This window comes from Rhodococcus sp. 06-1460-1B (assembly GCF_002258475.1).
Taxonomy (GTDB): domain Bacteria; phylum Actinomycetota; class Actinomycetes; order Mycobacteriales; family Mycobacteriaceae; genus Rhodococcoides; species Rhodococcoides fascians.
In genome coordinates this window covers 1-115,343 of record NZ_NOYS01000037.1, presented here as the reverse complement: position 1 = coordinate 115,343, position 115,343 = coordinate 1, and the positions used below count along the sequence as shown (strand labels likewise).

General features: G+C 64.6%; 94 protein-coding genes, 3 tRNA genes and 1 pseudogene (1 of these 98 running past the window's edge). 46 read left to right on the top strand and 52 right to left on the bottom strand.

The features are described from left to right. Positions 1 to 90 carry the end of a TIGR03668 family PPOX class F420-dependent oxidoreductase gene (locus tag CH268_RS22220; protein ID WP_094665907.1) on the top strand. It extends 330 nt beyond the left edge of the window, so only the last 90 of its 420 coding nucleotides appear in the window; the start codon falls outside the window, past its left edge; the stop codon is at positions 88 to 90. A gap of 208 nt (positions 91 to 298) precedes the next feature. Beyond that, complete coding sequence (locus CH268_RS22215; protein WP_094665906.1) at positions 299 to 853, top strand: GNAT family N-acetyltransferase; 555 nt, start codon at positions 299 to 301, stop codon at positions 851 to 853. Here CH268_RS22215 and CH268_RS22210 read toward each other — a convergent pair. Beyond that, the gene (locus CH268_RS22210) at positions 835 to 1,806 is read right to left on the bottom strand and encodes a hypothetical protein (RefSeq protein WP_032367600.1); all 972 of its coding nucleotides are present in this window, start codon (positions 1,804 to 1,806) and stop codon (positions 835 to 837) included. The genes CH268_RS22215 and CH268_RS22210 overlap by 19 nt on opposite strands. A gap of 303 nt (positions 1,807 to 2,109) precedes the next feature. Between CH268_RS22210 and lysX the strand changes: the two genes are divergently transcribed. From lysX to CH268_RS22185, 5 genes are all read left to right on the top strand, one after another. Next, entirely contained in the window at positions 2,110 to 5,421 is a 3,312-nt protein-coding gene (lysX, locus tag CH268_RS22205; RefSeq protein WP_094665905.1) for a bifunctional lysylphosphatidylglycerol synthetase/lysine--tRNA ligase LysX, read from the top strand. 109 nt (positions 5,422 to 5,530) lie between these two features. After that, positions 5,531 to 6,427 (top strand): alpha/beta fold hydrolase, encoded by an 897-nt coding sequence (locus tag CH268_RS22200; protein WP_176458024.1) that lies wholly within the window; start codon positions 5,531 to 5,533, stop codon positions 6,425 to 6,427. Between the two features lie 100 nt (positions 6,428 to 6,527). Beyond that, the gene (locus CH268_RS22195) at positions 6,528 to 7,532 is read left to right on the top strand and encodes a beta-ketoacyl-ACP synthase III (protein WP_027494965.1); all 1,005 of its coding nucleotides are present in this window, start codon (positions 6,528 to 6,530) and stop codon (positions 7,530 to 7,532) included. Positions 7,533 to 7,714: 182 nt separating this feature from the next. Beyond that, a complete protein-coding gene (locus CH268_RS22190) occupies positions 7,715 to 8,116 on the top strand; it encodes a PPOX class F420-dependent oxidoreductase (RefSeq protein WP_032367602.1) in 402 nt (133 codons plus the stop codon). Positions 8,117 to 8,166: 50 nt separating this feature from the next. Continuing rightward, entirely contained in the window at positions 8,167 to 8,697 is a 531-nt protein-coding gene (locus CH268_RS22185) for a DUF4190 domain-containing protein (RefSeq protein ID WP_094665904.1), read from the top strand. Here the strand turns inward: CH268_RS22185 and CH268_RS22180 are convergent. Then, positions 8,683 to 9,915 carry an MFS transporter gene (locus tag CH268_RS22180; RefSeq protein WP_032367604.1) on the bottom strand — a complete coding sequence of 411 codons (1,233 nt, stop codon included), beginning with the start codon at positions 9,913 to 9,915 and terminating at the stop codon, positions 8,683 to 8,685. The two genes, CH268_RS22185 and CH268_RS22180, sit on opposite strands and share 15 nt — an antisense overlap. Before the next feature lie 82 nt (positions 9,916 to 9,997). Between CH268_RS22180 and CH268_RS22175 the strand changes: the two genes are divergently transcribed. From CH268_RS22175 to CH268_RS22165, 3 genes are all read left to right on the top strand, one after another. Beyond that, complete coding sequence (locus CH268_RS22175) at positions 9,998 to 10,909, top strand: LysR family transcriptional regulator (RefSeq protein WP_094665903.1); 912 nt, start codon at positions 9,998 to 10,000, stop codon at positions 10,907 to 10,909. A gap of 4 nt (positions 10,910 to 10,913) precedes the next feature. Further along, complete coding sequence (locus tag CH268_RS22170; protein WP_094665902.1) at positions 10,914 to 11,528, top strand: histidine phosphatase family protein; 615 nt, start codon at positions 10,914 to 10,916, stop codon at positions 11,526 to 11,528. 96 nt (positions 11,529 to 11,624) lie between these two features. After that, positions 11,625 to 13,121, top strand: coding sequence for a phage infection protein (locus CH268_RS22165; RefSeq protein WP_255182475.1), 1,497 nt, complete (start codon positions 11,625 to 11,627; stop codon positions 13,119 to 13,121). Here CH268_RS22165 and CH268_RS22160 read toward each other — a convergent pair. Continuing rightward, positions 13,056 to 13,349: a putative quinol monooxygenase gene (locus CH268_RS22160; RefSeq protein WP_176458028.1), complete on the bottom strand. Its 294-nt coding sequence runs from the start codon at positions 13,347 to 13,349 to the stop codon at positions 13,056 to 13,058. The two genes, CH268_RS22165 and CH268_RS22160, sit on opposite strands and share 66 nt — an antisense overlap. 102 nt (positions 13,350 to 13,451) lie before the next feature. Between CH268_RS22160 and CH268_RS22155 the strand changes: the two genes are divergently transcribed. Then, complete coding sequence (locus CH268_RS22155; RefSeq protein ID WP_032392647.1) at positions 13,452 to 14,978, top strand: MFS transporter; 1,527 nt, start codon at positions 13,452 to 13,454, stop codon at positions 14,976 to 14,978. Here CH268_RS22155 and CH268_RS22150 read toward each other — a convergent pair whose 3' ends face one another. The 4 genes from CH268_RS22150 to CH268_RS22135 all read right to left on the bottom strand — a co-directional run bounded on the left by CH268_RS22150 (position 14,979) and on the right by CH268_RS22135 (position 22,691). Continuing rightward, a complete protein-coding gene (locus CH268_RS22150) occupies positions 14,979 to 15,881 on the bottom strand; it encodes a cutinase family protein (protein ID WP_032385265.1) in 903 nt (300 codons plus the stop codon). Positions 15,882 to 16,147: 266 nt separating this feature from the next. After that, positions 16,148 to 17,599, bottom strand: a complete 1,452-nt coding sequence (locus CH268_RS22145; RefSeq protein WP_032367609.1) for a glutamate synthase subunit beta — start codon at positions 17,597 to 17,599, stop codon at positions 16,148 to 16,150. After that, positions 17,592 to 22,181: a glutamate synthase large subunit gene (gene gltB, locus CH268_RS22140; RefSeq protein ID WP_032385264.1), complete on the bottom strand. Its 4,590-nt coding sequence runs from the start codon at positions 22,179 to 22,181 to the stop codon at positions 17,592 to 17,594. Before gltB ends, CH268_RS22145 begins: the two co-directional genes overlap by 8 nt. Before the next feature lie 424 nt (positions 22,182 to 22,605). Then, positions 22,606 to 22,691 (bottom strand) — tRNA-Leu (locus CH268_RS22135). Between the two features lie 207 nt (positions 22,692 to 22,898). Here CH268_RS22135 and CH268_RS22130 point away from each other — a divergent pair. The 7 genes from CH268_RS22130 to pknB all read left to right on the top strand — a co-directional run bounded on the left by CH268_RS22130 (position 22,899) and on the right by pknB (position 32,704). Next, a complete protein-coding gene (locus tag CH268_RS22130; RefSeq protein WP_094665900.1) occupies positions 22,899 to 24,368 on the top strand; it encodes an FhaA domain-containing protein in 1,470 nt (489 codons plus the stop codon). Between the two features lie 180 nt (positions 24,369 to 24,548). Continuing rightward, entirely contained in the window at positions 24,549 to 25,013 is a 465-nt protein-coding gene (locus tag CH268_RS22125; RefSeq protein ID WP_027494977.1) for an FHA domain-containing protein FhaB/FipA, read from the top strand. After that, positions 25,010 to 26,455, top strand: coding sequence for a PP2C family protein-serine/threonine phosphatase (locus CH268_RS22120; RefSeq protein WP_032371412.1), 1,446 nt, complete (start codon positions 25,010 to 25,012; stop codon positions 26,453 to 26,455). Before CH268_RS22125 ends, CH268_RS22120 begins: the two co-directional genes overlap by 4 nt. Further along, the gene (locus tag CH268_RS22115; protein WP_027494979.1) at positions 26,452 to 27,909 is read left to right on the top strand and encodes an FtsW/RodA/SpoVE family cell cycle protein; all 1,458 of its coding nucleotides are present in this window, start codon (positions 26,452 to 26,454) and stop codon (positions 27,907 to 27,909) included. The genes CH268_RS22120 and CH268_RS22115 overlap by 4 nt, the downstream gene beginning before the upstream one ends. Then, on the top strand, positions 27,906 to 29,390 hold the full coding sequence (locus CH268_RS22110) for a peptidoglycan D,D-transpeptidase FtsI family protein (RefSeq protein ID WP_032367613.1): 1,485 nt from the start codon (positions 27,906 to 27,908) through the stop codon (positions 29,388 to 29,390). The genes CH268_RS22115 and CH268_RS22110 overlap by 4 nt, the downstream gene beginning before the upstream one ends. Positions 29,391 to 29,396: 6 nt before the next feature. After that, a complete protein-coding gene (locus CH268_RS22105; RefSeq protein WP_032367614.1) occupies positions 29,397 to 30,773 on the top strand; it encodes a serine/threonine-protein kinase in 1,377 nt (458 codons plus the stop codon). Then, positions 30,770 to 32,704: a Stk1 family PASTA domain-containing Ser/Thr kinase gene (gene pknB / locus CH268_RS22100; RefSeq protein WP_032371410.1), complete on the top strand. Its 1,935-nt coding sequence runs from the start codon at positions 30,770 to 30,772 to the stop codon at positions 32,702 to 32,704. Before CH268_RS22105 ends, pknB begins: the two co-directional genes overlap by 4 nt. 3 nt (positions 32,705 to 32,707) lie before the next feature. On the opposite strand, the gene CH268_RS22095 is transcribed toward pknB, so the two are convergent. Then, the gene (locus tag CH268_RS22095) at positions 32,708 to 33,349 is read right to left on the bottom strand and encodes an aminodeoxychorismate/anthranilate synthase component II (RefSeq protein WP_032371409.1); all 642 of its coding nucleotides are present in this window, start codon (positions 33,347 to 33,349) and stop codon (positions 32,708 to 32,710) included. Between the two features lie 13 nt (positions 33,350 to 33,362). Continuing rightward, positions 33,363 to 34,109 carry a DUF881 domain-containing protein gene (locus CH268_RS22090; RefSeq protein WP_032367617.1) on the bottom strand — a complete coding sequence of 249 codons (747 nt, stop codon included), beginning with the start codon at positions 34,107 to 34,109 and terminating at the stop codon, positions 33,363 to 33,365. Between the two features lie 203 nt (positions 34,110 to 34,312). Between CH268_RS22090 and crgA the strand changes: the two genes are divergently transcribed. Next, positions 34,313 to 34,576 carry a cell division protein CrgA gene (gene crgA / locus CH268_RS22085; protein ID WP_027494985.1) on the top strand — a complete coding sequence of 88 codons (264 nt, stop codon included), beginning with the start codon at positions 34,313 to 34,315 and terminating at the stop codon, positions 34,574 to 34,576. 36 nt (positions 34,577 to 34,612) lie between these two features. Beyond that, positions 34,613 to 35,098 carry a PH domain-containing protein gene (locus tag CH268_RS22080; RefSeq protein ID WP_094665899.1) on the top strand — a complete coding sequence of 162 codons (486 nt, stop codon included), beginning with the start codon at positions 34,613 to 34,615 and terminating at the stop codon, positions 35,096 to 35,098. Between the two features lie 218 nt (positions 35,099 to 35,316). Here CH268_RS22080 and CH268_RS22075 read toward each other — a convergent pair whose 3' ends face one another. Continuing rightward, the gene (locus CH268_RS22075) at positions 35,317 to 36,234 is read right to left on the bottom strand and encodes a rhomboid family intramembrane serine protease (protein ID WP_094665898.1); all 918 of its coding nucleotides are present in this window, start codon (positions 36,232 to 36,234) and stop codon (positions 35,317 to 35,319) included. Positions 36,235 to 36,258: 24 nt separating this feature from the next. Beyond that, on the bottom strand, positions 36,259 to 36,795 hold the full coding sequence (locus tag CH268_RS22070) for a peptidylprolyl isomerase (RefSeq protein WP_094621787.1): 537 nt from the start codon (positions 36,793 to 36,795) through the stop codon (positions 36,259 to 36,261). Between the two features lie 82 nt (positions 36,796 to 36,877). Between CH268_RS22070 and CH268_RS22065 the strand changes: the two genes are divergently transcribed. Continuing rightward, complete coding sequence (locus CH268_RS22065) at positions 36,878 to 37,267, top strand: hypothetical protein (protein ID WP_094665897.1); 390 nt, start codon at positions 36,878 to 36,880, stop codon at positions 37,265 to 37,267. Here CH268_RS22065 and CH268_RS22060 read toward each other — a convergent pair. The 15 genes from CH268_RS22060 to dnaA form a co-directional block, all read right to left on the bottom strand. Further along, complete coding sequence (locus CH268_RS22060) at positions 37,256 to 38,887, bottom strand: alpha/beta hydrolase (RefSeq protein WP_094665896.1); 1,632 nt, start codon at positions 38,885 to 38,887, stop codon at positions 37,256 to 37,258. The two genes, CH268_RS22065 and CH268_RS22060, sit on opposite strands and share 12 nt — an antisense overlap. Before the next feature lie 122 nt (positions 38,888 to 39,009). Further along, a complete protein-coding gene (locus CH268_RS22055) occupies positions 39,010 to 40,005 on the bottom strand; it encodes a GGDEF domain-containing protein (protein ID WP_255182474.1) in 996 nt (331 codons plus the stop codon). Between the two features lie 196 nt (positions 40,006 to 40,201). After that, positions 40,202 to 41,152 carry an acyl-ACP desaturase gene (locus tag CH268_RS22050; protein ID WP_032367964.1) on the bottom strand — a complete coding sequence of 317 codons (951 nt, stop codon included), beginning with the start codon at positions 41,150 to 41,152 and terminating at the stop codon, positions 40,202 to 40,204. Positions 41,153 to 41,569: 417 nt separating this feature from the next. After that, positions 41,570 to 41,642 (bottom strand) — tRNA-Ala (locus tag CH268_RS22045). A gap of 190 nt (positions 41,643 to 41,832) precedes the next feature. Further along, positions 41,833 to 41,906, bottom strand: a tRNA-Ile gene (locus CH268_RS22040). 109 nt (positions 41,907 to 42,015) lie between these two features. Next, positions 42,016 to 43,392: a DUF3566 domain-containing protein gene (locus CH268_RS27980; RefSeq protein WP_176458023.1), complete on the bottom strand. Its 1,377-nt coding sequence runs from the start codon at positions 43,390 to 43,392 to the stop codon at positions 42,016 to 42,018. After that, on the bottom strand, positions 43,393 to 45,936 hold the full coding sequence (gene gyrA / locus CH268_RS22030; protein ID WP_027494992.1) for a DNA gyrase subunit A: 2,544 nt from the start codon (positions 45,934 to 45,936) through the stop codon (positions 43,393 to 43,395). It abuts the gene before it with no gap. Positions 45,937 to 46,001: 65 nt separating this feature from the next. Continuing rightward, positions 46,002 to 48,044, bottom strand: coding sequence for a DNA topoisomerase (ATP-hydrolyzing) subunit B (gyrB, locus tag CH268_RS22025; RefSeq protein WP_027494993.1), 2,043 nt, complete (start codon positions 48,042 to 48,044; stop codon positions 46,002 to 46,004). A gap of 255 nt (positions 48,045 to 48,299) precedes the next feature. Beyond that, positions 48,300 to 49,397: a PDR/VanB family oxidoreductase gene (locus CH268_RS22020; protein WP_441346995.1), complete on the bottom strand. Its 1,098-nt coding sequence runs from the start codon at positions 49,395 to 49,397 to the stop codon at positions 48,300 to 48,302. Between the two features lie 32 nt (positions 49,398 to 49,429). Beyond that, on the bottom strand, positions 49,430 to 50,347 hold the full coding sequence (locus CH268_RS22015) for a metal-dependent hydrolase (protein WP_094665894.1): 918 nt from the start codon (positions 50,345 to 50,347) through the stop codon (positions 49,430 to 49,432). Between the two features lie 167 nt (positions 50,348 to 50,514). Further along, on the bottom strand, positions 50,515 to 51,075 hold the full coding sequence (locus tag CH268_RS22010; protein ID WP_045841531.1) for a DUF721 family protein: 561 nt from the start codon (positions 51,073 to 51,075) through the stop codon (positions 50,515 to 50,517). Beyond that, positions 51,072 to 52,304, bottom strand: coding sequence for a DNA replication/repair protein RecF (gene recF, locus CH268_RS22005; protein WP_048319005.1), 1,233 nt, complete (start codon positions 52,302 to 52,304; stop codon positions 51,072 to 51,074). The genes CH268_RS22010 and recF overlap by 4 nt, the downstream gene beginning before the upstream one ends. Then, positions 52,305 to 53,231: a phosphogluconate dehydrogenase (NAD(+)-dependent, decarboxylating) gene (gene gnd, locus CH268_RS22000; RefSeq protein ID WP_032407751.1), complete on the bottom strand. Its 927-nt coding sequence runs from the start codon at positions 53,229 to 53,231 to the stop codon at positions 52,305 to 52,307. A gap of 104 nt (positions 53,232 to 53,335) precedes the next feature. Then, positions 53,336 to 54,520, bottom strand: a complete 1,185-nt coding sequence (gene dnaN / locus CH268_RS21995; RefSeq protein WP_027494999.1) for a DNA polymerase III subunit beta — start codon at positions 54,518 to 54,520, stop codon at positions 53,336 to 53,338. Between the two features lie 670 nt (positions 54,521 to 55,190). Next, positions 55,191 to 56,723 carry a chromosomal replication initiator protein DnaA gene (gene dnaA, locus CH268_RS21985; RefSeq protein WP_027495001.1) on the bottom strand — a complete coding sequence of 511 codons (1,533 nt, stop codon included), beginning with the start codon at positions 56,721 to 56,723 and terminating at the stop codon, positions 55,191 to 55,193. A 622-nt stretch (positions 56,724 to 57,345) separates the two neighbouring features. On the opposite strand from dnaA, the gene rpmH reads away from it, so the two are divergent. The 9 genes from rpmH (at position 57,346) to CH268_RS21935 (ending at position 66,440) form a co-directional block, all read left to right on the top strand. Continuing rightward, the gene (gene rpmH / locus CH268_RS21980; RefSeq protein WP_026347786.1) at positions 57,346 to 57,489 is read left to right on the top strand and encodes a 50S ribosomal protein L34; all 144 of its coding nucleotides are present in this window, start codon (positions 57,346 to 57,348) and stop codon (positions 57,487 to 57,489) included. Positions 57,490 to 57,519: 30 nt separating this feature from the next. Further along, the gene (gene rnpA / locus CH268_RS21975; protein WP_032367623.1) at positions 57,520 to 57,900 is read left to right on the top strand and encodes a ribonuclease P protein component; all 381 of its coding nucleotides are present in this window, start codon (positions 57,520 to 57,522) and stop codon (positions 57,898 to 57,900) included. Further along, on the top strand, positions 57,897 to 58,226 hold the full coding sequence (gene yidD, locus CH268_RS21970) for a membrane protein insertion efficiency factor YidD (RefSeq protein ID WP_027495003.1): 330 nt from the start codon (positions 57,897 to 57,899) through the stop codon (positions 58,224 to 58,226). Before rnpA ends, yidD begins: the two co-directional genes overlap by 4 nt. Before the next feature lie 4 nt (positions 58,227 to 58,230). Further along, positions 58,231 to 59,322: a membrane protein insertase YidC gene (gene yidC, locus CH268_RS21965; RefSeq protein ID WP_032373404.1), complete on the top strand. Its 1,092-nt coding sequence runs from the start codon at positions 58,231 to 58,233 to the stop codon at positions 59,320 to 59,322. A 25-nt stretch (positions 59,323 to 59,347) separates the two neighbouring features. Beyond that, positions 59,348 to 60,040 (top strand): Jag family protein, encoded by a 693-nt coding sequence (locus tag CH268_RS21960; protein WP_255182473.1) that lies wholly within the window; start codon positions 59,348 to 59,350, stop codon positions 60,038 to 60,040. Positions 60,041 to 62,688: 2,648 nt separating this feature from the next. Then, on the top strand, positions 62,689 to 63,366 hold the full coding sequence (gene rsmG, locus CH268_RS21950; protein WP_032371601.1) for a 16S rRNA (guanine(527)-N(7))-methyltransferase RsmG: 678 nt from the start codon (positions 62,689 to 62,691) through the stop codon (positions 63,364 to 63,366). A gap of 76 nt (positions 63,367 to 63,442) precedes the next feature. After that, on the top strand, positions 63,443 to 64,444 hold the full coding sequence (locus tag CH268_RS21945) for a ParA family protein (RefSeq protein WP_027495008.1): 1,002 nt from the start codon (positions 63,443 to 63,445) through the stop codon (positions 64,442 to 64,444). A 3-nt stretch (positions 64,445 to 64,447) separates the two neighbouring features. Beyond that, the gene (locus CH268_RS21940) at positions 64,448 to 65,524 is read left to right on the top strand and encodes a ParB/RepB/Spo0J family partition protein (RefSeq protein ID WP_032367627.1); all 1,077 of its coding nucleotides are present in this window, start codon (positions 64,448 to 64,450) and stop codon (positions 65,522 to 65,524) included. Between the two features lie 235 nt (positions 65,525 to 65,759). Beyond that, complete coding sequence (locus CH268_RS21935) at positions 65,760 to 66,440, top strand: hypothetical protein (protein ID WP_027495010.1); 681 nt, start codon at positions 65,760 to 65,762, stop codon at positions 66,438 to 66,440. A 39-nt stretch (positions 66,441 to 66,479) separates the two neighbouring features. On the opposite strand, the gene CH268_RS21930 is transcribed toward CH268_RS21935, so the two are convergent. The 8 genes from CH268_RS21930 to CH268_RS21895 form a co-directional block, all read right to left on the bottom strand. Continuing rightward, positions 66,480 to 67,673, bottom strand: a complete 1,194-nt coding sequence (locus CH268_RS21930) for an N-acetylmuramoyl-L-alanine amidase (RefSeq protein WP_032371397.1) — start codon at positions 67,671 to 67,673, stop codon at positions 66,480 to 66,482. Between the two features lie 138 nt (positions 67,674 to 67,811). Continuing rightward, on the bottom strand, positions 67,812 to 68,144 hold the full coding sequence (trxA, locus tag CH268_RS21925) for a thioredoxin (protein WP_008711582.1): 333 nt from the start codon (positions 68,142 to 68,144) through the stop codon (positions 67,812 to 67,814). Between the two features lie 47 nt (positions 68,145 to 68,191). Further along, positions 68,192 to 69,181 carry a thioredoxin-disulfide reductase gene (gene trxB / locus CH268_RS21920; protein ID WP_032367966.1) on the bottom strand — a complete coding sequence of 330 codons (990 nt, stop codon included), beginning with the start codon at positions 69,179 to 69,181 and terminating at the stop codon, positions 68,192 to 68,194. A 125-nt stretch (positions 69,182 to 69,306) separates the two neighbouring features. After that, positions 69,307 to 70,065 carry a hypothetical protein gene (locus tag CH268_RS21915; protein ID WP_094665891.1) on the bottom strand — a complete coding sequence of 253 codons (759 nt, stop codon included), beginning with the start codon at positions 70,063 to 70,065 and terminating at the stop codon, positions 69,307 to 69,309. Positions 70,066 to 70,124: 59 nt separating this feature from the next. Further along, positions 70,125 to 70,706 carry an RNA polymerase sigma factor SigM gene (gene sigM / locus CH268_RS21910; protein ID WP_045841535.1) on the bottom strand — a complete coding sequence of 194 codons (582 nt, stop codon included), beginning with the start codon at positions 70,704 to 70,706 and terminating at the stop codon, positions 70,125 to 70,127. A gap of 99 nt (positions 70,707 to 70,805) precedes the next feature. Continuing rightward, the gene (gene murJ, locus CH268_RS21905; RefSeq protein WP_094665890.1) at positions 70,806 to 74,996 is read right to left on the bottom strand and encodes a murein biosynthesis integral membrane protein MurJ; all 4,191 of its coding nucleotides are present in this window, start codon (positions 74,994 to 74,996) and stop codon (positions 70,806 to 70,808) included. Continuing rightward, positions 74,993 to 77,395: a DUF6049 family protein gene (locus CH268_RS21900; RefSeq protein ID WP_255182472.1), complete on the bottom strand. Its 2,403-nt coding sequence runs from the start codon at positions 77,393 to 77,395 to the stop codon at positions 74,993 to 74,995. Before CH268_RS21900 ends, murJ begins: the two co-directional genes overlap by 4 nt. 2 nt (positions 77,396 to 77,397) lie before the next feature. Next, the gene (locus CH268_RS21895; RefSeq protein WP_032373580.1) at positions 77,398 to 77,973 is read right to left on the bottom strand and encodes an NUDIX hydrolase; all 576 of its coding nucleotides are present in this window, start codon (positions 77,971 to 77,973) and stop codon (positions 77,398 to 77,400) included. Positions 77,974 to 78,074: 101 nt separating this feature from the next. On the opposite strand from CH268_RS21895, the gene CH268_RS21890 reads away from it, so the two are divergent. After that, positions 78,075 to 79,541, top strand: a complete 1,467-nt coding sequence (locus CH268_RS21890) for a CCA tRNA nucleotidyltransferase (protein WP_032371394.1) — start codon at positions 78,075 to 78,077, stop codon at positions 79,539 to 79,541. Between the two features lie 50 nt (positions 79,542 to 79,591). Here the strand turns inward: CH268_RS21890 and CH268_RS21885 are convergent, their stop codons facing one another. Genes CH268_RS21885 through CH268_RS21875 form a run of 3 tightly spaced genes read right to left on the bottom strand, consistent with a single transcriptional unit; the run spans position 79,592 to position 83,391 of the window. Next, a complete protein-coding gene (locus tag CH268_RS21885; RefSeq protein WP_094665888.1) occupies positions 79,592 to 81,088 on the bottom strand; it encodes a DUF4185 domain-containing protein in 1,497 nt (498 codons plus the stop codon). Between the two features lie 59 nt (positions 81,089 to 81,147). After that, positions 81,148 to 82,434, bottom strand: a complete 1,287-nt coding sequence (locus CH268_RS21880; RefSeq protein ID WP_032407743.1) for an MFS transporter — start codon at positions 82,432 to 82,434, stop codon at positions 81,148 to 81,150. Positions 82,435 to 82,458: 24 nt separating this feature from the next. Further along, a complete protein-coding gene (locus tag CH268_RS21875) occupies positions 82,459 to 83,391 on the bottom strand; it encodes an NAD-dependent epimerase/dehydratase family protein (protein WP_094665887.1) in 933 nt (310 codons plus the stop codon). 117 nt (positions 83,392 to 83,508) lie between these two features. Between CH268_RS21875 and CH268_RS21870 the strand changes: the two genes are divergently transcribed. Both CH268_RS21870 and CH268_RS21865 read left to right on the top strand, forming a co-directional pair. Beyond that, positions 83,509 to 84,198, top strand: a complete 690-nt coding sequence (locus CH268_RS21870) for a TetR/AcrR family transcriptional regulator (RefSeq protein ID WP_027495021.1) — start codon at positions 83,509 to 83,511, stop codon at positions 84,196 to 84,198. Positions 84,199 to 84,252: 54 nt separating this feature from the next. Then, a complete protein-coding gene (locus CH268_RS21865; protein ID WP_032371389.1) occupies positions 84,253 to 84,870 on the top strand; it encodes a YqgE/AlgH family protein in 618 nt (205 codons plus the stop codon). Positions 84,871 to 84,942: 72 nt separating this feature from the next. Here the strand turns inward: CH268_RS21865 and CH268_RS21860 are convergent, their stop codons facing one another. From CH268_RS21860 to CH268_RS21845, 4 genes are read right to left on the bottom strand one after another with little or no spacing between them, the layout of a single operon-like run. Beyond that, a complete protein-coding gene (locus tag CH268_RS21860) occupies positions 84,943 to 86,304 on the bottom strand; it encodes a glutamate decarboxylase (RefSeq protein WP_094665886.1) in 1,362 nt (453 codons plus the stop codon). Between the two features lie 32 nt (positions 86,305 to 86,336). Then, positions 86,337 to 87,332 (bottom strand): bile acid:sodium symporter family protein, encoded by a 996-nt coding sequence (locus CH268_RS21855; protein WP_094665885.1) that lies wholly within the window; start codon positions 87,330 to 87,332, stop codon positions 86,337 to 86,339. Positions 87,333 to 87,340: 8 nt separating this feature from the next. After that, a complete protein-coding gene (locus tag CH268_RS21850; protein ID WP_094665884.1) occupies positions 87,341 to 88,321 on the bottom strand; it encodes a DUF1648 domain-containing protein in 981 nt (326 codons plus the stop codon). 4 nt (positions 88,322 to 88,325) lie between these two features. Then, positions 88,326 to 88,730: an SdpI family protein gene (locus CH268_RS21845; RefSeq protein WP_027495026.1), complete on the bottom strand. Its 405-nt coding sequence runs from the start codon at positions 88,728 to 88,730 to the stop codon at positions 88,326 to 88,328. A gap of 68 nt (positions 88,731 to 88,798) precedes the next feature. On the opposite strand from CH268_RS21845, the gene leuS reads away from it, so the two are divergent. Then, positions 88,799 to 91,621 carry a leucine--tRNA ligase gene (gene leuS / locus CH268_RS21840; protein ID WP_094665883.1) on the top strand — a complete coding sequence of 941 codons (2,823 nt, stop codon included), beginning with the start codon at positions 88,799 to 88,801 and terminating at the stop codon, positions 91,619 to 91,621. Between the two features lie 124 nt (positions 91,622 to 91,745). Further along, a complete protein-coding gene (locus tag CH268_RS21835) occupies positions 91,746 to 92,984 on the top strand; it encodes a lipase family protein (RefSeq protein WP_094665882.1) in 1,239 nt (412 codons plus the stop codon). A 5-nt stretch (positions 92,985 to 92,989) separates the two neighbouring features. Here CH268_RS21835 and CH268_RS21830 read toward each other — a convergent pair whose 3' ends face one another. Continuing rightward, a complete protein-coding gene (locus CH268_RS21830) occupies positions 92,990 to 93,415 on the bottom strand; it encodes a pyridoxamine 5'-phosphate oxidase family protein (RefSeq protein ID WP_032367642.1) in 426 nt (141 codons plus the stop codon). Between the two features lie 91 nt (positions 93,416 to 93,506). Between CH268_RS21830 and CH268_RS21825 the strand changes: the two genes are divergently transcribed. Both CH268_RS21825 and CH268_RS21820 read left to right on the top strand, forming a co-directional pair. Then, positions 93,507 to 94,232 (top strand): molybdopterin-dependent oxidoreductase, encoded by a 726-nt coding sequence (locus tag CH268_RS21825; protein ID WP_094665949.1) that lies wholly within the window; start codon positions 93,507 to 93,509, stop codon positions 94,230 to 94,232. After that, entirely contained in the window at positions 94,216 to 94,806 is a 591-nt protein-coding gene (locus CH268_RS21820; protein WP_094665881.1) for a cytochrome b/b6 domain-containing protein, read from the top strand. The genes CH268_RS21825 and CH268_RS21820 overlap by 17 nt, the downstream gene beginning before the upstream one ends. 21 nt (positions 94,807 to 94,827) lie before the next feature. Here the strand turns inward: CH268_RS21820 and CH268_RS21815 are convergent, their stop codons facing one another. Continuing rightward, the gene (locus CH268_RS21815) at positions 94,828 to 96,066 is read right to left on the bottom strand and encodes a TetR/AcrR family transcriptional regulator (RefSeq protein ID WP_141215179.1); all 1,239 of its coding nucleotides are present in this window, start codon (positions 96,064 to 96,066) and stop codon (positions 94,828 to 94,830) included. A 340-nt stretch (positions 96,067 to 96,406) separates the two neighbouring features. On the opposite strand from CH268_RS21815, the gene CH268_RS28320 reads away from it, so the two are divergent. Together CH268_RS28320 and CH268_RS21805 are read left to right on the top strand one after the other, a co-directional pair. Beyond that, a complete protein-coding gene (locus tag CH268_RS28320; RefSeq protein WP_032367970.1) occupies positions 96,407 to 96,640 on the top strand; it encodes a LuxR C-terminal-related transcriptional regulator in 234 nt (77 codons plus the stop codon). 191 nt (positions 96,641 to 96,831) lie between these two features. Beyond that, a complete protein-coding gene (locus CH268_RS21805) occupies positions 96,832 to 97,272 on the top strand; it encodes an excalibur calcium-binding domain-containing protein (RefSeq protein ID WP_094665878.1) in 441 nt (146 codons plus the stop codon). A gap of 74 nt (positions 97,273 to 97,346) precedes the next feature. Here the strand turns inward: CH268_RS21805 and CH268_RS21800 are convergent, their stop codons facing one another. Then, a complete protein-coding gene (locus CH268_RS21800) occupies positions 97,347 to 98,018 on the bottom strand; it encodes an SDR family oxidoreductase (RefSeq protein ID WP_094665877.1) in 672 nt (223 codons plus the stop codon). Positions 98,019 to 98,031: 13 nt separating this feature from the next. Beyond that, positions 98,032 to 98,547, bottom strand: a complete 516-nt coding sequence (locus tag CH268_RS21795; protein ID WP_032371379.1) for a DinB family protein — start codon at positions 98,545 to 98,547, stop codon at positions 98,032 to 98,034. 107 nt (positions 98,548 to 98,654) lie between these two features. Between CH268_RS21795 and ggh the strand changes: the two genes are divergently transcribed. Next, on the top strand, positions 98,655 to 99,992 hold the full coding sequence (ggh, locus tag CH268_RS21790) for a glucosylglycerate hydrolase (protein ID WP_027495036.1): 1,338 nt from the start codon (positions 98,655 to 98,657) through the stop codon (positions 99,990 to 99,992). Between the two features lie 10 nt (positions 99,993 to 100,002). Here the strand turns inward: ggh and CH268_RS21785 are convergent, their stop codons facing one another. Further along, positions 100,003 to 100,689, bottom strand: a complete 687-nt coding sequence (locus CH268_RS21785; protein ID WP_027495037.1) for a thioesterase domain-containing protein — start codon at positions 100,687 to 100,689, stop codon at positions 100,003 to 100,005. 140 nt (positions 100,690 to 100,829) lie between these two features. Next, positions 100,830 to 102,023 carry an MFS transporter gene (locus CH268_RS21780; protein ID WP_094665948.1) on the bottom strand — a complete coding sequence of 398 codons (1,194 nt, stop codon included), beginning with the start codon at positions 102,021 to 102,023 and terminating at the stop codon, positions 100,830 to 100,832. 138 nt (positions 102,024 to 102,161) lie between these two features. Here CH268_RS21780 and CH268_RS21775 point away from each other — a divergent pair, with 138 nt between their 5' ends. Continuing rightward, a complete protein-coding gene (locus CH268_RS21775) occupies positions 102,162 to 103,043 on the top strand; it encodes a LysR family transcriptional regulator (protein WP_094665876.1) in 882 nt (293 codons plus the stop codon). A gap of 67 nt (positions 103,044 to 103,110) precedes the next feature. Here the strand turns inward: CH268_RS21775 and CH268_RS21770 are convergent, their stop codons facing one another. The 5 genes and pseudogenes from CH268_RS21770 to CH268_RS21745 form a co-directional block, all read right to left on the bottom strand. Further along, positions 103,111 to 105,168: a PhoX family protein gene (locus CH268_RS21770; protein WP_094665875.1), complete on the bottom strand. Its 2,058-nt coding sequence runs from the start codon at positions 105,166 to 105,168 to the stop codon at positions 103,111 to 103,113. Positions 105,169 to 105,251: 83 nt separating this feature from the next. Next, positions 105,252 to 105,980, bottom strand: coding sequence for an amino acid ABC transporter ATP-binding protein (locus CH268_RS21765; RefSeq protein ID WP_174557188.1), 729 nt, complete (start codon positions 105,978 to 105,980; stop codon positions 105,252 to 105,254). Between the two features lie 5 nt (positions 105,981 to 105,985). Next, positions 105,986 to 107,701: pseudogene (locus CH268_RS28315) on the bottom strand (ABC transporter substrate-binding protein/permease). Positions 107,702 to 107,826: 125 nt separating this feature from the next. Continuing rightward, the gene (locus CH268_RS21750) at positions 107,827 to 108,591 is read right to left on the bottom strand and encodes an LLM class F420-dependent oxidoreductase (protein ID WP_094665874.1); all 765 of its coding nucleotides are present in this window, start codon (positions 108,589 to 108,591) and stop codon (positions 107,827 to 107,829) included. Between the two features lie 72 nt (positions 108,592 to 108,663). Next, positions 108,664 to 109,173, bottom strand: coding sequence for a TIGR04338 family metallohydrolase (locus tag CH268_RS21745; protein ID WP_094665873.1), 510 nt, complete (start codon positions 109,171 to 109,173; stop codon positions 108,664 to 108,666). Positions 109,174 to 109,280: 107 nt separating this feature from the next. Between CH268_RS21745 and CH268_RS21740 the strand changes: the two genes are divergently transcribed. Genes CH268_RS21740 through CH268_RS21720 form a run of 5 tightly spaced genes read left to right on the top strand, consistent with a single transcriptional unit; the run spans position 109,281 to position 115,283 of the window. Beyond that, the gene (locus tag CH268_RS21740; protein ID WP_094665872.1) at positions 109,281 to 110,006 is read left to right on the top strand and encodes an ATP-binding cassette domain-containing protein; all 726 of its coding nucleotides are present in this window, start codon (positions 109,281 to 109,283) and stop codon (positions 110,004 to 110,006) included. Then, positions 110,003 to 110,764 carry an ABC transporter ATP-binding protein gene (locus CH268_RS21735; protein ID WP_176458022.1) on the top strand — a complete coding sequence of 254 codons (762 nt, stop codon included), beginning with the start codon at positions 110,003 to 110,005 and terminating at the stop codon, positions 110,762 to 110,764. Before CH268_RS21740 ends, CH268_RS21735 begins: the two co-directional genes overlap by 4 nt. A gap of 17 nt (positions 110,765 to 110,781) precedes the next feature. After that, on the top strand, positions 110,782 to 112,266 hold the full coding sequence (locus CH268_RS21730; RefSeq protein ID WP_255182471.1) for an ABC transporter substrate-binding protein: 1,485 nt from the start codon (positions 110,782 to 110,784) through the stop codon (positions 112,264 to 112,266). 3 nt (positions 112,267 to 112,269) lie between these two features. Further along, on the top strand, positions 112,270 to 114,021 hold the full coding sequence (locus tag CH268_RS21725; protein WP_217900930.1) for an ABC transporter permease subunit: 1,752 nt from the start codon (positions 112,270 to 112,272) through the stop codon (positions 114,019 to 114,021). Further along, positions 114,018 to 115,283, top strand: coding sequence for an MDR family MFS transporter (locus CH268_RS21720; protein WP_094665869.1), 1,266 nt, complete (start codon positions 114,018 to 114,020; stop codon positions 115,281 to 115,283). The genes CH268_RS21725 and CH268_RS21720 overlap by 4 nt, the downstream gene beginning before the upstream one ends. Positions 115,284 to 115,343: the final 60 nt, after the last annotated feature.

The following is a 115,343-nucleotide window of genomic DNA, read 5'->3' as shown; positions in this document are numbered from 1 at the left end:
GCGAAATACAGCCAATACAAGAACAACCGACCCGAGGGCCCGGTCATCGTCATCGACAAACTGTCCTGGAGATCGTGGTCAGCTTCCTGATCGTTTTCCTCCTCTCCACAGCATCGCCCACCCCACCGCCAGACCTCTACCGTCTGACCACTCCCGGCTGACCACTCCCGACTGACCACTCAATGTGACATCCGGTGGCCTTTTCGACCGTCAATGGCACATCGAGTGGACTGCATACGAACGGGCGGGCACCGAAAAACCAGTGGAATCGGCAGTAGCAGGGAGTCAGACTGTCCCAATGGTCAGCAAACCTCCCGTTCGGATTGTCACCGACCGTCTCGTGGTTCGGCGCGAGACGGCAGACGATGCTGTCGTCATTGCCGAAACGATCGAGCGAAATCGGGTCCGCCTGCTGCCGTGGCTCGGTTGGGCCACCGAGGACGCTGCAAACAGGTCGGCGCAGATCGTCCGCATCGCGGAAAGCCGGAAGCTGTGGGACGCCGACGAAATGTACGACTACGGGATTTTCGGTCGATCCACCAGCGCATTCCTGGGGAAGATTGCATTGCACCGACGAGTCGGACCGGGTGGGATCGAAATAGGGTACTGGCTCGACAGTGCAGCCGAGGGTGACGGCATCATCTCCGAAGCCACCGCGACCCTCACGCAAGAGGCATTGAAACTCGCCGACGTCGATCGCGTCGAAATTCATTGCGATGCAGCCAATTCGAGGAGTCAAGCCGTTCCGCGGCGGCTGGGTTTCGTCCTCGACAGGATCGAGCCGCGAGCCTTGGCCGCTGCGGCCGAAACCGGAGACCACATGATTTGGGTGTATCAGCCCGATCGGCGGTAGGACGGGTCGACGGTGACGTGGGGGCGCGGACGCGCGAGCGCCTGTCGGTACCGAGACCGCAGGTCGGAGAGAACACGTTCCGGATCGTCGCGAATATCGCTCGGCAGGTGAGTCACGACAATGATGCCGGCGTTTTGAGCGCGCTCCCGTCGTTCCACGGTGGCGCGGTGCGCCGCGGGTGACAGGTGATATTCGAGCGAGTCGATCTCCCAGTCGAGGGCGACGTCGTCGAGCCAATTGTCGGCCACCAGCAGCAACCTGCCCGACTCGTCGCGTACCGCGACATTGTGAGTCATCGGGGGAAGACCGCTGCGCGCGTACAACTTCTGCGCGTGTGCTTCGGCAACGGAGTGCGCGCCGGCGGCCAGTTCGCGAAGTACTCGACGAGGCATCGCGGTTCCACGCGTGGTGCCGGCGTCCAGTTCCTTCATGATCGCCTCGATCGTTGCCGCACCCCGCTGAACGACACTGGCAACGAGCGCCATGCACTGCTCGGCGTTCTTCATGCGACGAATCGCGTCGCACAAACACCGAACAACCGGCGCGACGGGAAGACCCGACTTGCTTTCCGCCGTCGGCATCCGCCACGTACGTTCCACCGCGGCGAAGCTCACGGACCTGCGGTGCTGCGCCTCGGGGATGAGCACGAACGTCTCCTCGAACGAGCCGGATGTACCGAGACCATGCAACGCCAGCCCGGCCCGACCACTGATGACGCCATCACGACCGCAGTAGATGGACGCGGCAACCGCCCGCTCCAAGGGCGTCAGCGAACGGTTCTTCAAGAACACCAGGCCAGGTAGCGCCCGTGACCAGATACCGTCCGGCAGCGTGCGCCGAACAATCGTCTTCGACGCGACGCCGAGTTCGAGAAGATGAGCAGTCCGCACCAGCCCGCGATCCGATGCGGCCGCAATTACCCTCGCATCGACCCGTGCGCCGCCCCTCTTCATACAGACGATCCTGCACGCTCGGCCGGACACCGATCGCACCCGACGTCGCACTATCAACAGCCCTGTGGATAACCGAATACCTGTGGACAAACGCATACAGGAGGGTCGCCCACACTCTGACTCGAGCACGGCCAGGCGCGCTCTCGTGACCGGACGCGAGTCCACTCGATGTGCCATTGACTGCCGGAAAGGCCACCAAATGTCACATTGAGTGGACGGCGGGGCGGCAACAGGCAACCCACCCACGTCAGCGGGGATACCGTCTATCTTGCAACTCGTGCGTTCTTATTTCGGGAGTGAGACATGACGGCGACAGCAGTTCCCTCGGATCGGTCGGGTACTACGGCACCACGGTCGTTTTCGCCGCCGCAGCGCGGTCGGTTGAGTGAGGTTCCGCATATCGCGGGGCTGGTGCTCGGTGTGTTCGCGGCGGCGTTGTTTCTGTGGAGTCTGTCGCCCACTTTGCGGTATCTGGTTCATGCGCCGCGGGAGTATGTCGACACGTATTACTTCGATGCTCCGGATACGAGTTTGTCGTGGGCGTTGGTTGTCGGGTTGTTGGCGGCGGCGTTGGCGAGTCGGAAGCGTATTGCGTGGTGGTTGCTGACGATCTATTTGGTGTTGTTGGCGATCACGAATGTCGCGGAGGGCATCGAGGACAAGAACGTCAGTTCGTGGATTGCGTTGGCGGTTCATGTCGTCGTGACGGGTCTTCTGATCGCGTCGCGCAAGGAGTTCTACACGCGGGTTCGGCGCGGTGCGGTGTGGAAGGCGCTCGGGGTGCTCGTGCTGGGAGCGGCCGTCGGCACGATTGTCGGGTGGGCGTTGGTGGCGTTGTTCCCGGGTTCGTTGCCGGAGGGTCAGACGTTCCTGTGGGCGTTCAACAGGGTGACGGCATTGGCGACGGTGGACAACGAGCAGTTCGACGGTAGGCCGAACGGTTTCGTCAATACGGCGTTGGGACTGTTCGGAGCGCTGGCGTTGCTCGGTGCCGTGGTCACGTTGTTCCGGTCGCAGCGGTCGAGCAATGCGTTGACCGGCCGCGACGAGTCGGCTCTGCGCGGCCTGCTCGACAAGTGGGGTGCCGACGATTCCCTCGGTTACTTCGCGACCCGCCGCGACAAGGGCGTCATCTTCGCCACCAGCGGCAAGGCGGCGGTGACGTATCGCGTCGAGGTCGGGGTGTGTCTGGCCAGTGGTGACCCGATCGGCAACCCCGAGGCGTGGCCACATGCGATATCCGAATGGCTCGACCTGGCCGAGAAGTACGGTTGGACCCCAGCTGTCATGGGGGCCAGCGAGATCGGGGCCACGGCCTACAAGCGGGCCGGCCTGAGTGTTCTCGAACTCGGCGACGAAGCAATCCTGAAAACCAAAGATTTCAACCTCAATGGGCGCGAGATGCGTCCCGTGCGTCAGGCCGTCAACCGGGCTCGCAAAGCGGGTGTCGTGGTCACCGTGCGTCGTCATCGCGATATTTCGGCCGAGGAGATGGACGAGATCATTGCCTGCGCGGATGCGTGGCGCGATACCGAGACCGAGCGTGGTTTCTCGATGGCGCTGGGCAGGTTGGGCGATCCGCTCGACGGCGATTGTCTTCTGGTGCAGGCGGTTCAGGGCGAGAAGATCGTCGGTGTTCTGTCGCTGGTGCCGTGGGGTCGTACCGGCGCGTCGTTGGACCTGATGCGCCGCGATCCGGCGTCGCCTAACGGTGTCATCGAGTTGATGGTGACCGAACTTGCCACCGGCGCAGATCATTTCGGTGTCAGCAAGATTTCGCTGAACTTCGCGGTGTTCCGTGCTGCGTTCGAGGAGGGCAGTCGGATCGGGGCCGGTCCGGTCCTGCGAATCTGGCGCAGCGTATTGGTGTTCTTCTCGCGCTGGTGGCAGCTCGAGGCGCTGTATCGCTCGAATGTGAAGTACTTGCCGGAATGGGAGCCGCGCTACCTGTGCTTCGCCGACAATCGGGTGCTGCCGAAGGTCGGTGTCGCGTCGGCCATCGCCGAAGGCTTCTTGACTCTGCCGACCTTTCGGCGCGCCTCGAAGCACACCGGGTCCCACGTCGCGGTGCCCGCAGCGTTGGTCGACGCCGAGGACATTCATCCCGACGGCAGCGGACCCGAGACTCCCGCAGACGACACCCTGCCCGGCCGCAAACGTCCCGACCAGGTACGCGTGCGCATGGCCAAACTCGATCGTCTCGAAAGTGACGGCATCGAGGGCTATCCCGTCGCCTATCCCCCGACACACACCGTCGGTGAAGCGGCGGCATCGCCCCAGGGCACGACCGTCCGAATTGCGGGTCGAATACTGCGCATTCGCGACTACGGCGGCGTGTCGTTCGCCGTCATCCGGGACTGGTCGGCCGATATTCAGGTGCTGTTCGACCGCGAACGCGTCGGCGACAGAATCGAGGAATTCGATGCCGACTTCGACCTGGGTGACCTCATCGAAGTCAGTGGCACCATCGGATACAGCAGGCGTGGTGAGCTGTCGCTGCTCGCCACCGAGTGGCGAATGAACGCCAAATGCCTGCACCCTCTGCCCGACAAGTACCGCGGTCTGACCGATCCGGAAGCGCGAGTACGGCAGCGGTACGTGGACCTGGCGATCAACCGCGATGCGCGCGCGCTGATGATCGCACGCTCGAATGTGGTGAAGTCGCTTCGTGATTCACTGAGCGATCGCGGCTACATGGAGGTCGAGACACCGATCCTCCAGCAGGTACACGGCGGTGCGAACGCTGCTCCGTTCGTCACCCACATCAATGCCTACAACTTGGATCTGTATTTGCGCATCGCACCGGAGCTCTATCTCAAGCGGCTGTGCGTCGGCGGCATGGAGAAGGTCTTCGAGATCGGGCGAGTGTTCCGCAACGAGGGAGCGGACTTCAAGCACAATCCGGAGTTCACGATCCTCGAAGCGTACGAGGCACACAGTGACTACGAGCGCGCAATGGTGTTGTGCCGCGAACTGATTCAGCGTGCAGCCGTGGCAGCGCACGGCCGCGAAATCATTCTGCGTCCCGACGGCCCGGACGGCGAGATGATCGAGATCGACATCTCCGGGGAATGGCCCATCAAGACACTGCACGGTGCCGTCGCCGAAAAATTGGGTGTCCCCGTCGAGCCGTCGACGCCCCTGGACGAGCTGCAGCGGTTGTGCGACGAGAACGACATCCCCTACGAGAAGTCGTGGGATGCGGGTGCCGTCGCCCAGGGCATGTACGAGCACCTGGTGGAGGACTACACCGAATTCCCCACCTTCTACAAGGACTTCCCGACGTCGATGTCGCCGTTGACGAGACCACATCGGAGCATCCCCGGCGTCGCGGAAAAGTGGGACCTGGTGGCATGGGGGGTCGAACTGGGGACGGCCTACAGCGAGTTGACCGATCCCGTCGATCAACGTCGACGCCTCACCGAGCAGTCGTTGCTGGCTGCGGGTGGCGACGAAGAGGCGATGAGCTTGGACGAGGACTTCCTGCAGGCGCTCGAGCACGGGATGCCCCCGACCGGCGGCCTCGGAATGGGCGTCGACCGCGTCGTCATGCTCATCACCGGCGGCAGCATTCGCGAGACACTCGCATTTCCGCTGGCCAAACCGCGACAATGACGGTCTTCCCGAGGCGATCCTCCACGGGAAAGTTGCAAAACGGGGCGAATGGTGGAAACTGGAGGCATAAACAAACTTCGAGTAGGCAATGCATGGTGGGGACGAAAACATGGATCACGGGAATCGAACCGAGCGCGAGGCATTGTTTCCCGTGAAACATCCTCCCGGGCGGTACGTCAAAGTGGACGGCCAACGTCTGCATCTGTTCGTTCGGGGAACCGGCCCCACGATCGTTCTCTGCGGCGGCTTGGGCAGTAACTGGTTCGACTGGAACGACACCGTCGATATCTTGAGCGCCCGCCATCATGTCGTGGTTCTCGACCGCCCCGGCTTCGGACTCAGCGACCCTCTGCCCGACGGCGCCACACCCACCGTCCGCGGCGAGGCCGACAGGATCGTCGGCGTCCTCGACGCGCTCGGTGTCACCGAGCCGGCCGTCGTCGCGGGTCACTCGATTGCCGGCTTCTACGCAGAAGCAGTGGCCCGGCTGTACCCGTCGCGCATACGTGGTGTTCTTCTCCTGGACTCGAGCGCCGAGTCCGACCCTCGCCGCATCCTTCCGGCGGCTCTGCGAGTGCGCGCAGCGCATTTGCTGTCGACGTTACTGAGCCGCACGGGCCTTCAGCGGCTCGTCGGCCCTCGCGTCCGACCGATACTCAACCAGGCGACGCCGCCCGACGGGACACCGAAGGATGTCGTCGACTGGGTCGACGACATCTACCGCAGGCCTACCTATCTCACGGCTGCACTCGTCGAAGATGTCGTCTACCCGGACCTCGCGGCCGAACTGAACCGACTTCGGAAGCGATTGCCACTCGTCGTTCCCGTTATCGTCGCGGCCGCCCACACCGGGCGCCCGTCCCCGTGGGGACGCAGATGGATCAAGACCCAGCGCAAGCTGGCCACATACTTGCGAGCCGATTTCACCGTCGTCATACCCGCCCATCACCACGCCATGATCGACAAACCCGCCGAGGTTGCGGCGCTCATCACCGAACTGGTGTGAACCTCTCCCGTCGGCGCACGTAACGTGTGTCGACGAGCCCGTAGCCCAAGACCCGAGCCGAAGCTCGGCGATGGCGCGGTAGCACGAGAGGAAATTGAAGATGGGTGCGATCAGCACAACGCAAGGTCGACAGTCGAAGATGCTCGGTCTGGGCGTTCACCGCCCCGAACGAATAGTCACCAACGATGAGATCTGCGAGTTCATCGACTCCAGCGACGAGTGGATTCAGACGCGATCCGGCATCAAGAACCGCCGATTCGCCGACCCCGAAGAAAACGTCGTCCAGATGTCGATCTCGGCAGGCCGAAAAGCACTCGAAGCCAGCGGCATCTCCGCCGAGCAGGTCGACACCGTCATCGTCGCGACCTCCACACACCTCGAACTGACACCCCAAGCAGCCGCCAAGGTTGCCCACGGACTCGGCACCAAAGGACCGGCCGCGTTCGACATCTGCGCCGGATGCGCAGGCTTCTGCTACGCACTCGCCGTCGCATCGGACCTGGTCAAGGCCGGGACCTCGCAGTACGTCCTCGTCATCGGAGCCGAGCAGCTCAGCGTCACCACCGACCCGTACGACCGAACCACCCGCTTCATCTTCGCCGACGGCGCCGGAGCCGTCGTCGTCGGACAGAGCGACGAAACCGAAATCGGACCCGCCGTATGGGGATCCGACGGCTCGCAGTCCGACGCCATCGTGCAGACCACGGACTGGTACGAATACATCACGACAGCCAACATGGAACGACCCTGGATCAGGATGAACGGAATCTCAGTCTTCCGCTGGGCTGCATTCGAGATGGGCAAGGCCGCGCAGAAGGTACTCGACGTCGCCGGCATCAAAACCGACGAACTGCACGCCTTCATCCCTCACCAGGCCAACAGCCGCATCACCGATCTGCTGGCGAAGAGTCTCAACCTGGACGAAGGCACCGCCGTCGCCAACGACATCGCCGAAACCGGCAACACCTCGGCTGCGTCCATCCCCCTGGCAATGGAAGAACTACTGCGCACCGGCAAAGCGAAAGCCGGAGACACCGCACTCCTGCTCGCCTTCGGTGCAGGACTGTCCTACGCCGGACAGGTCGTCAAACTCCCGAAGCTGTAATCACTCCACCTGTCCGCAGCCCACACCCACCCGCAGTCCACCTATCCGCAGTCCACTCGATGTGACATTCAGTGGCCTTTTCGGCAGTCAATGTCACGTTGAGTGGACTCGGGCCGGGCGGGGGGGGTGAGCGGTCCGCCGAGGGTCTGGCCGAGTCAGCTCTCGGGTCGTAGTGTTGGTTCATGCCCAAGCCTCCGTTGCCCGTTGATGCTGTCGAGTTGCTGAAGAAGGCGAATCCCGCTGTCATGGCGGTGGTTCGTGCCGATGGAACTCCGATCACCGCGCCCACGTGGTATTTGTGGGAGGACGGGAAGATCGTGCTCAATTTCGATGCCTCGCGTAAGCGGCTGGAGCACATTCGGGCGAATCCGAAGGTCTCGATTTCGGTGATGGACGAGGCCAGTTGGTATACGCATGTGACGGTGCACGGTTCGATCGAACTGCAGGACGACCCGGATCTGGTGGATATCGATCGCATCGCGACGCATTACACCGGCGAGCGGTATCCGGTTCGCGATCAGCCGCGCGTGACCGGTTACGTGACCGTCGACGCGTATGTGGGCTGGGGCAAGGTCGGTTCGTAGACCTCGCGTTGCCGCTTGCGACGGCCCAATTCAGGTGCAAGACTCCCGCAATGGTCAATCCGCAGGGTGAAGGTAGCGACGCGTTCGAGAAAGACGAGCCGTACGGGGGTCAGCAGTACCCGCCGTATCAGGACCCGAACACGAGCTACCAGAACCCGCAGCACGGACAACCTCAGTACCAAAATCCTCAGTACCCGAACCCTCAGTACGGACAACCCCAATACGGACAACCCCAATACGGACAACCCCAATACGGACAACCCCAATACGGACAACCGCAGTACGGTCAGGCCCCGTATGGCGGAGCGGGTTTTCGGCCGGCACCCGCGACGAACACGTTGGCGATCGTGTCGCTCGTGTTGGCGGTGTTGGGTCTGACGTTCATCCCGCTCATCGCGTCGGTGTGTGCGGTGGTGTGTGGCCACGTTGCGAAGGGCCAGATCAAGCGCACCGGCGAGGGCGGGTCAGGATTCGCGACGGCAGGTCTGATCGTCGGCTACGTGTCGGTTGCCCTGTTCGTCCTCGTCGTGGCTGCGATTTTCATCTTCGCGATAGCCGCCTCGAATTCATCCACGTATTGAGTTCGGTTGCTGCGCCAGTCGGCCGTTCATCGCTGCGGCCCACAGGCCAGCGATGACTGCCAACGCAATGACGAACAGCGCCAAGGCGTTCCATCCGAGTGACTGAAAGACCACTCCGCCGAGCCAGCCGACGACGGACGATCCTCCGTAGTAGAACAGGTTGTACAGCGATGTCGCCTGTGCCCGTCCGTGGACGGCTCGCTGGCCGGTCCATCCCGACGCGATGGCGTGGGCGGCGAAGAATCCCATCGTGAAGATCACCAGCCCGGTGAGGATCACGGCTAGGTTCGACGCCATCGTCAGTGCGACTCCGGCGATCATGGTGGCGGTCGATCCGGCGAGAACGATCGATCGGCCGTGCTTCGTCGCCAACTTCCCCGCCACTCGCGAGGACACCGTGCCACTGAGGTAGGCCACGAAGATCAGGCTGATCAGAGACTGTGGAAGACCGAAAGGTGCTGCCTCGAGCCGGAATCCGAGGAAGTTGTAGACCGCGACGAATCCGCCCATCAGCAGGAAACCCTGGCCGTACAGTGCCAGCATCCCCGGCTCTCGGAGATTCACCCACAACCGACCGGGTAGGTCACCGATCTTGCTGTGCACGAGGGTGGTTCGCGGCCGCGGTGCCAACCACACGAACAGTCCTGCTGCCAACGCTGCGATGACCGACACCGTGAGGGTTCCGATTCGCCAATTGGTCTGTTCTGCAACGGGTCCTGAGACTATTCGCCCCAGCAGCCCACCGAGCGTCGTACCGGACACGTAGGTCGCCGCTGCCAGCGCGGTGTGATTGCGGTGCACCTCCTCGCTGAGATAGGCGATCGCGATGGCCGGAAGTCCGCCCAGCGCAGCACCTTCGAAGAACCGCAGGACCAGCAGCACCTCGAGAGAAGGCGACAGAGGCACCAGCAGACCCAGTGTCGTCGCGACGAGTATCGAGGCGGTCATCGCTCGAACGCGTCCGATTCGGTCGGCCGCTACCGACCACGGAATGACCGACACCGCAACGCCGACGGTCGCCAGGCCGACGGCGAGCGAGGACTGCGACGGGGTGATGTCGAGACTGGACGCGATCAGCGGCAGAATCCCCTGTACCGAGTAGAGCTGCGCGAACGTCGCCACTCCGGCGAACAGCAGCGCCAACACGAGACGCCGGTACTCGGTCGATCCCTTGGGATGCCCCTCCCACTCCAGGACCTCGGGCTGCGTCGTAGTCATGTCAAAGACGTTAGAAGCGCTCACGGTATACGTCCAATGCATGAGAGACCGACGATCGATACGTCAGCGATATGCTTCACCCATGCGCCGCGAGACCACCGAGCTGCTACCACTTCTGCCGACCCTGGTCGCGGTGGCGGACACCGAGCACATCACCGACGCCGCCCACGTCCTGGGAGTCCCGCAACCCACCGTCAGTCGGCAGGTCGCCCGCGCGTCGGCGATCCTCGGCGTCGACATCGTGGAACGACGGGGCCGCGGCATCGTGCTGACCAGTACCGGTCGCGTCCTCATCCCGTATCTGCAACGAGCCCTGAGCGACATCGATGCCGGTATCGACGCCATGACCGAGCACGACGCCCGAGCACGTGGCCGCATAGCCGTCGCGTTCCAGAACACACTCGGTGAGGACGTCGTGCCCGCACTGATCCGGCACTTTCGCGTCGACCATCCCGCGGTGACGTTCGATCTCGACCAAGGCGCACGCGCACGCTGCCTGGATCGCCTCGCAGACCGCACGTCCGACCTGGCGTTCGTGTCTTTGAGCGCCGAACACACCGACACGAATTCCTTCCAGCTGTACGACGAGCGGCTGATGCTGGTGGTCCCCGAACATCACCGCCTCGCGTCGCGGAAGACGGTCGATCTCGCAGACACCGCCGACGAGAACTACATCGCCATGGGTCACGGCTTCGGAATGCGATCCATCTGTGACGAGTTGTGGGCCGATGCCGGGTTCAGTCCGCGCATCGCGTTCGAGGGACAGGACACCCATACCGTGCGCGGACTCGTCGGCGCCGGCCTCGGCATCGCCATCCTGCCGCGGATACGTGCACACGGCGCCGAGGGTGGAACGGTCGACGTGGGACTCACCCAACCGGCTGCGCGCAGGCGAATCGGCATGGTGTGGGAGCCGGGAACGGACATGCCCCGCCAGGTGGCGGCCTTCCGCTCGATGGTGCAACGCAGTGGACGCACACTCGTGATTAGGTGAGTCGATGCAACTGGTTCTGGTACGGCACGCACTTCCGCGACGATCGGAGTCCTCGGCCGATCCCGATCTCGACGAACTGGGCGTCGAACAATCCCGCAGAGTGCCCAATGCGCTGGCACGCTTCACGGTGTCCCGAGTCGTGTCGAGTTCGCAGCAACGCGCGATCCGGACCGCGCAGCCACTCGCCGAACGGCTCGGGCTCGAGATCACAACCGACGACCGTCTGACCGAGTACGACCGGGACTTCGGCGGCTACGTCCCGATCGAGGCCGCGAAGACCGAATTTCGCGACGCCTACGACCGCATCAAGGCCGGTCACCTACCCGAGCAGGTCGACGAACAGGCCTTCCGCCGGCGAGTTCTCGCCGGAGTGGCCGATATCGTCTCGACCGCCGCGCACTCCGATACCGTCGTCCTCTTCGCTCACGGCGGCGTCGTCAACATGCTGTTGCAAGACATTCTGCAGACCCCGAAGGTGCTCGGATTTCCCATCGACTACTGCTCGGTGACGCGTGTGCTCTTCTCCCGCAGCGGTGCCCGATCGGTCTCGTCGGTCAACGAGACCGCCCACGTGTGGGACCTGTTGCCGCGCAACCGACAATCCACAGAGACCTCTTAAAGTCCCTGGTAGAGGGGCAGAACGGTCGCTGTGGATCGCTCCGAGTGGTCGGTGCGGCCGGCGGTGGCAGTTAGCCTCGAAGTCATCATGGGTGAAATGCGCATCTTCCGACGTCCTGCCGTTGCTCTCGTCGCACTGGCGTTCCCTCTGGTGGCTGTGGGTGCGTTCGCACTCGGCACCGGCTACGACCTGGGCGGAGAATCGACCACGACGACCGCCGTTGTCGCAGACACTCAGCAGGCCCCGGCCGAGGCACAGCAGACGGCCGATCCCCTGTCCAAGGCCAGGAGCAGCCTCAACAGCGCCTCGCTCCCGATCACCTTTCTCTCCAGCGGCATCGGTCAGCTGACCGAAGGCGGAACGCAGCTCAACGACGGCGTCGGCCAACTTGCCGACGGCATCACCCAGGCTCACGACGGAACCATTCAGCTCGCCGACGGGTTCGGCCAGTACCGCGACGGCATCGGCCAGCTCGGTGACGGCGCGTCGCAGATCAGCGGGGGTGTCGACCAGGTCGTCGACCAGCTCGCCGGATTCGGAGCTCTGCAGGCCGACTTCACGGCAAAGCTCGCCGCCACGGCAGACACGGTCGATCGCTTCCCGCATCCGGGGTCCGACGCGATTTCCGGCGAGATCCGCGGAGTGATCGACAACCTCAACACTCAGGCGTTCGGTCCCGATACGCTCGCTCAGCTGCAGACCCTCAAGGGTGGTGCTCAGCAGCTGTCGACCGAACTGAACGACCCCAACAGTCAGTTCCTCGGTGCCACCGCGCAGCTCGGCGACGCAACCGTGCAGTTGCGTGACGGACTCGGCCAGCTCGACGACGGCGGGCAGCAACTCAAGGCCGGCACCGATCAGCTCGTGACGTCGGTCAAACCCGTCGAGGGGATCGTCAACGGCATCGCCACCAATGTGCGCGACGCCTCCGCCGCCCTCCCGGCAAAGGCGGCCGCCACGACCGATGACGCCACCTCCGACCAGAACGTTGCAGCGACGGCGACGAGCACCGGTACCGGTGCCACCCCGTATCTGATCGCCGCCCTCGTGGCTCTCGGAGCTCTCGGCTGCGTCAGCCTCGTGCGGGTCCTGGGCAAGGACACCAAGCCGCGGTGGCTCGCCGTCGGAGCGGCCGTCGCCGCAGTGGGTGTCAGCGCCGCAGTCGCGTTCGCGTTCGCCACCGACGCCGCCCTCGGACCGGTGATCGGAGCCGGCGCGTTCCTCATCGTGTCGGCCGCGGCCTATCTGGCCACCGCAGGCGCAATTCAACGAGTCCTCGGTGCCGTCGTCGGGCAGATCGTCAACGTCGTCGCGCTGGTCGTCCAAGTCGTCGTCTGCGGCTTCGCGTACGCATCGACGGCACCGATCTGGGGAGACGTCGCAGCCTTCATGCCGATGAGCTACACCGCCGCCGGTGCCCGCATCATCGCGTCGGGAGAAATGAGCGGGACCGGGTGGCTGGCGATCGGTGCCACGGTGGCGCTGCTTGCCGTCTCGGCACTCGTGTACGTCAGCGCGCGGGCCGGCTCAGCCGATGGGCCGGAGCGGATGGATGGCGGGCGGGGCCGCGAGATGGGCACCGAATTCGCTTAGCGCCTGCTGCAGGTGCGGGGTCTGCATGTGGCCGTCGAGGTCCTCCTGCGACTTCCATACCTCGATGGTGATGAAGGTGCCCGGCTCGACCGCCGACTCGAACAACTTGTAGGAGACGTTGCCGCTCTCCTTGCGTGACTCGGCGACCAGAGCCACGAGCCCGTCGCGCACGGTGTCGATTGCGTCCGGCTTGGCGGTGATCGTCGCGACTACCTCGAGATCGTTGATCATGCGGAATCGGTTCCTTCGTTCGGCGAGACACACTCTTCCTCACCGAACGTACTCCCGACCCACCTAAGGTGAGGTGTCCACGCGGGAAGGGAAGAAGCAGTGAATCAGACGGCAACCGAGGATCGCGCCACGAAGAAGGAATGGCTCGGCCTCGCGGTACTGGTGGTGCCGATCCTCGTGGTCTCCATGGACATGTCGGTGCTGTATCTCGCGCTGCCCTTCATGACCGCCGATCTCGAACCCACCAGCAACCAGACCCTGTGGATCCTCGACATCTACGGATTTCTGCTGGCCGGTCTGCTGATCACCATGGGCTCACTCGGCGACCGTATCGGACGCCGGACCCTGCTGATGGTCGGCGCGGTGGTCTTCGGCGCGGCATCGCTTGCCGCGACGTTCTCCACCTCCCCCGAGATGCTGCTCGTCGCACGTGCACTGCTGGGAGTCGGCGGAGCCACCATTGCGCCGAGCACACTGTCGTTGATCCGCAACATGTTTCACAACCCTGCACAGCGCAAGGAAGCGATCGGCCTGTGGACAGCCGGTTTCGCAGGCGGCGCAGCAGTGGGCCCGGTTGTCGGAGGCGTTCTGCTGGAACACTTCTGGTGGGGTTCGGTCTTCCTGATCAACATCCCCATCATGGTCGTGCTCTTCGTTGCGGCCCCGCTACTGGTCCCCGAGTTCAAGGACAGCGACCCCGGAAAGTTCGACCCGATCAGCGTGATCCTCGCGATCTCGTCGATGCTCTCGATCGTGTTCGCCATCAAGCACGGGGCCCAGGACGGTATCGACGCCACGACGATCACCACCGCGATCCTCGGCCTGGCACTCGGCTTCGTGTTCGTCATCCGGCAACGCAAGGCATCGAACCCGCTCATCGACGTGACGCTCTTCGCCGAACGTGCTTTCAGCGCTGCAGTCGTCGTGCAATTTCTGGTCATCTTCTCCATGACCGGCTTCAGCCTGTTCGCCTCCCAGTACCTGCAGCTGGTTCTCGGACTCGGACCACTCCGCGCCGGATTGTGGTTGCTGATTCCCGCTGCCGCAGCGGCGGCCGGTGCCGTCACCGCACCGACGATGAGCAAGGTGATCCCCACCGGCACCATCATTTCGGCGGGCCTGCTGTCCATCGTATTCGGTTGCGTCGCACTGATATTCGTGCAATCCGACTCCGGCCTGCCGCTGCTGCTGACCGGAATGGCCCTGGTCACGTTCGGGATCGGAGCAGCATCGACTCTGAACTCCGACATCGTGCTGACCGCTGCGGCCCCCGAAAAGGCCGGGGCTGCATCGGCATTGTCGGAAACCGGGGCCGAGCTCGGCGGTGCCGTCGGCATCGCGATTCTCGGCACCATCGGCAGCACCGTCTATCGACACCGCATGGAGGACGCCATCCCGGCGGGCACACCGGCCGAGATCGCCGATCCGGCCCGCGAAACCATCGGCGGCGCAATAGCCGTGGCCGACTATCTGCCGGAGCCGTTCGCATCGCAGTTGACCGACGTCGCGCACTCGTCCTTCATCGACGGCTTCAACCTCGCCGCCGGCACGAGCGCCGTGCTGATGTTCGTCAGTGCCGTCGTCGTGTTCCTGCTGCTCCGTCGGGTTCCTGCTAGTACGTCGTAGTCAGACCGCGTCGGCGAGGTAACGCGCCAGCCACCGCGTCGCCGACACTCCGTCTCCGACGTCATAGGTCTGATATTCCTGGTGGATGCCCGAACGGTAGAAGGCCTCGATCTCCCGCTGACGCTGGGCGTTGGCCTGATCCGACAGCTGCCCCTGCAGTACGGGCAATCCACCGGACGCAGCGAGGTCGGCGATCAACGATTGTGCTTCCTGGGTGTACTGATCTGCGACGTCGGGCGCAGGGTTGGACGACACGGCGAGGAAGCCCGCGAGCCGCGCCACGTAGTCGTCCTTGGGCGTCGAGCAATACAGATCGCCGACGGCGCAGAACGTGCGCACCACCGGACTGACGTAGCCGAATCCGCCGACCCTGGGTCCACCGACGCCGGTACCCACCACAGGGGGACCGACCAGGGCGTCGGTGTCCGACCGCTTCGGGTCGGAGACGAGCCCGACCGCCACCACCTTGTCGGCCGGAACCACCCCGAGACCGGTTCCGATGGACGCGGCGAGATCACCGGCCGCGTCCGCTCCCTGGCTGTAACCGATGATGCCCAGTTTCGTTGCGCCGCAGCGATCCGCCATCGCCTTCAGCATGCCGCCTGCATTGGTGACGGCAGCAGCACGCGACTGCCCGTACACCTCGCCCTCCCACGGGAACGCGGTGGCGGGATAGGAAACGTACTCGGTGCGGATGTCGCCACCGAGACGATCGGTGACGTCGGTCAGCATCCCCGGCTTCGGGGCAGCACCGGAGCTGGTCTCCCACGTTCCCGGAATCGCTACGACGTACATCGAGGGACAACCGCCGGGATCGGCGACGGCGGGCGATGCCCCGACGATTAGACCGGACGCAACAGCTGCAGCGACGCCGACACCGGCGCAGAATTTCTTGACACTCATGGGGAGGGGGCCTCACTGGGTGATCGAACGCTTCTTGTGTTCGATCACCACAATGACAGCGGCCTGTGACCATCCGATGCCCACATGGTTAACGGACGTAACCGTGCGTCACACGGTTCGCCGCCACCCGTCGGGATCAATCGCCCCGTCGAGATCGGTCGCCCCCGTCGGGATCGGTCGCGCCCCCGTCGGGATCAATGCGGCTTTCAGTCGCTCAGAGTGCAACAAAGGGACATTGATCCCGAGGGGGTGCGCCGGAAAAAAACCTACCGCTGCGGCGCCTGGGTGGGCACGATCGGCGACGGCAGCGCGGTTGCTCCCTGCAGGAAGGTGTCGACGGCGGCCGCGCAGGAGCGGCCCTCGGCAATGGCCCACACGATGAGCGACTGACCGCGGCCCATGTCTCCGGCGACGAAGACGCCGGGCACGTTGGTGACCCACTCGTTGGTGCGTTCGACGTTTCCGCGCTGGTTGAAGTCGACGCCCAGGTCGGTCAGCAGACCGCCCTTGTCGGGTCCGACGAAGCCCATGGCGAGGAGCACGAGATCGGCTTCGAGCGTGAACTCGCTGCCTTCGATCTTCTCGAACTTGCCGGCCTTGAACTCGACCTCGCATGCTTCGAGTGCGGTGACCTTGCCGTTCTCACCGACGAAACGCTCGGTGTTGACGGAGAAGACGCGCTCGCCGCCTTCCTCGTGTGCGGACGCGACGCGGTACATCAGCGGGTACGTCGGCCACGGGGTGGAGGTGGCGCGCTCCTCGGGCGGACGCGCCATGATCTCGAACTGGTGGACGCTTGCCGCGCCCTGACGGTGCGAGGTGCCCAGGCAGTCCGCCCCGGTGTCGCCGCCGCCGATGATGACGACCTTCTTGCCCTCGGCACTGACCGGCGGCTGCTCGAAGTCGCCCTGCTGGACGCGGTTGGCGTGCGGCAGGAACTCCATGGCCTGGTAGATGCCGTCGAGTTCGCGACCCTCGATGGGTAGGTCGCGCCAGGCGGTGGCACCGCCGGACAGCACGACCGCGTCGAACTGCTCACGCAGTTCATCGGCCGAGATGTCCACGCCCACATCGACACCCGTGCGGAAGACGGTGCCCTCGGCCTCCATCTGCGCGAGCCGACGATCGATGTGACGCTTCTCCATCTTGAACTCGGGAATGCCGTAGCGCAGCAGCCCGCCGATGCGATCGGCACGCTCGAACACCGTGACGGTGTGGCCGGCGCGGGTGAGCTGCTGCGCTGCAGCAAGTCCCGCTGGTCCGGAGCCGACGACGGCGACGGTCTTGCCGGTCAGGTGCGTCGGGTAGACCGGCGTGACCCAGCCTTCCTCGAAGGCCTTGTCGATGATCTCGACCTCGACCTGCTTGATGGTCACCGGATCCTGGTTGATGCCCAGGACACATGCCGCCTCGCACGGAGCGGGGCACAACCGTCCGGTGAATTCCGGAAAGTTGTTGGTGGCGTGCAGGCGATCGATGCTGTCGCGCCAGCGATCCTTGAACACCAGGTCGTTCCACTCGGGAATCAGGTTCCCGAGGGGACAACCGTTGTGGCAGAACGGAATGCCACAGTCCATGCATCGGCTGGCCTGGGTGCGCAGAGTGTCCTTCGAGAAGTCCTCGTAGACCTCTTTCCAGTCCATCAGGCGCAGATCGACGGGCCGCCGCTTGGGTACTTCGCGAACCGTGTTCTTCAAAAATCCCTGTGGGTCACCCACGAGCTGCCTCCATGATCGCTTCGTCCACGTCCGCGCCGTTCTTCTCGGCTTCGGAGATGGCCAGCAGTACCTTCTTGTAGTCGCGAGGCATGACCTTCACGAAATGGTTCACCTGCTGTGACCAATCCGCGAGGATCCGCTCGGCCACCTCGGAGCCGGTCTGCTCCTGGTGACGGGTGACGATGTCCTTCAACCAGGTGAATTCGTCGCCCTCGAGCTCGTCGATGTCGACCAGCTCGGTGTTGAGGTTGGCCTCGAACGTCTTGTTCGGATCGAAGATGAACGCAACGCCGCCGGACATGCCGGCACCGAAGTTTCGTCCCGTCGTGCCGAGGATGACGACCTTGCCGCCGGTCATGTACTCGCAGCCGTGATCGCCGACGCCTTCGACGACAGCAACGGCACCGGAGTTACGAACCGCGAACCGCTCGCCGACGACGCCGCGGATCAGGGCTTCACCGCTGGTGGCACCGAACAGGAACACGTTGCCGCCGATGATGTTGTCCTCGGCCACGAATCCCTTCGGAGCGTTCAGCGACGGCCGCAGCACGAGATGTCCACCGGACAAGCCCTTGCCGACGAAGTCGTTGGCGTCTCCGTTGAGGCGCAACGTCATACCGGAGGGCACGAATGCACCGAAACTGTTGCCGGCCGAGCCGGTGAACGTGATCTCGATGGTGTCGTCCGGGAGGCCGACGCCGCCGTATGCCTTGGTCACCTCGTGTCCGAGCATCGTGCCGACGGTGCGGTTGACGTTGGTGATCTTGGACTCGAACGCGACCTTCTCGCCCTTGTCCAACGCATTGCGGCTGGCCGAAATCAGCTGCTGATCGAGGGCCTTGTCGAGACCGTGATCCTGAACGCCTGTGTTGTACAGGTTCTGGTTCATGAACGCCGATTCGACCTCTTCGAGGATCGGCGACAGATCGAGCTTCGACGCCTTCCAGTGCTCCTTGGCCGCGGTCGTGTCGAGCAGACCGACCTGGCCGACGGCTTCGTCGAGCGTGCGGAAGCCGAGCTCGGCCATGAGCTCACGCACCTCTTCGGCGATGAACATGAAGAAGTTCTCGACGAACTCGGGCTTGCCCGCAAAACGCTTGCGCAGCAACGGGTTCTGTGTCGCAACACCGACGGGGCAGGTATCGAGGTGGCAGACGCGCATCATGATGCAGCCCGACACGACGAGCGGAGCGGTGGCGAAACCGAACTCCTCGCCGCCGAGCAGAGCAGCGACCATGACGTCGCGGCCGGTCTTGAGCTGGCCGTCCACCTGCACGACGATGCGATCGCGAAGACCGTTGAGCAGCAACGTCTGCTGGGTCTCGGCCAAGCCGAGCTCCCACGGTCCACCTGCGTGCTTGACCGACGTCAGCGGCGTGGCGCCGGTGCCGCCGTCGTGGCCCGAGATGAGCACCACGTCCGCGTGCGCCTTGGACACACCCGCCGCAACGGTGCCGACTCCGACCTCGGAGACCAGCTTGACGTGAATACGAGCCGACGGGTTCGCGTTCTTCAGGTCGTGGATCAGCTGCGCGAGATCCTCGATCGAGTAGATGTCGTGGTGCGGCGGCGGCGAGATCAGACCGACACCCGGCGTGGAGTGCCGAACCTCGGCGACCCACGGGTACACCTTGTGAGCCGGAAGCTGGCCGCCCTCACCGGGCTTGGCTCCCTGCGCCATCTTGATCTGGATGTCGGTGCAGTTGGTCAAGTAGTGCGAGGTGACGCCGAAACGTCCCGACGCGACCTGCTTGATGGCACTGCGTCGCCAATCGCCGTTCTCGTCCGGCTCGAAGCGCGAGACGTCCTCGCCGCCCTCACCGGAATTCGAGCGTCCGCCGAGACGGTTCATCGCGATGGCGAGGGTCTCGTGTGCCTCGGCCGAGATGGAGCCGTAGCTCATCGCGCCCGTGGAGAAACGCTTGACGATCTCGCTTGCCGGCTCGACCTCGTCGATCGAAATAGCCTGTCGCTCTTCGGTCTTGAAGCGGAACAGACCGCGCAGCGACGCGAGCCGCTCGGACTGGTCGTCGACCATCTTCGTGTATTCCTTGAAGATGTCGTACTGACCGGTGCGGGTGGAGTGCTGCAGCTTGAAGACGGTGTCGGGGTTGAAGAGGTGGTACTCCCCTTCCCGACGCCACTGGTACTCGCCGCCCGTCTCGAGCTCACGGTGTGCGCGTTCCTGACGGTTGTCGAGGTACGCGACGCCATGTCGCGCTGCGACGTCGTCGGCGACCTGATCGAGATCGATACCGCCGAGATGGCTGTTTAGCCCGGTGAAGTACTCGTCGACCAGTTCCTGCGACAGGCCGATGACCTGGAACAGCTGGGCTCCGGTGTACGACGCGAGAGTCGAGATGCCCATCTTGGACATCACCTTCAGCACGCCCTTGCCTGCAGCCTTGATGTAGTTGCCGACGGCCTTGTCGAAGTCGATGCCGGTGAGGGCACCGCGCTCGATCATGTCCTCGATCGACTCGAAAGCCATGTACGGATTGACCGCTGCCGCACCGAATCCGATGAGCAGAGCCATGTGGTGGACCTCGCGGGCGTCACCGGCTTCGATGATCAGACCCACCTTGGTGCGCGTCTTCTCACGAACGAGATGGTGGTGCACTGCCGAGGTGAGGAGCAACGACGGGATCGGAGCGAGCTTCTCACTGGACTCTCGGTCGGAGAGCACGATGATCCGCGCCCCGCCCGAAATGGCAGCGGAAACCTGAGCGCGGATGGCCTCCAACGCCTTTCGGAGACCTTCACCGCCCTCGGCAACCGGGTACAGGCCACGCACGACCACCGAGCGCAGCTCTTCCTGCGTGCCCTCGTCGTTGATGTGGACGAGCTTGGCGAGGTCGTCGTTGTGCAGGATCGGCTGGGGCAGCACGATCTGCTTGCAGCCATCGGCGCCCGGGTTGAGCAGATCGCCCTCGGGACCGATGGTGCCGCCGAGGCTGGTGACGATCTCTTCACGGATCGCGTCGAGCGGCGGGTTGGTGACCTGGGCGAACAGCTGCGAGAAGTAGTCGAACAACATCCGCGGACGTGCCGACAGCACGGCGATCGGGGTGTCGGTACCCATCGAACCGATGGCCTCGGCACCGGACTTCGCCATCGGCGAGACCAGCACGTTCAGTTCCTCGGTGGTGTATCCGAAGATCTGCTGGCGGATCAGCACGCGATCGTGCGGCATGTGCACGTGCGGCCGCTCGGGTAGATCGTCGATCGACGTCAGGCCCTCGTCGAGCCACTGCTGGTAAGGGTGTTCGGCGGCGAGCTCGTCCTTGATCTCGTCGTCGGAGACGATGCGGCCCTGTGCGGTGTCCACCAGGAACATCCGGCCCGGCTGCAGACGCACCTTGCGGACGACCTTGGACGGGTCGATGTCCAGCACGCCGACCTCGGAAGCCATGACGACCAAGCCGTCGTCGGTGACCCACAGGCGGCTGGGGCGAAGACCGTTGCGGTCCAGAACTGCGCCGATGACGGTGCCGTCGGTGAAGCACACCGAGGCCGGTCCGTCCCAGGGCTCCATCAACGAGGAGTGGTACTTGTAGAACGCCCGACGCGCGGGGTCCATGGATTCGTGCCGCTCCCAGGCCTCGGGAATCATCATCAGCACGGCATGCGGCAGGCTGCGGCCGCCGAGGTGCAGCAGTTCGAGCACCTCGTCGAAACGTGCTGTGTCACTGGCTCCGTGGGTGACGACGGGGAAGATCTTCTCGAGCGCTTCCGAGCCACCGAACACGTCGGAGGTGATGAGGGCCTCGCGGGCGCGCATCCAGTTCTCGTTGCCGGTCGCGGTGTTGATTTCACCGTTGTGTGCGACCCGGCGGAACGGGTGGGCCAACGGCCACGACGGAAACGTGTTGGTCGAGAAACGCGAATGCACGAGTCCCAGTGCACTTTCGACGCGCTCGTCCTGCAGGTCGAGGTAGAAGCCCTTGAGCTGGGGCGTGGTCAGCATGCCCTTGTAGACGAACGTCTGCGAGGACAGTGACGGGAAGTACACGGTCTCGCGACCGGGGCCGTCCTTGCCTGCGCCCTCTTCACCCAACTCGTGTTCGACGCGCTTGCGAATGACGAAGGCACGACGCTCGAGTTCGAGGTCGGTGATCGCCGCGTCGGGAGCGGAGAAGAACAACTGACGGAACGTCGGCATCGCGTCGCGCGCCAACGCGCCCAAGGAGGAGTCGTCGGTGGGCACCTCACGCCATCCGAGGACGGTCATGCCTTCGCTCTCGACGATGCGCTCGACACCCTCGCACGCGCGTGCGGCGTCGCTGCGGCCCTGCGGCAGGAATGCGACACCTGTTGCGTAGGCACCGGGTGCGGGGAGCTCGAAATCTACGACGGCGCGGAAGAACGCGTCCGGTACCTGGATCAGAATGCCCGCACCGTCGCCGGTGTTCGGTTCGGAGCCCGCGGCACCGCGGTGCTCGAGGTTGACCAGTGCGGTGATCGCCTTCTCGACGATGTCGCGACTGCGGCGACCGTGCATGTCCACCACGAATGCGACACCACAGGAGTCGTGTTCGTTGACGGGATCGTAGAGGCCTTGCGGGCCCGGAGTGTGCTTCATACCTAGCCTTCGGATAAGTCCAGCCTTGAAACTCGTCGGCGACGGTGTGGTGTAACCGGCTGCTCGAACGGCCTGCGGTGCGTCCTCGCCGTTGAAGCAGCACCTGTCGATCTTCCACGCTTTCCTCTGCACGGGCGGGTGGGCTCGTGGTAGAAAAGTGAAGGTCTCGACGGATCAGGCCGTGGTGAGGCCGATCCAATTACGAACGATAAGTCAGTACCAGGGTGCTCTCGCAAATAAGGTAAGCCTACTTCGGGCTCTCACCTGCGATTTTCCACCGAATCGACGGGGTCCGGAATCCGGCTCTGCATCGACACGTCGACATCGTTGTCGAACTACACGAATGTAAGGCATCACCCGCGCTCACACGCCGGGGTTCGAAGAAACTACTGGCCGCAGCGATCGAGATCAGCTGCGGCCAGTGTGGTGGGCGGAGGGGGACTTGAACCCCCACGTCCCGAAGGACACTGGCACCTGAAGCCAGCGCGTCTGCCATTCCGCCACCCGCCCGGGTGACGGCGAGAACACTAACACGCACCCCGCCGTGCTCGAAAATCGCCGTCTCGAGCTGCCCCGAGCAACCGGCGGCACAGCGTTGCTGTCGGCCGCACCGTATATCATGCTTGCAGCGCGACTTCGTGATGACACGCGGCCGTCGCACCGTTGTAGGCAACAGGCACCACAGGGTGGAAGAACACAGTGAGAGGAGGGGTCACGATGGGCATCGTTCAGCGTTTCGAACGCAAGCTGCAGAGCGCTGTCGGCGACGTCTTCGCCCGCGTGTTCGGCGGCGGCGTCGTACCGGCCGAAGTCGAGGCGGCGCTGCAACAGGAGGCGTCCGATCTCGTTCGCCCCTTGGACGGCGGTCATTACCTGGCACCCAACAACTACGTGATCACGATCAACAGCTCGGATCACGAGGAACTTGCCGGTGATCGCGAGCTCACGGTCAAGGCTTTCTCGCGTCACCTGGACGATTACATCCGTGATCAGGGGTGGCAGACCTACGGTGACGTGGTGGTTCGCTTCGAACCGTCGCCCACCCTTCACACCGGACAGTTCCGGGCCAGTGGCTCGGTCGATCCCGATGTGGGACGATCGGCGATTGCTGCGCAGAACAGCTCTGTTCAGCAGAACGCGTCGGCACAGCCAGCCCGTCCCGTCCCTTCAGCCACGCAGCGACCGACTGCCCCACCGATGTCGATACCAGGAGCCGGCCCCATGACGCAGAACCCAGGCTACGACCCGCAGCGCGACCCCGCGGACGGACATCGTCCGGATCCGCGCGCGCGCAACGGATACGCCGGTGGCCAGGATCCCCGCTACGCGGCGCGTGAGCAGAACGGATACGACGGGCAGGGTTACGCGCCCGCCGATCGAGATCAGCGCTACGACCAGCAGCCGTACAACGCCCAGGGCTACGAGAACCAGGGCTACGACGAGCAGCCGTACGCCCAGCACGGCCAGGCCTACAGCGCCGCCGGCGGCCCGGAGCAGGGATACGACCAGGCCTACGGAGCACCCAACGGTCAGGAGCAGGGTTACGACGCCCAGGGCTACGACCGAGCGGGCTACAACGCGCAGGGTTACGACGCTCAGGGCTACAACGCCCAGGGTTACGACGCGCAGGGCTACAACGGTGCCGGTTACGACTACAACGGTGGCGAGCAGGGCGGTGCCTACAGCGAGGCTCCCTATCAGGAGCAGGCGTACGGCGAGCCCGCCGGCCGCTATGCCGAGCCGCAGGGTGCCGGTTACCCACAGCAGGGCTACCAGCAGCCCGCCTACGACTACCCGCCTGCCCAAGCGCCCTACGGCCGCGGCTACCCCCAGGGTGCCGGTGATCGCGGGGACGGCTACGGCTACGACCAGCCGGCGTCCTACGCAGGTCAGCCCCAGGCGCTCGCCGCGACCCTTCAGCTCGAGGACGGCAGCGGCCGCTACTTCCAGCTCCGGGACGGACAGAACATCATCGGGCGCGGCCAGGACGCCCAGTTCCGCCTCCCCGACACCGGAGTGTCACGCCGACACATCGAGATTCGCTGGGACGGCCGAGTGGCCATGCTGTCCGATCTGGGATCCACCAACGGAACCACCGTCAACGGTGCACCCGTCCAGGATTGGCAACTGGCCGACGGCGACGTGATCCGCGCCGGTCACTCCGAGATTCTGGTCCGGATCGTCTGATCACCGGAGTGGCCCGGCCGACCGAGATGTTCGTCTTCTCGACTCGCAGGTTCGCCCACCCGTATGTCGTCCACACGAGCGACTGCACCCTATGATGCTGCGAGACAACCATGTCTGTCGCGCCGCCGCGTCGGATTGTGGGGGATGCAGGTCCGATCGCGAAGGAGGAGGTGAATCGTCGTGCAGGGATTGATTCTGCAACTGACCAGGGCAGGTTTTCTGCTCCTGTTGTGGTTCTTCGTCTGGGCCGTTCTTCGGACGCTGCGCAGTGACATCTATGCCGCAGCCGGTATGCGTGTGCCCGCCCGCTACTCCGGTGGCTCGAAGGTGCTCCCGTCGTTCAACAAGCAGAAGGTGGCGAAGTACCTCGTGGTGACCCAGGGCGGCCTCGCCGGCACGCGCATCTCGCTCGGCACTCAGCCGGTTCTGATCGGACGCGCAGACGATTCGACTCTCGTTCTGACAGACGACTATTCGTCCACCAGGCACGCTCGCCTCTCGCCTCGCGGCGGAGATTGGTACGTCGAAGACCTGGGCTCGACCAACGGCACCTACCTCGATCGAGCCAAGGTCACCACCGCTGTACGCGTTCCACTGGGAACTCCGGTTCGCGTCGGCAAGACCGTGATCGAGTTGCGCCCGTGACCCTTGTTCTCCGCTACGCCGCCCGCAGCGATCGCGGTCTCGTTCGCTCCAACAACGAGGACTCCGTCTACGCAGGTGCGCGACTGTTGGCTCTTGCCGACGGCATGGGCGGTCACGCCGCAGGCGAAGTGGCCTCGCAGTTGATGATCGCCGCGCTGGCGCACCTCGACGACGACGAACCGGGCGAGGATCTGCTCGGCAAACTCGAAGCCGCCACCCGCGAGGGCAACGCCTCCATCGCCGACCAGGTGGAAGACGAGCCCGAACTCGACGGCATGGGAACCACGCTGACCGCAATCCTGTTCGCGGGCAAGCGAATGGGTCTGGTGCACATCGGTGACTCGCGTGCCTACATGCTGCGCGACGGCTCGCTCACTCAGATCACCCGCGACGATACGTTCGTCCAGTCACTGGTCGACGAAGGCCGCATCACCGCCGAACAGGCGCACACGCACCCGCAACGCTCACTGATCATGAGGGCGCTGACCGGTAACGAGATCGAGCCGACGCTCACCGTCCGCGAGGTCCGTGCCGGCGACCGCTACCTGTTGTGCTCCGACGGTTTGTCGGATGTCGTGAGCGACGAAACCATCGAGAACACCCTCGCCGAGGGTGAGACGGGGCCGTGCGCCGACCGCCTCATCGAACTAGCCCTGCGCAGCGGTGGCCCGGACAACGTCACCGTCGTCGTCGCCGACGTCATCGACCTCGACTACGGCCAGAGCCACCCGATTCTCGGCGGCGCAGCCAGCACCGAGGACGAAGAAGACGCTCCGCCGCCGAACACTGCAGCGGGCCGCGCCGCCGCCATGCGTCCCCCGCGCACGACGCCCAAGCGCGTGACCGCTCCCGTGGTGACACCGGAGAAGAAGTCGCACAAACTGCGGTGGTCGCTGATCGCGCTGACCCTGATCGTGTTGGCCGGAATCGGTGTAGTGGTTGCCAATTCGGTGATCAAGGGCAATTACTACGTCGGTGCCGACAACAGCAAGGTCACCGTGCTGCGCGGTCTCCCCGGTTCCGTTCTCGGGTACTCGTTGCAGAGCGTGGAATTGATCGGCTGCCTCGACGACAACGGTGGCGTCACATTGACTGCACCCGACGCCGCGCCGGCCGATTGCGTCCCGTTCGAGATCGACGACCTGTTGCCGGCCGCGCGCGAGCAGGTGACCGCAGGACTCCCGTCGGGCTCTCTCGACGACGCCCGCGGTCAGGTGCAACGGTTGGCCTCGGGAGACCTATTGGAGGTCTGCGAGACCGAGCCGGCAGTGACCACCACGGCCGCACCCGCCCCGACGACGACGATCATCCCGCCCCCCGGAGTTCCGTTGCCTCCGCCCGCGCCGGAGCCCGTTCCGGAAGCTGCCCCGACCACTACCGCCGTGCCGACACCGACCGTCGCGCAGATCCCAGGCCAGAACTGCAGGACCGGTACTCGATGAGTTCCAATCCGTCCGCAGGAGGCTCCTTTCCGAGTCCTCCCGGTGGGTTCGCTCCCGCACCGATCCAGTCGAATCGTCGCAATGTCGAATTGCTGCTGCTCGGTGCCGCGGTCCTGATCACCACCATCTCGTTGATCCTCGTCGAAGCCAGCCAGGAACAGACGATCACCTGGGACCTGGCCAAGTACGCGCTGGCCTACCTCGCACTGGTGACGGTGGCGCACTTGGCCGTACGACGGTTCGCCCCCTATGCGGATCCGCTGCTGCTGCCGATCGTCGCGCTGCTCAACGGTCTCGGCCTGGTGCTGATCCATCGACTGGACCTGGCCGATCAGCAACAGGCGCAGTACCTCGGCAACCCCATTCCCTCGCCCGACGCCAACCAGCAGGTGCTGTGGACGACGCTGGCCATCGCCGGCTTCGTGGCACTGCTGGTGCTGCTGCGCGACTACCGCACCCTGGCTCGCTACGGGTACACCCTCGGCCTGGCCGGCTTGATCCTTCTCGCCATTCCCGCGCTGCTGCCGTCGGCGTTCTCCGAGGTCAACGGATCCAAGATCTGGATTCGGTTGCCCGGCTTCAGTTTGCAGCCCGGTGAATTCGCCAAGATTCTGCTGCTGATCTTCTTCGCGTCACTGCTGGTGTCCAAGCGCGAACTGTTCACCACGGCAGGCAAACACTGGCTCGGCATGGACTTCCCGCGCGCTCGCGATCTCGGGCCCATCATCGTCGTGTGGATCGTCTCGGTCGCGGTGCTCGTGTTCGAGAAGGACCTGGGCACGTCGCTGCTGATCTTCAGCACCGTTCTGGTGATGATCTACATCGCCACCGAACGTGTCGGCTGGATCATCATCGGCAGCGGTCTGCTGATGGTCGGATTCTTCTTCGCCTACCAGGCGTTCAGCCACGTGCGCGTGCGGACACTGACCTGGCTGGACCCGTTCGCGGACTACAACGACACCGGCTACCAGATTTCCCAGTCGCTGTTCGGTCTGGCCACCGGTGGGCTCGCCGGCACCGGCCTCGGCAGCGGTCGCCCGTCGCAGGTTCCGTTCCCCAAGACCGACTTCATCATCGCCACCGTCGGCGAGGAACTCGGCCTCATCGGTTTGGCCGCAGTGCTGATCCTGTATCTGCTGTTCGTCATTCGCGGAATGCGTACTGCGCTCGCCGTCCGAGACAGCTTCGGCAAGTTGCTCGCCGCCGGGCTCTCGTTCACCGTCGCCGTCCAGCTGTTCGTCGTCGTCGGCGGCGTCACCAAACTCATCCCGCTGACCGGTCTGACCACCCCGTACATGTCGTACGGAGGATCCTCGTTGCTGGCGAACTACCTGTTGGTGGCCTTGCTGATCAAGATCTCCGACGCAGCGCGTGAGCCTGCGACCCCCAAGAAAAAGCCCGCTGTGGCCGCCCCGATCGCCGAGGCGCCGACCGAAATGGTGAAGCGCGCATGAACACTCCCCTACGCCGCGTCTCCATCGCCATCATGGTGATGGTGGTCGCCCTGCTCGCCAACGCGACCTACGTTCAGGTCATCAAGGCCGACGACCTGCGCACCGACCCACGGAACTCCCGCGTTCTGCTCGACGAGTACTCACGTCAACGCGGTCAGATCTCGGCGGGTGGCCAGGTTCTCGCATCGTCGGTTGCCACCGACGATCGCTACAAGTACCTGCGCACGTACCCGCAGAACTCGATCTCCCCCGCGAGCCCGCAGGCCAACGCCCCGATCACCGGCTTCTATTCGATGCTGTATTCGAGCACCGGTCTCGAACGCGCCGAGGACCCGGTACTCAACGGATCCGACGACCGGTTGTTCGGCGGACGCCTGTTCGACCTCATCTCCGGCCGGGATCCCCGCGGCGGCAACGTCGTCACCACCATCGACCCGGTCGTCCAACAGGTGGCGTACGACCAGCTGACCGCCAAGGGATACACCGGCTCCGTCGTGGCCCTCGACCCCGCCACCGGCAACATTCTCGCCATGGCCAGCACGCCGAGCTACGACCCCAACCTGCTGGCCAGCCACGACGGCAGCACCACGTCGACCGCGTGGGAGAACCTGAGCGACGATCCGGGCAAGCCGCTGGTGAACCGCGCGATCTCGCAGACCTACCCACCGGGATCGACGTTCAAGGTGATCACGACCGCCGCTGCGCTCCAAGCAGGCGCCACCCCGGACGATCAACTCACGGCCGCGTCGAACATCACCCTTCCTGGAACGTCGACGACGCTCGAGAACTACAACGGTTCGACGTGCGGAGGCGGTCAGACCGCCTCGCTACGTGAGGCGTTCGCACGGTCGTGCAACACCGCCTTCGTCGAACTCGGCATCGACACCGGCGCCGACAAGATGCGCGAGACCGCCGCCAAGTTCGGTATCGGAGAGGACACCAGCATCCCGCTCACCGTTGCCGACAGCACCATCGGATCCATCGACGACGACGCGGCTCTCGGCCAGTCCAGCATCGGTCAGCGCGACGTGGCGCTCACCCCGCTGCAGGACGCCGTCATCGCCGCGACCGTCGCCAACGGCGGTGTACGGATGGCTCCGAACCTGGTGCAGCAGTTGCAATCTCCCGACCTGTCGGACCTGTCCAGCTACCAACCCCAATCGATGGGTGAGGCGATCAGCTCCGACACGGCCGCGACCCTGACCGATCTGATGATCGGTTCCGAGAACAACACCAGCGGGGAAGGCAAGATCCCCGGGGTGCAGATCGCGTCGAAAACCGGTACCGCAGAACATGGTTCGGATCCTCGCAACACCCCGCCCCATGCGTGGTACATCGGTTTCGCACCGGCGAAGGACCCCAAGGTCGCCATCGCCGTCATCGTCGAGGACGGCGGAGATCGAGCCCTCGCCGCCACCGGCGGTTCGGTCGCAGCACCCATCGGCCGCGCCGTCATCGCCGCCGCATTGCAGGGGAGGTGAGCATCGGTGCCACTGAGTAACGGAGCCGTCATCGCGCAGCGCTACAGACTGCTGCGCCTCATCGCCACCGGCGGCATGGGACAGGTCTGGGAGGCGATGGACAATCGCCTCGACCGCCGTGTCGCCGTGAAGGTACTCAAAGCCGAGTTCTCCGAGGATCCGGAGTTCTTGCAGCGCTTCAGGTTCGAGGCCCGTACCACCGCTCAGCTGAACTACCCCGGAATCGCCGGGGTGTACGACTACGGCGAGACCCGCGATGGTGCAGGCGAATCGCTCGCCTACCTGGTGATGGAACTGGTCAACGGCGAACCCCTCAACGCAGTGCTGGGTCGCATGTCGCGCCTGCCGCTCGGCCATGCCCTCGACATGCTCGAACAAACCGGGCGCTCACTGCAGATCGCGCACACGGCAGGGGTCGTCCACCGCGACGTCAAGCCCGGCAACATCCTGATCACCCCCACCGGGCAGGTCAAGATCACCGACTTCGGCATCGCCAAGGCCGTCGACGCCTCCCCGGTCACCAAGACCGGAATGGTCATGGGCACCGCCCAGTACATCGCTCCCGAGCAAGCCCTCGGCGAAGAGGCGACCTCGGCATCCGACGTCTACTCACTCGGCGTCGTCGGATACGAAGTACTCGCGGGCACACGGCCTTTCGTGGGCGACGGTGCCTTGACCGTCGCCATGAAGCACGTCCGCGAAGCACCGGCGCCCATGCCGGTCGACCTACCGCCTGCCGTCCGTGAGCTCATCGAGATCACGATGGTCAAGGATCCGGCCGCCCGGTACGCCAACGGCGGCGAATTCGCCGACGCCGTCGCCGCAGTTCGGGCCGGCCGCCGGCCGCCGGCACCCGGCAACTCGCGCGGTACCGGAACCGGGAGAGTCATGATGCCCGGCGTCGTGCCCAGCCCGCAGCCGCCTCCGCCGTCGAGCACCCAGATGATGCCGACCTCGCAACGGGATTACCGGGGCCCGGCTACCGGCACTGCAGCTGCAGCGGTTCCCGAGCAGACCGGCATGTCCTCGGCACAGAAGGCGTTGGCCTGGGGCGGCGGCGCGCTCCTGCTGTTGGCCATCCTGATCGGCGGTTACGTACTGCTGACCGGTGGCAGGGACGACTCGCCGACACCGTTCGTGCAGCCCACGACCACCACGCAGCCGACGACCACGACCACAACGACCACCGAGCCGACGACCACCACCGAAGAAACCACGACCACCGAAGAAACCACGACCACCACCACGACGACCACGACCACCTCGGAGGAGCCGACGACCACCGAAGAGAGCACGACGACCTCGGCGCAGCCCACCCAGACGACGACTCGCAGGCCGCTGATCGAGATTCCGTTCCCGCAAGCACCACAAGGACAACGATGACGACTCCCCGTACGCTCTCCTCTCGCTACGAGCTGGGCGAGATACTCGGTTTCGGCGGTATGTCCGAGGTTCACCTCGCTCGGGACACCCGACTCGATCGTGACGTCGCCATCAAGGTTCTGCGCGCCGACCTCGCTCGCGACCCCACGTTCTACCTGAGATTCCGACGTGAGGCACAGAACGCTGCTGCGCTCAATCACCCCGCCATCGTCGCCGTCTACGACACCGGTGAAGCCGAGACCGAAGCCGGTCCGCTCCCGTTCATCGTCATGGAATACGTCGACGGCGACACCCTGCGCGACATCGTGCGCGCCGAAGGACCCATGGAGCCGCGTCGGGCCATGGAGGTCATCGCCGACGTCTGTGCTGCGCTCGATTTCAGCCACCGCAACGGCATCGTGCACCGCGACGTCAAACCCGCCAACATCATGATCAACAACGCCGGCGCGGTGAAGGTGATGGACTTCGGCATCGCCCGTGCCATCGCCGACTCGTCCTCGCCGATGACTCAGACTGCCGCCGTCATCGGAACCGCGCAGTACCTCTCGCCCGAGCAGGCCCGCGGGGAACAGGTCGATGCGCGTTCGGACGTCTACTCGCTCGGCTGCGTGCTGTTCGAGATCCTGACCGGCGAGCCGCCGTTCAAGGGGGATTCGCCGGTCGCCGTCGCCTACCAGCACGTCCGTGAAGACCCCCAGCTGCCGTCGCTGGTCAACGACACCGTCCCGCGCGAACTCGACTCGATCATCCTCAAGGCAATGGCCAAGAACCCGGCCAATCGCTACCAGAGCGCCGCCGAGATGCGTACCGACCTGGTCCGCGTTCTGGGTGGACAGCGCCCGAGTGCGCCCATGGTGATGAACGACGAGGATCGAACCACCATCCTCGGCTCCGTCGATTCCCGTCAGGCCGATTTCTCCGGCAAGGACAAGCCCGCCGCTACCGCGGCACCTCGGTCGTCACGCCACACGGAGGACTACGACGAACCGAAGAACCGCCGCGGCCTCAAGATCGCGTTGATCTCGGCGGCCGCGATCATCGTCGTCGCTATCGTCGGTGCCTTCCTGTGGTCGCTCGGTCCCGGTGCCGACCCCAAGACCGTCGCCGTGCCCACCGTCGTAGGACTGTCCGCAGACGAGGCACAGCGTCAACTCGAAGAAGCCGGCCTGCGAGTGAGCATCCAGGAGAAGCCCGACGCGGCGATTCCGGAAGGCTCGGCCATCGGCACCAATCCGGCGGCCGGATCACAGACCGAATCGCCGGGGAACATCCAGCTCGACGTGTCCTCGGGACCGCAGCAGGTGCAGGTTCCTCGACTGACCGGCCTCACCCAGCAGCAGGCGTCGGATGCACTGAACGAGGTGGGCCTCCAGCTCGATGCCACCGTCGCCCGTGCTCCGTCGTCACCCGAGAACCTCGACAAGGTCGTCGAGCAGAATCCGTCCTCGGGCGTGAGCATGAACGCGAACTCGCAGGTTCGCATCACCCTGGGCACCGGGCCGGCGCAGGTGCGGATGCCCGACGTCGTGGGGCAACTCGTGAACGTGGCGCAGCCGAACGTCGAGGGAGCCGGACTGCGCGTCCAGGTGCAGAACATCGACTCGGGACAGCCGACGGGTCAGGTCGTCTCCACAGACCCCGTGGGCGGCACCAATGTCACCGAGAACACCGTGGTCACGCTGCGCGTGTCGAACGGCGACAAGATCCCCATGCCCGACCTCGCCGGTCTGACCGAGGCACAGGCGTTGGCCGCGCTGCAGTCGGCCGGCTGGACGGGCACGGCAGCGGAACTGACGGCGACAAGGGAAGCGACGCTGGATCCGTTGATGGTCGGGCGAGTGGTGAATCAGACGCAGCCGGCAGGGTCCGAGATCAGCAAGTCCGACACCGTCACGATCAGCATCGGTGCCCTGGGTATCCCCGGGCGTTAGCGATCAGGCGAAGGCCTCGGCGACCTGCGCCTCCAGGGTTCCCACCAAACCGGAATCGGTGGGCATACCGCACACTGCGAGCCAGTTGGCCAGCATCCGGTGCCCGCCCTCGGTGAGGATGGACTCCGGATGGAACTGCACGCCGTGAATGGGTAGCTCGGTGTGCCTCATGGCCATCACCAGACCGGATTCGGTACGGCCGATGATCTCGAGCTCCGCGGGGATGGTGTCCTCGCGGACGGTCAGCGAGTGATAGCGGGTGGCCGTGAACGGCTCGCCCATCCCCTCCAGTACACCGACGCCGGTGTGATGGACGAGGCTGGTCTTACCGTGCAGCAGCTCCGGGGCCTTCTCGACCGTGGCGCCGAACGCGGCTCCGATGGCCTGATGGCCCAGACAGACACCGAGCAGCGGGGTTTTGGCCCGCGCGCTCGCCGAGACCAGGTCCATCGTGGCCCCGGCGCGCTGCGGGGTTCCCGGGCCCGGGCTGAGCAGAATGCCGTCGAACTCCGCGGCGACAGCGTCGCGATCGGCGAGTCGCTCGTCGTCGTTGCGCCACACCTCGACCTCGGCGTTCAACTGGCCCAGGTACTGGACGAGGTTGAAGACGAAGCTGTCGTAGTTGTCGACGACGAGAATGCGCATGTCGACAGCGTACTCAGCGCGGCTCCGCGAAACGCATGCGCACCGATTCGGTGTACGCCGGAACCGAGAGGTTCTGATAGGCTGCGACCTCGTAGCGGAGGCCATAGCGCAACGCATACTGCTCGTACAGCCGCACCCCGGGCTCGTTGTCCAGCGCCGCCCGCAGTCGATCCGGGTCGCCGAGAGCCGTCATCACGTACGGCGGACTGTACGTCCGGCCGCCCAGTAGCAGCGTGTTCCCGATACACCGCGGTGCCGACGACGCCACCAGACGCTGATCCTGCATCGCCATCGCCGACGCACCACCGGCCCACAGGGCGTTGAGGACACTCTGCACGTCGACCTGATGAACCACCAGGTCGTCCGGAGACGCGTCGGACGCATACGACCCGTCGGGACCGCGTGGAGCGTCGGCCATCGTCACCGTCAACCCCGTGCCGGACGCCTCCTCCCGGCCCGCCGCGTCCGAGAGGGCGTCGACCCGGGCCAACGCGTCGGCCACCTCGGAGTCGCCCGCCGCCGTACGCTGCTGGAGGAGATCGACCTGCTGCTCCAGCGCATCTCTACTGCGCAGCGCATCGTCGCTGCTTCGCTGGGCCGAATCGACCAAATCGGCGAGCCGTGTCGTGTCACCGCCCCGCAACTCGTTGCCGTCCGAAGCATGCCTCGTGGTTCCGAGCAGCAGACCGACCACAGCGCACACCGCCACAGCGAGCACCCACCATCGGGTCTCGGAGGAATCGGTCGATCGTCGTCTCACAGAGTGCTCGCCACTGTTCGGTAGGTCGGTGCTGCGCTGATCTGAGTTAGCGTGTACTACAAACCGGGTGGATGACCGCCACGGCTCTCCGGGAGACAATAACCTGGGGATGCACGCAACTCGATCGATCCACAGGTTGTCACCGTCAGTTGTCCACAGGCACGGCGCACGCCGATGACCGTCAAGAACACGAAGAGGACGCAATGCCGAAGTCGAAGGTACGGAAGAAGAACGACTACACGATCAACCCGGCCAACCGCACGCCGGTAAAGGTCAACGCCGGCCCGTCGCCGGTCTGGTACGTGGTCCTGATGCTCGGATTCATGCTGGTAGGGCTGCTGTGGCTGATTGTGTACTACCTGGCCCAGGAAGACATCTCGTTCATCGGCAACCTCGGTGCGTACAACTTCCTCATCGGATTCGGCTTCATGGTCGTCGGCCTCGTCATGACCATGCGATGGCGCTGAGAGCCGGCCGAGTTACACCCATGTCATTCATCCCCAATGTGGATAAACCCTGTGGATAACTTTCCCGACCATCCACAGGGTGTGTACGAGCACCGATGGGCGACGCCCGCCATAGCCGTCGGAGCGCTGGTGGCAGGCGGTATCGCACTCGCCATCGGTGCCGTCCTCGCCTCCTCGGACGCCGCCGGAACCTTCCTGGTCGGACTCGCCGCCGTCGGAACCTGGGTAATGGCAGCCCTCGCGGCCGCACAACGCCCCCGACTCGCCATCACACCCGACGGCTCCATGGTGATGAAACGACTCACCGGCACACGTACGTACTCGCGCGCCGACATCGTCCAAATCAAAGTGGTCCGCTACCCGAGACTGGGACGACGAGTGCCGATGCTCGAACTGGACGTCCGCGCACCCGACGAGGACGACGATCGACTCATCATCTTCGGTCGATGGGACCTGGGAGCCGACCCACGCGACGTGTTCGAGGTACTCGACACCTACGGTCTGGTGCCGCCGAACAACTGACCGCCCACCGTCCCCGACCCCCTCCGGGGGTACTCAATGTGACGTTCAGTGGCCTTTTCGGGGGTCAATGGCACATCTGGTGGACCAGTGAGCCGTCGCAAAGCCGCCGGACACCAGCCGGCAGCCCATGGTGATTGCCGAGCACGCGATCGGCATCACCGGGAGTCAATGTGACGTCCAGTGGCCTTTTCGGGGGTCAATGGCACATTTAGTGGATTTCAGAAGCCCATCTGCGCGCGGAGGTCGAGGACTCGGACCGCGATGGTGCCCAGGGCAATCAGGGCTACTGCGGCCACGGAGAGCCAGGCGAGGGATATCCCGGCACGAGGCTGCGCGCCGTTGCGGTTGGGTAGGAACACCAATCCGGCGGTGGCTGCCGCTCCGGCGACCAATCCGCCCATGTGACCCCACAGCGAGATGCTGGGGATGGAGATGCTGATGAAGATGTTCAGCGCGATCACGATCAGGACCGGGGTCGGGGAGCGCTTGAGTCGCAGCAGAATGACGGCCTGTGCGCCGAGCAATCCGAATACGGCACCCGACGCGCCGGCGGTGGCGGCGACGGGGTTCTCGAACAGCAGGACCGATGCGCTGCCGCCGAGCAGCGACAGGAAGTAGACGGCGAGATAGCGGCTGCGGCCCAGCACCAGTTCGACGTCTCGGCCGATGATGTAGAGGGCGAACATGTTGACCAGCAGGTGAATAGGTCCTATGTGGATGAACCCACTGCTGAGGAGGCGCCACACATCGCCGTCCGCGACCAGCAGGCTGTTCAGTGCCCAGGCGTCGGCCAGCGAGGATCCGCGGAAATTGCTCAGGAGGTCGCCGGATTGAGCGGCGGTGATGCCGAAGATCACGACGTTGATCGCGATCAGCGCGAAGGTCAGGGGTGTCTTGGTGGAGCGTGTCATCGGCGCGCCGGCGACCGTACGCGCGGTCCGGACGTTCTTGTTGCCGTCGCGCACACAGTCGACACAGTGTTGCCCGACCGCCGCGGGCTGCAGGCACTGTGGGCACGCGGGCCGGCCGCATCGAGAGCAGGCCAGGCCGGTCGGGCGATCGGGATGTCTGACGCACACCGACTGGGGTGGGTTGGGCTGGTCGCCGTACGCGCCACCCCAGCCGGGGTTTGTCATCGTGTAATTCCTTCTACAACCGAATCAGGCGATGGTGATGCTGTTGATGACGACCTCTTCCACCGGGCGATCGCCGCGGCCGACCTGCGTGCTCGAGATGGCGTCGACGACCTTCTTGGACGCCTCGTCCGTGACCTCACCGAAAATGCTGTGCTTGCGGTTGAGGTGCGGGGTCTTGCCGGTGGTGATGAAGAACTGCGAGCCGTTGGTGCCGGGGCCTGCGTTGGCCATCGCCAGCAGGTACGGGCGGTCGAAGGAGAGCTCCGGGTGGAACTCGTCCTCGAACTTGTAGCCCGGTCCGCCGGTGCCGGTTCCGGTCGGGTCGCCGCCCTGGATCATGAAACCGTCGATGACGCGATGGAAGACTGCGCCGTCGTAGAACGGTCCGGTCTTGGCACCCGACGCGTTCTGCGTCGTGTATTCCTTCGACCCGTCCGCGAGACCGACGAAGTTCGCGACGGTCTTGGGGGCGTGATTGCCGAACAGTTCGATGACGATGTCGCCGCGGTTGGTGTGCAGCGTTGCCGTTTGGGTCTTGTTTGGTGAAGTCACGCTCACCATCGTGCCATCTCGAGCGACCGGGTAGTTCACAGGTGGTGTATCGGGAGGGTCGATCGGGGCGCTGTTGTGGAACAGTGAGGGCATGACGAGCACAACGAAAACCGAGCGGGTTCACTCCTCCACCGGTACGGCGGCGTCGACGCTGCTCGGTGCCGCTTCCGTCGTGAGCAAGGGCCCTGCCGGAGTGGGCCTGTTGCTCGCCAAGCGCGGCTACGGTCTGGCGCGTAAGCAGGCTGCGCAGCGTCGCGCGGCGACTGCCGAGCGAATTGCCCGGGCCGATCTGACCAAGGCAGCTATCACGACTGATCGGACGCCGGGAAACAAGCGTCGCGTACTGGCGCTCGGAGCTGCCGCTGTCGTCGTCGGAGGTGTCGTGTCCTACCTCAGCCGTCGCCGCCACGAGGTGCCGCCGCCCGCAGATACGCCGCCCAGCCTGGTCGATTACGAAGACGAGTCGACGTCACAGGTATAGAAGCTTCTGTAGTAGATCGAACAGGCCCGGCCGGGGCCTGGTTTCTGCATCGTCACCCCGGCCGGCGACGACCAGCGCGACGTTGTGTTCGACGCTCGAACCGTCCGTGAGGTAGTCGCCGTGACCTGTTGTGCCCGGACGCCCGTCGCCCTCGTCGGTCGCCAGTTGGGTCACTCCATCGAGTGTGCCGGGATCGCGACCGAAGGCACCGATGTCGGCAACGATGTCCCCGCGCGCCTCCGCCGCGAAAATGTGACCGTCGGGAACCTGTAGGTCGGTCACACTGTCGGTGCCGAGGCCAGGTGATCCGAGGGCCACGAACTCGTCGACGCCGGTGCTTTCGTGCAGGGCAGCGGCTGCGGTCAATGATCCGTACGAGTGTGCGAGCACCGACAGATGTGGATCGTTCGACCGGGCCGCATCGAGGCCCTCCAGAAAGGGCACCAATCGCGTCGCCCCTGCGTGCGCTGCTGCATCGGATACGACGGTCCGATCGGGATCGAGCAGGCCCCATCCCAGCTGTGGTGCCTGGTAGTTCATCCACGTCACGGCTGCGACGGTGGGCGGCGGATCCTCCGAAAATGTCTGCTCCACAGCATTTTTGAGATTTTCCAGGTCGCCGTCGTAACGTACCGCGTCTCCGTGGACGGTCGAGCCGAGGCCGGGTACGAACACCGCCACGTGTGTTGCCGTGTCGACGTCACCCACCGCGATCGCGGCAGTGGTCTCTGCATACGTCGAATTGTCCAGCGCCAACAGTTGCCTGTCACCCTGCGCCAGAATGCTCTCGATCGCGTCGAGCGAACTCAACCGCGTTCGCGTCTGTTCCAAGCCGGCGTCAGCATCACTGAAAAGTCCTCCGAAAATGTTGTCCTGCAATTGGTTTCCGAGTTCACCCGCCACAGCCTGCAGTCGGACGCGCTCACTGGCCAGTACACGGCGGTTCGCGGAATCTCGAACTCGACCCGGTAATCCGTCGAGATTGCCGATGAGAGCCGGGTGCTCGACGAGCAGTCGAGTGCGCTCGGCGGGCGAGAGTGCGCTCCAGAACGCCGCATTCGTGGCCGGGCTCCCATCGACCGGCACTTCCGATACCCCTGCTGTTCTCACGCTCCCCGGTGAGATGTCGCCGGCGAGGCGTCGGGCAAGGTCGTCGTCGAACGCGGTCGCGGCTCGCATCAGTTGGGTGATGCGTTCGGCCAACTCGGTGCAACGGCGACGGCGATCGCGAATGGTCGACAACAAGTTTTGCTGCGCAACCGAATACGACGTCAGCACGTCGGTCACCGAACCGTCGCGTCGAATATCGAAGTGCTCGCACGCGGCGTTCGATTCCAGAGCGGTCAGCGCCGAGACGAGTCCGGCCATGTCGATGGCCGCCGGAGCGGTGCACAGCGCTACCCGCAGTAGCTCCGTCGCACAGTCCCCCACCTGTGCACGGAGAGCTCCCATGGCATCTCGGTATGCCGTTGCCGCGGGGCCCTGCCATCCGTCGTCGACGACGGTCTCCAGCAGTGAGCTGTGCACGGCGGTCAATTCACGCCAACTGTGCATGAACTTATTCGAGACGGCGGTCAGCGCCTGACTGTCCCATGATCTGACGTCATCGAGCGTGACCATCGCAATCCCCCCGCAGAGTTGTCGTCGTACTCGACGAGTCAACGTCAGCGAGACGGTGCAGCGAGGAATCTATCCCCAGGCTGTGGATGAAATCTGGGGATGACGGGCATATCGGTGTATCGCTACACGATTCTGCGTACCGGCCCGCGATGTCCGTCGCCGGGCTCGGTGGGGCGAGACGCCTTCGGGGGACGACTCCGCTTGGCGCGGTACAGGTCTGCGTCTGCAGCGCGGTAGATTTCACCCCACCGGCGGCCGGCAGGCATACACGCCAGACCGACGCTCCACTCGGCTCGATGGGATCGGCGCAAGCCGTCGATGACCTGCCAGGCTTCGGCCTCGAGAACCCCTGGCATGAACAGGACGAATTCGTCTCCGCCGAGCCGGCCCAGAACATCCCGTTTCGTCAGTTGCCCCTTCCACGCCTTCGAGACGCGAGTGAGCAACACGTCGCCGGCAATGTGGCCGTACTCGTCGTTGATCTCCTTGAAGTTGTCGAGATCGAGCACCGCCAGACTCACCGTCAGACCACGAGCGGCGCACGCGGGCAACATCTTCTCGATCTTCGACTCGAAACCGAATCGATTGAGCAGGCCCGTCAACGCATCATGAGTGGCCGAATACCGCATTCGACGCGCGAACACCCCGAACACTTCCGTTGCGCCGACGATGCCCAGGGCGACCAGAATGTAGCTGATGAAGGGCGTGCCGTAAGGGGCGACAGCGGCACCCACGACCGCAGACACGGCCAGCACCGCAACCCATATTCCAGCGTCGCGCTCGGACCAGAACGCACCGATGTGCATGCCGAGGAACATCGCCGCTTGCACACAGATCAAGAACGCGGGCATCGTGTTACTACTGCCCAATGCACAGGCAAGCGCGCCCACCGACAGAGCGGTGGCGATCCCGACCGCATGCTTGGGACTCGGCGCTCCTGCCCGGGCGAGAACAACGATCGCCGCCGGCCCCAGAACCACTGCGAGCGCGGCGAAGAGCTGCTGCGGGTTGGACAGGTCCGACCACGATGCAATGCCGTTCGCGATGTAGAGAACCGTGGTCACCGCGGCGAATACCGCCAGCATCCGGCCGGACTCGTCGAACCTGAATCTGCTCACCAGCAGACACCGTCGACTACGCGTGACGCCTCACCGAGGCACGCAACGAACCGGACACCACCGCTCACGCGATTCCCCCCAGGCACCATCGGCCCTCCCCACGCACTACGACCATCGCCTCATCGGGCCCACCCGTGACCGGACTCTAACACCTCCGAGCTTCGATCACGACCCGCAGCAGCGATTCCGTAGCAGGTCAGGACGCTTTCTCGGCCCGCGCTGCCTCCCGCGCCAACAGGCGATCGCGTGATTCCTCGAACTTCGTCGCCTTCGCCTCGAGATCCTGGACGAATGCGGCCAGACGATCGCGATCGCGTTCGCCCTCACCACTGAAGTCGTTGCGCTCGAAGATGTTCCATTTCCGCAACACCGGCATCAGCACCTCGTCCAAATGCTGGCGGAGATCGTAGATCCCGTGCTTCGCCAGGATCATGGCGTTCTTGCGGAAGTTCGGCATGTTGAGTCCCGGCATCTGAAAGTCCGTCGCGACATCAGCGATGGCACGGACCATCTGGTCCGGGACCAGGTCGAGCGACGCCTCGCCGAGGTTCCGGTAGAAGATCATGTGCAAATTCTCGTCGGCGGCCACCCGGGCCAGCATTCGATCGGCGATCGGGTCACCACAGGCCAGACCCGTGTTGCGGTGGGACACGCGCGTCGCGAGCTCCTGGAACGTCACGTACGCCACCGAATGCAAGAAGTTGGAGCCGTCCATGGGGGCATCGACTCCGACCGTCATGTGGTGCATCCGAGCCCGCTCCAGCTCGACCGGGTCGACGGCGCGTGTGACGACCAGATAGTCGCGCATCACGATCCCGTGACGGTTCTCCTCCGCGGTCCAACGGCCCACCCAGGTGCCCCAGGCTCCGTCCAACGAGAAGTTGTCGGCCAGACCGCGGTGGTACGACGGCAGATTGTCTTCGGTCAACAGATTGGTGATCATCGCTGTGCGAGCCAACTCCGACAACGACGACTGCTCCAGCGACCAGTCCTCTCCGCCCATGGCCGCAAAATTGCGACCCAGATCCCACGGCACGTAATCATGCGGATGCCATTCCTTCGCCATCGACAGATGGCGATTCAGGTTGGCTTCCAACGTGCCGTCGAGTTCGGTCAACAGCTCTTCATGATCGAGAACACGCGTCATCTGTGGGGCTCCTCCGAGAAATATGAGACGCCCGAACCGAAGACCGATCCGAGACGCCGAGATCGAACGACGGCACACCCCCCTGCGGTGCGCCGTCGCGACCTGTCCCGTCGATCCGAGAACCGACGCTGCTGTACCCGAAGAACGCTAGGGACCGCGGACGTGATGCGAAACGAATCGAACAATGATCTGGATATCTGGGCACCGATCTCGACAGCGGTTGGTCCGAGTCACAACAGCGGTCGATGCATCCCTGCCACCCGGCGGGACTCGATGTCACGTTCGGTGGACTTTTCGGGGGTCAATGTCACATCTAGTGGACTTGGGGTGAGCGGCAGTCGAGTGGACTTGGGGTGAGCGGCAGTCGAGGGGGGACACGAAAAAGGACGCCCATCGGAATGGACGTCCTTTTGATTGTGGAGCCTAGGAGATTCGAACTCCTGACATCTGCCTTGCAAAGGCAGCGCTCTACCAACTGAGCTAAGGCCCCGGGTGTTGCTGTCGAACGTGCACGAACTTTACACGTTCTCTCCGAGCGATTGTCACCCGGTGGAGATGCTGTGCCAGACGCCTTCCGAGCTGCGCGTGGAGCGCACCTTCGATACTGTCAGCACTGCGATCACCACCGAAGCAACAAGAAGAAGGATTTTCACGTCCTGCCTCTTTTCGTTCGTTCGGTGTGGGCCTAGGAGGACTTGAACCTCCGACCTCTTCCTTATCAGGGAAGCGCTCTAACCGCCTGAGCTATAGGCCCTCGATACTGCTTCGGGCCGAAGAATTGCTCTCCTCGAACCGAGGGATGAGATTACCGTATCGGGCCGCTGTCTTCCAAAACGGCCCGATACGGCAGTCGTTCGTGCTGGTCAGTCGCGATCTGCCAGCGTCACTTCGACGCCGCCGACCAGGTCCGACGACAGGTTGTAGATGAAGGCCCCGATCGTGGTGAGTGCGGTGAACAGTACGACATTGATCACACCGATCACTGCGGCGTAGCCGAACACCTGACCGGCGCTGACGAGTCCGCCGTCGCCGGATTCGTTGACGATCTCGGTGAAGGCACTGTTGAGTCGGTCCCACACACCCATGCCGTCGAGCACGGCGTACAGCAGGCCGACGGCCACCATCCACACGAAGAACAGCGACACTGCGATGACCAGTGCGATCTTGAGCGTCGACCAAGGATCGATCTTACGAATCTGGATCGTCGCCCGCAGAGGATCGCCGTCCGCGCTGGGTACCGCCGTGATGGCGGTGGGGGCTGCGCGATCGGCTGCCGTCGGCTCGGGATGCCGGGTGGCGGACAGATCCGGCATGTCCTTCGCCAGATCCTTGCGCTCGATGTGCCGAGTCGGTCCGTCGATCACGGCCGCCTTCGACCGCGCTGCCTCGCGTCGTTCGGTCTTGTCCTCACCCGATTCACGCTCGCCCGATTCACGCTCACCCGATTCGCGCTGGCCCGGCGCTGCCGAGGCGGCTGCAGCTGCCGCTGTCGAACGATCGAACTCACCTGTTGCCGGCAGTGCGGTGCCGCGCCCGGACAGGTTCGTCTGAGGTTGGTTCTGGGGCTGCTGACGGTCGTCGGGCCCCTGCTGTGCCGGACGCTGGCCGGGGCCGCGCTGCCAGGGCGGAGTGCCGGAACCGCCCTGCGGGCCGTCTCCGCGTTGAGTCGGTATCGCCTGGGTCGGTGCCGGAGCCTTCGACTCGGCCGACCCCTCGGCGACCGGCGCAGCGTCATTTGCGGGACGCGGCGGCGATGCGGGACCGGACGGTCCCTGACCCTGCGGCGGCTGGCCGTTGGCGGGGCGACCGCCGTCGGCGTTTGCGGTACCCGGCTCACCGGGCCGACCGTTGGCCGCCTGGGGCGGGCGAGACTGAGCCGGTCCCTGCGGTGCCGGTCCCTGCTGAGGTGCTCGCGGCGGCGGTCCCTGAGGTGCCGGCTGACCCTGAGAACCCGGCTGACCCTGCGGTGCCGGTGGGCGCTGCGGCGGCGGTCCCTGCGTCGGACGAGGCGGGCCGGCCGGACCACCTTGTGCCGGGCGTGCCGGTGGCCGAGCACCCTGCTGCGGTGCCGGTCCTCGCCCGGCCGCGGGTGCCGGACGCGTCGCCGGCTGGGGGCGACTTCCCGGTCGGGCACCTTCTGGAGGTGCCGGACGCGATGGCTGCTCGGTCTGCGCAGCGTCCCTGCTGTCCGGTCCACCCGTGGGGCCGGGCCTGCTGCCAGGCCGGTTGGGAGTGCTCACTTACGACTCCTTCGGTGCATCGTCTTCGGGACCTGCTGCGTCCGGTTCGATCTCGTCGGCGTTGCGCGCTATCGCGAGCAGTGTGTCGCCTTCACCGAGATTCATCAACCGCACGCCCTTGGTCTGTCGGCCGGCTTTCCGAACCTGCTTGGCAGCGGTCCGGATGACGCCACCACTGGACGTGATGGCATACAGCTCGTCCTCGTCGTCGACGATGAGAGCTCCCACCAGCGTGCCACGCTTGGGGTCGTACTGGATTGTCAGTACTCCCTTTCCGCCGCGGCCCTGCTGCGGGTAGTCCTCCATCGCGGTGCGCTTGGAATAACCGCCCGACGTCGCGACCAGCAGGAACTTGTTCTCGCTGACCACGTTGAGCGAGAGCAGCTCGTCTTCGCCGTTGAAGCGCATGCCCTGGACACCGGAGGTGGCGCGGCCCATGGGTCGCAGTACCTCGTCGGTGGCAGAGAATCGGATCGATTGGCCTTGAGCCGAGACGAGCAGCAGGTCGTCGTCGGACGACGCCAGAACTGCCCCGACCAACTCGTCCTCACCGCGGAGGTTGACAGCCACGATGCCGCCGCTGCGGTTGGAGTCGAAGTCGGTCAGACGCGACTTCTTGACCAGACCGCCCTTGGTGGCGAGCACCAGGTAGGGAGCATCTTCGTAGGTCTTGATCTGGATGACCTGCGCGATGCGTTCGTCGGGCTGGAACGCCAGCAGGTTCGCGACGTGCTGTCCGCGCGCTGTGCGGTTGGCCTCGGGCAGCTCGTACGCCTTGGCCCGGTAGACGCGTCCCTTGGTGGTGAAGAACAGGATCCAGTCGTGCGTCGAGCAGACGAAGAACTTGCTGACGATGTCGTCCTGCTTGAGGCCTGCTCCCTGCACGCCCTTGCCGCCGCGCTTCTGCGACCGGTACAGATCGGTTCTGGTGCGCTTGGCGTATCCGGTCTCGGTGATCGTGACGACCACGTTCTCCCGGGCGATCAGATCTTCGTCGTTGACGTCGCCGTCGGCAGCGATGATGCGCGTGCGACGGTCGTCGCCGAACTTCTCGACGATCTCGGCCAGCTCGTCTCGCACGATCTGACGCTGACGCTCCGGCTTGGCCAGAATGTCCTGCAGGTCGGCGATGGTGCGTTCGAGTTCGGCCAACTCGTCGATGATCTTTTGGCGCTCGAGGGCTGCGAGGCGCCGCAGCTGCATGTCGAGAATTGCCTGCGCCTGGATCTCGTCGATGTCGAGCAGATCGATCAAGCCCTGCTTGGCGAGATCGACCGTCTGCGACGCACGGATGAGGGCGATGACCTCGTCCAACGCGTCGAGCGCCTTCACGAGGCCGCGCAGAATGTGGGCCCGCTCCTCGGCTCTGCGCAGGCGGTACCGCGTACGACGAACGATGACGTCGAGTTGGTGAGTGACGTAGTACCGGATCATCTGATCGAGCCGCAGGGTGCGCGGCACGCCGTCGACGATCGAGAGCATGTTGGCACCGAAGCTGGTCTGCAGCTGCGAGTGCTTGTAGAGGTTGTTGAGCACGACCTTGGCGACGGCGTCGCGCTTGATCGTCACGACGATGCGCATACCGACGCGGTCCGAGGACTCGTCGTCGATCTTCGAGATTCCGGACAACTTGCCGTCGCGGACCTGCTCGGCGATCGAGGTGATCAGGTTGTCGGGGTTGACCTGGAAGGGCAGTTCGGTGATGACGATCGTCGTGCGACCGTTGGAGTCCTCCTCGATCTCGACGACGCCGCGCATGCGGATCGAACCGCGGCCGGTCGAGTACGCATCCTGAATTCCCTGGCCGCCGACGATGAGTCCGTGGGTGGGGAAGTCGGGACCCTTGACGCGTTCCATGCAGGCCGCGAGAGTCGCTTCCTCGTCGGCCTCGAAGTTGTCGAGAGCCCAGAACACCGCGTCGCCGAGTTCACGCAGGTTGTGCGGCGGAATGTTGGTGGCCATACCGACGGCGATACCGTTGGAGCCGTTCATTAACAGGTTCGGCACACGCGACGGAAGTACCGTCGGCTCTTGGGTTTTGCCGTCGTAGTTGGGGATGAAGTCGACGGTTTCCTCGTCGATGTCGCGCAGCATCTCCATGGCGAGCGGGGTCAGACGCGCTTCGGTGTATCGCATGGCGGCGGCACCGTCGTTGCCGCGGGAGCCGAAGTTGCCCTGGCCGTCGACCAGTGGGTACCGCATCGACCACGGCTGAGCCAGACGCACGAGCGCGTCGTAGATCGAGGTGTCGCCGTGGGGGTGGTAGTTACCCATCGTTTCGGCAACGGGCCGTGCGGATTTCACGTAACTACGGTCGGGACGGAAGCCCGAGTCGTACATCGCGTACAGCACACGTCGGTGCACCGGCTTGAGACCGTCGCGGACCTCGGGAAGCGCGCGGCCGACGATGACGCTCATCGCGTAATCGATGTAGCTGCGCTGCATTTCCTGCTGGATGTCGACCGGATCGATCCGGTCGCCGCCCTCGGCGTTGGTGGTCGAGCCCGGCGGGGGCCCGACCGGCGGTTCGGTGATGTCAGACATAGAAGATCTCCTCGAAAACGGTCGTCGGACGCACCGACACTGAGTGCGGTGCGTCCGAGAAACGACTAAACGTCAAGAAAGCGAACATCTTTCGCGTTACGCGCGATGAAGCTTCGGCGGGCGGACACGTCCTCGCCCATCAGGACGCTGAACAGTTCGTCCGCGGCCGCGGCATCGTCGAGAGTGACCAGACGAAGAACTCGCACTGCCGGGTCCATCGTGGTTTCCCACAGCTCCTTGGCGTTCATCTCGCCGAGGCCTTTGTAGCGCTGGACGCCGTCCTCGACGTTGATCTTGCGCTTGTTGGCGATACCGGCCTCGAGCAGACCGTCGCGCTCGCGGTCGGAGTACGCGAAATCCGGTTCGCCGCGGCTCCACTTGAGCTTGTACAGCGGCGGCATGGCCAGGTAGACGTGACCGTTCTCGATCAGCGGCCGCATGAACCGGAACAGCAGGGTCATCAGCAGGGTGGAGATGTGCTGGCCGTCGACGTCGGCGTCGGCCATCAGCACGATCTTGTGATAGCGCAGCTTGGCGATGTCGAACTCGTCGTGAATGCCGGTGCCGAACGCGGTGATGATCGACTGGACCTCGTTGTTCTTGAGGACGCGGTCGATGCGGGCCTTCTCGACGTTGATGATCTTTCCGCGCAGCGGCAGGATCGCCTGGAACATCGAGTCACGGCCGGATTTGGCCGAGCCGCCGGCGGAGTCGCCCTCCACGATGTAGATCTCGGACTTGCTCGGATCGTTCGAGCGGCAGTCTGCGAGCTTGCCGGGCAAGCCACCGATATCGGTTGCGCTCTTGCGCCGCACCAACTCTCGCGCCTTACGCGCGGCCATGCGGGCCTGCGCGGACGAGACCGCCTTGTTGATGATGGTCTTGGCATCGGCCGGGTTGGACTCGAACCAGTGCGAGAGGTGCTCGTTGCACGCCTTCTGCACGAACGAGCGAATCTCGGTGTTGCCGAGCTTGGTCTTGGTCTGTCCCTCGAACTGGGGCTCCCCGACTCGCACCGAGATGACGGCGGCGAGGCCTTCGCGGATGTCGTCGCCGGTGAGCTTGACGTCCTTTTCCTTGACCAGTTTCTTCTCGATGGCGTACTTGTTCACCGTCGACGTCAGCGCAGTACGGAAACCCTCTTCGTGGGTACCGCCCTCGTGCGTGTTGATCGTGTTGGCGAAGGTATGCACCGATTCGGAGTAGCCGGCGTTCCACTGCATCGCGATCTCGACCTCGTGGCCCTCACCCTTGCCGGTGAAGCCGACGACCGAGTTGTGAATCGCGGTCTTGGTGCGGTTGATGTGCTTGACGAAGTCCACCAGACCGTCGGGGTAGTGGTACGTCCGCTTACGAACCTTGGCCGGCTTCGCGTTGGCGGCGTCGGCCTGCTCTTCCTCGGCGGTTTTCGGTGCCTCGGCGGTCTCGCCGAGTTCTTCCTCGGTCGCGTCGGTGGCCGCGACTCGCTCGTCGGTGAAGTTGATGGTCAGTCCCTTGTTGAGGAACGCCATCTCCTGCAGGCGACGGTGCACGGTCTCGAAGCTGTAATCGAGGGTCTCGAAGATCTTGCCGTCGGCCCAGAACCGGACCGTGGTGCCGGTCTCCGTGGTGTCGCCGACGGTCTCGAGTGGGCCGGGCTTGGCGTAGTCGTAGGTCTGCTTGTAGCGGTGACCGTCACGCGCGATCTGCAGTTCGACCTTGGTCGAGAGTGCGTTCACGACGGAGATACCGACGCCGTGCAGACCGCCGGAGACGGCGTAGGAGTCGGAGTCGAACTTGCCACCGGCGTGCAGCTGGGTCATGACGACCTCGACGGTGGGAACACCGGAGGAGTGCATGGCGACGGGGATGCCGCGGCCGTCGTCCTTGACCTCGACGCTGCCGTCTTCGTGGATGGTGACGTCGACGGTGGAGGCGTAGCCGGCCATGGCCTCGTCGACGGAGTTGTCGACGACCTCCCAGATCAGGTGGTGCAGGCCTCGTTCACCGGTGGAACCGATGTACATACCGGGCCTCTTACGGACTGCTTCCAGGCCCTCGAGGACCGTGATGGACGAAGCGCCGTAATCCTTGCTGTTCTCACTGTTACCTGACTTCTGGGCAGCCACGGTTAGCTGGTTCTCCTTCTACGCGTCCACTACCCCGCTCACACCTGCTGTAGGTGCTACCGCAGGGTCGGCACGGTCGTTTCCGCCGTGCTCGGTCCATGCGTTTGTTCCGGGCTTGATGTCGTACCGGTCCATAGTACTGGGTGGCTGCGACAGCATGGGGACGATGACACCCCTAAAAGGCCCCTGATTGCTTCACAGGCGCATTTTCTCGACATCGGACGACAAAGATGAAGGGTAAAACCGGCGATTCGGCTACAGATCTAGGACGATCCGTTCTCCGTCCGACCGCGAGACACAGATCAACATCTCGTGCCGCTGCTCCTCGGTCGTCAACCGATTCTCTCGATGCTGCGGTGTTCCGCTGAGCACTCGCACCCGGCACGTGCCGCAGAAACCCTGCTGACACGAGTACGCGACATCCGGCCTGATGCGTCGAATGGCATGCAGCGCAGTCTCTTCCGCACCGACCGACAGAATTTCGCCGGAATCGACGAGCTGCACCTCGAATTCCGTCCCGTTCTTCACCGGCGGCGGTGAGAAGCGCTCGAAGTGCAGATGCGTGGCCGGGAGGGCGTCGAACGAGGCGCGAACGAGGTCGATCATCGGCGGCGGACCACATACGTAGACCGAACCGCCGGGGGCCGTCGAGCCCAACAGATCCATGCTCGACGGCATGCCGTCCACGTCGTCGGTGCGCACGGTGACCCGGGCGGGATCCCAGCCCTCGATCTCGTCGAGAAACGGCATCGACTCGCGGGAGCGGCCGCAGTAGACGAGGTGCCAGTCCATGCCCAGATCGTGGGCACGGCGCACCATCGAGATGATCGCGGTGATGCCGATTCCACCGGCTACGAATACTGCCTGTTCGGACGGTACGAACGGAAACCCGTTGCGCGGCCCCCTGATCGACACCGCAGTGCCGACCGTCAGCGCGTGCATCTCTGGAGATCCGCCGCCGCCGTCCGGCACGAGTCGTACTGCGATCGAGTACGTGTCGTCGCCGGGCAATCCGCACAGGGAGTACTGCCGTCGCCGACCGGACGGGAGGTAGAAATCCAAGTGCATTCCCGGTGCCCACGCCGGCAGAGCCGACCCGTCGGCGGCGGCGAAAGTCAGCTGGACGACCTGTTCGTCGATGCACAGAACGTCACGGGAGACCAGTGTCAGTTCTCGGGTACGCGCGACGGGAGGCGCCGCGAACGAGGCGTCGTACTCACCGTTGTCGAGGAGGGCGAACCACTTGTCCAGTGCATCGGTGACCAGCGAGACCGTCTGATCCGGCTCGTCACGCCCGTACAGATTCTGTGGAATCGTGCGGCCTACTCGGAACGAGTCGACCTTTCGAGCCATCGCGTCGAGCCTGCTCCGCAACGTGCGTTTGGTCATCGATCAGCGGACCGCGCCGCCGGCGAGGTGGCGAGATACTGCACGGCCTGGGCCGTCGAGCCTTCCTGAGACGGGTGATATGTGCTCTTGAAGTACCGCAGGGACGCCTTGACCATGGACATCGGCGTCGGAAACAGACCGGCCTTGGCGACCCGTCGGAATTCCCGGAACGACGGCGTGCGCTCCTTCGGCGACAGATGCGCCAACGTCGGATCCTGGCTCATGAGGTAGCGCACGCCGCGCGTCCAGAACCAGACGAGAGTGGGTGCAATGACCACGTAGGTACGGATACGCCGGGCCGGCCGAACGTCGAAGTAGCGCATCACCTCGTACGCCACCGAACGATGCTCCACTTCTTCGGCACCGTGCCACCGCAACAGATCGAGCATGACCGGATCGACGTCGGCTTCGTCGAGCTCCTTTGCATTGAGGACCCAGTCGCCGAGGAACGCGGTCAGATGCTCGGCGGCTGAGATCAAGGCCAGCCGCTCCACCAGGCTGTTCTGGCCGTGGCCCGAGCGATTGCCGAGTGCGCGTCCGAACAGGAACTTCATCTGGTCGACGTACGGATCGACATCGATGCCGTGGGCCCGAAGCTGATCGTGGACCTCGGTGTGGGCCTGTGCATGCATGGCTTCCTGGCCGATGAAGCCGATCACGTCGTCGCGCAACTGATCGTCGTGGATGAGCGGCAACGCCTCTTTGAACGTACGCACGAACCACTCCTCGCCCTCGGGCAGAAGCAGGTGCATCACGTTGATCAGATGGGTGGCCAGGGGATTGCCGTCCATATAGTGCAGCGGCAGAGTTTCCCAATCGAATTCGACGTTCCGAGCGTGCAGAACCACTCTGTCTTCGGGGGTCCCATCGACGTCGACCGCCGTTGTCGACGCCTTCTTCGTAGGTGCAGACACAACTTCTCCTCGTCCGATGGCCGCATGGAACAGTATTCGGTCCCCCGACCGTTGCGTGTCCCGAATCACGCTACGCATACCAACTGTCTCACAGCAACACTGCCCCCAACATCTGTTGAGGATCACCTGGACCAGGGGCTACGTCGAACGCGCATTGGGAACAGTCACTATCCGTAGGTGTCCCGCGGACCACGACCTTTGACATGGCGCTCGCCTTTTCGCCAGCTCTGCGTCGTCGGCCCGGTGATCCGAAGCGACGTCACCACACCGTGGCCCACCGCCGCCGCGATCTTCGCCAGAATCTGCGACTGCATCAATCGAAGCTGCGTCGCCCACGCAGTCGACTCGGCGGAGATACTGAGCACTCCGTCCTTGAGGCCGGTGGGGTCGGCGTGTGCCGAGATGTCCTCACCGACGACGCTGGGCCACCGCCCCAGCACGGCACCCTCGGATACCTTGGCCGACCAACCGCGTTTGGACGCGATCGAATTCGCCAGTGCGCCGAACGCCTGCGGATCTCGATCGTCGGGGCCCGCCCCCGACCAACCCCGTCGTCGACGCCCCCGCAGTGCCCGGACACCCCCGGTCGGTGACGAACGACCTTGACCGACCGACTTGCCGCTCGCCTTGGCCGCAGCCCGGGCATCTTCGAGGGCCCGCCGAGCAAGGTCGACGCCCTTCAACTCCGGCTGCTCATCCGGTGCCGATGAGTTCGTGTCGTCGCTCATGACACCTCACTCTCCGACGTCGACAGCTCGGTGATGGTCGAAATACGGCCTGCCGCACCGGAATCGGATCCCTGACGTGCCTCGACACCGTAGCGTCGTGCATCGAGTTCGGGTGGCACGTCCTCGGGAACCGCGGCGGTGATCAGTACCTGTTCCGCGTCGGCCGCGACCGCCGCCAGGGCCGTGCGCCGCTTGCGGTCGAGCTCGGCGAACACGTCGTCGAGCATCAGGACGGGGTCGGTCCCGTCCTCGCGCAGCAACGAAAAGGAGCCGAGCCGAAGAGAGAGTGCGTACGACCACGATTCACCGTGGCTGGCAAAGCCCTTGGTGGGTCGGTCGCCGAGCATCAGTTCCAGATCGTCTCGATGGGGCCCGACCAGACACACCCCACGTTCGATCTCTCGCTGCCTCATCACCGAAAGCTGGTGTAGAAAAGCAGCTTCCAGCACGTCGACGTCGTCGGACTCCGGTGCTCGGCCGGCATCGGAGAATTCCGGCGGCAGTGCCTCGGCGAGACTGCAGCGATAGGACAACGTGGCGAGCCGCGATTCCGGCGCGATCGACTCGTAGGCCTGCTGCACGAAGGGCATCAGCTCGTGTACCAAAGATATTCTGGCCGACAGCAATCGGGCACCGTGGGCAGCAAGATGGCCGTCCCAGACATCGAGCGTGGCCAGAGCGCTCGAGCCGTCGGTGGACGACGAGCCTCGGCGCAACGCCCCGCTGGCGGTCTTGAGCAGTGCCGACCGCTGACGCAGCACCTTGTCGTAATCTGCACGCACAGCGGCCATTCGAGGAATTCTGGTGGTGAGCAGCTCGTCCAGATACCGCCGGCGCTCGCTCGGGTCGCCGCGCACCAGAGACAGGTCCTCGGGTGCGAACAACACACTCTGGAGTACACCCAGAATTTCTCGTGGCCGACGCAGCGGAGACCTGTTCATCCTCGCCTTGTTCGCCTTGCCCTCGAGCAGTTCGACGTCGATGATCAACTCGCGTCCGTGGTTGACCACGGCGCTCCCGACGAACGCGGTGGACGCACCTGCCCTGATCATGGGCGCATCGGTCGAGACCCGGTGCGAGGACAGCGTCGACAGATAACCGAGTGATTCCAGCAGGTTGGTCTTACCGTGTCCGTTGGGCCCGACGAACACGGTCGATCCCGGGCCCAGGTCGACGATGACGTCGTCCCAGGACCGGAAATCGTGAAGTTGCAAAGACCGGACGAACACTTACTCGGTGTTCTTCGGCGCGGGTGCGCGCAGTGTCTCGTCCGCATCCGCCTTCTTGACGGCATGCCCGCCGAACTGGTTCCGCAACGCCGACACTGCCTTCATGGCAGGCGAATCTTCTTGTCGCGAAGCGAATCTCGCGAACAGAGCTGCGGAGATGACCGGGGCTGGTACGGCATGCCGAATGGCCTCCTCGACGGTCCATCGACCCTCGCCGGAGTCCTCGGTGTATCCCGAGATCTCACTGAACTCCGGATCCTGACCGAGTGCCTCGACCAACAGATCGAGCAGCCACGACCGCACGACGGTGCCCTTGCTCCAGGCCCGCAGGACGCCCTGCACGTCCTGCACCAATTCTTCGGCCTCGAGGATTTCGTAGCCCTCGGCGTACGCCTGCATCAGACCGTATTCGATGCCGTTGTGCACCATCTTCGAGTAATGCCCGGCACCGACAGGTCCGGCGTGGACGAATCCGTCCGCGCGTTCCCCTTCCGGACGCAGGGCGTCGAAGATCGGCATAGCGCGTGCAACGTGCTCGTCGTCGCCGCCGACCATCAGGCCGTAGCCGTTCTTCAATCCCCAGACACCGCCCGAAACTCCGGCATCGATGTACCCGATTCCCTTGGCGTCCAACAGTTCTGCGTTGGGCTTGTCATCGGTGAAACGTGAGTTTCCACCGTCGATCACCAGGTCGCCCGGTTCGAGAACATCCCCGAGCCCAATGATGGTGTCCCGGGTGATCTGGCCGGAGGGCACCATCACCCACACCACTCGGGGAGCGGTGAGGGATTCCGCGAGACCGGCGAGTGACGGGGTGTCCGTCACCTCGGGCCTCGGGTCGTAACCGATGACCTCGTGGCCGTGCTCGCGCAGCCGCTCGCGCATGTTGAAGCCCATTTTTCCGAGACCGACCAAGCCCAGCTGCATGAGGAAGCGTCCTTGTCTGTGTCAGGTGTAATTCCGGTCGAGCGGGAGTGGAGCCGGCGGAACGACTCGTACGATCCCGCAACTTCAACAGTAACCAGGCAGGATCAGCCCGGCAGCCTGACCGGCATCAACAGATAGGTGTATTGGGACTGAGGCGCCGCGAACTTGCCGGAATCGTCGGGCACCAGCTCCTCGTCCGACGTCGGACGCAGCACTGCAGGCCGACTCGGAGTGGTGAAACCGAACGTGACCTTCTCGCTGTGCAAGGAGGACAGGCCGTCGATGAGGTACCCCGGGTTGAACGCGATGGTGAGCGCCTCGCCCTGGAAGTCGGCCGGCAGAGCTTCCTCGGCGCGGCCGGCATCGTCGCCGCCTGCCGAGAGCAGCACACCTTCGGCGTTGAATTCCAGACGCACCTGCGCACCGCGTTCGGCGACGAGTGCCACGCGCTTGATGGCCTCGACCAGCGGCGCGATCTCGAGTGTTGCGACGGCGGTGTGCTCTGCCGGGAGCAACTGACGGAACTTCGGGAATTCCGCATCGAGCAGACGAGTGGTCGTGCGGCGCCCGTCGCTGACGATTCCGAGCAAACCGTCGCTCCCGATGGAGGAACCCGAACCGAGAGCGAGCTCGACGGGCGAACCCGCGTTGCCGCCGAGAGTCTTGGCCGACTCGGACAGGGTCTTCGCCGGAATCAGCACTGCGGTGGTGGTGTCGGCGCCGGCGGGAGTCCAGTCGACCTCACGAACCGCCAACCGGAATCGGTCGGTCGCAGCCAGCACGACGTTGGTGCCGTCGATCTCGACACGGATACCGGTCAGCATGGGAAGCGTGTCGTCCTTGCCCGCCGCAATGGCGACCTGGGCAATGGCCTCGGAGAAGACATCACCGGCCAGCGAACCGGTGTTGCTGGGCAACTCGGGTAGCTGAGGATAGTCCTCGACCGGCATCGTCGGCAGCGAGAATTTTGCGCTTCCGCAGTTGACGAGAACACGAGTCCCGTCGACGGTGACGTCGACGGGCTTGTTCGGCAACGACTTGGTGATATCGGCAAGTAGCTTGCCCGACACCAGAACTCGTCCTGCGGTGGCCACTTCGGCCGACACCTTCACCTGGGCGGAGACCTCGTAATCGAAGCCCGAGACCGTCAGACCCTGTTCGTCAGCGGCGAGCAGAACGCCACCGAGAACGGGAACGGGCGGCCGGGACGGCAGGCTGCGGGCCACCCACGCCACGGAATCGGAAAAATCTTCACGAGCAACGCGAAACTTCAAACTTCCAAGCTCCATCGCTCGGCATTTCCTCTCGTTCGGGGCATTCGTGTGCACAGTCGAGCGGTGCGACCACGATCGTCGCGGCTCCAACCGATGCAACGACGAGTCTGGCACATCCAGCGCAAGCACACCGTATGCCCTTCGAGACGAAGTTGAAAGCTCGGGCGAGGCCGCGAAGGTCACCGATGCGGTCGTCGGAAGGGGGCTGTGAACGGATCGTTCCCCAACACCTGTTTTCAAAGAAGTTCTTTCAAGGAGAAAACAGAAGTATTAATAGGTCCTGTGCAATCTGTGCATGGAGCCCTCGCGACGCTGGTGGCTAGGCGTGGTGTCGTGGGGATGAACTCGGGACCAATCTGCGGTTGACGGACGGCTGCCTGTGGACCAATCGCATCGGTGCACAGGCGCCCACATTCCATCCCCAGAAGTCGACGGTTGTCCACATGGTTATCCACAGGTGTGAATCAATGGTCGACGGCTTCGAAATGTCATCCGATTCGGCCCAGAATCGGCCCGGATTCGGCGCGGAATCGACCCAGATTCGATCCGGAATCGACTGGAGATCGTGTTCGATCGACGCCCGAGTCGAACCGAAGCGGCAGCGATCACCGACGAAAACGGCGACGGCGCCGACCCCCGCGATGGGAATCGGCGCCGTCGCCGTCGTTGCCGAAGGACTGTGGAGCTATCGCTTCGAGCGCTGCTTGATACGCGCCGTCAACTCCTGGACCTGGTCGTAGACCTTGCGACGCTCGGTCATTTCCTTGCGAATCTTCTTGTCCGCGTACATCACCGTCGTGTGATCTCGGCCGAACGTCTGACCGATCTTCGGTAGTGACAGGTCGGTGAGCTCTCTGCAGAGGTACATCGCTATCTGCCTGGCCATGGCCAATGCCCGGGCCTTACCCGGCCCGCACAGGTCCTCGATGGAGGTGTCGAAGTATTCCGCGGTGACGGCCATGATCGTGGCCGCGTTGATCTCCAAGCTGGACGAATCGGGAATCAGGTCACGTAGGACGACCTCGGCGAGGGTGAGGTCGAGAGCCTGTCCGTTCAACGAGGCGAATGCCGTCACGCGAATGAGGGCGCCTTCGAGCTCGCGGATGTTGCGCTCGATGCGGCTGGCGATCAGCTCCAGGACGTCGTGCGGCACGTCGAGTCGGTCCATCCGAGCCTTCTTGCTCAGGATGGCGATTCGCGTCTCGAGCTCCGGTGGCTGGACGTCGGTGATCAGGCCCCACTCGAAGCGGGTACGCAGCCGCTCCTCGAGGGTCGCCAACTGTTTGGGTGGTCGGTCGGACGAGACGACGATCTGCTTGTTGGCGTTGTGCAGCGTGTTGAAGGTGTGGAAGAACTCTTCCTGGATACCTTCCTTGCCCTCGATGAACTGAATGTCGTCGACCAGCAGCACGTCGGTCTCCCGGTAGCGGCGCTTGAACGCCACCTTGCGGTCGTCACGGAGACTGTTGATGAAGTCGTTGGTGAATTCCTCGGTGGAGACGTACTTGACGCGCATGCCCGGGAACAGGCGCTGCGCGTAGTGCCCGGCCGCGTGCAGCAGGTGCGTCTTGCCCAGGCCCGACGCCCCCCACACGAACAACGGGTTGTACGCCCGGGCGGGTGCTTCGGCGATGGCGACCGCGGCGGCGTGCGCGAACCGGTTGGAGGCGCCGATCACGAACGTGTCGAAGGTGTACTTCGAGTTGAGGCTGTTGGCACCCGACGACGGTGGCGTCGACTCCGGTGGTTTGGTGAAGTACGTCGGCCACGAGTTCTGGACGCTGGCGAGGGCTTCCCGCTCGTCGTCCACTTCCTCGTAATCGGCGGTCTCGGAGTCCGACGGCTCGTCGTCTCTGCTGGTCAGGACGCGGCGCCGGTACGTCGGGGAACTCACGGCATCGGGATACGTCGAGCGCTCGGTTTCGAGCTTCTCGTCCTCGGGAGCGGAGATACGAACGCCGAGACCTTCGACACCCTGTCCCAGATGACGCCCCAGAGCTCCCAGGATGGGTTCGCGCAGGTCACGTTCGATCGCTTCCTGAGCGAAGGTCGACGGGACGGCGAGCAGAGCGAAGCCCTGAGTCAACGTGAGCGGTTTGACCAGCGCGAGCCAGGCCTTCTGGCCCTTGGTCAGCGGCGACCCACTGTGTCGGTCGGACGTCAGCTCCGCGACTACCTCGGGCCAGATGCGCGCAAGCGCATCCGGATCGTCGTTCACGTCGATCCCTCCGTCGTCGAGCTTGTAGGTCTCGCCGGACTCCGACAACCGATTCGGTGCGGCGTTTCGAACCCGCGCAACCGCGTCGTCGGATAGCGTCGTCGATCGTGCGCGTCCGCGGCCGAGACAAGGGTCCTTCGGTGGACCCCGCAAGGTACGAATATGCCACCTGAACTGTGTTTCCACACAATTATCCACAGGTGTGGATAAACGACACCGATGTGAGCCCAACCGTCACCGAGTGGCGTGGTATCACGTATACGACAGTCTGACCTGCGGCGATAGCCATTGTCAGTCGTTCGATCGCAGCAACCACCAGTTCCGCGGCGCCGCGGAACGACAGATATTGTCGACTCTTCGGCCCGTCCGAGGTCTCGCCGTCCGTGGCCTGTGTATGAATCGACGGGTCGGTCGATGTCGAGCGAGTTTGACCACCGGTGACTCGATCAGTACTCTCGAACAGTCACCCAATAGCGAGGTGGCCGATGCTTGCTGGCTGCTCACAGTCTGTCTTCACTCGGATTTCTCGCTCGGGAGGCTAGCGAGTTCATCCGAACTCGCTGAGAACCTTTACAGCAGGCGCCGACAGATCGGCGTCGTCGAATCTCGAGGAGTGTTGACCGTGGCCAAGGGCAAGCGGACGTTCCAGCCGAACAATCGCCGCCGCGCGCGCGTTCATGGCTTCCGTCTTCGTATGCGTACCCGTGCGGGTCGTGCAATCGTTTCCGCACGTCGCGGCAAGGGCCGCAAAGAACTCACAGCCTGATAACCGTTCGTCCGAAGCTTGGAGCTCGGGATGCTTCCTGAGCCGAATCGGCTACATCGCGCACGTGACTTCACCGTGGTGATGCGTCGAGGACGCCGAATGGGTAGATCGGACCTGGTCGTACACGCAGTTGCGCGTCACGAGCAGGACATCGCATCCACCGTTCATGGGCCACGTTTCGGATTGATCGTCAGCAAGGCAGTCGGGCCGGCCGTAACTCGTCATCGAGTTGCGCGCCGGCTTCGGCATATCTGTGCCGAGGTGATCGACGGGCTCGCGGTGAACACCGACGTGGTCATTCGAGCACTTCCGGGTGCTGCGCATGCATCCTCGGCAGATCTACACGTTCAACTGCGTTCAGGTTTGAAGAAGCTCGGTCTACTCGAAGCTCCGAAGGGTCCGCCGTCATGACATTCATGGGCAACCTTCGTTCCATTCCTGCTCGAACTCTCGTCTACTGCATCGTGTTGTACCGGACCTATGTGTCCCCGATGCGGCCCCCTACCTGTCGCTTCTCCCCCACCTGCAGTGAATACGCCATCGAGGCGCTCCAGGTGCACGGGATGCCGAAGGGCTCGCTCCTGGCAGTCGTCCGCCTCCTCAAATGTGCTCCCTGGCACTCTGGAGGCTGGGACCCGGTGCCCGAACCCGGTAGGTGGCGCGCAACCGTCACCGAGCTGACCGAAACCGAAGAACACCACGATCTCCTGCGAGTGGAAGAACAGAGGAGTACATAGAGCCGTGCTCGACTTCATTTACTACCCGGTTGCCTGGATTCTCTGGGTGTGGCACAAGGTGTTCGGCTTTGTGTTCCAGGATCCCAGCAATGGCTTCGCCTGGGCATTGTCCGTCGTCTTCCTCGTCTTCACCCTCCGGCTGATCCTGTACAAGCCCTTCGTCAAGCAGGTACGCACGACGCGGCAGATGCAGGAACTGCAGCCGCAGATCAAGGCGCTGCAGAAGAAGTACGGCAAAGACAAGCAAAAAATGGCCGTCGAGATGCAGAAGCTGCAGAAAGAACACGGCTTCAACCCACTGATGGGCTGCCTCCCCGTGCTGGCACAGGCACCCGTCTTCATCGGCCTGTTCCACGTGCTTCGCTCGTTCAACCGCACCGGCACCGGTTTCGGTCAGCTCGGGCTGACGCCCGAAGAGAATCGTGAGCTGTCGAACTACGCGTTCAACGTGTCCGATGTGCAGTCGTTCCTCGATGCTCGTCTGTTCGGTGCACCGATCTCGGCGTGGATCACGATGCCGCAGGATCAGCTCAACGCCTTCGCTGTGGGTCCGGGAGCAACAATTCCGTCCACATGGGTCATCGCGGCCGTATCCATCCCACTGATGATCATCGCGGCGATCATGACGCACCTGAACTCACGTGCGTCGGTCGCACGTCAGAGCGCTGCCGCAGCAGCAAACCCGCAGTCCGCGATCATGAACAAGCTTGCGCTGTACGTGTTCCCGCTGGGTGTCCTCGTCTTCGGCGCATTGCTTCCGATCGCCATCCTGCTGTACTGGGTCAGCAACAACACCTGGACCTACGCGCAGCAGCACCTGGTGTTCGGCAAGATCGACAAGGAAGAGGCCGCCAAGGTAGCGGCCGCCGTCGAGAAGCGCTCGGAGAATGCGCCCAAGCCAGGAGTGAAGCCGGTCTCGACCACCAAGCCCAAGCCCGGTGCTCGGCCGAAGCTCTCGAAGATGGCACCGACGGATGACGAATCCACTACCGATACTGCAAGTACCGGGACGGAATCTTCATCAGGGTCTACCACGCCGAACAAACCGCGACCGCAGGCGAACAGGAACAAGTCGACCAAGCGCAAGCGGCGCTGACCGACACGTCGAGAGAAGGACGAACATGGCAGCGCACGCCGAAGAAGCACAGAACGACGAAGTACGGAACGCAGCAGCTGGGGATGGAGTGGGTGACGTGATGGTCGAGACCGATCAGGTGAGTGCCGTCGAGACGGAGTCAGACGACGAAGCAACCGTCGACGACGCCGTACAGAAGACGCCGTCGGTCCCCACGAGTGTCGATGACGTTGCGGACTCGAATGAAGACGATTCGGATGAGGACGACGAAGACGACGAGGATTATTTGGTCGAGGAAGGCGAAATCGCCGGCGACTACCTCGAGCAGCTTTTGGACGTGCTCGACTTCGACGGAGACATCGACCTCGACGTGGAGGGTGATCGCGCGATCGTCAGCATCGACGGCGGAGACGATCTCGCCAAGCTCGTCGGTCGCAAGGGCGAGGTACTCGACGCTCTGCAGGAACTGACCCGTTTGGCTGTGCAGCAGTCGACGGGCGAGCGCAGCAAGCTGATGCTCGACGTCGCCGGGTGGCGTGCCAAGCGACGCACCGAGCTCGGGAACCTGGGTGCCGAAGCAGCACGTCGAGTACTCGAATCCGGAGAGCGTGAGGAACTGACTCCGATGACTCCGTTCGAGCGCAAGATCGTGCACGACGCAGTCGCCAAAATCGACGGCGTTGCGAGCGAAAGCACCGGCGTCGAACCCGCTCGACGGGTAGTCGTCGTCAAGACATAGCGACACTTTCGATAGTCGATGGCCCCCACTTCGGTGGGGGCCATCGTCGTTTGTGTTGAAAGCTTGGGCATGAATTGCACTGATGTAATTTGCCTTGGGTGTTGGCGATCGGATGGGCTCCGAGAGCGAAAAATAAAGGGCCCAGCGGTATCGGATGCTTTCGTCACTGTGACGGGTGGTTGCAGGGCGGCTCTGTCCGTGATTCCACGTGTTGGACGATGTTTCACGTGAAACGAACGCTGAGGCAGATGTCGATTGATAGATCGAGGTGGCTCGCCCTTGTGGCGGTCATACGCACGCCGATCATGCGACCGGATCCCGTTTGGTCGACAGCCGATGATCGAGGAATGCCTCGCGGCTCGGCGAGGTCGAGGGTGTCAACCAACTCTTGGACCCCAGCCGATTGCGAGTAGCCGAGACCACCCATCGTGCACACGCTGAGAACCGCCCGCTTAGTTCTGCCGCATCAACGCACGCGTGTGCTCAGTTCCAAGTTCCGAGGAAGGAATCAAGTCACGGTGGGACCGCGGACTATCCGACCGTCGGTTCGCTTGCCGCGATGCGCGCCCGCGGCGAGCACATAGTCACCGTGGCCCCTTGCGCGACGATATGACAGGCGGGCCTCGGTGTAGCGGGCGGGCACACCGGGATAGTTTATGAGCTCGAACTCTGCTGTCGTGTCGGAAAAAGGTGTACTCCTCAATTGCCGAGACGCTATCGGATGACGACGAGGGCCGATCGACGGACGGTGGGTTGTCACCGTGCTGTGCGTGCTGCGCGAACATCTAGAGGCATGAGGCGTAGCAGGATCCGCCTGGGCGGTGATGACCTCGCTCTGGGACGCGACGGCGGAGTGTCCGGGAGCGGTGACGTCGCAGGTTGGGTCAGATGAGCATGGTTGGTTCACCATGGCGTGACGTGTGGCGGCCGGCAGTGCGTAGTCATCGTCGGTCGCTTCACGCTCAGCTGGATTCGATACACCAGCATCGGATCTCGAATGTCTGCGAACGCAGGATCACTTATCGTGGGTGCTCCCCGGCATCGCGTGATGGACACGACGGGCGCATAGGGAAAACCACCTCCCCCCGGACGACTTGCGAGGGGTACGGACGCGTGTGCGTGTTTCACGTGAAACAGTCGGGCTTCTGGCCGGCTGTCACTTATCTCGACTGGGCTCGATTGGCCTGATGCCGACTGTCTCTATGTGTCCGACCCCCTTGCTTGAGGAGGATCGACGTTGCCGCCCTCGATCGACGTGCAACTGTCGTCCTCGAATTGCGTCTGCGGGTGAAGTGATCCAACCGATGGGAGGCATCCAGGGTCGCCTGCGAATCTGACGTCCAGACTGATCGTCAGCAGGACCCGTTGTAGAACTTGGCGCCGAGGGCGACTAACGGTCATCGAGACTACGGCGACGTCGACGGCGAACGTGACCCGCAGAGACTTGGATCGTGTTTCACGTGAAACACGATCTAAAGCACGATCCTGCTTTCGAGGCGTCCGACGCTTTTGAATACGCTCCGGCCGATGCTCACGACATTCGGCGGGCCCGGCCCGAGGAGCAGTCCGAACCGGGCGTCGATCTTGCGACCGGTCGACCGGTGCTCGCGACAGCCGGCGGTAGGCGGGTGCGAGGAGCAGTCCGAGCCGCGCGACATTTCGCGACAGGACAAACGATGCCCGAAGCTGTTCGGTTGTATCCGACAGCGTGGGTGCCAATCGCCCGACGATCCCACGACGGGGGCTCGCAACAACCGGGCCCATCGAGTGGCGCATGGAGTCGGCTCGCGATGGGTGCTGTGGGGCGAGGCGAGGGTCGACCACGAGGTCGTCGTGTGGTGGGCTCAGTCGAGTCCGAGATCAAGTCTCAGAAGCTGTCGGACGAAGAATCCGCCGCCGCTGTCCGACCGGAGGAGCTGTCCTGTTTCACGTGAAACAGCGAAGGTGCCCGACAGCACGGAGACGGCCATTAGAGAACGACTCGTCTCGACGAAGTGGTTCCTCCGATCCTGGGCGGGATGGCGGATGCACTTCAGTGAACGCGGTCCCCAACGCCGTCCTCGGGTGTGCTCATCGCATAGGCGGATTGTGTGGGACCCGCGTCGGCTGGTCGGGTCAATGTGCCGATTGGGTGCTTTCCCTTGGCGGGCTCGCCGAGTGTCCATATAGCAACGGTCGTAGGCGGCCCGGCCGAGGACCACATGACGGCGGTGGGTACGGGGCAGCGATCCACTTCTAGTCCCCGGCCTGACGCCTCCTTATCGGATGGGCGACGGGAACGGCTCCTGTACCGGATGGGTCTGGTCGTACGGGCATCTCGTTCACCATCGCCGGGCCGAGAAGTCCCACTCGATGTGTATCGGTGCACAAGTTCTTTGGAGTGCGCTGAGGGCACCGGGTCGGTCGCTCGAAGTACACGCAACCGTCGCCTCCCCAGCCGTCGGACCGTGGCACGGTTTCACGTGAAACACCGGCGTACTTCGGAAGGCAGAAGTGTCGGGCAGGATGAACCGTCGAATCGGAGCGGGCGCGCGGACGGCGGTCCGGCTGTGCTCGACCCATCGAATCGGGACTCCAACTCCCGGAAATTCGCGATCTCGGCAACTTACAGAGATGTCGTTTGGCGATCCGTACCCGAGCACGGGATGATGTTTCACGTGGAACAAGAAGCGTCGGATAGCACCGAGTTGATGGCCGTCGCCGAGCAGATGTTCGGAGATCGACTGGATCTCGCCCGGAGGTATCACGAGTCCTTGGCTACCGCCGGAGTCGAACGGGGGCTGATCGGTCCACGCGAAGTTCCGCGACTCTGGGAGCGGCATATTCTCAATTGCGCCGCGATCGGCGAACTCATCGACGAGGGCGAGACTGTGGTCGACATCGGCAGCGGTGCCGGTCTGCCCGGTATCCCTCTTGCCATCGCTCGACCGGATCTTCGGGTGACGCTCGTCGAGCCTCTTCTTCGGAGAACCGTCTATCTGGCCGAGTTCATCGACGAGCACGATCTGAACGTGTTGGTCGTACGTGGGCGGGCCGAGCAGCCCGGCGTGAAGAAGGAAGCCGGCGGCGCGGATGTCGTCACGTCGAGGGCTGTGGCCCCGCTGGAGAAGCTCGCCAAATGGTCTCTCCCCCTCGTTCACGAACGCGGCCGGATGCTCGCACTGAAGGGTTCCAGCGCGAGTGAGGAGATCGAACGCGACAGGACTTCCCTCACCCGTATGGGTGCTGGCAAGCTGGAGGTCGTGGAGTGCGGTGTCGGTCTTCTCCCGACACCCACCATCGTCGTCAGGGCAGTCCGTGAGCCGCGGCGGCTCAGTCGCCACTGATGATCGATTGCGGGAATCGCCCCGCGCCGTTTGTATCGAACGTAGAACACATTCAGTTCCGCACTAAGGAGCACATATGTCGGGTGGGTCGGATCCCGCTGTTTCACGTGAAACAGAGTCCAAGAAGAAGTCGTCGAACGCAGCCGCCAACAAGGCGGGGGTGACGAGTGGCTTCGAGTACACCAACTCGATTTCGACCGACGACACCCCGATCGGGGCCGCCGCGCACCGGGCCAGTCAGGTCCTTCACCCGGGATCGGTGACGTTGCCCAAGCCGGCGAAGCGCCGCATGCTGACGATTGCGAATCAGAAGGGTGGCGTCGGCAAGACCACGACGGCGGTCAACCTCGCAGCCGCACTCGCGCTCCAGGGCCTGACGGTCTTGGTGGTGGATCTGGACCCTCAGGGCAACGCCAGCACGGCACTGGGCGTCGAACATCATTCCGGTGTGCCGTCGAGCTACGAGGTGCTCATCGGCGAAGTGAAGGCCAAAGACGCGATCCAGCAGAGTCCGCACAGTGAGCGGTTGTTCTGCATCCCGGCAACGATCGACCTCGCGGGCGCGGAGATCGAATTGGTCTCGATGGTGGCCCGGGAAGGACGCCTCAAGACGGCGTTGTCGGTCGAGGAGTTGGCCGGACTCGACGCCGATTTCATCCTCATCGACTGCCCACCGTCACTCGGTCTGTTGACTGTCAACGCGCTTGTGGCGGCCACCGAGGTGCTGATTCCCATTCAATGCGAGTACTACGCACTGGAGGGTGTGGGGCAGCTGCTTCGGAATATCGAGCTGGTTCAGTCCCATCTCAATCCTGAATTGCACGTCTCGACCGTCATCCTCACGATGTACGACGGACGCACCAAACTGGCCGATCAGGTCGCCGAGGAAGTGCGCAAGCACTTCGGTGATGCCGTGCTCCGTGCCGTGATTCCGCGAAGTGTGAAGGTCTCCGAGGCACCGGGGTACGGCATGACGGTGTTGGACTACGACCCCGGTTCGCGTGGAGCAATGAGTTACTTGGACGCCGGACGAGAGCTCGCTGCTCGCTCGGCCGGCATCGACGCACGAAAGAAGTAGGACATGAGTCAAGCACGTAAGGGCGGTCTGGGGCGCGGACTCGCGTCGCTCATCCCCACGGGCCCCGATGCCGGACCGCGCCTCGGTAATGCAGCAGCCGACGTCATCATCGGTGCCGACCGCAACGCCAAGGACAAGCCGGACACGTCGACGAAGCCCAAGAAGGCAGCGTCATCTGACGACACCACAGAGACCGCAACGGCACCGACTCCGACGCCGCCGGTGCTGAACGGGGACGACCTCTCCCCTGTCGGTGCCGTGTATCGGGAGATCTCGCCGGACCGAATCGAGGCGAATCCCAAGCAGCCGAGGCACGTCTTCGACGACGAATCCCTTGCCGAACTGGTGCACTCGATTCGCGAATTCGGTCTCATGCAGCCGATCGTGGTGCGCCTCGTATCCGGTTCTGCAGCCGCAGGAGATGCCAAGTATCAACTCGTCATGGGCGAGCGGCGGTGGCGCGCGAGCCAGGAAGCGGGCCTGGAGAAGATCCCCGCGATCGTCCGGGAAACCGCAGACGACGCAATGCTGCGCGACGCACTGCTCGAAAACATCCATCGCGTACAGCTCAATCCCCTCGAAGAGGCGGCCGCATATCAGCAGCTGCTCGAGGAATTCGATGTCACGCACGAGGAGCTCGCGGCGAAGATCGGTCGCTCACGCCCCGTCGTGACCAACATGATCCGTCTGCTGAAGCTGCCGATTCCGGTACAGAGACGTGTCGCAGCCGGTGTTCTGTCGGCGGGACATGCACGCGCACTGCTGTCATTGGACGCGGGATCGGATGCACAGGAATCGTTGGCTGCGCGCATCGTGGCCGAGGGTCTCTCGGTTCGGGCGACGGAAGAAGCCGTCACTCTCGCCAATCGCGAGGACGGCAAGTCCCCCGAACCGGCGGCGAAGCGCAAGCCGATCCAGATGCCGGGCCTTCAGGATGTGGCCGATCGCCTCTCGGATTCGTTCGATACGAGGGTGACAGTGAGTCTGGGTAAGCGAAAGGGCAAGATTGTCGTCGAATTCGGGTCGGTCGACGACCTTCAGAGAATCGTCGAGATGATGGAAGCTCAGAAGAAAAAGTAGCCGCGTTTTTTCAGGACCAGTCATACCAGGGCGTAACGTCACTGTGACGTATATCGACGACGAGTGGTCCCGAAAACGGCAAGTTGGATCGAAAACTATTGTGATGCACTAGGTTTCGAGGATCTTCCCCGATCACCAGGTAGCGCGACCCCGTCGCCTATCCTGGTCGAGGAGAGAATCGGCTCCCCACCGAGAATCGAGCGGTGGAACGACTGCACGGAGGCTGAGGTACGCGGTGTCGGCGATGGTGACCGGAGTGACCCTCGGCTCGTTCGAACATCTGCCGGCACATTCTCGGCGGTGTAGCTTCTGGGTCCTCGATCCCACGTCCGACGGCGCGGCAGTGGACCTCGAATTCGAGAACGAGGTGTGGTTGTCGACGATCATGCTCGAGTGGGGATCGTGCGGACAGCTGTTGTCCGTGGACGGCAACACGATCGGGTGTGCGCTGTACTGCCCGCCCCGCGCAGTTCCTCGGGCGTCGACCTTCCCTACTTCGCCCGTCAGTCCCGACGCGGTCTTACTGACCCAGCTTCGTATCGATTCCCCGGCCGATGCGGATCTGCACTCGGCAACCCTGATTCAGGCCGTGGTCGGCGATCTCGTCAATCGTGGTGTTCGTGCCTTGGAGGCCTTCGGCATTCGCCACAATGCGGACGACGCGTCGCCGGCAATTCCCAACGCGACGGCACATGCGACGTGCTCGGCTGCGACATGCATGATCGACGCCGACTTTCTGGAGAAGGTCGGCTTCGAGGTGGTGGCGCCGCATCACAGGTTCCCGAGACTCCGCCTCGAATTGGATCGCGATCACGGGTGGAAGCAGGACGTCGAATCGGCGCTCGAGCAGTTGCTGGTGGCGGCGAGTATCTCGGTGGTCGACATCGAACAGAAGTCGACGGTCGGAGCTCGCTGAACGACGGGCTCCGACCGGTGGCGCGGGGGGCTCCGTCGATCAGGGACGGTCGGCGGCGGCGAGTTCCTCGGCCAGTAGTTCAGCGAACGTGAACGTGCCGGTCGGTTGGTCGTCCTGACCCAGGAGGTACAACCGCTTGACGGCGATCAGGATTGCCTCGGCAATGATGTCGCGGAATCGCGGATCGCTCAGTACTTCGACGTCGGATTCGTTGGTGAGGTAGCCGAGGTCTATCTGGATGGTCGGCATGTTGGTGAGCCGCAACAGATCCCACGTGCGGCCGTGACTGCGGCAATCGAGAAGTGGTGTGCGAGCAACGATTTCGCGTTGCACGTAGCTGGTGAGGACCTGGCCGATCATCGAGGTGGATCCGTGCGAGTTACCGAAGTGGAAGCTGGCCACTCCGTTGGCCACAGGACTGGTGCTCGACGCGCAGCGCAGCGAGATCATCAGATCTGCGCCCCAGGCGTTGGCGGTCTCCGCGCGGTCGGCCACCGACGGGTTGGTGCCCCGTGCACGAGAGAGGAACGTTTCCATTCCGGTCGCCGCCATTCGGCCTTCGAGACGACTGGCCAGATCCCACAGAATTTCCGATTCGGAGACGCGTCCGAATGTGCCGTCGACGATGCGGCCGGTGTCGGCACCACCGAGATCGGGGTCGATGACGATTCGCTTACCCGTCAACTGTGGGCCCGATTTGCGTACGAGTTCTTCTTCGCTCATCGCGTGGGGCGATCCACCGGTGACGCGGGTTCCGAGTAGGTCGAGCGAACGCAGTGTCGCCGGGCCGCAGATACCGTCGGGTGCCAGACCGATCTCGCGTTGAAAAGACGACAGGCCCTCGTGCGTCTTCGGACCGAAGAAGCCGTCGACGCGCTCGTTGTAGAAACCGAGGTCCTGCAGGCGTGTCTGCAGGGTAGCGACGTCATCGCCGTACAGCGGAGCGGACAGCTGGTAGATCAGCGTGCGGGCGCCGAGGTGGTAGGACGCTTCTTTGAGGGCGCGGTACGTGGCCGGTCCGACGACACCGTCGACCAGTAGGCCGCGATGCTGCTGGAACGCGCGGACGGCACCGTCGAGGGCCCGGTCGAACACCGATCCCGGGGCCGTCCAGTGGCCGTCGTCCATCGGGCCGGGCGGAACCACGGCCTCGTGGAGGAAACCGAGTGCCGAGAGAGTGCCGCGGACCTCGGCGACGGCGGGTCCGGAATCGCCGTGACTGAGCTCCTGCATCCTGGAAAAACCCTCTCGATCGTCCTGACGGTCAACACGCACTTCGATGCGCTGATGTGCCGACGCAAGCATCGGCACATCAGATGATTGTCGCAGAAAGACAGGCTTCTGCGGCAATCCACACCAAGCGTGGGTGAGTCAGATAACGCCTTCGAGGTCCTTGAGCAGCGCGGCCTTGCCCTTTGCGCCGACGATCTGCTTGACCGGCTTGCCACCCTGGAACAGGATCAGCGTCGGGATGGACATGACCTTGAAGTCCCGAGCCGCCTGCGGGTTGGCGTCGATGTCGAGCTTGGCGATCGTCAGCTTGTCCTTGTGCTCGGCGGCGATCTCTTCGAGAACGGGAGCAACCATCTTGCACGGGCCGCACCAGGTGGCCCAGAAGTCCACCAGAACGGGCTTCTCGCTGGTCAGAACGTCGTCGACGAACGACGCGTCGGTGATGGTGACTGTGCTCTTGTCGTCGGACATGTGAATCTCCTCGGTGTGGGTCTGCAAACAGGTGGTGGGGCTACCGGTCAGGCGTTGACGGCGTCGACCGGCTGATCGGCGTGCTCGAGTGTGTTGGTGGTGATGTCGCCCTGCTCGGCCAGCCAACGCTCGGCGTCGATGGATGCGGTGCAGCCGGTACCCGCAGCGGTGATGGCCTGCTGGTAGACGTGATCGACGAGGTCGCCTGCAGCGAACACCCCTTCGACCGAGGTGGCCGACGTGGGCGATGCGACCTTGACGTAGCCGGCATCGTCGAGTTCGACCTGGCCCTTGACCAGCTCGTTGCGAGGATCGTGGCCGATCGCCACGAACATCCCGGTGACGTCCAGAGTCGTCTTCTCGCCGGTGACTGCATGTTCCAGTGCCAGCCCGGTGACGCTGGTGTCGCCGAGGACTTCGAGAACCTTGGTGTCGGTGAGGAAACGAATCTTCTCGTTCTTCTTGGCGCGCTCGAGCATGATGCGCGACGCGCGGAACTCGCTGCGGCGGTGCACGATCGTCACGCTGCGGGCGAAGCGCGTGAGGAAGGTTGCCTCCTCCATTGCCGAGTCGCCACCGCCGATGACGGCGATGTCCTGGTCGCGGAAGAAGAACCCGTCGCAGGTGGCGCATGCGCTGACGCCGCGTCCGAGGAGCTTCTCCTCACCGGGAATGGAGAGGTACCGAGCGGCTGCGCCCATCGCGAGAATGATCGCGCGAGCTCGGTAGGTCTCGCCGCCCGCCGAGACGGTCTTGATCGGCCCGGTCAACTCGAGCTCCTCGACGTCCTCGGTGCGGATGTCGGCACCGAAACGTTGCGCCTGCTCGCGCATCTGCTCCATCAGATCGGGGCCCATGATGCCCTCGCGGAAACCGGGGAAGTTCTCGACCTCGGTCGTCGTCATCAAGGCACCGCCGAACTGGGTTCCCTCGAACAGGATGGGCTCCAGCTCTGCGCGGGCCGCGTAGACGCCGGCGGTGTATCCGGCCGGTCCCGAGCCGACGATGATGAGATCGTGAACCTTGGGGGTACTCAATGCAGACCTTCCGATCTTGTGCGGCGTGTTCTTGGCGTCGACGCGAAAGTGCACTGAGCACTGCCTATCGACGTACATCTGGTCAACACCACCCTAGAGGCAGTTGTTCCCCGGTGAGAGATGTGTCAGCCGATATCGCGACGCGTGAGGACATCGGGATTACCGCCGCGGCAATCGTTGCCCACTGCCAGAGCGATGAACTGCGCCGGCCCGGCCCCGGCGAGGACGAGGAGAGTTCCCTGTCGGCCGTCGATTCGAACCTGACTTGATCCGAGAACGGCGGCGGCGGGGTCCACGCCGTTGGCGTCGAGACACGCGGCCAGGTCTGCCGGATCCGACAGGCTGCCGGAATCTCGTTTACCGATGACGGTGAACGCTACGTTCGAGTCGAGATCGGTGGAATCGAGAACGAGGGACGAGTCGGGTGGCGTGGTCCCCGGCTCGGCTACGACGGGATCCGACGTGCCCGGGCTGTGCAGGACGGCGGCGAAGGTGACCGAACCACCCGCGAGAAGTGCTGCAGCAGCGGCAATTCCGACGATGGCATGCCGGCGTGTACGCGCGCTACGTGGAGGTCTGCGAAGCGGAAGGACGGCGGCGGTACGGTCCGCCGACTCTGTGTCGGCCAGGGTCTCGAGGGTGCGATCGATCTGCCGGGCGACGTCGGCGGGAACGGGCATCGTGCCGTTCGGATCCTCGCCCAGCTCGCGCAGCCGAGCGGTGACGGTGTCCAGTGTCGCCAGGATTCGCATCGCCTCGGCGTCGGCACGCACCAACGGCCACAGCCGACTGCTGACGTCCTCGGGTAGTGCATCTGCATGCAGGTCGGCCAGCAACTCGGGTGAAAACGGGGCACGGGGTAGAGCGTCGGTGTTCGACGACACGTTCCTGCCTCCCTTCGCCGAGTCTTCTTTCCCTCTCACACGGTTTAGACGCGAGGGGTCTAGATTCGGTTCCCTGCGTCCTTGAGGTATGCGAGCTGCGTCGACAACTTGAGTCTGCCGCGAGCGCATCGACTCTTCACGGTACCGGTGGGAACGCCGAGCAACGCTGCGGCGTCGGCCACCGAGTAGCCCTCCATGTCCACGACGACCACCGCCGCTCGCTGGTCGGGCGGCAGCGTCATCAGGGCCTGTCGGACGAGGATGCTGGTCTCGGATTCGGAGATTCGATCCCGAGGCGACACCGGTTCGTGACTCTCGTTCTCGCTCAACGGAACCGACGGACGTGCCTTGTTTCGGCGAATGCGATCGAGGCACGCGTTGACGACGATCTTGTGCAACCAACTGCGGACTGCAGCGTCGGCGCGAAACGACCCGGCAGTTCGATGCGCGGAGAGCAACGCCTCCTGCAACGCGTCGGATGCGTCCTCGGGTGTGTAGCTCGTGCGGCGTGCCGTGAGCCACAGGTGTTCCTGATGGCGATGGATCAACGTGGCGAATGCGGTCGGCTCACCGGCTGCATGAGCAGCCAACAATTCCGCATCCGTGCGCTCCCCCAGCGCCGAATCGATACGTTCGGTCATACGAAAACGGCTCCCCCCGTGTTAACGCATTGGGGGGAGCCTAGGCCATCGATACCGCGAAGTACGAAACGAACGCGATTTGCGTCTGTATCGCCGGTTTTACGTGTCGAAACCGATCCCGGAGATCGAGGTAGCGATGCGGCCACCCTGCTCTCCGAGGGTGGTGATCCACACCAGGACGTTGCCGGTGGGTACGGTGCCGTCGAGTGCGATGTCGGTGCGGCCGTTCTGCAGAGTGGCTTCTCCGAGCAGCGTGGTGTCGCCGAGGCTCGGGGAATCGTTGGGAGCGGACCTGATCTCGACGACCGTTCCCGGCGACGTCGATTCGATCCACGCGTTCTTCAACGTGGACGACGGGATGGTGACGAGCAGTCCGACACCGTTCTTCAGTGCCGGGAACTGCTGGAAGTAGGAGTCGGTGGTCCAGGCCGTGCTGGGGTTGTTGTCGATCACGTTCGATGCCGTGCCCGGGTTGTCTGCAGACCCCTGTGGGGAGAAGACGCTGACATCGCTCATCGCGACGGGTCCACCCGTCGGCGCCGGGGGCGCAGCGGTGTCGCCGGCCGGCGGCGCGGCAGCCGGGGTCGTCAGTCCGAACTCCTGGCTGTCCAGCGGCGCATCGGTGTTGTCGCCCGCGATGGAGGTGAACAACCAATAGCCGGCGAACGCCAGAATCAGCACCGTCAGAGCGCCGAGAACGGCGATGGCGATATTGGTTCGCGTCGACTTCGCCTTCTCTGCGGCCAGCTCTTCCGGGTCTGCGAGCGAGTGACCGCTGGCTCCCGGGGCACGCTGGCCCAGTCGCAGTGCCGGCATCAGGTCGGTCTTGTCGTTGACCACCGCGGCCTGATCGAGAACGTGCTGCACCGTCGCGGCGGTGCGAATGCCACTGTTCTGCTCGAGCGCTCGTACCGCGACGGCAGAGATCTCGAACGGAACGTCGGGGCGAATTTCGCGAGGCTCGCGCGGCGCACCCTTGTCGTCCCGATCGGCCGGACGCATGCCGCCGACGCTCCGCAGGGATGCCGCGTCACCGGGAACGACGGCTTCTCCGGTGGTGTCCGACAACGGCCAGCGTGCAGTGATCAGGGCGTAGAGCATGGCACCGAGACCACGGACGTCCGAACTGGAGTCGGCGTCCGCCAGAGTCGCGGGAAACGCCAGGACGGCGTTGCCGCTGGTACTGATGCGTACGCGATCGGGGTGGTCGATCGACAGCGCGCCGCCGCTGCGGTGCGCAGCCTCGGCCGCGGCGGCCAGGACCTTGATCGCACGAGCGGCACCGGTGGGGGCAGGAACCGTATCGGCCATCTCGCGCAGCGAGCGACCGGGAGTCCACTCGGCGACGACGATGCCGCCGGAGCTACCGCGCACCACGTCGAGCACCCGGGCGAGGCCGGGAGAGTTGATCCGACCGAGGCGCAGCGTCCGGGACAGGATTGCCTGCGGGCCCTGAGTGCGGTCGTTGGGTGACGCCGTGGACTGCTGATCGGCGTCGACGAACGTCAACGCGACCTCGCGGTCGAGCTTGACGTCGTGGGCCTGCCAGAACTTCAGCCCGCGAGCTCCACCGTGCGGTGCCAACAGGCGGTAGCGTCCCCCGGCCACCGACGCACCGGGAATCAGCGTCGGTCCGCGAAGGGTGCGCCCGGGGGCGTCCGCGGTGGACTGGTCCTCGGCTGGTTTTTCGGCAGCTTTGTCCGTCGTCGGCTTCGGTGCTACTGGTGTGTCGACTGCAGCCGATTTCTTCGTCGCCTCCACCGGTGTGCTGTCGGTCTTCGGCTCGGCATTGCTCGCGTCGCCGACCGGCAGCTTCGCCTTCGAGATGGAGACGGTCTTGTCCGACGGCTTGGCCGCCAGCGCTGCCTTGGAGATCGCGATCGTCTGATCCTTGGGAGCGGACGCCTTGGTTTCCTTCTTCTCGGTGGCCTCGGCACTCGACGCTGCCGTCGACTCAGGCGTGCTGGGTGTGCTCGGCTTCTCCGAAGAACTAGGTGCTTTCGGGTCCGCTGTCTTCGACTCGGGTGTTTTCGACTCGGTTGTTTTCGACGACGCAGCAGACTCGGCCTTCACGGGCTCGGTGCGGTCCTGGGTGTCGACTTCGACTCCGCCGCTCGTTCGGTCGGCTTCGTTTGCTGGAGACTGTGCCGGCCCCCCAGCAACATCGTCGTCGGTCACTGTTACTCCTTCAGGCGAATATGCCCCGTGTTGATCTACAAGCGGTCGACCTGCAGGGGCGTCTGCCCCCGGGTGCCGTTGACCAGGGTACGGGAGTCGATCCCGCGCAGTGTCCCATGTGGGCTCGGTTCGAATAACAGGAATCACGCTGGTTTCCGCGGCAGCCGGATCCGGCACCGAACCGGACGTCACAGGCGCGGGCGGGGCCGACCGTCCGAGGACCCGGCGGACGAGCCGGCTCAACGCGACGGTGACGGCCAGTACTTCGGGAATCCTGCCGAACCACAGGATGGAGAACGTGATGCCGAGCATGATGACGGCGTCCATCGCGACGCGCACGAAGTTGCCGATCCAGCCGTTCGCCATGGCGTCGAATCCGACGATCCGGTCGATGGCGAGCATGGCTGCGCCGCCGGCCAGCGAGGCGATGAGAACCAGCCAGACAGTCTTCCCGACGTTGGCCATCCGCAGGTTGCCGAGGCTCTTGTGCAGCAGGTATCCGCCGATGACGGCACCTGCGGTGTAGCCGAGGCCGGTCGCGGTGCCGAGGAGCAGCACCACTTGTTCCGGATCGGTTGCGACGATCGGGGCGAGCAACGACAGGCCGATCTTGACGGCGGTGATGCCGAGGACGATCCAGGTGGGCGTCCAGGCCTGCTCGCGGGCGTAGAACACGCGCAGGTGGATCAGGACCAGCGCGTACGGGATAAGGGAGAACGCCGACCAGCTCACGGCCTCACCCAGCCGGTTGGCGTCGGGCGCAAACTTGCCGAACCCGTACAGCGCCTCGCCCACCCACGGCCCCGCGAACGTCAGGAACACGACGATCGGGACCATCGCGACCATCGTCAGCCGAGTGGCGACGGAGAGATCGTCGACGACCGAGGGCGTGTCACCGTTGGCGGCATTACGACTGAGTCGGGGCATGATCGCCGTCAGAACCGTGACGCCGAGAATGCCGTACGGCAACTGCAGCACGATCCAGGCCTGGGAATAGATCGTGGGGCTCGCGTCGTCGGCTCCCGACGAGATGTTGGTGGCGACGATCAGACCGATCTGACTGATGACGACGTAGAGCACGATTGCGGCCGCCATCGCGCCGAACTTCTTCAGGCGCGCGTCGAACCCCCAGAGTGGGCGCAGGTCGATCTTCTCGCGGCGAAGCGCAGGGATCAGCGCCAGTACCTGCGTGATGACACCGGTGGTGACGCCGAGGCCGATGATCAACAGCTGCGGGTTCGTCATGTCGACCGGATTGACGGTGATCTCACCCGGCATCAGGAAGTAGATGCCGAACACCGCAAGAACCACGAGGTTGTTGAACACCGGTGCCCACGCACCGGGTTTGAAGTTCTGTCGGGTGTTGAGCACCGCCGTGAGCAAGCCGGAGAGCCCGTAGAACATCAGCGCAGGCAACACCAGATAGGTGAAGGCAATGGTCAGGTCCTCGTTGACCTTCGGATCACCGTTGAGCATCAGACGCGCCAGCAGCGGCGCAGCGATGGTTGCGGCCAACGCCACGGTGCCGAGCAGCGCGACCGCAATGGTGAACAGGCGTCGGACGAAGTCACGTCCGCCGTCGGCGTCCTCTTGTTCTGCGCGTACCAGGACAGGAACGACGATCGCTCCGAGGACGGCACCGAGCACCAGCTCTGAGATCATGTTCGGGAGAATCGTCGAGACGGTGAACGCACTGGCCAGGCCGGCACCCAGGGTGGCCGTCATGGCTACTTGCTTGGCGAATCCGGTGATGCGGCTGACGAGGGTCGCAACGGCGATCGAGCCCGACGCTGCCAGCAACGACTTCTGAGGTCTGGGTTCGGGCTGCGGTGGTGACTCGTTGCCGCCCGGTGGTGTCTGCGGCGGAGGACTGTTTCCCGACGGCGCGGCGGGTGGGTAGTCCTCGTCCCGGAACCGTGGGATGAGCTGAGTTGCGGAGTCGTCCGCTGCCGGTTGACCGTCGAGCGGGGGCGGTGCCGGATAGGAACGCATCTCCGGTCGTGGTTGCCGCTCCCAGGGGGCGGGGCGTGGGGGCGTCGTGCGCCGGAACACCTGCGCTGCGGGCATGCGTGACCGGGGCAGGTCGCCGTCGTACGGCACATTGCCTGTCATGGTCTCTCGTACCCTTCGTCGGCCGGGTCGGGTTGTCCTCGGAATCGGTGCCAGAGTCGTCGGCCTGCAAGCAACAGTAGGAGCGCGCCGGCGCAGGCGGTAATTATCGCGAGAGCTTGACCGTATGCGTTCGATCGAACCGACACCGTCGATACCTCGCCGAGCCGGGTGCCGTCGAGGGTGGTGACGGAGAAGTCGACTGACAGATTGCGTTTGTCGTCCACCTCGGCGGGCACGGTGATGGTTCGCGATCCGCGCGCCGGAAGTTGGGTCACACCGACGTCGCTGATCGTCATCTCCGGTGGTGCGTCTACTCGGAGGAGCACGTTGACCGGCACCGGTAGGTCGTTGCGGGCCACGAGCAGCAGCGGACTCTGCTCGGAGGCGAGTGTGTAGACGCCGCCCGGGGCCAGCACGGTCACCGATCCGTAGACGGTGTCGAGCCCGACGCGGGTCGCGGTGAGACGGGTGCGTGCCATGGCCGCGGCGTCCTCGCCCTCGGCGCTGGCGCGACCCGCGGTCGACAGGGCGCGGAGCATGTCCTCTCGCAGCGGGGCGGTGTACAGGCGCGGAGTCAGTGCGGACTGGGGATCCTCGACCAGCGACTGCGCCAGGGTGTCCACGCGTGCGCTCTGTGTTCGCACCGTGTCGATGGCGGACGCATCGAGATCGGTCGGCACATCGATGCTGGTCACCGGGATGCCGGTGGGGGGCTCGGTGATCAGGCCGGGCAGCGGGCGAGGCGTCGCCAGGCCCGAACGCAACAGCGAGGACACCGTCGACAGGATTGCCGACGGTTCGTCTCCTCCCGCGGTCCAGTACTGCGGCGGTGCGACGGTCACCGTGCGGCCGGGTCGATCGGCTCCGACGAGGGCGTGGAAATTGATGGCGCCGAGGGCGTCCTGCAGCCGTGCGGTGCGAGAGTCGGTGCCCAGGTCGAAGCGTTGATTCGCCGGGGTCAAGGCCGGGGTCGACGGGGTCGTCCCGACGCCGGCCAGTGCGGCTGCGGTCGCCGAGTCGTAGTGGGTGGCGGCCAAGGTGCCGGTCGGATCGGCGGCGGTCGGCGTGGTGTCGGTGGACACCAGCAGAGACGTCGGCGATGACGTGGGTGGGCTGATGCTGTTTTCGGCGACGAGGACGGTCCCGGTTCCCGACGATCTCAGCGCGTCCGCAGCGCCCGCGTCGACGCCGCCGGTGGCACTCCAGGTGAAACCGCGTACCGAGCTGATGCCCAGGATGCCGTCGACGATGTCGGCCGGGGCGGCGACAGCGCTGCTGAGCAGCGAGGAATCACCGATGTCGGCGACGGCGGCGAGGTCGGCCTGAGCGAACGGTAGGGCCGTCACGCACGTGTTCGACGCCAGTGCCTCGAGCCGCGTCAACCACTGGGCTGCGGCCCCGCTGCCGGAGCCCTCGCGCGCGGAGCTGGCCGGATCGGCCGGGTTGTCGACGACGAGGTAGCCGCGGGTCATGTTCGAGACGGTGACCAGCAGGTCGGGATCGATGCCGATGCACAGGCTCGACGCCAGTTTGCCGTCGGGATCGAGACCGGGCTGCGTCGCGAATTCCAGGGCTTTGAGCAGGGTGTCGAGCCGACCACCAGCGGCGAGCTGGGTCGCCAGGTCGTCGTCGATCAGACGCACTCGATCGTCGATGGAACCGGGGATTCCAGCTGCGAGACGGGGAATGTCGGCGAGTGGCCACAACACCGTCATCGCTACGGGATTCCGGGTGTTGGGGGGTAGCGGCATCGCGTCGGGCGCTGCGGGGTCGAGCTGACCGGGATTCCGCGGCAGTCCCACGACGGGGAGCAGGAAGCGGGCGTCGTCGAGTCGAGCCGTCCCGCCGTACTCGGGGGTGCCGTTGACGTTGAGAAGTAGGGGGTAAACGCCGGGAGCATCGATCCCGAGGGAGGGCTCGGTACTGCTTCGTAACTGCATCGACAGATCGAACTGGCGGCTCTGGTCCTTCTCCAGCGACTCCGCGACCGTGACGAAAGTCCCGACGCGGTCGAATCTTTCCTGGTCGAGGGTGAGCGAGGTCCGCAGACCGGACGTCGTGTCGATGGCCGCCGCGCCCTGTAGGCGAACGCTGACGTCGTCGACGCGTCGATCGCCGGTGTTCTTCACCGTCGCGCGAACCGTGACGAACGGATCGCTGCTGGTGGTGACCGTCGAGGGTGCGACCGTATCGATGCTCAGCGTCAGGAACGGATCGCCGGACTGCGTCATCGGGGTATCGGGAACGGCGCTGGTCGTGCCGCTGGTGTCTCCGGCGGAATCTGGCTGCGCCGCGGCAGTAGGGAGCTGTTGGGGTACCAGTGCTGCGGTGCCGACGGCCGGCGCTGCAGCGAGGAAAAACGAGGTCAATGCGGCGGCAGCGACCTTCCGGGCCCGCACGATCACTTCCCGCCGGGCGTGGGTGCGTTCGTGTCGCCGCCGGTTGTCTGCTCGCCGTTCATGTCCTCGATGAGGCGGGTGGCGATGGCGGCGAGTTTGCGTTCGTCGGCGTAGGCGAGTCGGGACGGCAGTTCGCTCAGCGGTACCCAGGCGACTTCGGTGACCTCGAGATCCTCGTCGGACAGTTCACCGCCCAGGAAGCGGAGGAGATAGTGGTGAACGGTCTTGTGGACTCGGCGGCCTTCGGTGACGAACCAGTAGTCGATGCTTCCCAGCGACGCCAGCACGGTGCCGCGGATGCCGGTCTCCTCGGCCACTTCGCGCATGGCCGTCTGCTCGGCGGTTTCGCCCTGCTCGATGTGTCCTTTGGGCAAGGACCAGAGCAGGCGTCCGCGCCGGTCGGTGCGGCCGATCAGGGCTGCGCAGCGGGTGGCAGGCGGGCCGTCGAGGCCGTCGACCACCAGGCCTCCGGCAGAGGTTTCTCGGACGGTCCGCAGCTTGGGTGCTTCGGTGTCGGCGCGTGCTTGACGCCGCCGCGGGTTGCGGCGGCTCCTGTTCGCACGTTCGGCAGCAGACACCCGATCCATACTAGTTGCCTCGGCGCCCCGCTCCGGCTTGCCGCACCGTGGCCGATGGCCGAGACGATCCGGTCGGCACTGCGCCAGTAGGCTCTTCCACCGTGGCCGATCAGTCCCTGTCTTCCGTTTCCCCCGAGCACGCCGATGCGCGCCGGGAAAGGTTGCTGGCTGCAGCTGCGGTGACGTTGCGTGAACTCGCGCCGGTATTGACCCCGCTGGGCGCGTTGTTCGCCGCCGCGGGCCACGAGCTCTACCTCGTCGGTGGGTCCGTTCGGGACGCGGTTCTCGGTCGTTTGGGAACCGATCTGGATTTCACCACCGACGCCAGGCCGGAGGTCGTTCAGACGCTGCTGTCCGGGTGGGCGGACCATCAGTGGGATACGGGCATCGCGTTCGGAACGATCAGTGCGGCGAAGGACGGCCAGCAGATCGAGATCACGACGTTCCGCACCGATTCGTACGACCAGGTCTCGCGTAACCCCGAGGTGCAGTACGGCAGCAGCCTCGAAGAAGATCTCGTTCGACGCGATTTCACCGTCAACGCCATGGCCGTGCGGTTGGGTGCGGACGGCGTGCAGGAGTTCGTCGATCCGCTCGGCGGCATGGACGCGTTGCTCGAGGGCGTTCTCGATACCCCGTCGGCACCGGAAACGTCGTTCGGTGACGATCCGCTGCGGATGCTGCGCGCGGCTCGATTCGTGTCGCAACTCGGTTTCTCGTTGTTGCCGCGGGTGCACAGCGCCATCGTCGACATGGCCGATCAGATCGACCGCATCACCGCCGAGCGCATTCAGGTGGAGCTGGACAAGCTGATTCTCGGTGCCCACCCGATCGAGGGCATCGACGTGATGTGCGAGACCGGTCTGGCGCAGCGCATCATTCCCGAGGTGCCGAACATGAAGCTCGAAATCGACGAGCATCATCAGCACAAGGACGTGTACTGGCATTCGTTGACCGTTCTGAAGCAGGCCATCGATCTCGAGGACGGCGACCCCGATCTCGTATTGCGTTGGGCCGCACTGCTGCACGACATCGGCAAGCCCGATACCAAACGTAACGAGCCTGGCGGCGGCGTCAGCTTTCACCACCACGAGGTCGTCGGGGCCAAGATGGTGCGAAAGCGTATGCGCGCGTTGAAGTATTCGAAGAAGATGATCGAGGACGTCTCGCATCTGGTGTTCCTGCATCTGCGATTCCACGGGTACGGCAAGGGTCAGTGGACCGACTCGGCGGTGCGTCGCTACGCCACCGATGCCGGCGAGCTACTGCCCAAGTTGCACAAGCTGGTTCGAGCCGATTCGACCACCAGGAACAAGCGTCGAGCGGCTGCCCTGCAAGCCACTTACGACGATCTCGAAGAGCGCATCGCCCGCATCGCCGAGCAGGAGGACCTGGCGCGGGTTCGTCCCGACCTGGACGGCAACGCGATCATGGAGCTGCTCGGCATCCCCGCCGGCCCCGACGTGGGCAAGGCGTGGAAATACCTGAAGGAACTGCGCCTCGATCGAGGACCACTCTCACGTGAGGACGCCGAAGCGGCGCTGCTCGAGTGGTGGCCGACGCAGTAGCGCGTCCCGCGCACGTGCGCGGAACTTCGTAGCCCACTACGAGCTTCCACTCACGACGAGCGAAGCTCGGCCTTGACGAGATAGACGTTGTAGCTGTCCCACTCCGAGACGGTGAAGTACAGCTCGTTCGCCGTGGACCACGGATGAATGAAGCCGCCGTAGGTCTTGGGGTACTTGGCGGTATCGATCAGGGTGCTCGGGGCGGTCCACTGGCCCTGCGGTGAATTCGCTTCGCGCAGAACGATATCGCCGCGCAACGGATCCAGATACGTCATCTGCCAGAGGTCTCGGGCCTCGTCGTGATGGACCGACAGTTCCCCGGCCATACCGTCGGCGATGGGGGTGGCCTCGTTCGATCCGACGGGAGCCCACGTGCCGTTCACCCAGTATTGGTAGGCGGTCTTGTTCAGCACGTCTGCCTTCGGGACGCGTGCCAGGCCGACCTGTCCGGCGCGGCCGTTGACGGTGCCGAACATGTACACGTACTCCCCCGCCGGGACCATCGTCGACACCTGGAACTTGGAGAACCCGAAGACGTTGTCCCACTTGGCATGCTCGTCCTTCACCCAGGTGGAACCGTTGTCGTCGGAATAGGCGATGCCGCCGTAGTTGGTCCACCACAGTCCGGGGATCGTGCTCCAGCGCCGGATGGACATGTACGACATGTACTGCCGGTCGTCGATCGCGAACCCGGACGTGGGGATGACCGTGGTCTCCCAATTCTTGATCTTGCGCGAGGGCAGGAGTTCGGCTGCGTGACAACGGGAATCCTGCACCATCGAGTCCAGGGCCATACCGTCGGACAGGTCGGTGTCCGTGCTGTGTCCCAGTACGTTCGACCGCCAATCGTCCCCGCCGACCACACCGAATTCCCACCCCTTGCCGAAGGAATCGCCGAATACGACGGCGACCTCGCCCGGCTTGCTCTCCCACATGATGCCGAGGTCGGTGCCGTCGACCTGCCAGCGCTTGTCGGTGCGGTTCTCCGATCCCGGTCCGGTCAGCTGCGAGACCACCTCGACGTGTCCGACGGCCGGTGCCACCGGCGGTACCGTCGTCGTCCCGGACTCCGCCGCGGTCACGGCGGGTGCCGGCGGCGGGGTTCCCGGAGTTCCACCGGGGCCGGGAATCGGGATGGGAATGGTCTCGGGTTGCGGGTCGATCTCGATGCGAGGGAACGGCAGATGGTCTGCAGAGCCGGTGGTGGGCGACTCCGTGGCGTCGGTGAGGTCGGGGCAGGGGTCCGCGCACGGGTCGGTCGACGGTTCCGCCTGGACACGGGTGTTGTTCGGCGGCGGGTCGGGCACCGGCACGAGTTCGATCGACGGATACGGCACGGGGATCACCACACGATCCGGCAACGGCGGCAGCTGCGGCGGATTGCCGGCCCCGATGGGCTCTGGTGGGTAGTCCTTGGGGTCGAATCCGGTTTCTCCACAGGAATTCACCGGCGGTGGCGGCGCCGCGTACGCGGGGGGTGCGGCAAGAACGGCTGTACCTGCGGCAACCGCGATGATGCAGCCGAGCGACGTCGTGCGGCCATGCATGCGGTGCCCCCGTGTTGTCCGACGAAACCTAGCGGTCCGATACGGCAAGATACACCACGTCAGCGCGGTGCGCGCCTCGTGTTGAGTATCGCTGCGACGAAGCCGACGGCGTAGATCCCTGCTCCGACGAACACCAGCGCGTGCGCAGTGGGATCCTGGCTCAGCTCCGTGGCGTCGGGTCCGACGGCGAATGCGGCCGCGGCGAGGGCGCCGACGAACGCGACGTTGAACACGGTGTCCTGCAACGCGAAGACTCGTCCGCGATGCGCGTCGTCGATCTCGATCTGCATGGCCGCGTCCCCACTGAGTTTGACGGTCTGCCCGGCGATGCCGAGGAGAAATGCGCCGAGCAGCAGACTGGTCTGGGTGAGGCCGGAGACGGCACCGACCTGAGCGGCGATGGCCAGGACGAGGGCCGTGGCGATGGTGCGGGTGCGGCCGAACCGCGGGACGGCGAACGGGGCGATGACGGCGGCGAGGAACATTCCGGTGGCCGTTGCTCCGACGGCAATGCCGAAGCCGGCGAGGCCGCCGGGCAGGGAACTCTGCGTGCTCTCCCGCAGCACCAGCACCATGATGAGGGTGTTGATGCCGAACACGATGCGGTGTGCCCCGATGCCGATCATCGCGGTGGTCACGCCCGGGGACCGCCACACCGCCAGGGCACCCGATTTCAGGCCGGCGGCAACATCTTTCAGCGGGTTGCCGGGCCGATCGTCCGTATCGGGACCGAGAGACCGCGGCGCGAACCGTCCGGCCGCAACAGCACCGACCACCGAGCCGGTCGCGGCCAGCCCCACGGCTACACCCGAACCGACATCCCCCGCTCCGACGGCACCGATCACTGCGACCGCCAGTCCCGCACCGGCCGCCGCGAAACCGGAGCCGACGGTGGCCAGCACCGAGTTCATCGGCACCAGCCACGATTGCCGCACCACATGCGGCAAGGATGCCGACGCGCCCGCCAGGACGAACCGACTGAGCCCCACGGTGGCCAGAGCCAACAGCAGCAGCGGCGTGGCGTCGACCCCGGCACACAGAAGCCCGGCGGTAGCGGTGATGAGAACGATGCGAACGATATTGGCCCACAACAGAACCGATCGACGATCCCAGCGGTCCAACAGCGCACCTGCGAACGGGCCCACCAACGAGTAGGGCACGAGCAGAACAGCGAAACCGGCGGCGATCTCGGCGGGGTTGGTGGCGCGTTCGGGATTGAACAGGATGGCACCGCTCAATGCGGCTTGGAACAATCCATCACCGAACTGGCCGGCGAAACGAACAGTGGTGAGCTTGCCGACGCCCGGGGACTCACGTAGGCGGGTACGAAAGGAGGCGTCGTTCACCGACGGGACTCTATCCCGCGTCGGTCACACCGATACGGCGGGCTTGTCTGCCTTCCACCACGCGATCGTGGCGGCCGTGCCGTCGGCGAGAGGGGTGGGCTCGAGGCCGAGAACGCGCTCGCTGCGGCTCGAATCGAGGATGTAGGGGTAGCGGAACTGGTACAGGGTATCCCCCAGCTCTTTCATCGGACCGGAAACGAGCCCCAGTGCTCGCATGACCCAGGCCGGCACGGCACCGATCTTCGGGGTCGGCAAGTCCGCTGCAGCGGAGTACATCTCGATCATCTTTCGCTGAGTCACCGCGGGGGCGGTCGGTGCATGCAGGACGGTGTTCCACGTGGACGGTCGGGCGGCCGCGACGATCATCGCGGCTGCGAAATCCGGCACGTACGTGAAGGAATGGAGTAGGTTCGCGGCCCCGATCACCCGAATGGTCTTACCGGCGAGCACATTGGCGACCACACGTTCTCCCATGTGCGAGACGAGCACCCGTGGGCCGTAGAAGTCGGATGCCGCGATGCTGACGGTGGGGGTCGAGTGAGCGTCGCGTGCGGCCAGGAGTTCGGTGCGCACACCCAACTTGCGGAACGTGGCGTTTCTTGGCGAGTCCTCGCGAATGGGCCCGTCGATCCGGCCGTAGGCGTAGAGACTCTCGGGGAACACGACGACCGTGCCCGCGGCCGCGTCGAGCACACGTCGTTCCATAGCCTCGAGCTTGTCGCGCCACACCGTGTTCTCGTAGGCGGCGTGGGTGCAGTGATAGATGGCGGTTGCTCCGGCGACGTTCGCTCGGAGGTCGTCGGACTCGATGTCGACCGATCGCCGTTCGATGTTCGGATGCTGTGGCCCGCTTCCGGATCGAGTCAGGATACGAACCGTATGTCCCTGCGCAGCAAGCTGTTCGGCGATCGTCCAGCCGACGGGTCCGGCACCGGTGACGACGTGAAGTTCTGACATGGCTACTCCGTTTCGGTAAACGAGAGCGGTGCTCTCTGATGTATCGAGTGTGCACCTCTGCTCGGAGAAAAGCAAGAGCAGTGCTCTCGCAAAAGAGCGGCAGTTACAGTAGCGAGCATGGCGAGCACTCCGCGTACCCGAGCCCGCGCCCAGACTCTGAGCGACATCACCCGCATCGGACGCGAGCACCTGGCCGCAGACGGTGCTGCGGCCCTGTCGCTACGCGCGGTCGCCCGAGATCTGGGCGTCGTCTCCTCGGCGGTGTATCGCTACGTCTCGAGCCGGGACGAACTACTGACCTTGCTCGTCGTCGACGCATATTCCGAGCTGGGCGACGAAGTCGACGCGGCCGTCGACGCGGCGGACGGCCCCGCCGACAAGTTCCGGGCGTTGAGCCGGGCGGTGCGTCGATGGGGACTGCGCGAGCCGGCCCGGTACGCGCTGCTCTTCGGCAGCCCCGTACCCGGTTACCACGCGCCCGCCGAACAGACCACCGGCCCGGGGACCCGGGTGATCACCACATTGGTCGCAGTCCTGCAGTCGGCCTGGGACATCCGTCGCCCGGACATCGAATCGGCACCCACCGAGTTGGCGTCGCTGCACGCAAGTTTCGAGGACATCCGCGCCCAGATGGACATGGACCTGCCCGACGAACTCATCGCATTGGGCGTGATGGTGTGGGCGTCACTGTTCGGCGCGATCAACTTCGACGTGTTCGATCAGTACGGCGCGACGACGTTTGCCGACCGAGACGCGTTGTTCGAGTTCCAGTTGGGGATTCTGACGAAGATTGCCGGGCTCGAGTAGGACCGAGGACTGGCCGTCGTGCTTGTGCCACATCCGGCGGTGTGCGGTGCCACAATGGCTGATGTGGCAGCGCATGCGGAGGAACCCGAGGACCGGACGGCGTCGGCACTGCACGATGTTCGTCCCGGCAGTCTGCTGGTGTCGTCCATCGAACTCGTGGAGCCCACGTTTCGGCGCACCGTCATCTACATCATCGAACACAACGACGCGGGCAGTCTCGGCGTCGTGATCAACCGCCCAAGTGAGACCGCGGTGCAGAACGTGCTGCCCGATTGGTCCGAGCTCGCCGCCAAGCCGCGGGCCCTGTACGTCGGTGGTCCGGTCAAGCGCGATTCGGCACTGTGTCTGGCCACGCTGCGCACCGGTGCGTCGATCGACGGGGTCGCCGGTCTGCGCCGAGTCGACGGCCGGGTGGTGATGGTCGATCTGGATTCCGACCCCGCAGACATCGCGCCGTACGTGGAGGGTGTGCGTATCTTCGCCGGGTACTCGGGGTGGACGTTCGGGCAGCTCGAAGGTGAACTGGACCGAGAGGACTGGATCGTGTTGTCGGCCTTGGCTTCCGATGTGATCGGTCCGCCGCGCGTCGACCTGTGGGCGCAGGTTCTGCGTCGTCAGCCGATGCCGTTGGCGCTGTTGGCATCCCACCCGATCGACGTCGAACGGAACTGAGAGCGGCTGCGCCGCACGTGCGCGGAACTTCGTAGCAGGGGTCGAGTTTCCACTCACGACCCAGGACGCAACCTAGTGCGAAAAAGCCCGCGCGGTCGAGTGTCCGCCTGATTTCAGACCGTCGATCACCTCGTCGATGGCGATGCACAGCATGCGGCCGAGGTCTGCGCTGAAGCCCTCGCGGACGACGATTCTGAGTACGGCGACGTCGGTGGCGTTGTCGGGCATCGTGTACGCCGGCACCTGCCAGCCGCGGGCGCGCAGTTCGTGGGACACGTCGAACACGGTGAACTCGCAGTTCTCTTTCAACATGAACGACAGGACCGGGATGGCCGATCCGTCGGTGATCACGTCGATGTCGGGATGTCCCGCGAGATGAGTGCTGACGCGAACTGCGGTGTCGCGCAGTGCTTTCATGATGTCGGTGTAGCCGGACCGTCCCAGGCGCAGAAAATTGTAGTACTGGCCGATGACCTGATTGCCCGGCCTCGAGAAGTTCAGCGTGAAGGTGGGCATGTCTCCGCCGAGGTAGTTCACGCGGAACACGAGATCCTCGGGCAAGTCTTCCTTGGTCCGCCAGATGGCGAATCCGATTCCCGGATAGGTCAATCCGTACTTGTGTCCGCTGGCGTTGATGGACTTGACCCGAGGCAGACGGAAGTCCCATTCGTGCTCCGGGTACAGAAACGGTACGACGAACCCACCGCTGGCCGCGTCGACGTGAACCGGTACGTCGGGTCCACCGCCGCCGGCGATCTCGTCGAGGACGGCGCAGATTTCCTGTACCGGTTCGAGTTCACCGGTGAACGTGGTGCCGAGAATCGCCACGACGCCGATGGTGTTCTCGTCCACCGCGTCCCGAACCTGCTCCGGGGTGATGACGTAGCGCCCGCGTTCGACGGGCAGGTACTTGGGTTCGACGTCGAAGTAGCGACAGAATTTCTCCCACACCACCTGGACATTGCTGCCCAACACCAGGTTCGGGGTTCCTGTCCCGGCGCCCTTCGCCCGCCAGCGCCACTTGAGCGCCAACCCCGCCAACATGACTGCTTCACTGGAGCCGATGGTCGAGACGCCGGTGGCCGATGACGGGTCCTCGCGGTCGAGGCCGGGTGCGTGGAACAGATCTGCGACGATGTTGACGCAGCGTTCTTCGATGGCCGCGGTGGACGGGTACTCGTCCTTGTCGATCATGTTCTTGTCGAACGTTTCCGCCATCAGTTTCTCGGCCTGCGGATCCATCCAGGTGGTCACGAACGTCGCCAGGTTGAGGCGTGAGCTGCCGTCGAGCATCAGTTCGTCGTGGATGTAGCGGTAGGCGGCGTCGGGGTCGAGTTGATTCTCGGGGAGTCGCAGTGCGGGTACAGGATCGGTGGCGAGCCGGCCGGTGTAGGCGGCAGAGACGACGCCGTCCGTGTGCAGTTTCCTGGGCATTGTCTTCTCCGATTGCTCGACTGACACCCAACCTAGTCCGCGACGACCGCCGCCGGGCTCGGTTCCGGTCGACGCGCGAAATGCTGAGCGATGACGGTGCACACCATCAGCTGGATCTGATGGAACAGCAACAGCGGCAGGACGATCAACCCGATGGGTTGGCCGACGAAAAGCACGGCGGCCATCGGCAGTCCGCTCGCCAAGCTCTTCTTGGATCCGCAGAACAGCAGCACCAGACGATCCTCGAGCGAGAAACCGAACGACTTGCCTGCGTACCAGGTGATCGTCAGAACGAGGGCGAGCAGCAGGATGCACACGGCGACGACGATGCCGATGCGCCACAGGGCGACCGAGGACCACACGTGTTGGTTCATCGACGCGCTGAAGGCGGAGAAGACGACCAGCAGAATCGATCCCCGGTCGACGAGCTTCGTCGACGCGCTGTGGCGGGTCAGCCAGCCCGTCACCCAGGGTCGGAGCAGCTGACCGACGGCGAACGGGAGCAGCAGCTGCGCAACGATGTCGAGGATCGAGCTGGGATCGATGCTCGCCGAACCCGTGGTGGTCATCAGCGCGAGCACCAGCAGCGGGGTGACGAACACACCGAGGATGTTGGAGAACGACGCGCTCACCACGGCACCGGCCACGTTGCCCCGGGCGATGGAGGTGAAGGCGATCGAGGATTGGACGGTCGAGGGCACCAGGCAGAGGAACAGCACTCCGGTGTAGAGGTCCTCGCTGAGCAGACTCGGTTCGAGGACCCTCAGGGCCAGTCCGAGCGCAGGGAACAGCAGGTACGTCGACGCCAGGATCACCGAGTGCAAGCGCCAGTGTTTGACGCCTTCCCAGGCGTCACGTGGGGACAGTCGCGCGCCGTAGATGAGGAACAGCAGCCCGATGGCGACGCGTGTCACCCAGCCGAGAACGTCCTCGGCGGTTCCCGACGCGGGGAAGATGCTCGCCAGCGCGGCGACCGCGAAGATGCTCAGCAGGAAGGGATCCAGGACGGTGTCCCGCAACGCTTTCACTCGGCCACTCAGTCCGCAGTGGTGGTGCGGGCACGGTCGGTGAGGGTGTTGAGCGTTCCCGCGATCGTGTCGGCGGCTGCGGTTCCGATGGTCAGTCGATCACCGTTGGCGAAGGTGACGAATGCCGCCGGCCCGGCTTCGGTGGCGACGGCGTAGTTGCCGCGGCCCTTCGCTCGAAGACCCCACCCGCCGAAGTCCTTGGCCGGGTTCACCGTCCGCACCGAGGCACCAGTGATCTCGGCAATGTCGTAGTCGAATGCCGCCATTCCCAGGCTCGAGACGTAGAGACCGTCGCTGTCGATGTGCACGGTGAATCGCAGTAGGGACAGGATCAGGATGGTCAGCGGAACGAACAGAAAGATCGGCCACGGCGAATTCGAGAGGTAGCACGTCACGCCGGCTCCGGCCGCAGACAGCGCGATCACCGTGACTGCGGCGACGCGGCTCGCTCCGACGGGAACCACCAGCGGCAGTTCGAGGCCGCACCGAGGTAGGTCGGTGTGCAGGGGTGCGGTGGCGACGACGCGTTGGCGGTGATCCCGCAGGCGCGTCGCTCCGAACAGTCCGATGGCGAACCCGGCAACGGTACCGACGGCGATGGCCCAGCCGGGAATGGTGACGCTCTGCTCGGTGGGTAGGTCGAGTTCGCGTGCGAGGGTCGCGATCTCCAGCACGCCGATCGTCCCGACGACGGTGAGCCCGATGATCAGCATCGTCCGACGCATGATCAGCAGCACTCGGGCCAGGGCGGCCACCGCGCTCACACCGCCCCCGACCAACACGATGACGATGGCGACGGTCCAGGCGTTGGCGAGCGGATTGGAGAAGTCGTCCGGCTGGGTTCCGCTGAAGTGAGTCGCCACCTGGTCCGGCAGGCGACCCTCCCACAGATAGGCCAGGACGAGGCAGAGAGCGGCAACCGCGAGCGGGAGGACGACGCCGAAGACGACTCCGGCCGGATCGAAGGTGCGCAGACTCTTCTGTTTCATGCGCTCAGCTCGGCTGGCAGGCGTCCTTGAGGCTGCACGAGATGCACGATTGTCCGCATCCGTCGGCCTCGGCGGGTGCCGGCACTGCCGCGGCTGCGCGGGCACCGATGGATCCGCCGGCTGCGGCGATGAACAGCGCTGCAGCGAGGGCAACGACCACTCCGACGACCGCTGCGATGCCGCTCAGTGCGAGTGCGGCTACGCCGCCGATGGCCAGTACCAGCGCAGATGCGGCTGTGGTCGGGCCGGCGACACGGTTCGCGAGGACGAACGTCTCGTCGTCGCGCATTGCCTCGGGGGTACGGACACCGGCGAATCGATTGCGTGGGAGCCGGCCGAGCAGCGACAGAGCAGCGACAGCCCCGACGACGAGGGCGAGCACGAACAACACAACCGAGACGATGACCACCTGGCCAGGATACGGCGCAGCGAGGTCCTGGTACCAGGCGGGCCGCGTCACACTTTAGGCTGGTAGGTGTGACCGATTCCGTTGAAGCATCCACCGAGTCCGTTCCCGAGTACCGCTACACAGCCGAACTCGCCGGGCGCATCGAGGAGCAGTGGCAGGACCTGTGGGAATCGCAGGGCACCTTCGACGCGCCCAACCCGGTCGGAGCGCTCGCCGGAGACGTCCCCAAGGACAAGCTCTTCGTCCAGGACATGTTCCCGTACCCGTCGGGCAGCGGCCTGCATGTCGGGCACCCCCTGGGCTACATCGCCACCGATGTATTCGCGCGGTACCACCGCATGCAGGGACGCAACGTGCTGCACGCACTGGGCTACGACGCCTTCGGGCTGCCCGCCGAGCAGTACGCCGTGCAGACGGGTACGCATCCGCGCAGCACCACCGAGGACAACATCGTCAACATGCGACGCCAGTTGCGTCGGCTGGGTCTCGGGCACGATCGTCGACGGTCCCTGGCGACGACGGATGTCGACTTCTACCACTGGACGCAGTGGATCTTTCTGCAGATCTTCAATGCTTGGTTCGACGACGAGCTCGGCAAGGCGCGCCCCATCTCGGAGCTGGAGGCGGAATTCGCCTCGGGTGAGCGGACATTGGACGACGGCCGCTCCTGGGAGTCGCTGACCGTCGGTGAACGCCGCGAGGTGATCGACGGCTTCCGTTTGGTGTACGAGTCCAACTCGATGGTCAACTGGTGCCCTGGCCTGGGTACCGTGCTGGCCAACGAGGAGGTCACCGCCGACGGACGTAGCGATCGCGGCAACTTCCCGGTCTTCCGAAAGAACCTGCGCCAGTGGATGATGCGCATCACTGCGTACTCCGATCGGCTGGTCGACGACCTCGAATACCTGGATTGGCCCGAGAAGGTCAAGACCATGCAGCGCAACTGGATCGGACGCTCTCGCGGAGCGCAGGTCTCGTTCTCCGGGATCGAGGTGTTCACCACCCGCCCGGACACGCTGTTCGGTGCCACCTACGTGGTGCTGGCGCCCGAGCACGATCTGGTCGACGGCATGGTGGCCGAGCAGTGGCCTGCCGAAATTTCGGACAAGTGGACCGGCGGCGCCGCGACACCGGCCGAAGCCGTTGCCGCATACCGCGCGTCGATCGCCGCGAAGTCCGATCTCGAGCGGCAGGAGAACAAAGAGAAGACCGGCGTCTTCATCGGTGCGTACGCCGAGAACCCGGTCAACGGTGAGCAGGTGCCGGTGTTCATCGCCGATTACGTGCTGACCGGGTACGGCACCGGTGCCATCATGGCCGTTCCGGGCCACGACGCACGTGACTGGGAGTTCGCGACGGCATTCGATCTGCCTGTGCGCGAGGTCATCTCCGGCGGCGATGTCACCGAGGCGGCTTACGTCGGCGACGGTGAATTGGTGAACTCCGGTTTCCTCGACGGCCTGCCGGTGGACGAGGCCAAAGCCGCCGTCATTTCCCGACTGGAGTCGGAAGGCAAGGGCCGCGGCACAATTCAGTACAAGCTGCGCGACTGGCTCTTCGCGCGCCAGCGCTATTGGGGCGAGCCGTTCCCGATCGTCTGGGATTCCGAAGGCAACCCGCACGGACTGCCCGATTCTGCTCTGCCAGTGGAACTTCCCGAGATCGAGAACTACGCCCCGGTGTCGTTCGATCCTGACGACGCCAGCTCCGAGCCGTCCCCACCGCTGGCCAAGGCCGACGAGTGGGTCAATGTCGAACTCGATCTGGGCGACGGACTGCAGACCTACACCCGCGACACCAACGTGATGCCGCAGTGGGCCGGTAGCTCTTGGTACCAGCTGCGCTACGTCGACCCCACCAACTCCGAGGCCTTCGCAGACCCGGAGAACGAAAAGTACTGGGTGGGGCCGCGTCCCGAAATCCACGGACCCAACGATCCGGGCGGAGTGGATCTCTACGTCGGTGGCGTCGAGCATGCGGTGTTGCACCTGCTGTACTCGCGCTTCTGGCACAAGGTGCTGTTCGATCTGGGTCACGTCAGCTCCAGCGAGCCGTACCGTCGCCTCTACAACCAGGGCTACATCCAGGCCTACGCGTACACCGATTCCCGCGGGGTCTACGTTCCTGCAGCCGAGGTCGTCGAACGCGACGGCGGCTACTTCTATCAGGACCAGCCCGTCAACCGTGAGTACGGCAAGATGGGTAAGTCGCTGAAGAACTCGGTCTCACCCGACGAGATCTTCGCCGAGTACGGTGCCGACACTCTGCGTGTCTACGAGATGTCGATGGGTCCGCTGGACACCTCACGCCCGTGGGCGACGAAGGACGTCGTCGGCGCGCAGCGTTTCCTGCAGCGCGTGTGGCGACTGGTGCTCGACGAGGTGACCGGCGAGGTTCGCGTCACCGACGCCAAGCCCACCGAGGACACTCTGCGAGTGCTCAACCGGGTGATCGACGGTGTGCACGCGGATTACGCTGCGCTGCGCGACAATACGGCCGGTGCCAAGTTGATCGAGCTGACCAACCACATCACCAAGGCGTACCCCGACGGTGCGCCACGCGGTGTGGTGGAGCCGTTGATCCTGATGCTCGCTCCCCTGGCGCCGCACCTCGCCGAGGACCTGTGGGGCAGGCTCGGACACGAGAAGTCGTTGGCGCACGGGCCATTCCCGCGCGTGGAGAAGAAGTGGTTGGTCGCCGATACCGTCGACTACCCCATCCAGGTCAACGGCAAAGTCCGCAGTCGCATCACTGTGTCTGCCGATGCAACGAAGGACGACGTCGAGAAGACGGCATTGGAAGACGAGAAGATCGTGGCCCTGCTCGACGGCAAGGCCCCGACCAAGATCATCGTCATCCCGGGTCGAATGGTGAACATCGTCCTGAAGTAGCTCTCGCCTCCGCCGAACTCGAAGTTATGGATGAAAATCTTGCGATTTCCGTCCATAACTTCGAGCTCGCGGGGGTTTAATTTGTTGCATGTCACCAGCTGGTAGAGGGTTTGCGTTGAGGCTGATGGCCTCCGTCGTGCTACTTCTCGGGTCCGCGACGCTCGTGAGTGTCCCTGTTGCACAAGCAGATCCGGGACCCGGCTCGCCGGTTCCAGCGGATGATCCGTTCTACGATTGGGACGGCGGCCTGGACGTCTCCCCGGGAACGGTGCTGCGGTCGAGGCCCATGACGTTCCGTACCCCCACCCAGCCGACGCCGATCACAGGTAGCCAGGTGCTCTACAGGACTACCGACCAGCAGGGCGACGGTGTCGTCACGGTCGCCACAGTGCTGCGGCCCTTGATCCCCGGGCCGACGCGGATCGTCTCGTACCACATGGCGTACGACGCCCTCGGCTCGCAATGCAATCCCTCGTACACCCTCAGCGGCGGGTCCACGAGTCCCATTGCCGGCGCGGAACAGGCGGTCATTGCCGGTTACCTCGCAGCCGGCTACACCGTCGTCGTGCCGGATTACGAGGGCGAGGAGCTCGAGTGGACGATCGGGCGGCAGTCGGGCTACGCCGCTCTGGACGGCATTCGTGCGGCGCAGTCCCTCCTGCAGCTTCCGTCGAGCACGCCCGTCGGCATGGTCGGGTACTCCGGTGGATCCGTCCCGACGCAGTGGGGTGCCGAAGTTGCCCCCGAGTACGCGCCCGAGCTGAATCTGGTCGGTGCGGCGGCCGGCGGGCTACCGGTCGACCTGGCTCACAACCTTCCGTACGTCAGCGGTAACAGACAGTGGGCGGGTGTCATCCCGGCACTGATCGTCGCCTACGGGCGTGCGTACGGCCTCGACCTGAACAGTTTCATCTCCGACTACGGCTTCGAGGTGATCGACCAGGTCGATCAGGAATGCATTGCCCAGTTCGCCGACGACTACCCCACGCTCACCGACGCCTCGATGGTCAAGGCCCCGTACATCTCCCTGCTGGATGTACCCGAGGTGGTGGCGGCGATCGACGACAACATCATGGGCAGCCAGGGCACCCCGCGGACGCCGATGTTTCTGGCCGTCGGTCACGCCGATCCGATCGGCGACACCGTCATGATCACCGGCGACGTGCAGGGACTGGCGTACGGCTACTGCGGCCGGGGCGTGGATGTGCAGTACGCGCAGTACGACGGCCTGACGCACAGCGACGCCTTCCCGGTATTCGAGGCGCAGAGCCTGCAGTTCCTGACCGAACGGTTCAGCGGTGGGCCGACGCACAGCAACTGTGTGACGATCCCGCCCGGCAATGCCTTGACCCCGACTTCGTAGTTCTCTCAGATGGCCCCGAGATCGGCGGACAGCCAGTGTTCGGGGCGCAGGTAGAACACCACGTTCTCCTCGTGCTCTCGGTTGGCCATCTCGAGGTAGCCGTCGACCTTCTCCGGGGGCAGGTACCGGGCTGCCATGGCGCGCAGCAGCTCCGGGGTGCTCGGTTCCTCTCGCGCCACGGGGCCCTCGACGCTGACGTAGCGGATCGTCGGATCGGACTGCTCGATCATCAGGGTGAATCGCCCTGCAGTCCTGATCAATTGGGCCTTCTTCGACGTGGCACCGGTCAACACCCAGGCTTCACCGCCGGGGGTGTAGTCGTACCAGATCGGTACCGTCAGCGGGCCACGGTCCGCCCCGGCCGCTACCGAGAGGGCGGCGATATGCGATTCGGCCAGATACTCTTCGCGTTCTGTCTTAGACAGTGCCATGAATCAACCGTAGGACTTCCCCGGGCGAAGTTCCAGACCTGATTCGACGCCCGATGTGGCTTGATCCGGGTGCGCCGTGGACAGTGGAGATGTGGCCGTCGAAAAATCGGAGATTGCGGGTAGCCCCGTGGGTCGCCGAGTCGTGCTCGGCCTGGTGGCGGCCGGGGTCGCGGGCATCGTCGGTGGGGGCGCGGTCCAGAAGGGTCTCGCGTCCGTACTCGGGCCGCTCGGAAATCACGATCCGACGGGGCTGATCGGACTGATTCCCGTCGGCGACAATTTTCGGTTCTATTCGGTGACGCAGGGCGCGCCGCGCAAGGACGAGAACTTCTATGCCTTGACGGTGGGCGGTTCCGTCGACACACCGCGGACGTTCACGCTGCAGGACCTCCGCGCGATGCCGCAGACGTCGTTGGTACGTGACTTCCAGTGCGTGACGGGATGGCGGGTACCCGAAGTTGCTTGGAGCGGAGTGCGATTGGCCGATATCCTCGATGCCGTCGGACCCACCGCGTCGGCGACGTCGTTGCGGTTCACCTCGTTCGACGGCACGTATACCGAGAGTCTGACGCTCGATCAGGCCCGTCGCGACGACGTGCTGGTTGCGTTGACCATGCTCGACGGCCCCGTCACCCACGATCACGGAGGTCCGGTTCGGCTGTTCGTCGCTTCGATGTACGGCTACAAGAGCATCAAGTGGCTCGGCGGAATCGAGTTGACGGACAACGTGGTTCCCGGATACTGGGAGAAACGTGGATACGACATCGATGCGTACGTCGGCGAGTCGAACGGACGTCGAGATGACCCCACGAGCTGACGACCGCGCACGGTTCGACCGGGTAGAACGGTACGTGCACTGGGCAGTCGGGGTCTTGGTGATCGTGTGCATCGTGACCGCTGCGATTCTGTACATCGGGTCGCTCGCGGTGCTGGTCGGCAATCGCCCGGTGGTGGAGTTCGTGCACGTGTGGTCGGGCTTTCTGTTGCCGATTCCGTTGATCCTCGGTGCGGTCTCACGCGGCTATCGAACGGACCTCGGCCGTCTCAACAGATTCGTCGCCGACGATTGGAAGTGGTTGCGCTCCAAAGCACGTCGACTCGGGGCGGTGGGGGTCGGGAAATTCAACGCCGGCCAGAAGCTGAACGGTGCCCTGAGCGCCGGGTCGATTCTGGTACTCCTCGGTACCGGCGTCGTCATGTACTTCTCAGCGTGGAGCCCACTGCAATGGCGTATCGGTGCAACATTCGTACACGACTGGTTCGCCCTGGGATTCGGCCTACTCGTCGCCGGTCACATCACCTACGCCTGGCGTGACCCGGAAGCAATGCGCGGAATGACACAGGGTGCCGTGACCAGGGAGTGGGCAGAACACGAGCATCCGGAGTGGTGACAACAGTTCTGTCCAGCGTCCTCACCGCGGCCGTATCGCAACACCGGGCATCAGTATTCGCAAGACACCCTGCGCCACTTCGGTTGCGGACTCCGCGGGACGCGTCAGGCAGCGGAAGAGAATGTTGTTGGTCAACATGATTGCGGCTTCGAGTGCCGGCGCGTCGTCGCTGAACACGCCGCTTTCACGTCCGCGTTCGAGGATGGGGACCACAGCGGACGGGAGGTAGAGGTTTTCGATGACCGTCGTGATGGTGCTCGGTTGGTGGAATTGTTCGAAGCTCAACGCGAGCAGCATGCCCGAGCTCATGGCTCGATTGTCGATGACGAACTCGCCCAAAGAAACCAACGTGCGTTGCAGTGCGGTGGCGGGGTCGACTCCGAGGCGTTCGTCGGCGCGACGGAGCCGGAGCACACGGTCGAATTCGGGTTTCAGCGCCGCAACGATGATGTCGACCTTGCTCGGAAACAGTCGTCGAAGGTCTTCTACGCGGATCTTCGCCGCCGCCGCGATGTCGGCCAGGGTGACCAGGAAGTAGCCGTTGTCGACGAACAGAGTTTCGGTCGCCGCGATCACGTCGGCCTCGAGGTCGGGCCGCAGAGCATCCGAGATTTCGCCCGGATCGGGTTGGGCAACGGTGCGGTCGGAATGCAGTGGGTCTATGGCCCACTGGAGAATCGAGTTGGTGGCCGATGCAACGTCGTCGGAGGACACCGAGCCCGGCGTGAGCACCTCCCGGAGCGCCAACCCGTCGAGCAGAGCCCCGACGACCGTCGAGAGGTTTGTCAGCGACAGTGGTTGGCGCAACGATCCGCCGTGAGCCTGCACCGCCCGGCCGATGATGGATCGCAGGTCGGTGTCGAAGCGCTCGAACTCGGGGATTACGGCCTTTCGGGCACCGTTGTGGTCGGCAGCCAGCAGCACTGCGACGAGGCGACGCCGCATGAGACCGGACGTGAGGTCGTCGAACAGGGCCGACACCGGAGCTTTCACGTCCTGCGTGCCGGTAGGAGCAACCGTGCCGGTGTAATCGAGTGTGAGGTGGTCGAGGAGGTCTTCGACGAATGCTTCCTTGCCGCCGGACCCGCCGCCGCGAGAGTTACCGGGGTACGTGTTGTGGAAAGTTTGGTGCGACAGCCCCGCGCGTTCGACGACGGCCGAGATCGAGAGCGAGCGCGCAAGATCGGTCGTGTCCATCTCACCGAGCAGGCGATATCCGGCCTGAAGGAACTGCTCCCGTGGGAGTGATTTCTGGTTCACCGACTACCGCCCTCGTCCACCTGCGCCGCATTGTTTGGATCTTGAACTATAGCAACTGGATGGTCCGAATCCCGATGTTTAGTTTCAACTAAAGCATGGTGTAGCCGACCATGCTTTGTGGAGTAAAGCCTCGAATAAGCTTGTGTTGCATGGAGTTCGGCAACCGTGGTCAGATTCAGACCGGCCCGTAGGCCGATTGCATGAGGAGGCCAAGATGGTAGCGACGAATCATCGACCCCAACGTTATTCGCGAGTCTCGGTGTCGAGCGGCGTCCGCTCTCCACTCGGTACCAGGCCCGGCGGAGCAAGGCCCACCCCTGCGCCCACGCGGGCTGTGCGGGTGTACACCTCACCGGGCCTGACCGCGCGGGAGATCACCGTGCTCAAGGCGTGGCTGGACTGCGATTCCAAGGTCGACGTGGGCGCACGCCTCCACATCGCATTGGGCACCGTCAACACGCACCTGACGAGAATCCGTGACAAGTACTCCCGCGTCGGCCGCGCCGCTCCCACGAAAGCTGCACTCGTCGCGCGCGCCCTGCAAGACGGCATTGTGAAACTGGACGAGCTCTGACGCTGGATTGTCCGCGTTGCTGAAACCTGTGGATGCGTTCCCGAGCTCTTTGGCAGTCGCCGCCCCGGACCGTAAGCGATAGATCATCCGAGTGAGTGAGAAGACTCCATTCGTCCACTGGCAAGGGTGAAGAGGGACTAGCCTCGCCGGACAAGACCGTATGGTCTTGATTTGGAGAGGTCACAGCAACGATGAAACATTCCCGCTTCATAACCGTCTCTGCCGCAGCCATTTTGGTTTCGATAGCGCTCACTGCCGGATGTTCTTCCGACGATCCGGCCACCGCCCCCGCGACGACGTCCTCGAGCACCTCGGCAACTGCGACCACCACGGCTGTGCGTCCCACTACGACAACCGTCGAGCCCAGCCCGTCGGCAGTCCCGTTGCAACCAGAAGTCACTTCGGAACCCGTGTACGTCGAACCTGCACCGGTCCCCGTGCCTGCGCCGGCAGCTGTTCCGGCTCCCGCCCCCGCTCCTGCGCCGGCACTTGCTCCTGCACCCGCCCCGAGGGTCTCGTACGCAAACTGCTCGGCCGTCAGGGCCGCCGGTGCAGCCCCTATCTACAAGGGCGACCCTGGATACAGCACCGACCTCGACCGTGATCGCGACGGTATCGCCTGCGATACATAGGGGAGGGATACAACAACGCCGGGGTCGAAGCCGTTGTTGTGAGTGGAAACTCGACCCCTGCTACGAAGTTTCGCTCACCTGGTGCGGAGCACCACTTCCGTAGGGTGAGCATCGGCGGGAGTATCGATTGCGTTGCGCACTGCACTGGCAACGGTGCTGGGCTGCAAGAACTTCGAGCCGTCGTACTCCCCGCCTTCGTGCGCGACGATCTCCTGCTGCATCTCGGTGTCGATGCGTCCTGGGTGCACCGAGGTGACGCGCAACGTCGGCTCCTCGAGGCGCAGTGCATCAGCGAAGGCGCGGAGCGCGAACTTGCTCGCCGCGTAGGCACCCCAACCCGGGTTGGCGCGTATGCCGGCACCCGAATTGACCAGCACTACATGACCTTTGGCGGAGCGCAGTGCAGGGAGTAGCAGTCGGGTCAGTTCGACGACGGCGATGACGTTCACCTCGTATTGGCGACGCCAATCGTCCGCCGTCGACTCTTCGACCGTCCCGAGCGCCGCCACGCCGGCGTTGTGCACCAACACATCCAGAGAATCGATGTTCGACGCGGCGGCGGCCACCGCGTCCGGATCGGTCAGTTCCACCGGCCATGGGGTGGACCCGGACAGTTCCGACGTAATCGGCGCGAGGGACTCGGTGGACCGACCACCCAGCAACACGTGATGATCGGGAGCGAGCAATCGAGCGATATGGGCCCCGAGACCCCGGCTTGCTCCGGTCACCAACGCAGTACGAGTCATGAACTCAGGTTAGCTAGAAGCTCATCCCCGCCTCGGATGCCCACGCCTGGGTGGTGTTCGCGCCGTCGAGTTCCTCGCGGATGATGTCTGCGTGGCCGGCGTGCTGGGAGATTTCGCGAAGGATGTGCAGAACCGTGAATCGTGCACTCTGCCAGATTCGTTCGGGTGCCCACGGCGCCGTCGGGACAGGTACCGACAGGTCGAGGTCCAAGGTTTCCAGCGCTGCCGAGGTGGCACCGGCCACCTGTTCCCATTCGGCGACGAGTCCGGCGACGGTCTCGTTCTCGGCCATCACGTACTCGCTGCCGGCGGCGGCCATGTCGAATTCGGCCGTCTCGTCCAGCTCTGCGATCACTGTCATCCAGTGGCGCTCGTTGCTGATCACGTGGTGCAGCAGTCCGCCGAGGGTCAGCTCGCTCGCGGTGGTGCGGGTACGAGCCTGTTCCTCGCTGATGCCGCGGACGGTGATGAGAAAGTTCGCGCGCTGTTCGGCGAGCATTTTCTGGATGTCGGTGTTCTCGGTGGCCATTGTTTTCCTCCTGGTAGCTGGTGAAACTCACACTAGGAGCGATCGCGGACACCTTCGGTCCGCAATCCAACCGAGCAGAAATCGGCCGCCGGACGCAAACTATCTGCATGGGCGATCGCGGTTTCACTTCCACGCAGCTGGCCGCACGTGCGGCGTATCTGCTCCGAGGCAACGACCTGGGCACCATGACCAGCGCAGCACCCAGGTTGTACCCGCACATGTGGAGCTGGGACGCCGCATTCGTTTCCGTCGGCTTGGCACCGTTGAGCGTCGAGCGGGCCGTCGTGGAGATGGACACGTTGCTGTCGGCGCAGTGGAAGAACGGGATGATTCCACACATCGTGTTCGCCAACGGTGTCGACGGCTACTTCCCCGGCCCTGCGCGGTGGGCCACCGGGACGCTGGCGACCCACGCTCCGATGAGTCCGCAGACCTCTGGAATCACCCAACCGCCCGTCCACGCGATCGCCGTGCAGCGCATCCTCGATCACTCCAAACGCCACGGCCGCACGACGCGAGCGGTGGCGGAGGAGTTCCTGGATCGCCGCTGGGGTGATCTGGTGCGGTGGCATCGTTGGCTCGCCCAGGCCCGCGACGTCGACGACAACGGACGCATCGCGCTGTTCCATGGCTGGGAGTCCGGTATGGACAATTCGCCGCGATGGGATTCGGCCTACGCCAATGTGGTTGCCGGCGAGATGGATCCGTATTTTCGAGAGGACAAGGCGGTCATCACGGACTCGTCTCAGCGGCCCAGCAATCTCGAGTACGACCGCTACATCTGGTTGGTGGAGGAGATGAAACAGGTCGGCTACGACGACGATGCGTTGAAGACGAAGATGAGCTTCGCCGTCGAGGACGTGTTCGTCAGTGCCATCTTCGCCGTCGCGTGCGACGTCCTCGCCACCATCGGGGAGGACCACTCGCGGCCGCGCTCGGATGTGCGCGAATTGCGCGGATGGGCGGACAAGTTCCGCACGGGAGTCATCGCGACCACCGACACGCGTTCGGGTGGGGCACGAGATTTCGATCTGCGGACGGGTCAGTGGATCGGCACGGAGACCATTGCCATGTTCGCGCCGCTGCTGTGCGGAGGACTGCCGCGCGAGCAGGAGCGCAATCTCATTCGGATCTTCGAGGGCACCCGGTTCTGCGGACATCCGGACCTGCGGTACGCGGTACCGCCGTCGACGTCCCCGGTGTCGAAGGACTTCCGTGCTCGCGAGTACTGGCGGGGACCGGTGTGGCCGGTGATGACATGGCTGTTCTCGTGGGCTTTCGCACGCCGCGGGTGGTCGGAGCGATCACTGTCTTTGCGAGACGAGGGTCTGCGTCAGGCGAGTGACGGCAGCTTCGCCGAGTACTACGAGCCGTTCACCGGCAAGCCGCTCGGCAGCATGCAGCAGTCCTGGACGGCCGCTGCCGTGCTGGATTGGCTCGGATGAGCCGGCCGGGTCAGCCGAGGTAGCTGTCGACCAGCGGGCCGACGACGTCGAACGAGGTGGCGTCGGGCACGAGGTACTTGGCGATCGTGCCGCAGACGAAGGGGTGCCACGCGGAACCGGAGTCGGTTCCCATCGAGGACACGGCGAGGATGTCACCGAAGTAGATGCCCGGCAGGTGCCGCTGGGCGAGTTCGTCGTTGTGCGAGGCAACGGCGAGCAACTCTTCGGCGTGGCTGCGATCGATGTCGTCGCCCATGGACCCGAGCAGGTCGGCGCTGTCGGCGCTGGACCGAACGGGGTCGCTGTCGAGCAACGTCAGTGCACCGACCGTGACGCCGCGACTCTGCAGCTCGACGGCGATGGCGTGCGCGAGTACTCCACCGAAGGACGTGCCCAGCAGGTGCACGGCCCCGTCGGTCTGGATGCGAACGATGTCGTCGGCGTACTGCGAGGCCAAGGCGACGAGGGACTCCGCGAGCTCTCCCGACGTCGGGACCTGGACGCCGTAGATGGGACGCGCGTCGTCGACGTGTGCTGCGAGTTCCGCGTAGCAGTCGACCAGCCCGACGAGGGGGTGGATGCAGAACACCGGGTCGAGGTGGCCGGCCGTACGAATCGGTGCGATGGTCGGCACCGCGTAATCGGACGGGTCGAGTTCCGTGAGAGCCACGTGGATGCGATCGTTCACGACAGTCATGGGTGCGCCTCCGAGCCAAGAGAAGTAGTTCGTGTTTCTATGGTTTGTTCGTGCCGACTCTGGGTATGTCGCCGTCGGCAGCGTGAGTGTTACCCACATCTCATCGAGAACGACTCAACCACGTCTCGGAACAGAACGCATTAGTGACTGTTCACCATCGTCGGCTCAGGCCCACCGGGCGTCCCGCACGTGTTTTCCTCCCGATGACGGGCGTCCACCTGCAGATCCAGCAGCCAGACCAGTAGTCCGGCGACCGCGAACACGGCCCCCGCAGCGCACACACCTGCCCACTCGAAATGCTTCCACGCCAACGTCCCGACGGCAGATCCTGCTGAGGCGCCCACGAAGTACGTCGTCATGTAGACGGAGTTGATTCGGGCGCGAGCGGCCGGTTCCAGGGCGTAGACGATGTGCTGGTTGCTCACGTGCACGCCCTGCAGTGCCAGGTCGAGAAGTACGAATGCGACCACGAACACCACCCAGTAGTGGCCGCCGACGGCGAACATCGGCCAGAGTGCGATCAGCAGAACCGCACAGGTACCGCTGGCCCATTGCACCAGTCCGCGGTCTGCGAGCCGGCCCGCGACGGAGGCCATCAGAGCGCCGCCGACACCGGCCAATCCGATCAGTCCGATCTGGACGGCACCGAAGCCGAACCTCGACGACAGCAACAGCGTCATCGTCGCGAACACCGTGCTCACCGACGCGAAGCCGAGACCGCCGAGCACCGCGCGAGTCCGAAGCCTGGGGTGGGTGCGTACCAGCCGAACCATCGACACCAGCGCCGAGCCGTAGGTGACGTCGGCCGTCACGGTGTTGCGTGGCAGCACCCGCCACAGGCCGGCCGCGGCGACCAGCATCAACACTGCTGCCACGCGGTAGACGCCCTGCCACCCCGTCACCGACGACAGCAGCCCCGAGATGCTGCGTGCCAGCAGGATGCCCGTCAGCAACCCGCCCATGACCACTCCGACGATGCGTCCGGATTGCTCCGGGTGTGCCATCGACGCGGCGAACGGCACGATCACCTGCGCCGCCACCGAGAACAGTCCAGCGATCGCCGTGCCGACGAGGAGCCAGGAGAGGCCGGGAGCGAATCCGGTGATCGCCTGACCCGTCGCAGCGAGAATCATCAGCCCGACGCTCAACGTGCGGCGATCGACGACGTCGCCGAGAGGCACGATGAGCAGCAGGCCGAGGGCATAGGAAATCTGTGCGACGGTCACCGAGGTGGCTGCCGCTGTCTCGGACACGTCGAATTCGGTGGCAATGAGGTCGAGCAGCGGCTGGTTGAGATAGTTGCCGCCGGCCGAGAGTCCGGTGGCGATCGCCATCAGGGCGACGACGGGGGTGCTCACGCCGGTGCGCGAGGTGCTTGCTGTCTTCACATGAACAAGGGTGCTCGTTGCACATCCAGCTGTCCAATAGAACGTTCCGAAAGATCGATCGTCGAAACAGATAGAGTCGCGAACGTGGAACTCAGACACATGCGGTACGCCGTGGCGGTCGCCGAAGAGCAGCACTTCGGGCGTGCAGCAGCTCGGCTGCGAGTCGCTCAATCGGCGCTGAGCAGCCAGATCAGAGACCTGGAAAAAGAGCTGGGCGTAGAACTGTTCGCGCGCACGAGCCGAAGCGTCACCATCACCCCGGCCGGACAGATCTTTCTCGAACGCGCGCACAGCGTGCTCGGTGCCGTGTCCCGATTGGTGGCCGACGTCGCGCCCGATCCCACGACCGCCATCAGGCGGCTGCGTATCGGCATGATTGCGCCTCTCGCCCGTGTCGATCTGGCCGCGGTGGTCGGCCGGATCTCCCAGCGATTTCCCAACACGTCGGTGACGTTGCTGCCGCGGCCGAGCGCCGACGTTCTCGACGGCATCGCACGCGGAGACCTCGATCTCGGAATCATCGGACTCGCGCCCGGACGCCCACATCCGGGATTGACCGTCACCGCCCTGTGGACCGAGCCGCTGTCACTGTTCGTCGGTCCCGATCATCCTTGGGCTCAAAGGAATTCGATACGGTTGGCCGACCTGTCCGAGATAACGATGATCGACCGGCCGGCGGGAAGCGAGGCCAGACTGCAATCCGATCATGCATTCACCCGCTCGTCGGTTCCCCGTGGACACATTCTGGAGGCCGATTCGGCCGACCTCATCGGTCAACTCACCGCAGCAGGGTTGGGGGTGACACTGCTGCCGTCGTCCTTGGCGTCGATCCTCCCCGAACTGCACATGATCGACGTCGTCGATGCACCGACCCGAACGGTGTCGGTGGTGACCAACCCCGAGCACGCGAATGCGGTGATCGCCGCCGTGGTCGAGGATTTGATCGCGTCGTCGGTGGCGAAGTGAACACCGCCCGATGCCCGTAGTCGAGGATTCGACTACGGGCATCGTGGCTCTATCGGAACAGTCTGGGCTAGGCGGACTTCCACACCGCGACGATGGACGGCCGCGGCTGCGTGTCGCCGCCGTCGGGCCAGTGCGAGATCGGAGCGTCGGCGGTGGCGTCGTCGCTTTCACCCGGGTGCTGGACGCAGACCATGACGCGCTCGTCGGTGACGATGGGGCCACAGGTCTCGCCGCCGGCGGGGACGGTCAGGAACTGACGTGTCTCGCCGCGACGGGGGCCGTCGAGCACCACGGCGAACAGGCCGTCGTTGGAGTCGAGGGCATTACCGTCGGTCGAGACCCACAGGTTGCCCTTCGAGTCGAAGGCGAGGTTGTCGGGGCACGAGATGGGGCTGACCTGACTCTTGTCGAATCCGCCGAAGTACGTGTCGGCCTCGTTCGGATCACCGCAGACCAACAACAGGTTCCACGTGAACGACGTCCCGGCGTGGTCGTCGTCGAGTTCGAGTACCTGCCCGTTCTTGTTCTTGTTGCGGGGATTGGCCTCGTCGGCGGCCGCCTTGCCCTCGGTGCCGCGGTTGGAGTTGTTGGTCAGTGCGACATACACCTTGCCGGTCACCGGGTTCGGCTCGAAGTCTTCGGGGCGGTCCATCTTGGTCGCGCCCACTGCGTCGCCCGCCTGACGGGTGAACACGGCGACTTCCTCGGCCGACATACCGTCGACGAGAGACTTGCCGCGGCCGTCCTCGCCGGTTTCGAGCAAGGGGATCCACGTTCCGCTGCCACGGAATTCACCGTTGGAGGGCAGCGTGCCCGAGCCGTCGATCTCGTCGGGCGTATCGCCGGTGAGGTTGGCGACGTAGAGCGTGCCGGCGTCGAGCAAGGTCAGGTTGTTGCGCATCGCGGCCTGGCCGGTGCCGGGCATCATCTTTCGGCTCGAGACGAACTTGTACATGTAGTCGAAACGTTCGTCGTCGCCGCTGTACGCCACGACGGTGCCGTCGTCGGTGACGTGGATGGTCGCGGCCTCGTGCTTGAACCGGCCCAGAGCGGTGTGCTTGATAGGGGCCGACTGCGGATCCCACGGATTCACCTCGACGATGTAGCCGAATCGATTGACCTCGTTGGGTTCCTGAGCCAGATCGAATCGCTTGTCGAAGCGCTCCCACTTACGTTCGCTGGCACCGCCTTCGACGCCGTAGCGCGACAGGCGCTTGGCCACAGTCGCATCCGTGACGGTCTCAGCGTTGGCGAAATACTGGTTGAAGTTCTCCTCGCCGGAGAGCACCGTTCCCCACGGGGTCAGACCGCCCGAGCAGTTGTTGAACGTGCCGAACACCTTGGTGCCGGTGGGGTCCACGCTGGTTTTGAGGAAGTCGCTGCCTGCGGCGGGCCCGGTGATAACGAACTCGGTGGTGCCGGTGATGCGCCGGTTGTACTGGCCCATAGCGGGGGTGAGCTTGCCGGTGCCCGATTCGCCCTGCACCTGCACGACGGAAAGTCCATGTGCCGCAAGGGCTACGTCGAACTGCTCGCGGGTGGGGTTCTCCGCGTCGTAGCCCTTGAACATTGCCGGCTCGGTGCTGTACTCGTGGTTGACCACCAGCAGGTGGGCGTTGGGCGTGCCCTCGATCGGCAGCAGGCCGGCGAAGTCGTTGTTGAAACCGAACTGCTTCTCCTGCGCAGCGCCCGTCTGCTTGTCGAAGTCGAAGGCCGGTGCGCCCGCGACGACGGCGTCGCCCCACCGAATGACGATGCCCTGCTCGTAACCGTCGGGAACGACGACGGCATCCTCGGTGTTCGGTTCCACTGCAACGAAATCTACGCCGTCGACGGGCGGAGTATCGGTTCCCGACGTACCCGTGGTTGCGCTACCGGTCGCGGCCGGCTCGTCGGTCGAACATGCGGCCAGTGCGCTACCGGCACCGACGGCGAGCACTGCCATGGCCCCGCCCTTGATGACGCCGCGCCGTGACATCGCGGTCTTGACGATGTCGCCGAAGTACTGGCCCTTCGACGTATTGGGAATCTCGTGGAAACAGGCATCGCCGCACTTGTACTTGCAGGTCAACGATGATCGTTTGGAGCTTCCGTCGTGAACGGCGAACAGGGGCAGTGGCTTCATGTCACGGCACGCTGTCACCCAAAAGCGAAAGTAAAGGAACGCTCAGGTGAAGTCCCGGATAACGAGGTAACCCTTGGTCGCTGCTACAGCACCTGCGAGAGGAATGTCTTCAGTCGATCGGTGTGCGGATCGTCGAACAACTGCTCCGGCGTTCCGGTTTCGACGGCGCTGCCGTGATCCATGAACAGGACCTTGTTCGACACCGACCGAGCGAAGCCCATTTCGTGGGTCACCACGACCATCGTCATGCCGCCCTTGGCGAGGTCGGCCATCAATGCCAGCACTCCCTTGACCAGTTCCGGGTCCAGTGCAGAGGTGGCCTCGTCGAAGAACATCACCTCGGGCTTCATGGCCAGTGCTCGCGCGATGGCGACGCGCTGCTGCTGGCCGCCGGAGAGATTGCCCGGACGCGAATCCGCCTTGTTGGCCAGGCCCACCAGTTCGAGCTGCTCCATCGCGGCCGCGCGCGCCGCATCCTTGTTGAGCCCCAGCAGCTTCTGCGGCCCGAGCGCGATGTTGTCGGCGACGGTCTTGTGCGGGAACAGGTTGAAGTGCTGGAACACCATGCCGATGCGTTGACGAAGTTCGTCGGGATTGTCCTTCAGCACCGACTTGCCGTCGAGCAGGATGTCTCCCTGCTCGGGCTCGTGCAGGCGATTGAGGGCCCGCAACAGCGTGGACTTACCCGAGCCCGAGGGCCCGATGACGGTGGTGGTCTTACCTGCGTCGACATGCAGGCTCACCCCACGCAGAACCTTGTTGGTACCGAACGACAGGTGAATGTCCTTGCCGGTCAGAGAAACTGAAGTCACGTCGGCTACCTCTCCACCACGATGGATGTTTCGACGGGACCGAGGGTGCCCGAGGTGTCGGCCTTACCGGATCGCAGGCGTCGGTCGATGTAATTGACCAGGTGCGTCAGTGGGATGGTCAGGATGAGATAGAACAATCCGGCGGCCAGCAGCGGCGAGAGATTGCCGGTCTGGGCGGCGGTGTCCTGGCCGACGCGGAACAATTCTCGTTGCGAGGCAAGCAGACCCAGGAAGTAGATCAGCGAGCTGTCCTTGATCAACGAGATGAACTGGTTGACGATCGCCGGCAGCACGCGCCGAATGCCCTGCGGCACGACCACAAGGTTCATGGACCGGCGGTAGCTGAAACCCAGTGCGCGGGAGGCTTCGAGCTGTCCGGAGTCGACACTCTGAATGCCGGAGCGGAAGATCTCACCGAAGTAGGCCGCTGCCATCAACGACAGTGCCAGGATGCCCAACGGGAACGGGCTTCTGCTGCCGGTGAATTGGGTCAGCGTCGGGCCGAACCCGAGGCCGATGAGCAGGATGACCACGGCGGCGGGTAGTCCACGAAAGATGTCCGTGTACACCCGCGCCGGCCACCGGAGCCAGCGGGTGCGGGAGATACCCGCCACCGCCAGCCCGAGTCCGATCACGGTACCGATCACTCCCGACGAGACCGCCAGAATGAGGGTGTTCGGCAATCCGACCGTGACCAGTTTGGGAATGGTCTCGCCGATCAGTTCCCAATCGAAGAACGTGTCGTACAGATTCGACAGAGTGCTCATGAGGTACGAGTGCCCTTACGACGCCGGCAGAACGGACGCCTTGCTGCCCGGCTTCCAGTCGGTGGGGACCTCACGGTCCGGGTACCACTGCTTCTCGAGCGTGCTCCAGGTGCCGTCGTCGACCACGGCGTCGAGGCCGGCGTTCAGGGCGTCGATCAACGGCTGGTTGTCCTTGGCGACGGCGTAGGCGGTGAAGTTGGTGGTGTTGATGGTCTTCTCCAGAATGGAGACACCGTCCTCGGTCTTGACCTGACCGGTTGCCTGCTGCGACGGTGCGACCCAGGCGTCGACCTGACCGGACTTCACGTTCGCGTACGCGGTGTTGTAATCCGGGAACCGCACCGGCTCGATGCCGAGGGTGTTGGTGACGTAATCGTCCTGCACGGTGCCCTGCACGACGGCGATGCGCTGATCGGCGTTCAACTCGGCGATCGTTTTGATCGAGTAGTCGTTCTTCGCGACCAGTGCCATCTCACCGAAGTCGTAACCGTTGGTGAAGCCGACGGTCTGACGACGGGCGTCCGTGGTCGAGATGGACGAGGAACCGGCGTCGTAGACCTTGTTGTTGACCGCTGCGAGCAGGCCCGAGAACTCGGTCGCCGAGAATTCGACGGTGAGGTTCAGCTTGGCCGCGACGGCTTTGAGTAGCTCGTTGTCGAAGCCGGTGAAGTTGCCTGCGTCGTCGATGAAGATGTTCGGCGGCGCGTCGGACAGGGTGCCGACGTACAACGTCCCCGGCTTGATCAGACCGAGGTTCGCGGTGTCGATCTGATCGAGCGCGGTGACGCTGTCGGTCGTGTACTTGTCGAGCGAGGCCTGGTCGGAACCGGCCAGAGCGTTCTCGCCGGTGCCACCCGAGCTTCCGTCGGAACACGCGACGGCTCCGAGCGTGAGTGCGAGCGTCGCAGCAACTGCTGCGATGGCACGGCCTCGTAAACGACGTGTGTTCAAGATGAAGCTCCTAGGTGCAATCGGGAGGGACGAACGAGGCTATCGTGCCGATGGAGGCACACCACAATCACATTGCAGTTGTATGAAGCAACCCGCTTGTTCCCGAAATTCCCTCACCTCAATCGCGTCTAGCGGTGTGCGTCCCGCCACGCGATGGCCTCGCCCAGTTCCGTGAGGTCGTAATCCGGTCCCCCGGTACCGACGGTGAACAGCGTGGCTCCGGCGTCGACGAAGTCCTGTGCGGTGTCCGCGCCCGGCCACGAGACCGAGCGGGTGATGCCCGAGGTGTCCCGCCCGACGGTGGTGCCGTGCTCGGCGAGGATCTTGGATTTACGCTTCAGTGCATCGAGGTCGGCGAAGCTGTGCCAGATGTGGGCGTACTCGGCCACGAGCTTGAGGGTCTTCTTCTCACCGCCGCCGCCGATGAGGATCGGGATGTCTCGCGTCGGGGCCGGGTTACCGACGTCGAGGCGGTGCCGAATCCTGCCGAGGCTCTCCTTGAGCAGCGCCAGACGTGAACCGGCCGTACCGAATTCGTAGCCGAAGTTGTCGTAGTCCTTCTCGTTCCATCCGGCACCGATACCGAGAATCAGTCGGCCGCCGCTGATGTGATCGACGGTGCGCGCCATGTCTGCCAGCAGGTCGGGGTTGCGGTAGCCACCTCCGGTGACGAGCGCGCCGATCTCCACGTTCGACGTCTGCTCGGCCCAGGCACCGAGCATCGTCCAGCACTCGAAATGCGCGCCGTCGAGGTCGCCGTACAGCGGATAGAAGTGGTCCCAGTTGAAGACGATGTCGACTCCCGCGTCTTCGGACCGCAGCACCGCGTCGCGGATCAGCTGATAGTCGGGCGCGTGCTGGGGCTGAAGCTGAACACCGATCTTGACGGTCATGTACGTCTCCTCGTCGTGTGGGCTGTCTCACCCATGATGCACCTCGTTTCCCGCGATGCACGTCGACCGAGATCAGCCGACTCGTACTCCGCTCTCGGCCATCATCGCTCGGAGAACGAACCCGGCCTCGGAGCCGACGATGTCGCCGACCAACGTGATGTAGCGATCGACGAACGCTCCGCCGTGCTGTTGCTCGTCCTCGTCACCGAAGTGGTGAGCCAGTTCGTGGAGCACCACCAGCTCGCGCAGCGCCCAGGCCCGATTGCCCTGGTGCAGGGGTACGGCGATGGTGGCGGTATCGCGCTCGTAGTGGGCGGCACCCGAGCCCGAACGAGCGCGGACGGTGATCACACGGCCGACGTTCGGCCAGGTGGCCGTGATCCAGTCCATCGCCAGCACCGCATCGACGTAGGTCTGCACGGATGTCAGCGAGGCGAACTTCCGCTCGATCGGCAGCGTGATCTGGGAACCCATCACCGTGACGACGCGGTTGTCGCGCTCCTCGGCGCGATCGAACATGGTTCGCACCAGTTGTTCGGCGTCGTAGACGGCCGACCGCTGTGCGTCCCTCGGCCTGCTCACCGGGCCAGCATAAGCGTCGCCGAGTTGTTTCCAGTACGGCGCTCGCCTATGGTTCAAGCGACAACGATTGTCGAAGTCATTCCCACTTCCAGACTCAGGAGTTCGTCGTGCTCGTCGTCGAGGATCTATGCGTCGACGCCGGCCGCACCCGCATCGTCAACGGCGTCTCGTTCGAGATACCCACGGGTCGACGCGTCGGCCTGCTGGGCGCCTCGGGTTCGGGAAAGTCCTCCATCGCGTCTGCTCTGGTCGGATCTCTGCCGCCGGGACTGACGTGCTCCGGTCGCGTCGTGGTCGACGGCCACGACGTCGCAGGAGTTCCGACGCCGCAGCGTCCGCGCAGCGCTCGTCCGGCGATGGTGTTCCAGGACTCCGCAACCGCGTTGAACCCGATGGTGACCGTCGGTGCCCAGTTGCGCACTCGGGACGCCGCCGCGCTGCTGGAACGCGTCGGTCTGCACGACACCGCGCGCGTCCTGGCCTCGCACCCACTCGAACTCTCCGGCGGGCAACGTCAACGTGTATGCATCGCAATGGCATTGGCGCGTCAGTCCTCCTTGGTGATCGCCGACGAACCGACGACGGCACTGGACGTCCTGAGTCAGGCGCGCGTTCTCGACGCTCTGCGGCAGGTGCCGTCGTTGCTACTGATCACCCACGACATCGCCGTCGCCGCGCAGTTGTGCGACCACCTGCTGGTTCTCGATTCCGGCAGAATCATCGAATCCGGTTCCACTGCAACGGTACTCAAGAACCCATGCTCGGATCGAACGCGACAGATGATCGACGTGGCTCGGGCGGCTGACCCGTTCCGGCAGCTGGTTGCATCGTGAGCCTGGACGAGTCTGCCGGTTTGGTGGGTACGGCACTCACGCGGCAGTACGACCGGCACGGCACGTCGCACACCGCGTTGGATGCCGTCACGTTCGCGGTGCCGCCGACCGGCCGGATTGCCGTCGTCGGTGAATCCGGTTCCGGTAAAACGACATTGCTGCGCTTGCTGCTGGCCGTCGATGCCCCGAGCGGCGGAAGTATCTCGCTCGACGGGCGAGTCGTCCGACCCGGATCGGCCGGATCGCTACGGTGGTTCCGCCGCCGGGTGCAGTACATTCCGCAGGATCCGGCGACCAGCCTCGACCCGCGCCGCAGCGTCCTCGACCTCGTCGCTACTCCGCTACGCCTACTCGGTATCGAGGGTGATCACCGAGCCACGGCCACCGGCGCATTGTCTGCCGTCGGACTCGATGCGCACTTCTTGGCTCGCCGTTCGGCCGAGTTGTCCGGCGGACAGAAACAACGAGTCGCCATCGCCCGAGCCGTGGCCTGCGCGCCGCACTATCTGTTGGCGGACGAGCCGGTCAGTGGACTCGATCCCGACCTCAGAGAGCAGGTGCTCGATGTACTTGCCGGCCTACCGGGTGCGCTGCTGATCGTCAGCCACGACCTGTCGGCCGTGGCCAGACTCTGCAGCGACGTGTCGGTGATGCAGGAGGGTCGCATCGTCGAATCCGGTTCTGTCCGCACCGTTCTCACTCGGCCCCAGCACGAGCACACCCGAGATCTGATCGACGCCGTTCCTCGGCTCACGTAACACAATCAGGAGCTACATTGACCAGCAACATGTTTCGCATCGGCGCGCTCGCAGCAGTGGGCACACTGACGCTCACCGGGTGCTTTTCGTCCAGTTCTGCCTCCTCCGACGACGGCGAGAACCGCGTGCGCGTCGCAATGCTGCAGCCACCTCGTTCGGGGTTGTCCCAGTTCAGTGACGACGCCTTCAAGCTGTCGCGCTGGTCCACCGCCGAGACGTTGATCGTTCTCGACGATCTCGGTGAGGCCGAGCCGGGTCTGGCCACCGCCTGGAACCGCGTGGACGATCGGACCTGGAACTTCGACATCCGGCCGGACGTCACGTTCCACAACGGAGCCCCGCTCGACGCAGCGGCCGTCGTCACCGCACTGACCGCAGCCACGCAGTCGGCCCCCAAGCCGCGCATCCTCGACGGCGTCGACATGACGGTGACCGCCACCGACGCCGACAGCGTCGCCGTGACCACTGCCGACGTCGATCCACTGGTACCGCAACGACTGTCGAGCCCACAGCTGGCCATCCTGGCACCCGACGCGTACTCGACGGGCAGCAGCAACCCCATCGGAACCGGCACCGGGCCCTTCGTGCTGAAGGCCGTGAACGGCACGTCGACAGCAACTCTCGACCGCAACGAGAACTACTGGGGAGAGCCGGCGAAGGTCTCCGGCATCGACGTCGACTTCGTACCCGACGGCACGGCCCGCGCCGCAGCGCTACGCAACGGCACAGCCGATGTGGTGGAGGCGATTCCGGTGTCTCAGGCCGCCAACGTCGATCAGGCACTCGTGCACGAGGTGCCGATGCCGCGCACCAACACCCTGTACCTGAACACCGAGTCCGGGGTCTTCGCAGACCCGGCCATGCGCGCAGCCGCACGCGAATCGATCGACCGCGACCGTCTGGTCGATCAGGTGTACGAGGGCCGCGCCGACGTCGCGAAGGGACTGCTCGGCCCCGCTCTGCCGTGGGCAGCCGACCGGCCGTCGCGTACGCAGACCGCGGCCGGCGACGCCGCGGGCAAGAAGATCACCCTCGCCACCTTCACCGACCGAGCCGAACTCCCGGAGGTCGCGGTGCTGCTGCAGCAGGAGCTCGAAGCCAAGGGCTTCGTCGTCGAACAGGTCGTACGCGAGTATCAGTTCATCGAAACCGATGCTCTCGCCGGTGCATTCGATGCGTTCATTCTTTCCCGCGCCACCGTGCTCGACTCCGGAGACCCGGCGGCGTACATGTACTCCGACTTCGCCTGCGAGGGATCGTTCAACATCTCGCAGTTCTGCGATCCGCAGGTCGACACCGCGCTCGCCGACGCCGCAGCCACCGATCCCGGCGACGCTCGCCGCACCGCAATACTCGAGGCCGAAAAACTGATCCTCGAGAAAGACGCTGCGGTACCGCTGCTGCACGAACGCGTCATCCAAGGAGAATCCGAGAACGTGACCGGCGTGGCTCGCGATCCACGCGAGCGCACCTTGATCACCAACCAGACCGCCTTCGAGTAGGCAGTGAGAACGACTGCCTCACGGCTGCTCTCGGTGGCGGGCGTCGTACTGCTCGTCGGTATGCTGCCGTGGTTGTCCGACCGAGACCCCGCACTGAGCATTCTGCGGGCACGCTCCGCCGAGCAAGAAGCGACCCCCGAGGCCCTCGCGGCCATCCGCAACGACCTCGGTCTCGACGCCGGGCCGCTACGAACCTTCTGGAACTGGCTCACCGGCCTCGCGTCGGGCAACCCCGGAACATCCTGGAACACCGGCAAACCCGTACTGCCCGGTGCGCTCGAGGCACTGTCCGTCTCGCTGACCCTGATGGGTTTCGCGATGGTCGTCGCGCTCGTGACGGCCGCTCTCGTCGTCCTGCCGAGCATGCGGGCCGGGCTGCGCGGCACGCCGAAACGTACCGGCGGAAGCGTCGCCGCTGCCCTGACGTCCCTGCCCGAGTTCCTGCTCGCCTCGGTACTGGTGGTCGTCGGAGCAGTGTGGTTGTCGTTTCCGGCGTACGGGTGGAACGGGCCGGAATATGCGGTGTTACCCGCACTGGCACTGGGCCTTCCAGCGGGTGGATTGATCGGTCGTCTCCTCGCCGACGCAGTAGCCGTCACCTTCACCGAGGGATGGGTGACCACGTGGACGGTGGCCGGGTTCTCCCGGCGGCAGATCGCGCTCGCTGTGTTGCGCCGGGCCGTCCCGGGACTCGCCTCGCAGGTCGGCTTGATCATGGTCGCCATGACGGGCGGTGCAGTGGCCGTCGAAAAGGTCTTCGCCATACCGGGATTGGGGCGCTCGACGCTCGGTGACGCGCAGTCGCAGGACCTGCCCGCCCTACAGATCGACATCCTGCTGCTGCTGGCCGTCAGTGCCGCCCTCGGTATCGCGGCGGAACTGTTGCGCCGTCTACTGCTCGGCAGCGCACTGCACGAGAAGGCGATGCCGATCCCGGCCGGGGTGTTCCACCCGTCACCGCGTCGGTGGATCGTTCCGATTGCAGCCGCATCGCTGCTCGCGGTCATGGTTCTGGTGGGGCTGCCACGAGACGGCCAGGTCACCACACGTGAGAAGTTCGCCCGACCATCGTCGGAGTTCCCGTTCGGAACCGACGCGTCCGGCCGCGACCTGCTCGCCCGAGTGGCGGACGGGGCTGTGCGATCGATCGGACTGTCGCTGGCAGTCACGCTGGCGGCCCTGTTCGTCGGGGTGCTGCTGGGGTTGATTCCCCGAGCAACCCGAGGGCTCGTGGAGGTCACCAATTCCGCTCCGCCCGTCGTGACCGGCATCCTCATCGCCGCGATCTGGGGTCCGAGCGCCGGCGGGGCGGCTGTCGCGGTCCTGATCGTGACGTGGGCTCCACTCGCCGCGCACACCGCCGCACTCGTCGACGAGGCGCGAGCACAGCCCTACATCTCCATCCTGCCGACACTCGGTGCCGGCAACGGTCGAATCCTGTTCGGGTCCATCGTTCCCGGTGTGCTGCCGGCCGTGTTTCGGCACGCCATGATCCGCCTGCCCGGTGTCGCTCTGGCGCTCGCCGCCCTCGGATTTCTGGGACTCGGTCCGCAACCGCCGACCGCGGATTGGGGACTGATCCTGTCCGACGGGGTAGCCGCCGTCGAGCGAGCACCGTGGGTTGCGGCCGCTCCGCTGGCGTCGTTGATCGCACTGGCCGTCCTCGCCGTCTCCGTCGCCAGCGCGACGTCGGGGCGGGTGAGAACGACCGGTAGCGTTGACGGCAAAGTCGATGCAGGAGGGCGCGTTACATGAGTTCGAGGACCGACAAGTCGCCGACGCGGTGGCGGTGGTCGTTTCTCGTCGACCTCGGGCGCGCCACGCCCACGGTGCGATTGCTGGTTCTCACCCAGATGACGTTCAACATCGGCTTTTTCATGGTGTTGCCGTATCTGTCGGTGCACCTGACGTCCGATCTCGGACTCGGAGCGGCACTCGTCGGCGTCGTCCTCGGTATCCGAACGTTCTCGCAGCAGGGCCTGTTCTTCGTGGGCGGCACCCTCGCCGATCGGTGGGGCATCAAGCCGGTGGTCCTCGTCGGCTGTGTCCTGCGAGTACTGGGGTTCCTGGGCCTGGCTGCGTTCGATTCTCTCGCCGGTGTCGTCGCCGCGACGGTACTGGTCGGGTTCGCGGCCGCATTGTTTTCTCCCGCAGTGGAATCCGCGATCGCCATCGAAGCAGGCAAGAGCGAACGCAGCGGCGGTGCCACCCGAGTTCAGACCTTCGCGCTGTTGTCGGTGTGCAATCAGATCGGATCGTTCACCGGCCCACTCATCGGATCTCTGCTGTTGTTGGCCGATTTCCGGATCGCATGCCTCACGGCCGCAGTCATTTTCGTACTCGTCATCGCCGCACACATCAGATGGCTGCCGCGCGAGCCCGGCGAACACCGCGACGATCCGTGGCTCTCGGGCTGGACCGACGTGATCCGCAACCGCACCTTCGTGCTGTTCGCCGCCGCCATGAGCGCGCAGTTGGTGGCCTACAACCAGCTGTATCTGCTGCTCCCCCTCGAGGTCGAACGGGCCTGGGGAACCCAGACGGTACTCGGCTGGTTCTTCGCAATCTCCGCAGTACTCGTCGTCACGACGCAATTGCCCATCACCCGACGCGTCGCCGCGGTCTCGCCGCGCATCACGCTGCCGGTCGGGTTTGCCGTCATGGCACTCTCTTTCGCGCTGGTGGCGGTCCTCAGTCCTCTGGAGCTGACGGGGCTCGTCGGCCTCATTCCGGCCGCCCTGTTCGTGTTGCTGCTGGCACTGGGGCAGATGATCGCGATGCCGCAGGCGCGCGACCTCGTCCCCAAGATGGCTGCCGAACGCCGACTCGGCTCGTACTACGGATTCATGGCCTCCCTCGGCGGCATCGGGGTACTCCTCGGCTCGATCGCCGTCGGAGCGGTGATCGACGCGTCACCCGACACCGGCTGGGGCGCAGCAATCCCATGGCTGGTCGCTGCCCTGTTCCCCATCGCCAGCGTCGTGGGACTGCGCGTGGTGCTCGCGCGCCTCGACTGAGTTGGTTCTGGTGTCGCCGGCTTCTGTCGGCCGCCCGCATTTCCCCGCCCCCTTTCCTCC

Coding starts and splice junctions, on each gene's coding strand:
- CH268_RS22215 (WP_094665906.1), top strand. CDS start 299: ATGGTCAGCAAACCTCCCGTTCGGATTGTCACCGACCGTCTCGTGGTT.
- CH268_RS22210 (WP_032367600.1), bottom strand. CDS start 1,806: ATGAAGAGGGGCGGCGCACGGGTCGATGCGAGGGTAATTGCGGCCGCA.
- lysX (WP_094665905.1), top strand. CDS start 2,110: ATGACGGCGACAGCAGTTCCCTCGGATCGGTCGGGTACTACGGCACCA.
- CH268_RS22200 (WP_176458024.1), top strand. CDS start 5,531: ATGGATCACGGGAATCGAACCGAGCGCGAGGCATTGTTTCCCGTGAAA.
- CH268_RS22195 (WP_027494965.1), top strand. CDS start 6,528: ATGGGTGCGATCAGCACAACGCAAGGTCGACAGTCGAAGATGCTCGGT.
- CH268_RS22190 (WP_032367602.1), top strand. CDS start 7,715: ATGCCCAAGCCTCCGTTGCCCGTTGATGCTGTCGAGTTGCTGAAGAAG.
- CH268_RS22185 (WP_094665904.1), top strand. CDS start 8,167: ATGGTCAATCCGCAGGGTGAAGGTAGCGACGCGTTCGAGAAAGACGAG.
- CH268_RS22180 (WP_032367604.1), bottom strand. CDS start 9,915: ATGACTACGACGCAGCCCGAGGTCCTGGAGTGGGAGGGGCATCCCAAG.
- CH268_RS22175 (WP_094665903.1), top strand. CDS start 9,998: ATGCGCCGCGAGACCACCGAGCTGCTACCACTTCTGCCGACCCTGGTC.
- CH268_RS22170 (WP_094665902.1), top strand. CDS start 10,914: ATGCAACTGGTTCTGGTACGGCACGCACTTCCGCGACGATCGGAGTCC.
- CH268_RS22165 (WP_255182475.1), top strand. CDS start 11,625: ATGCGCATCTTCCGACGTCCTGCCGTTGCTCTCGTCGCACTGGCGTTC.
- CH268_RS22150 (WP_032385265.1), bottom strand. CDS start 15,881: ATGAGTGTCAAGAAATTCTGCGCCGGTGTCGGCGTCGCTGCAGCTGTT.
- gltB (WP_032385264.1), bottom strand. CDS start 22,181: ATGAAGCACACTCCGGGCCCGCAAGGCCTCTACGATCCCGTCAACGAA.
- CH268_RS22130 (WP_094665900.1), top strand. CDS start 22,899: ATGGGCATCGTTCAGCGTTTCGAACGCAAGCTGCAGAGCGCTGTCGGC.
- CH268_RS22115 (WP_027494979.1), top strand. CDS start 26,452: ATGAGTTCCAATCCGTCCGCAGGAGGCTCCTTTCCGAGTCCTCCCGGT.
- CH268_RS22110 (WP_032367613.1), top strand. CDS start 27,906: ATGAACACTCCCCTACGCCGCGTCTCCATCGCCATCATGGTGATGGTG.
- pknB (WP_032371410.1), top strand. CDS start 30,770: ATGACGACTCCCCGTACGCTCTCCTCTCGCTACGAGCTGGGCGAGATA.
- CH268_RS22095 (WP_032371409.1), bottom strand. CDS start 33,349: ATGCGCATTCTCGTCGTCGACAACTACGACAGCTTCGTCTTCAACCTC.
- crgA (WP_027494985.1), top strand. CDS start 34,313: ATGCCGAAGTCGAAGGTACGGAAGAAGAACGACTACACGATCAACCCG.
- CH268_RS22080 (WP_094665899.1), top strand. CDS start 34,613: ATGTGGATAAACCCTGTGGATAACTTTCCCGACCATCCACAGGGTGTG.
- CH268_RS22075 (WP_094665898.1), bottom strand. CDS start 36,234: ATGACAAACCCCGGCTGGGGTGGCGCGTACGGCGACCAGCCCAACCCA.
- CH268_RS22070 (WP_094621787.1), bottom strand. CDS start 36,795: ATGGTGAGCGTGACTTCACCAAACAAGACCCAAACGGCAACGCTGCAC.
- CH268_RS22065 (WP_094665897.1), top strand. CDS start 36,878: ATGACGAGCACAACGAAAACCGAGCGGGTTCACTCCTCCACCGGTACG.
- CH268_RS22060 (WP_094665896.1), bottom strand. CDS start 38,887: ATGGTCACGCTCGATGACGTCAGATCATGGGACAGTCAGGCGCTGACC.
- CH268_RS22050 (WP_032367964.1), bottom strand. CDS start 41,152: ATGACGCGTGTTCTCGATCATGAAGAGCTGTTGACCGAACTCGACGGC.
- gyrA (WP_027494992.1), bottom strand. CDS start 45,936: ATGTCTGACATCACCGAACCGCCGGTCGGGCCCCCGCCGGGCTCGACC.
- CH268_RS22020 (WP_441346995.1), bottom strand. CDS start 49,397: ATGGCTCGAAAGGTCGACTCGTTCCGAGTAGGCCGCACGATTCCACAG.
- CH268_RS22010 (WP_045841531.1), bottom strand. CDS start 51,075: ATGAGCGACGACACGAACTCATCGGCACCGGATGAGCAGCCGGAGTTG.
- gnd (WP_032407751.1), bottom strand. CDS start 53,231: ATGCAGCTGGGCTTGGTCGGTCTCGGAAAAATGGGCTTCAACATGCGC.
- dnaN (WP_027494999.1), bottom strand. CDS start 54,520: ATGGAGCTTGGAAGTTTGAAGTTTCGCGTTGCTCGTGAAGATTTTTCC.
- rnpA (WP_032367623.1), top strand. CDS start 57,520: ATGCTTCCTGAGCCGAATCGGCTACATCGCGCACGTGACTTCACCGTG.
- yidD (WP_027495003.1), top strand. CDS start 57,897: ATGACATTCATGGGCAACCTTCGTTCCATTCCTGCTCGAACTCTCGTC.
- CH268_RS21960 (WP_255182473.1), top strand. CDS start 59,348: ATGGCAGCGCACGCCGAAGAAGCACAGAACGACGAAGTACGGAACGCA.
- rsmG (WP_032371601.1), top strand. CDS start 62,689: ATGTTTCACGTGGAACAAGAAGCGTCGGATAGCACCGAGTTGATGGCC.
- CH268_RS21945 (WP_027495008.1), top strand. CDS start 63,443: ATGTCGGGTGGGTCGGATCCCGCTGTTTCACGTGAAACAGAGTCCAAG.
- CH268_RS21940 (WP_032367627.1), top strand. CDS start 64,448: ATGAGTCAAGCACGTAAGGGCGGTCTGGGGCGCGGACTCGCGTCGCTC.
- CH268_RS21930 (WP_032371397.1), bottom strand. CDS start 67,673: ATGCAGGAGCTCAGTCACGGCGATTCCGGACCCGCCGTCGCCGAGGTC.
- trxA (WP_008711582.1), bottom strand. CDS start 68,144: ATGTCCGACGACAAGAGCACAGTCACCATCACCGACGCGTCGTTCGTC.
- sigM (WP_045841535.1), bottom strand. CDS start 70,706: ATGACCGAACGTATCGATTCGGCGCTGGGGGAGCGCACGGATGCGGAA.
- murJ (WP_094665890.1), bottom strand. CDS start 74,996: ATGACAGGCAATGTGCCGTACGACGGCGACCTGCCCCGGTCACGCATG.
- CH268_RS21885 (WP_094665888.1), bottom strand. CDS start 81,088: ATGCATGGCCGCACGACGTCGCTCGGCTGCATCATCGCGGTTGCCGCA.
- CH268_RS21875 (WP_094665887.1), bottom strand. CDS start 83,391: ATGTCAGAACTTCACGTCGTCACCGGTGCCGGACCCGTCGGCTGGACG.
- CH268_RS21870 (WP_027495021.1), top strand. CDS start 83,509: ATGGCGAGCACTCCGCGTACCCGAGCCCGCGCCCAGACTCTGAGCGAC.
- CH268_RS21865 (WP_032371389.1), top strand. CDS start 84,253: ATGGCTGATGTGGCAGCGCATGCGGAGGAACCCGAGGACCGGACGGCG.
- CH268_RS21860 (WP_094665886.1), bottom strand. CDS start 86,304: ATGCCCAGGAAACTGCACACGGACGGCGTCGTCTCTGCCGCCTACACC.
- CH268_RS21850 (WP_094665884.1), bottom strand. CDS start 88,321: ATGAAACAGAAGAGTCTGCGCACCTTCGATCCGGCCGGAGTCGTCTTC.
- CH268_RS21835 (WP_094665882.1), top strand. CDS start 91,746: ATGGCCTCCGTCGTGCTACTTCTCGGGTCCGCGACGCTCGTGAGTGTC.
- CH268_RS21830 (WP_032367642.1), bottom strand. CDS start 93,415: ATGGCACTGTCTAAGACAGAACGCGAAGAGTATCTGGCCGAATCGCAT.
- CH268_RS21820 (WP_094665881.1), top strand. CDS start 94,216: ATGACCCCACGAGCTGACGACCGCGCACGGTTCGACCGGGTAGAACGG.
- CH268_RS21805 (WP_094665878.1), top strand. CDS start 96,832: ATGAAACATTCCCGCTTCATAACCGTCTCTGCCGCAGCCATTTTGGTT.
- CH268_RS21800 (WP_094665877.1), bottom strand. CDS start 98,018: ATGACTCGTACTGCGTTGGTGACCGGAGCAAGCCGGGGTCTCGGGGCC.
- CH268_RS21795 (WP_032371379.1), bottom strand. CDS start 98,547: ATGGCCACCGAGAACACCGACATCCAGAAAATGCTCGCCGAACAGCGC.
- ggh (WP_027495036.1), top strand. CDS start 98,655: ATGGGCGATCGCGGTTTCACTTCCACGCAGCTGGCCGCACGTGCGGCG.
- CH268_RS21785 (WP_027495037.1), bottom strand. CDS start 100,689: ATGACTGTCGTGAACGATCGCATCCACGTGGCTCTCACGGAACTCGAC.
- CH268_RS21780 (WP_094665948.1), bottom strand. CDS start 102,023: ATGGCGATCGCCACCGGACTCTCGGCCGGCGGCAACTATCTCAACCAG.
- CH268_RS21770 (WP_094665875.1), bottom strand. CDS start 105,168: ATGAAGCCACTGCCCCTGTTCGCCGTTCACGACGGAAGCTCCAAACGA.
- CH268_RS21750 (WP_094665874.1), bottom strand. CDS start 108,591: ATGACCGTCAAGATCGGTGTTCAGCTTCAGCCCCAGCACGCGCCCGAC.
- CH268_RS21720 (WP_094665869.1), top strand. CDS start 114,018: ATGAGTTCGAGGACCGACAAGTCGCCGACGCGGTGGCGGTGGTCGTTT.